This window comes from Pseudomonas sp. CFBP13508, assembly GCF_005233515.1.
Taxonomy (GTDB): domain Bacteria; phylum Pseudomonadota; class Gammaproteobacteria; order Pseudomonadales; family Pseudomonadaceae; genus Aquipseudomonas; species Aquipseudomonas mercuritolerans.
The window spans coordinates 568,826-684,168 of the sequence record NZ_QFZZ01000002.1; the positions used below are offsets into that span (position 1 = coordinate 568,826).

Below are 115,343 nucleotides of genomic sequence, written 5' to 3' on the forward strand. Positions count from 1 at the left end.
CGCGGCGTACTGTTCGAGCCTCTGAAAAACCGCGTGCTGGGGATGATCTTCGAAAAATCCTCGACCCGTACCCGGATCTCCTTCGAGGCCGGCATGATCCAGCTCGGCGGCCAGGCGATTTTCTTGTCCCCGCGCGACACCCAACTGGGCCGTGGCGAGCCGATCAGCGACTGCGCCATCGTCATGTCGAGCATGCTCGATGCGGTGATGATCCGCACCTTCGCCCACAGCACCCTCACCGAATTCGCCGCCAACTCGCGGGTGCCGGTGATCAACGGCCTGTCCGATGATCTGCACCCTTGCCAGTTGCTCGCCGACATGCAGACCTTTCTTGAGCACCGTGGCTCGATCCAGGGCAAGACCGTGGCCTGGATCGGTGACGGCAACAACATGTGCAACAGCTATATAGAAGCGGCGATCCAGTTCGACTTCCAATTGCGCGTTGCCTGCCCGGAAGGCTACGAGCCGAACCCGGAATTCGTCGCCCAGGCTGGTGATCGCGTGACCATCGTCCGCGATCCGCAAGACGCCGTGCGTGGCGCGCATCTGGTCAGCACCGACGTCTGGACTTCGATGGGTCAGGAAGAGGAAACTGCCAAGCGCCTCAAGCTGTTCGCGCCGTTCCAGGTCAACCGTGCCCTGCTCGACCTCGCTGCCGAGGACGTGCTGTTCATGCACTGCCTGCCGGCGCACCGTGGCGAAGAAATCAGTCTCGACCTGCTCGATGACCCGCGCTCCGTCGCCTGGGATCAGGCAGAAAACCGTCTCCACGCACAGAAGGCCCTGCTCGAGTTCCTCGTCGAACCGGCATATCACCACGCATGAGCCATGAATTACTGCTGAACCTGCGCAACCTCGCTTGCGGCTATCAAGATCAACGCGTGGTGCAGAACCTCAATCTGCACCTCAACGCCGGCGACATCGGCTGCCTGCTCGGCTCGTCCGGCTGCGGCAAGACCACCACCCTGCGCGCGATCGCCGGTTTCGAACCGGTGCACGAAGGCGAAATCACCCTCGGTGGCGAAACCCTCTCCAGTGCCGGTTTCACCCTGGCGCCGGAGAAACGCCGGATCGGCATGGTGTTTCAGGACTACGCGCTGTTCCCGCACCTGAGTGTGGCCGACAACATCGCTTTCGGCATTCGCAAGCACCCTAACAAGGCGCGCGTGGTCGAAGAGCTGCTGGAACTGGTCAACCTGAAAAACCTCGGCAAACGCTTCCCCCACGAGTTGTCCGGCGGTCAGCAACAGCGTGTCGCCCTCGCCCGCGCCCTGGCGCCGGAACCGCAGCTGTTGCTGCTCGACGAGCCGTTTTCCAACCTCGATGGCGAGTTGCGCCGCAAGCTCAGCCATGAGGTGCGCGACATCCTCAAGGCCCGTGGCACCAGTGCGATCCTGGTGACCCACGATCAGGAAGAAGCCTTTGCCGTCAGCGACCACGTTGGTGTGTTCAAGGAAGGTCGGCTCGAGCAGTGGGACACGCCTTACAACCTCTACCACGAACCGGCGACGCCTTATGTCGCCAGTTTCATCGGTCAGGGTTATTTCATTCGCGGTCAGCTCGTCACCCCGGAATCGGTGCAGACCGAGCTGGGTGAACTGCGCGGCAACCGTGCTTACACCTGGCCGATTGGCGGCGCGGTGGACGTGCTGTTGCGTCCGGATGACATTGTTTATGCGCCGGATAGCTCACTGAAGGCGCAGATTGTCGGCAAGACATTCCTCGGCGCGGCGACCTTGTATCGCCTGCAACTGCCGACCGGTGCGCAACTGGAATCGATCTTCCCCAGCCATGCCGATCATCTGGTTGGCGCGCAGGTCGGGATTCGCGTAGCGGCGGATCATTTGGTGCTGTTCCAGGCTTCGGGGAGCACTGCGGCACAGATTCCGGCGGTGGAAAACGGCGTCCGTCGATTCAGCACCAGCCTTTAATCCGCACTGGATAAAAATTGTGGGAGCGAGCCTGCTCGCGAATGCGGTGTTTCAGTCACCGAAGATGTTGACTGAAAGAGCGCTTTCGCGAGCAGGCTCGCTCCCACAGTTGGTATTGCCTCAGCCTAAAAACAGGGTGCCGCTGGCCACCAGCGTCGCATTGCCGCCAATCTTCACCCGCTCACCTTCCAACCGACAGAACAACTCCCCGCCCCGCGCCGAGCGCTGGCACGCGGTCAGGTTCGATTTGCCCAGACGTTTGGCCCAGTACGGAATCAGGCTGCAATGGGTCGAGCCGGTCACCGGGTCTTCATTGATACCGATGGCCGGGGCGAAATAGCGCGAGACGAAGTCATGCTGGTTGCCACGCGCAGTAACGATCGCGCCCAGCCATGGCAGTTTCGCCAGCGCTGCCATGTCCGGTTGGCAGTCGAGCACGGCCTGTTCCGAGTCCAGCACCACGAACAGCTCGTTGGAGCCGAGCACATCAACCGCCTCGACACCGAGCGCCCGCTCGACGTCCAGCGTCACGCCGATTTCCGATGGCACGATGGTCGGGAAGTCCAGCCATAGCCGGTCGCCTTCGCGGCTGACACTCAGCGGGCCGGACTTGCAAGTGAAGTCGATGCGCTCGGCCCCTTCCTTATAGATTTCGAACAATACAAATGCGCTGGCCAAAGTCGCATGCCCGCACAGTGGCACTTCAGTTGTCGGGGTGAACCAGCGGATATGCCAGGCCTGGCCTTCGCGCACCAGAAACGCAGTCTCCGCCAGGTTGTGTTCGGCGGCGATCTTCTGCATCAAGTCATCGGCCAGCCAGCTGTCGAGCCGATAGACCATCGCCGGGTTGCCACTGAACGGCCGATCACTGAACGCGTCGACCTGATGAAACGCAAGCTGCATGATTTTCTCCCTGAATTGGTCGACCGAGCATGCAACGGCGGGCCGGATCAGTGCCAGTGACAGAAGCGCAATTTTTTCTTCATACAGCCGGCGCGACTATTACACCCGGCCGATATCGGCGAACTGCGCCTGGGTGTGCTCGGCCAGCACCGCCGGTGCCAGTTCCACTTCCAGTCCTCGCCGCCCGGCGCTCACATAGATAGTCGCAAACTCCTGAGCGGAATTGTCGATGAAGGTGCGCAGGCGTTTCTTCTGCCCGAGCGGGCTGATGCCGCCCAACAGGTAGCCGGTGGAGCGTTGCGCGGCGGCGGGATCAGCCATTTCGGCTTTCTTCACTCCGGCGGCGTGTGCCAGTCCCTTGAGGTCGAGCGTTCCGACGACCGGCACCACAGCCACCAGCAGTTCGCCTTTTTCACTGGCGGCCAGCAGGGTTTTGAACACTTGCGCCGGTGCGAGCCCGAGCTTCTCCGCCGCCTCCAGCCCGTAGGACGCGGCCTTCGGATCATGTTCGTAACTGTGTACGCGATGTTCGGCACGAACTTTTTTCAACAAGTCCAACGCTGGGGTCATGGCAGCTCCGGGTTCGGCAGTCTTTGAAAAACCTGCGGCGGATTCTAGGTCATCGTTGGGCAAAAGGCTCTATTCCAGGCCGCGAATCCCGTGGCTTCGCGCTGCATTCAAGCTGATCGCCGCGCTGATCATTCACACGACGAATAGTTTTATTGTGACCGACGGTTCACTTTCGACCTTTGACAGGTTTGTTTCTTGTCTATATTTTTTCGAATCTGAATAATGTAAGAATCATGCTCCGCGCAGTACCCAGCAGTAACCCGGGAACCGAATGGGGATTCCGACCCGGTGAAGATCGCGCCCTGCTCCGTTGGCAAGGCGCTACACAAGAAAAAGAACCGAGGTTTTCAATGACAGCTGCTTTACCGCAACCATCGCTTTCCGGCCAATGCATGGCCGAATTCCTGGGCACCGCCCTTCTGATCTTCTTCGGCACCGGTTGTGTCGCCGCGCTCAAAGTCGCGGGCGCCAGCTTCGGCCTGTGGGAAATCAGCATCATCTGGGGCGTCGGCGTGAGCATGGCGATCTACCTCACCGCCGGGGTTTCCGGCGCGCACCTGAACCCGGCCGTGAGCATCGCTCTGGCAATCTTCGCTGATTTCGAAAAGCGCAAACTGCCGTTCTATATCCTTTCGCAAATCGCTGGCGCCTTCTGCGGCGCGTTGCTGGTGTACACGCTGTACAGCAATCTGTTCTTCGATTACGAACAAACCCACCAGATGGTTCGTGGCTCGGCTGCCAGCCTGGAATTAGCCTCGGTGTTCTCCACCTACCCGAACCCTGTGCTGTCGACGGCCCAGGCGTTTCTGGTCGAGATGATCATCACCGCGATCCTGATGGGCGTGATCATGGCCCTGACCGATGACAACAACGGCCTGCCACGCGGCCCGATGGCGCCGCTGCTGATCGGTTTGCTGATTGCCGTGATCGGCAGTGCGATGGGCCCGCTGACCGGTTTCGCCATGAACCCTGCGCGTGACTTCGGTCCGAAACTGATGACTTTCCTTACCGGTTGGGGTGAAATTTCCTTCACCGGTGGTCGTGATATTCCGTATTTCCTGATTCCGATTTTTGCACCGATTGTCGGTGCCTGCCTCGGCGCTGCCGGGTATCGCGGGCTGATTGCCCGTCACCTGACCGGCGCCACACCTGCTACAAAGGATGCAGAACCGGCCATTGACGGCAAACCAAGAACTTCTTGAAACAGTCGGCGCCGGCTCCTGCCAAACCGAGCCTGCGCCACGGCCCACTCTCCCTTATTTCGTCCAAGGCAATCGACATGACCGACATTCAGAACAAGAACTACATCATTGCCCTTGATCAGGGTACGACCAGCTCCCGCGCGATCATCTTCGACCGCGACGCGAACGTGGTCTGCACCGCGCAGCGAGAATTCGTTCAGCATTACCCGCAAGCCGGTTGGGTCGAGCATGACCCGATGGAAATTTTCGCCACCCAGAGCGCGGTGATGGTTGAAGCGCTAGCCCAGGCCGGCCTGCATCATGACCAGGTCGCCGCGATCGGTATCACCAACCAGCGGGAAACCACCGTGGTCTGGGACAAGACCACTGGCCGCCCGGTGTATAACGCGATCGTCTGGCAGTGCCGCCGCAGCACCGAGATCTGCCAGCAGCTCAAGCGCGATGGTCACGAAGACTACATCCGTGACACCACCGGTCTGGTCACCGACCCGTACTTCTCCGGCACCAAACTGAAGTGGATCCTCGACAACGTCGAAGGCAGCCGCGAGCGTGCGCGCAACGGCGAACTGCTGTTCGGCACCGTCGATAGCTGGCTGATCTGGAAATTCACCGGCGGCAAGGTGCACGTCACCGACTACACCAACGCCTCGCGCACCATGCTCTTCAATATCCATTCGCTGGAGTGGGACTCGAAGATGCTGGAGATCCTCGACATCCCGCGCGAGATGCTCCCGGAAGTCAAAGCCTCCTCGGAAATCTACGGTCGCACCAAGAGCGGCATCGCCATCGGCGGTATCGCCGGCGACCAGCAAGCGGCGCTGTTCGGCCAGATGTGCGTAGAGCCGGGCCAAGCGAAAAACACCTACGGCACCGGTTGCTTCCTGCTGATGAACACCGGCGACAAAGCGGTGAAATCCCAGCACGGCATGCTCACCACCATCGCTTGCGGCCCGCGCGGCGAAGTGGCTTATGCTCTGGAAGGCGCCGTGTTCAACGGCGGTTCGACCGTGCAATGGCTGCGCGATGAACTGAAAATCGTCAACGACGCCCACGACACCGAATACTTTGCCAACAAGGTCAAGGACAGCAACGGTGTGTATCTGGTGCCGGCGTTTACCGGTCTCGGCGCACCGTACTGGGACCCGTATGCCCGTGGCGCGCTGTTCGGCCTGACGCGCGGCGTACGCGTCGATCACATCATCCGCGCCGCGCTGGAATCGATCGCCTACCAGACCCGCGACGTACTCGACGCGATGCAACAGGACTCCGGCGAACGCCTCAAGGCCCTGCGTGTGGACGGCGGTGCGGTGGCGAACAACTTCCTCATGCAATTCCAGGCCGACATCCTCGGCACTCAGGTGGAGCGTCCGCAAATGCGCGAAACCACCGCACTCGGCGCTGCCTATCTGGCCGGCCTGGCCTGCGGCTTCTGGGGCAGCCTGGAAGAACTGCGCGGCAAAGCAGTGATCGAGCGCGAGTTCGAACCGAGCCTTGACGAAACCGAGAAAGAGAAACTCTACAAAGGCTGGAAAAAAGCCGTCAGCCGCACCCGTGACTGGGCGCGTGAGGACGCCGAATAAGCCAACGTGCAGTTCCAGAAGGGTATCTAACTGGTAGGGAGCAGATTCCTGCGGCATCATGGGCAAATTTTGCACGGCAGCCCAAAGGAAGCCCCATGAATCTGCCTCCCCGTCAGCAGCAAATCCTCGAGCTGGTCCGCGAACGCGGCTATGTGAGCATCGAGGAAATGGCCACGCTGTTCGTTGTCACCCCGCAAACCATCCGCCGCGACATCAATCAGCTCGCGGAAGCCAATCTGCTGCGTCGCTACCACGGTGGCGCCGCGTACGATTCCAGTGTCGAAAACACCGCGTATGCGATGCGCGCCGATCAGATGCGCGACGAAAAGCAACGCATCGGCGAAGCCATCGCCGCACAAATCCCCGATCACGCCTCGCTGTTCATTAATATCGGTACCACCACCGAATCGATCGCGCGCGCCCTGCTCAATCACAGTCACCTGAAGATCATCACCAACAACCTGCACGTCGCCTCGATGCTCAGCGCCAAGGATGATTTCGATGTGCTGCTGACTGGCGGTAACGTGCGGCGTGACGGCGGTGTGGTCGGTCAGGCGAGTGTGGATTTCATCAATCAGTTCAAGGTCGATTTCGCCTTGGTCGGGATCAGCGGCATCGATGAGGACGGCAGCCTGCTCGACTTCGATTATCAGGAAGTGCGGGTCAGCCAGGCGATCATTGCCAATGCGCGGCAGGTGATTCTGGCGGCGGACTCAAGCAAGTTCGGGCGTAACGCGATGATTCGACTGGGGCCGATCAGCCTGATCGATTGCCTGGTCACCGATCAGCAGCCGGTACCAGCGCTGGCGCAATTGTTGAGTCAGCACAAAATTCGTCTGGAAGTCGTTTAACCCGCAAAATCAAAAGATCGCAGCCTTCGGCAGCTCCTACATCTGGAATGCATTCCTCCTGTAGGAGCTGCCGAAGGCTGCGATCTTTTGCTTTTAATGTTCGGATATTTTCCTTTCTCGGCCCTTCGATGAGTTTTTTCAATCGAACGCGACTGGCTGCGCGCGTGTTTATGGGCTACCATTTTCGCAAATGAACATTAATGTTCGATTTCCAAGACATAAAACCAAAAGAACCGAGGCCAGCCGATGTCCACCTCTACCTTGCGTACGCCCCCTCTCTCCGAGATCTATGACGTTGCCGTAATTGGCGGCGGGATCAATGGCGTGGGGATCGCAGCGGATGCCGCCGGTCGCGGTCTTTCGGTGTTCCTTTGCGAAAAAGATGACTTGGCCAGCCACACCTCGTCGGCCAGCAGCAAGCTGATCCACGGTGGCCTGCGCTACCTCGAGCATTACGAATTCCGTCTAGTGCGCGAAGCGCTGGCTGAGCGCGAAGTGCTGCTGGCGAAAGCGCCGCACATCGTCAAACCGATGCGTTTCGTCCTGCCACACCGTCCGCACCTGCGTCCGGCGTGGATGATTCGTGCCGGCCTGTTCCTTTATGACAACCTCGGCAAGCGCGAGAAGCTGCCGGGTTCGAAAAGCCTGAAGTTCGGCGCCGACAGCGCGCTGAAAAGCGAAATCAAGAAAGGCTTCGAATACTCTGACTGCTGGGTAGATGACGCGCGCCTTGTGGTCTTGAACGCCATGGCCGCCCGGGAAAAAGGTGCGCATGTGCACACCCAGACCCGCTGTGTCAGTGCCCGCCGCACCAAAGGTTTGTGGCATCTGCATCTGGAGCGCGCCGACGGCAGCGTGTTTTCGATCACCGCCAAAGCCCTGGTCAACGCCGCCGGTCCGTGGGTGGCGAAGTTCATTCGTGACGACCTGAAAATGGAATCGCCGTATGGCATCCGTCTGATCCAGGGCAGCCACATCATCGTGCCGAAACTGTATGAAGGCGAGCACGCGCACATTCTGCAAAACGAAGACCAGCGCATCGTTTTCACTATTCCGTACCTGAACCACTTCACCCTGATCGGCACCACCGACCGCGAGTACACCGGCGACCCGGCGAAAGTGGCGATCACCGAAGGCGAAACCGATTACGTGCTGAAAGTGGTCAACGCCCACTTCAAGAAGCAGCTGAGCCGCGAAGACATTGTGCACAGCTACTCGGGCGTTCGCCCGCTGTGCAACGACGAATCCGACAATCCGTCGGCAGTGACCCGCGATTACACCCTGGCGCTGTCGGGCAACGCCGAAGAAGCGCCGCTGCTGTCGGTGTTCGGTGGCAAGCTCACCACTTACCGCAAACTCGCCGAGTCGGCGATGGCGCAGTTGATGCCGTTTTTCACCCAGATGCGCCCGAGCTGGACTGCCACCGCCACCCTGCCCGGCGGCGAAGACATGACCACGCCAGAAGCACTGAGCGCGCGAATTCGCGACAAATTCGACTTCGTGCCGACTGAAATCGCCCGACGCTGGGCCGTCACCTACGGCAGCCGCACCTGGCGCATGCTCGAAGGCGTAGAAAGCCTGGCCGACATGGGCGAGCACATCGGCGGCGGGCTCTACACCCGCGAAGTCGATTACCTGTGCAGCGAAGAGTGGGCGACCACGGCGCACGATATCCTGTGGCGCCGCACCAAGCTTGGCTTGTTCACCACAGCGGAGGAACAGCAGGAGCTCGCGACGTATCTGGGCAAGGTTGAGCAGAATCGGAAGATCGAGGCGGCTTGATCTCACCATTCAAACGAAAGCCCCTGCATCGAGAGATTCAGGGGCTTTTTGTTATGTGGACTTTGTTGAACCTGATTGGGGCAGTTAGATCTTTTCCCCCTCACCCCAGCCCTCTCCCCCAAGGGGTAGAGGGGGAAAGGGAGCCGATCTCCGTGGGTTCCAAAGTCCGAGGTCGACTCGGTATCTCACGTCGCCGTAACTCGACCATCCACCGCAGTCAGTCCCCTCTCCCTCCGGGAGAGGGTTAGGGTGAGGGGCTTTTGATCGTTCGGTTTTCCGAACGCGACTCCACAGTCGATTCGGTTAACCGGATCTCACCCTCAAAAAATTACCGCCACAAAACTTTAATAACGTTATAAAACAACTGGTTAACCGACTGTGACTGGTCTGGCACGAGTCATGCTCTACACTCTCTCGACGAATGCCTGCTGTGCCGACACTTCAGGAGCCGTCAGGCATTCGAAGCACAAAAAGGGCCGACAAACTGGCTCCATAAAAAAAACAATGTCGAGGAAAATTTGATGCGCATCGTTCCCCATATCCTGGGCGCAGCCATTGCTGCCGCTCTGATCAGCACGCCAGTTTTCGCCGCCGAGCTCACCGGCACCCTGAAGAAAATCAAAGAGTCCGGTGTCATCACCCTGGGCCACCGTGACGCCTCCATTCCGTTCTCCTACATCGCTGATGCGTCCGGCAAGCCGGTTGGCTACTCGCACGACATCCAGCTGGCCATCGTCGAAGCGATCAAGAAAGACCTCGACCTGCCGAACCTGCAAGTCAAATACAACCTCGTCACCTCGCAGACCCGTATCCCGCTGGTGCAGAACGGCACCGTGGACGTCGAGTGCGGTTCGACCACCAACAACGTCGAGCGTCAGCAGCAGGTCGACTTTTCCGTCGGCATCTTCGAAATCGGTACCCGTCTGCTGTCCAAGAAAGACTCCAAGTACAAGGATTTCGACGATCTGAAAGGCAAGAACGTCGTAACCACCGCCGGCACCACCTCCGAGCGCATCCTCAAGGCGATGAACGCCGACAAGCAGATGGGCATGAACGTCATCTCCGCCAAAGACCACGGCGAGTCCTTCCAGATGCTGGAATCGGGCCGTGCCGTTGCGTTCATGATGGATGACGCGCTGCTGGCCGGCGAAGCCGCCAAGGCCAAGAAAGCCGCCGATTGGGAAGTGACCGGCACGCCACAGTCGTATGAAATCTACGGCTGCATGATGCGCAAAGGCGACGAGCCGTTCAAAAAGGCTGTGGATGACGCGATCAAGGCCACTTACGCTTCGGGCGAAATCAACAAGATCTACGAGAAGTGGTTCATGCAGCCGATTCCGCCAAAAGGCCTGAACCTGAACTTCCCGATGAGCGACGAGCTCAAGACCCTGATCGCCAATCCGACCGACAAAGCGGCTGACGACAAGAAGTCCTGATTTTCTGACTAACCTTATCCCCTGAGGAGGCGCCTGCCTTTTCAGGGGATGGTCACTCCCTGCTGGCATTTTTCTGGAAACACTCGAACCGGTGGCTGTCGAGCCGATCGCGTGTGCCCGGTCTTTGAAAAAAGACTGGGGAGGGAACGGAGTTCCCCAGGCGGGCACTTGTACATCGATCGAATCGAGGGGAGACCCTAATGAATTACAACTGGGACTGGGGCGTGTTCTTCAAGTCCACCGGCGTGGGCAGCGAGACCTATCTCGACTGGTTCATCTCCGGTCTGGGCTGGACCATCGCCATCGCCGTCGTGGCGTGGATCATCGCCCTGCTGCTCGGCTCGCTGCTGGGCATCATGCGCACCGTGCCGAACCGCATCGTATCGGGCATTGCGACCTGCTACGTCGAGCTGTTCCGTAACGTGCCGCTGCTGGTGCAGCTGTTCATCTGGTACTTCCTGGTGCCCGATCTGCTGCCGCCGGATCTGCAGGAGTGGTACAAGCAGGACCTCAACCCGACCACCTCGGCCTACCTGAGCGTTGTCGTCTGCCTCGGTCTGTTCACCGCCGCCCGTGTCTGCGAGCAAGTGCGCACCGGTATCCAGGCGCTGCCTCGTGGCCAGGAATCCGCCGCCCGCGCGATGGGTTTCAAACTGCCGCAGATCTACTGGAACGTGCTGCTGCCCCAGGCCTACCGGATCATCATTCCGCCGCTCACCTCGGAATTTTTGAACGTGTTCAAGAACTCCTCCGTGGCGTCCCTGATCGGTTTGATGGAGTTGCTGGCGCAGACCAAACAGACCGCCGAGTTCTCGGCCAACCTGTTCGAAGCCTTCACCCTGGCAACCCTGATCTATTTCACCCTCAACATGAGCCTGATGCTGCTGATGCGCCTGGTCGAGAAGAAAGTCGCAGTGCCCGGCCTGATCTCCGTGGGGGGTAAATAATGGAATTCGATTTCAGTGGCATCGTCCCGGCCATTCCCGGTTTGTGGAACGGCATGGTGATGACCCTCAAGCTGATGGCCATGGGCGTGATCGGCGGGATGATTCTCGGCACGATCCTCGCGCTGTGCCGTCTGTCGCACAACAAGCTGCTGTCGAGCATTGCTGGCGCCTACGTCAACTATTTCCGCTCGATTCCGCTGCTGCTGGTGATCACCTGGTTCTACCTGGCGGTGCCGTTCGTGCTGCGCTGGATCACCGGCGAAGACACGCCGATCGGTGCGTTCACCTCGTGCGTCGTGGCATTCATGATGTTCGAAGCGGCGTACTTCTGCGAAATCGTCCGTGCCGGTGTGCAGTCGATTTCCAAGGGCCAGATGGGTGCCGCGCAAGCGCTGGGCATGAATTACGGGCAGATGATGCGCCTGATCATCCTGCCGCAGGCGTTCCGCAAGATGACCCCGCTGCTGCTGCAGCAGAGCATCATCCTGTTCCAGGACACCTCGCTGGTCTACACCGTGGGCCTGGTGGACTTCCTCAACGCCTCGCGCGCCAGCGGCGACATCATCGGCCGCTCCAATGAGTTCCTGATTTTCGCCGGTCTCGTGTACTTCATCATCAGCTTCGCCGCCTCGCGGTTGGTCAAGCGTCTGCAAAAAAGGTTCGCCGTATGATCTCTATCAAAAACATCAACAAGTGGTATGGGGACTTCCAGGTGCTGACTGATTGCAGCACCGAGGTCAAGAAAGGCGAAGTGATCGTGGTCTGCGGCCCGTCGGGTTCCGGCAAGTCGACGCTGATCAAGTGCGTCAACGCCCTGGAACCGTTCCAGAAAGGCGACGTTGTGGTTGACGGCACGTCGATCGCCGATCCGAAAACCAACCTGCCGAAACTGCGTTCGCGCGTGGGCATGGTGTTCCAGCATTTCGAGCTGTTCCCGCACCTGACCATCACCGAAAACCTGACCATCGCGCAGATCAAGGTGCTCGGCCGCAGCAAGGAAGAGGCGACCAAAAAGGGTCTGCAACTGCTCGAGCGCGTAGGGTTGTCGGCGCACGCCCACAAGCATCCGGGGCAACTGTCCGGCGGTCAGCAACAGCGTGTGGCGATTGCCCGTGCGCTGGCGATGGACCCGATCGTCATGCTGTTCGACGAACCGACCTCGGCGCTCGACCCGGAAATGGTCAACGAAGTGCTCGACGTCATGGTGCAGCTGGCCCACGAAGGCATGACCATGATGTGCGTGACCCACGAAATGGGCTTCGCCCGTAAAGTGGCCGACCGGGTGATCTTCATGGACCAGGGCAAGATCATCGAAGACTGCCCGAAAGAGGAATTCTTCGGCGACATCAGCGCCCGCTCCGAACGCGCGCAGCACTTCCTCGAGAAAATCCTGCAGCACTAAAAAACCACGCAGAACCCTGTGGTGTGGCGAGCTTCTGTGGCGAGGGGATTTATCCCCGTTCGGCTGCGAAGCAGTCGTCGAACCGTTAAATCCGGTTTGACCATGAAATGCCGGGGCCGCTTCGCAGCCCAACGGGGATAAATCCCCTCGCCACAGGGTTCACCTCAAACCAATGGTGATGCACAACAAGTGTTGTGGTTGACCCAAGGCATCTGTGATGAAATGCGACCCCACTCTTTATCGCGCTGCAGAGCCATCACTTGCCGTGAAGCCCCGTCTGATCCGTCATCTGTTCCTGCCGCCACTGATCATCGCCCTGATGGTCGGACTGGGTTTCATCGGCTTCTGGACCAGTGAGCACTTCGGCATCCGCAGCCTCGGCGAGAACGGCCAGCGTCAGCTGGAACTGCACGCCCGCGCGGTCGAAAGCGAGATCAGCAAATACACCTACCTGCCCAGCCTGCTGGAACTCGAAACGAGTGTGCCGCAGTTGCTGGCCGACCCGACCCCGGAGCACCGGCAGACGGTCAACGATTACCTCGAAGGCCTGAACCGCCGTAGCCGCAGCCGGGCCATCTACGTGATGGACACCACCGGCCGGGTCATGGCCACCAGCAACTGGCGCGATGTCGACAGTTATCTGGGTGAAGACCTGTCCTTCCGCGCCTATTTCAAGGACGCCGTGCGCGGCCAGCCCGGGCGTTTCTATGGCATCGGCAGCACCAATGGCGAACCCGGTTATTACCTCGCCCATGGCCTCGAAGAGCACGGCAAGATCATCGGTGTGGCGGTGGTCAAGGTGCGTCTGGAAGCCATGGAAGAACGCTGGCAACGGGCGCGTCTGGAAGCCTTCGTCAGCGACGAGAACGGCATAATCATTCTCTCCAGCGATCCGGCGCGACGGCTGAAATCGGTGATCCCGCTCAGCGACGAGGTCAAGGAAAAACTCGCTCGCAGCCTGCAGTACTACTGGTTTCCACTCAACGAACTGCAACCGCTGGCCCGCGAGACACTGGCCGAAGGCGTGGAGAAACTGACCTTCCCGGCCAACAGCGAATTGCAGCCCGACGAAGACGACATCAGCTATCTGGCGCAAACCCGACTGCTGAGCGACACGCCGTGGAATTTCACCCTGCTCACGCCGTTGCAGGACCTGCGCCGCGAAGCGATCAACCAAGGCATTCTGGTGGCCGTTGCGTTTGCCCTGTTCGCCTTCCTGCTGATTGCCTGGAACGAGCGCCGCAAAGTCCTCGCCACCCGCCTCGCCGCCCGCGAAGCGTTGCAGGAAGCCAATAGCCAACTCGAACGTCGGATTACCGAACGCACCGCCGATCTGCGCGCCAGCAACGAACGCCTGAAGAGTCAGATCCGCGAGCGCCGCCAGGCCGAGGAGACTTTGCGCCGCGCTCAGGATGAACTGGTGCAGGCCGGCAAACTTGCGGCCATCGGCCAGATGTCGACCAGCATTGCCCATGAATTGAACCAGCCGCTGGCGGCGATGCGCACGCTGTCGGGCAACACCGTGCGCTTTCTCGAGCGCGGCCAGCTCGACGTCGCCAGCACCAACCTCAAGACCATCAACGATCTGATCGACCGCATGGGCCGAATCACCGCCAGCCTGCGTTCGTTTGCCCGGCGCGGCGACAACAAGGGTCAGGCCAGTCTCGGCAAAGCCGTCGACGCCGCGTTGCAAGTGCTCGGCGCGCGTGTGGAAAACACCGCGCTGCAGATTCACCGGCAGTTTGCCGATGTGCAGTTGCTGATCGATCAGACCCGTCTCGAACAGATTCTCGTCAACCTGATCGGCAACGCCCTCGACGCCATGCACGCGCAACCGCAGCCGCAACTGTGGCTGGAGGGTGAAGAATTCAACGGCAAGTATCGCTTGCGGGTGCGTGATAACGGCCACGGCATCGACGCCGAAGCGCGCAAGCATTTGTTCGAACCGTTCTTCACCACCAAACCCGGCGAGCAAGGCCTGGGCCTGGGCCTGACCCTGTCCGCCAGCCTCGCCGCCGCCACCGGCGGGCACCTGGGTGTTGAACACCCGGCCGGCGGTGGCACCACTTTCGTCCTCAGTTTACCGTTGGTAAGCCCTCTTTCTGCCGAGCCAATATGAACCCCGAACTCAGTGTGCTGATTGTCGAAGACGACCCCCATGTGCTGCTCGGCTGCCAACAGGCGTTGACCCTCGAGGACATCCCCTGCATCGGCGTCGGCAGTGCCGAAGAGGCGCTGGCGCAGGTCGGCGACAACTTTGCCGGCATCGTCATCAGCGACATCCGCCTGCCGGGCATCGATGGCCTGGAATTGCTCACCCGCCTCAAGCAGCGTGATCGCAGCCTGCCGGTGGTGCTGATCACCGGCCACGGCGACATTTCCATGGCCGTCGGCGCGATGCAGAAAGGCGCCTACGATTTCATGGAAAAACCTTTCTCGCCGGAACGCTTGGTCGATGTCGCGCGACGGGCGCTGGAGCAACGCAGCCTCGCCCGCGAAGTTTCCTCGTTGCGTCGACAACTGGCTGAACGCGACTCCCTTGAAGGGCGGATCATCGGCCGTTCACCAGCGATGCAGAACCTGCGCGAACTGATTGCCAACGTCGCCGACACTTCGGCCAACGTCTTGATCGAAGGCGAGACCGGCACGGGCAAGGAACTGGTCGCCCGTTGCCTGCACGATTTCAGTCGGCGCCACAGCAAACAGTTCGTCGCGCTGAACTGCGGCGGTCTGCCGGAAAACCTTTTTGAAAGCGAGATCTTCGGCCACGAAGCCAATGCCTTCACCGGCGCCGGCAAACGCCGCATCGGCAAGATCGAGCACGCCGACGGCGGCACGCTGTTTCTCGACGAAGTGGAAAGCATGCCGCTGCCGTTGCAGATCAAGTTGCTGCGCGTATTGCAGGAACGCACCCTCGAACGCCTCGGCTCGAACCAGAGCGTGGCGGTGGATTGCCGGGTGATCGCGGCAACCAAATCCGACCTCGATGAGTCGAGCAAGGCCGGCGAGTTTCGCAGCGACTTGTACTACCGCCTCAACGTCGTGACCCTGGAATTGCCACCGCTGCGCGAACGCCGCGAAGACATCCTGCAACTGTTCGAACACTTCACCCAGCAATCGGCGCTGCGCTTCGACCGCGCGCTGCCGGAGCTGGATAACCAGACCCTGTCGAACCTGATGAGCCACGACTGGCCGGGCAACGTGCGTGAACTGCGCAACGTCGCCGAACGCTTCGCCCTCGGCCTGCCGGCCTTCAAGAAGTCCGGCGCCAGCGCCGGCCAGGGTCTGGCGTTTGCCGAAGCGGTGGAAGCTTTCGAGCGCAATCTGCTGGTCGACGCCTTGCAACGCAGCGGCGGCAACCTGACCCAGGCCAGCCAGGAACTGGGCATGGCCAAGACCACGCTGTTCGATAAAGTCAAAAAGTACGGGCTGAGCCACTGATGGATCTGATTCTCAAAGCCGCCATCGGCGCCGCAGTGGTGCTGATCCTCGCGGCACTGTCCAAAACCAGAAACTATTACATCGCCGGCCTGGTGCCGCTGTTTCCGACCTTTGCCCTGATCGCGCATTACATCGTCGGCAAGGGCCGCTCGGTCGACGATCTGAAAACCACGATCGTGTTTGGGATGTGGTCGATCATTCCCTACTTCGTGTATCTGGCGACGCTGTACGTGATGGTCGACCGCATGCGCCTGGAAGCGTCGTTGGCCGTGGCGGCGGTGGCCTGGTTGATGGCGGCGACCGTGTTGGTAACGGTCTGGGTGCGTTTGCACAGCTAAGATCAAAAGCCCCTCACCCCAGCCCTCTCCCCGAGGGAGAGGGAGCCGACCGAGGTGTCCTGCGAGGTACATCGACGTGAGACACCGAGTCGACTATGGATCGGTGAAAACCGAGTCGGTTATGGTGGTGTCAACGTGAACGCATTCACCGAATTCATAATCGACTCGGTCATTCAGATCGGCGTAGAGCACAAGACACCTCGGTCAGTCCCCTCTCCCTCTGGGAGAGGGTTAGGGTGAGGGGACTCTTTCTGGCTCACAGCAGATTCCTGCCCACCACCGGCTCGATCTGTGCCCAGTGCGAAGTATCCTCACGATGCGCTTGCAGATAAGGCAGCACCGCCGCCAGCAACGGTTCCTTGAACGCCTCCTGAAAGCGATGCGCCAGCCCCGGAATCAGCTTCAACTGACTGCCCTGAATGTGCGCCGCCAGATGTACGCCGTGCATCACCGGCAGCAGCGGATCAGCCGTGCCATGCACCACCAGCGTGGGCACACGCAATTGATTGAGCAAAGCCACGCGACTGGGTTCAGCAAGGATCGCCATGATCTGCCGTTTGACGCCTTCGGGGTTGAACGCGCGGTCGTAGGACGCTGCCGCCTGTTGCAGCAACGCTTGGCGATCATCAGTCACCGCCGGGCTGCCGAGTGCCGCGAGCAGATCGGCCTGCTGCTCCAGCGCCACTTGACGGTTCGGCGCGCCCCGCCGTGAAAGCAATTGCACCAGCGCCGCACTCGGTGCCGGCAGGCCTTCAGCGCCGGAAGTGGTCATGATCAGCGTCAGGCTTTCCACCCGCTGCGGCGCCATCGCCGCCATGTGCTGGGCGATCATTCCACCCATGCTCGCGCCGAGCACGTGGAATTGCTCGACCTTCAACGCCGTCATCAAACCCAGCGCATCGTCGGCCATGTCGGTCAGGCTGTACGGGGCCGAGACCGGCAAACCGAGCTTGTAGCGCAGCACTTCGAAGGTCAGATTGGCCTCGATGGGCGCCTGCCGCCAGGTCGAGAGGCCGACGTCGCGGTTGTCATAGCGGATCACCCGGAAACCCTGCTGACACAGCGCGACTACCACCTCATCCGGCCAATGAATCAACTGGCCCCCCAGGCCCATGACCAGCAACAGCGCCGGGTCTGATGCACGACCGATGCTCTGATAGGCAAGGCTGACCGCAGGCAGATCGGCGTGCTCGGTCGGCACGTTCACATCGCAGCGCCCGGCTGCCAACGAGCCGGCCCCGAACACAAGCGCGGCCAACGCGGCCGCGACTGAAATAAATCTCTTGAACATGAAAAACACCAAAACGCAGCACCCCAGTAGAGCGCGAGTCTGATGAAGTTCGTGCGAGCGCGCTGCCACACTTGCATGACAGTTTGATGAAGAGTGCCGAGCGGTCATGCAGGCGCTGCAAACAATATCCCTGTACCGCCATGCTCCGGCGCAAATTCTTTTGAATGACTTGAACAGGAGCGGATGCCCCGCTCCCCCCTTGCGAGTCATCCACCATGCTCGAACCCCTTACCCTGGATTTGCCGCCAGCGCCCCCGGAGTCGTTCGCTACCTCCCTGGCGCTGCCTCAGACCATCGACGAAAGTCTTTTGTTACGGGCCAATCAGCACTGGCGCGACAGCAGGAGTGGCCTGCGTGAACTGTTTGCGAGCAGCCCCGCGCTGCGCGATACGATCAACGCTTCGCTGCGACAACACCTGCAACTGGACGGCGAAAAAACCGGATTCGGCTTCATTGCCACCCAAACCCAGCCGGAGCATTTTGTCAGTCTTACCGACGCCTGCGCTTTTGTCGTACAACATCCGGCGCTGGAAACCACGTTGGACCAGCACTGCCACGTTATCGGCCTGAAGCCTGATCACCCGCTGTACACCCTGAAGCCGCTGCAACTGCTGGCCAAACTCAAGCCGCTCGACCCGCAGAGCGTCCACGCCACCCGCTGGGCCGAGTTCTGGGAAGCACGTGCGCCCGGCACCCCGGTTTCGCGACGCACACGCGCCACCGAGCTATACCGATCACATTTCGAAGCGAGCGCTGACGCCGCTTACGCCAGTAAAGTCATCAACGCCGAACAGCGCGACCTGCTGCAGCAAATCGTTGATTCAGGTTCCACCCCAGCGATGTTCAAGGGGCAGTCCGTTCACCTGGAAAAACCGGCACTGGTGCTGAGCAATCACAGCAAAGTCAAACTGCCGGGGGCTTGGGTGATCAGCACGGGGGACCGGGCAACGGCGCGAGCGCTGCTCTATCTGCCCTGCCGCCCAGCGTGCATTCAGGCGTTCGACAATCGAGTGGATCTGCAGACGTGGCTCGCCGGTCAGGTACAGATCCCTGGCGGCCTGCCACGCCAGATCCAGCGCTTCGATTACAGCGCAGCGACAGATCCGATGATCACCGGCGCCAGCGATCTGTTCGCCGACCGGCAGCAGGCGCAGATCAATGCCTTGCGCAACACCAACCGGGGCAAACCCGGGTTGCGCGAACACGCTGCGCAAGCGCTGTTGCATGTCGATCTGATTGACCATCAGCGCAGCACAGCGATCATCGTTGCAACACCGGCCAAAGCGCTCATTGCGCAAGAACCCATCGCAAGTGACGCCCCTCCGTTGTTCGGCAGCCTGTCCGCTGGCATTCCGCTGGCCCTGAGACATGCCTCGCTCAACCGCGAGCGCGATGCACTTGAACACTTGCTGTCCAACGACCCGGACGGCACACGCTTGCAACAATGCCAGGACGCCCTGAAAGCGCTGGAAAGTGCCGAGCAAGCCTGCGAAAAGGCCAGCACCTCGTTGTTCGACAACGCCCCCGTCTCCGACACGGCGTTCGCTGCGATTTGTCAGGCTCACAAGGATGGCTTGTACGCCGAGGCGAAGCTGCAAGCGCTACTCGGGCAAATCGACAGCGCCGAACACGACCTGCTCAAAGCCGTTCTGGACAAGCCTGTGGCCAGTGCACGCGATGCAGACTGGATCGCCGCCAGCCTGACACTTTCGCTGAGCGAAACCCGCGACACGATCACTACGGTGCAGCGCGAAACGCTCAAGGGTGTACTGGTATTCACTCGGCAAGCTGCGCTGGCGGACCGCGCCTCCAACACGAGTCTGCTGTTGTATTGCCCAGGCAGCGGCGGTGGTCTGCGACGCTTTCCCGATCGCCGTACCTTGGCACTCGATTTTTTCAAGATCAGCGAGCAGGACAGCGAATCGGCCTTGCAACTCGACGCCATCGCCTCGGACCCGCTGCGTCATTGCCTCAACGCACTGATCGTCGATTGCGAGACGCGGACCGCCACCCTGCGCGATCAGTCCGGGCATGCCGATGCACTGGAAATTCTCCGCCAGGATTGCACAGCCGCTCTGCAAGTGCCGGTCAGCGCCGCCAGGAGTCTGATGTTCGCGCACGAGCAAGAGCAGCAGCGCAGCGGTGTTCTGGCCACTCATCTGCCGAGCTGGCTGGTGCGTTTGCAGAAAAGCGAGCGGGCTGCGCTCAAAGAGCGCATCAAGGCGTATATCGAGGCGATGCGCAAAAGCCACGCGCTGATGACACTGGCACTGGAACCGCGCGACGACTTCACCCGTAAACATCTGTACGCGCGCCTGCGCAAGGACTTTGCCACCGAGGGCTATTTTTCCGTGCAGGTCGAATTGCCCGATTCCACCAAAACCGAAACCGTAGTGGAAGCCACCCCCACCGGCCCGCGGCGTAAAACGGTGATCGTGCCCGGCGCCACGCGCAGCACGATGTCACTGGAAGACCTCGCCCAGTTGAACATCGACAACGTTCAGTCAGTGCTCAATGACTCACTGTCGCAACGCCTGATTTTCATGCGGGTGAAGGTCAGTGCCGCGCGCCAACAGGATCGCAACCGTCTGCTCAACGGCATCAACCTGAGCTATCTGCGTAAAGTCCTGCCGGAGCTGGACCTGCCCAAGGCCTATGAGCGCAGGATCCTCGAAGCCTTTAATGGCGCGCCCGGCGAAGCGCTGTTCGTCAGACAGCATCGGCGCGAAGGCCTGATCGAACCCTGGCGCCTGCTGCTGAAGATCCAGAGTGAAAATGCGCGTGCACAGAAACACCTCGACCGCAATGAGGCTGAGGTGGTGAACATCGCAATCGATGCCGATACCGCTGAAGCCTGGCGCGCTCAAGGCAAGCGCATCGTTCTGCTGCCGGTCGCGCTTAAAACTGGCGGCAAAGACACCCCGCGCGAAGGTCCAGTGACCTTGTCCGGCGTGACCTTCATTGAAGAGCAGATCAGCGGCACTACACTGCTCTACCTGCCGGACAGTCCGGATCAACAATTTTTCCGCCGTTACGACAGTCTCGAATCAGCGCGCAAAGGGCTGTTCACACTGTGCGCAAGTGACCGCTGGATCGAATACCTGGCGGGCAAGGCCTTGCAGGGCAATATTCGCGCGCATGTCAGCCGCATCGGTCAGGCGCATGAAAAAAACTTCGACGCCATTATCGAAGTCGGCGCACGCTGGCCGGCAAGCACTTCGCTGGCCGCGCACCTGCTCGATGCGCACATGGGTCGCTTGCTCGAAGCCCATCGCGGCAGCTCGCGCTCCAACGATGCGCTGTTCTTCGAACGCTATGCACTCAAAGGCCCACGGGCGTTCAACTACATAAAAATGGCGATTGGCATGGTCCCCTTTGTCGGCACCGTCCTCGCGCTTTACGATGCGTGGAACGCAGCCAATCAGGCCGTGGCAGCGTTTTTGCGCGGCGACGTGGCAGACGGGCTGGCGGAGCTCGAGTCAATGTTTCTCTCATTGATCGACGCGCTCATGGATCTGCTTCCGGGCGAAGCGGTGGCCTCGACTCTTGCGCGGTCCACCCGCGCCCTGACACGTGCGCGCCAGTTGCATGCGCTGCTGGGCAACGTTTCGGCCTTGCACGGTAAAACCCAGCGGCGGGCCCGGCATGTACTCGCCCGCTTTCAGGATTACGACTACGAACTACCGCTGTCCCTGGCCGGGATCGAGCCAGCCAGCCACGGGTTGTACCGTGGCGTTTACCGGCATGCCGACGGCGATTTCATCCAGCGTCAGGGGCGCATCTACCAGGTGGAGCTGGGCACGGGCTCACGCAACTGGCGCCTGGTCGGCAATTCGCGCAAGTCTTACAAGCAACCGGTCGCCCTGGATGAAACCGGCCAGTGGGACACTTGGTTCGGTGTCTATGGAACCGCCGCTGAGGCTGGCTTGCGTGGCGGCGGTAACGTCGCCGGGCATCTGGCCGATGCGCTGGACCCTTATTGGCCTCCGGTGATTCGCCAGCGCTTGCCGCGCTGGTGGGCAGAGCGTACGTTTCGCCGGCATCAGCAGTTGGAACTGGAGACGGAACGCCTGGGATACGTTATCGATAGCGGGGTCGAGGCGCGCAAGAGGGCGATACTGGCTTTCCAGGACGCCAGCCCCGCCGACCAGCGGGCCTTGTTGCCGGCAGCCGAAACCGCATGTCTGGAAGAAATCCGCCTGTGCGCTCAACGCTATCAGGGGGTGGCGGAGTTGAGGCCGCTCACCAGCGGCAATAAACAAGCGGCCGTCAACCGCGTACAAAGCTCCCTCGCTTTACGCCTGACCTCGCGATATGCCATGCGCGCCGGCCAAGTGTCAGCAGGCACAATCATGGTGCTGGAAGACATCCGGCGGCTGACACGCATGCACAGTGGTCTGCCGCCGAGCGCACGGTCACAGCGATTGGCCTTGCGTGCCCGGATTCGCGATCTGGAACTCGGTTACGTAAAAAAATTCGAGGAACTGGAAAGCACGAGATTCCAGCTCAATCAGTGGTACGAGCGCATCACCTTGAGATCCGACAAGGTCGGCCAGATCGAAACTGTCAATCTGGTCAATCGTCAGTTCAGCGATACCCGTCTGCTCTTTCACAAAACCTACATGCGCCTGGAGCTGGTCAAGAACTACGGCTATGACAATGACGTTTCCTGGATGTACTTCAACGAGCAAACGGACGGACTCTGGACACAGGCCAGACAGGCGGTGACCACCCAGTACGACCTGCCGAATCTGCAAACCACTGCGCAGAATCGCAGCCGCATGCTGACGCAATGTCTGGATGCCTATATCCGCTTCCGCCGACACATCACAGTCTGGATGACGGCCTACCCTGAGCACTTTCACCGGGATGCCATCGAACCGCTGCTCGACGGCCTGGAGCAGATGGCCGAACGTGCCCGCCGAGGCGTGATTGATCCACCGGCTCCGAGAACTCCCGGCCAGCCTGCCCAGCGGGTCTTTACCACTGAGGACGGCAACCTGCTGTACGGCACGGAAAAATTTGACTCAAGGTCGCAACGTCGGGTTTATGAACGCCGCCTCAGGGATGGCGAAGTGCAACTCTGGGAACAGGGTCCAGACGGCCGTTCGCGGCAGATCAGCCCTCAGGCTCCAGCCCCCCAGGCGCCGTCCGTAAGTCTCGCCGCGCTGGTCAATGACGCCGGACAGCGCCTGGACAGCATCCCGGCCTACCGGGCGACCGTGCAGAGCAATGCCGAGCGCGGCATGCTGCCGGTCGATCTGCAACACATGATGGACACCCAGGCCGCTGAGCTGAACACCCGAGCCGAGCGTATCGCCGCCAGTTCTGCGCAGCATCCGCTCATCCAGCGCTTGCGCGATGCAGCCGCCGAGCTGACCGTTGCCGGACGCACCCTGCGCACCGAACGCTCACTCACCAGCCAGAAGCCCACCGATGGCATGCTCGATGACCTGATCGGGCAAGGCGCCGTTGCAATACGCAGAACGCAACCGATCAGATTGCTCGGCCGGCGTGGCGGCCACCCGGACTATATGCAGGAGTACGAGATCTGGAACATTACGACCGAACCCCAGCAGTTGCTGTGGTACGCGCACTTTCACTACCGCAACGCGACGCCGGTGTTCAACCGCTTCGAAACCGCGCATTTGAAATTGCCGCAGCACCGCTTCCTGACCCATGCCGATGATGCGACGTTGCCTTACGCGAAAATCGGCAGTAAATCTCTGGTCCTTGGGCATTTCGAGCGGGTCTGACTACTGGCGCCCGACCTTGCTCTCAGCCAGCGAATGGCAGGGAGCAAGGACGAATTGTTCTGCCCTCAAAGTGCGATGGTCGACAACCGGATGACCATGAGACAAACTCAACAGATCCTCGCTGATCACAAGTTTTGTTCATGGAGCCCCGCCGGTGCTTGAAATCCGTCACCTGAAAACCCTGCATGCCCTGCGCGAAGCCGACAGTCTGGTCGATGCCGCTGACCGCCTGCATCTGACGCAGTCAGCCTTGTCGCACCAGTTCAAGGAACTGGAAGAACGCATGGGCATGCAGTTGTTCGTGCGCAAGACCAAACCGGTGCGCTTCACCAGTGCCGGTTTGCGCCTGTTGCAACTGGCCGATGCCACCCTGCCGCTGCTGCGCGCGGCTGAAAGGGACATCGCTCGTCTGGCCGGTGGCACCGCCGGTCGTTTGCACATGGCCATCGAATGCCACAGCTGCTTTCAGTGGCTGATGCCGACCATCGACCAGTTCCGCGATGCCTGGCCGGAGGTCGAGCTGGACCTGGCCTCGGGCTTCGCGTTCGCGCCGCTGCCGGCACTGGCCAGGGGCGATCTCGATCTGGTGGTGACCTCCGATCCGCTGGAGATTGCCGGTATCACTTACGTGCCGCTGTTCACCTACGAAGCCATGCTCGCGGTGGCCAACCAGCATGCGCTGGCGAGCAAGCCGTACATCGTTCCCGAAGACCTGCTGACGGAAACGTTGATCACCTACCCGGTCGAGCGCGATCGTCTGGACATCTTCACGCGCTTCCTCGAACCGGCCGACATCGAACCGGCGCAGGTGCGCACTTCCGAGCTGACAGTGATGATGATGCAACTGGTCGCCAGCGGCCGTGGTGTCTGCGGCATGCCGCATTGGGCGCTGCACGAATACAGCTCGCGCGGCTATGTGAAGGGCAAACGGTTGGGTGAAAAGGGCTTGTTTGCGACGCTGTACGCGGCGATTCGCACCGACATGCTCGATGCGCCGTACATGCGTGATTTCCTGCTGACCGCCAAGGACACCTCGTTTTCGACCCTCGATGGCGTCAGCGCCGTACGCTGATTCTCCAGATCAAGAGATCTCCCTGTGGGAGCGAGCCTGCTCGCGAATCGCCGTGTCAGTCGCCGAACATGTTTGCTGATAAAGCGCTTTCGCGAGCAGGCTCGCTCCCACAAGGATTTCGTGGTGGATCAGAGCTGGCGCCACATGTGGATCTTGTCGAAGTAGTCTTCGCCCACCCGCACCGCCAGCGGTTCGAGGCCGTACTGGATAAAGCCACAACGCTGGTAAAGCTGAAAAGCCGCGTCGTTGCCAGCAGTCACGGTGAGCTGCAGCAGTTTCAGCGCCGGATGTTTTTGCGCTTCGGCCAGAGCCGCCTGGACCAGATCAAAGCCCAGCCCTTTGCGACGAAAATCCGCCGAGACATACATGCCGAACAGCGTGGCTTTGTGGCGCGCCTTCTCGCGCGGCTCGAAGGCCAGGCCGACAATCCCTGCCAAAGTGCCGTCGTCGAACGCGCCCAGAACCACATCGAGCTTGTTGGTCAGGCGCGCTTCCCACCAGCTCAACGGCATCACCGCGCGTTCGCGCACGCTGGAAGTGAAGGCCTGCGGATGCCGGTCATAGGCTTCCAGCATCAGTTCGCGGTAAGCCAGGGCATGGCTGGCATCCAGCCGTTCGATCCACACCTCAGGCGGTCCGCCGTTGTTCGAACATCAGCAATGCGGCGGCGGCAAAGATCAGAAGGTCTTGCAACGGGATCATGGCAACGTCCTTTGCGGGAATGATCAGGCGAGTGCCGTCAGTGAACGGCGATAAAACGGCAGGATGTGTTCGCGTGTCAATGGCGCCAGCTCGAGCGCCGGATCAATGGCCGGATCGACCCAGATGACTTCCTCGATTTCCGCCGCCGGACAGACGTCAGTGTCGATGGTCAGTTGAAAGATTTCCGCATGCACGATGTAGCCCGGCTCGTTGGCGGCAGTGGCGGAGAAGCTGTTGAGGAAAATCGCCTGCGCCGGGTCGATCTGCAGGCCCAATTCTTCTTCCAGTTCTCGGGCCAGGGCGTGGATCGGCAGCTCATGGGCCTCGATCTTGCCGCCCGGTTGCATGAACGCCGTGGTGCCGCGCTTGCGCACCAGCAGGGTCTGGCCTTGCGGGTTGAGCAGCAGCGCAGCGGCGATATGGAGAGTGCGGGGCGCAGCGTGAGAAGTCAGCGGCATGATCGAGGAAAATCCCTGAGGCAAAAACCCAAGGATCCCATGCCCGCCCCCCTGCCGTCATGCCCGTTCGCCCTGCACCTGGAGCGCGGCCTCTGGCTCCTCGGGCTCTTTGACGAAGACCCGGTACTTGCCGCCTTCCATGGCTTCGAAGGCAATCAGTTTTTCGATCAGCGGGCCGCTCAGCACCTTGCCGGTGTTGAGCAGGAGCATGCCGTTATCAGCATTGAGATTGCGCGCCAGCAGCATGCCGGCGGCCAGTTCGCGGGTGCTCAACACTTTGACCTGCGGATCAATCAGGGCGATATCGTTGAGGAACGTCACACACACCTCGATAAACGCCTCGACCAGCTCCGGATCGTACAGCCGGCCACTGTACTGGCGCAGGTACAGCAGCGCTTCGTCGTTATTCATCTGGCGCTCGAGAATCAACCCGCGTTGCAGTTCGACGAAATCCACCGCCAGCTTCAGCAGCCGCGAGCCAAACGGGATCGCATCGCCCTCGAGCCGGTCGGGAAAGCCACTGCCATCCCAGTGTTCCTGATGATGCAGGATCAACCGGGCGGCATCTTTCATCGGGTCAAGGGTCATCAACAGCGATTCGCTCTGCTTCGGATAGCCGCGATAACGCTCGCGCTCTGCGGAATGCAGCAGATCCGACGGTGTGACCATCATCGAGTCCGGCCAGCTCAGTTTGCCGATGTTGTAGAGCGCGGCGGCCATGGTCAGGTCACGACTGGACGCTTCATCCAGGCCATGGACCTTGCTGTAGCCGCGCACCAGTTCGATGATTTGCCGGTTGGTCTGCTTGGAGGGCGGCAAGCGCAGGTTCGCCAGCAGCGAGAACACCTCTGTGCCGGTGACATAGCTGTGTTTGAGTTCTTCGTACGCCAGATCGAGCATGTCAGCGGTCTGCTGCAACTCGGCGGTCCGCGCCGCGACGTGTTTTTCCAGCGCGCTGTTGAGCTGTTTCAGTTGCGCATTCTGCGCGCGGGCAAGCCGCTCCAGGCGCTGGCGTTCGCGTTCCGAATGCTGATGCTCGAGCGCCTGACGCAGGATCAGCAGCAGCTCTTCGTCGTTCCACGGTTTGCTGATGTAACGATGGATCTGCCCGTCGTTGATCGCCTTGATGATGGCGCTCGGGTCAGCGTACCCGGTGAGCATGATCCGCAAAGTGCCCGGATGCCGTTCGCGCACCTGCGCCAGCAAGGTCGCGCCGTCCATGCCGGGCATACGCGCATCGCTTATCACCAGATCCACCGGTTGCTGCGCCAGCAGGTCCAGCGCCTGGGCACCGCTGGTGGCCAGCAGAACGTCATAGGGTTGGCTGCGCAGCAGGCGGCGCAGACTGTTGAGAATCGATTCCTCGTCGTCGACCAGCAGCACTCTGGAGCGCTGACTGGACGGTGTGGATTGTTCTTCCATGGGATGGCCTCAAGTGCAACAGTGAACATGAACGATGCGGCGCTGTGCCCCCCGCACCGATCCGCATCTGCCATGAAGGCTAGATGATTTTGCCGATTGCCCACACTAAACTTCTGCCGTGCTGCGCAGGCAAGCTGACGAACGGCCGACTACTCTCAATACGATGAGCGGTCATGGCCGCCGACGAACCCGAGGATGAGGGAAAGGGATGCTCTCGACGAAAACTGCGTACGAAAACCCGGGCAGCGCGGCATGAACACAGCCTTGTGCGGTAGCGCCCCGTGAATCTGCCAACAGCTTTTCTGCGCCTGGTCCTGACGCTGCTGCTGTGCGGCGGCGCTATCGCCGAACCGCTGAACGAGCCGCTCAAACCACTGCCAGAGTTGCCCCGCCAGGATGCCGGGCGCGTGGCTCTGGGGCGGCAACTGTTCCATGACCCCAGGTTATCGGTAAATAACACCCTGTCCTGCGCCAGTTGCCATCAACTGGACAGGAATGGTGCCGACAACCGCGCGCTGTCTCTGGGGTTCGACGGCAAGCCGGTGGCGATCAATACGCCCACGGTGCTCAACGCCAGCCTGAACTTTCGCCAGTTTTGGGACGGCCGCGTCGAGACGCTCGAAGAGCAGAGCGATGTGGTCGTCACCAGCCCTCATGAAATGGGCAGCGACTGGGACACGGTCCTCAAACGCATCGGCGAGGACCCCGACTACCGTCGCAGCTTCTCCGCGATCTACCCGGACGGTCTCACCAAGGTCAATGTTCAGCGGGCGCTCGCAGCCTTCGAGCGCACCTTGTTGACCCCCGGTTCCCGGTTCGATCAGTACCTGCTGGGCGATACCGCCATCCTCAGCTACGAAGAAAAACAGGGCTACCAACGGTTCAAGGAGTACGGCTGCATTGCCTGTCATCAAGGGGTGAACATTGGCGGCAACATGTTCCAGAAATTCGGTGTGTTCGGCGACTACATTGCCGATCGCGGCCAGGCGACAAAGGCCGACCTGGGGCGCTTCAATGTTACCGGCGACGAAGCCGATCGTGCGGTGTTCAAGGTTCCCAGCCTGCGCAACGTCGCACTGACCGCGCCGTATTTCCACGACGGCTCGGCGGCGACCCTCGAACAGGCGGTGGACATCATGTTCCAGTATCAACTGGGGCGCATGCCGGGCAACGAAGACAAAACCCTGATCATTCAGTTTCTCAAGACCCTGACCGGCCAGTGGGAAGGCAAGCCATGATGAACATTTCGCGGCGCCGCAGCCTGCTGCTCTTGTCGTTGATCGCATTCGCGCTGGCTTCGGTGCTGCTGTTTCTGTACTTCAAGTCCAGCTCTGACCAGACGATGACATACACCGAATCGCGGGACCTCATCCGGCAGATCAAACAGCAGGATTCGCTATGGGAAAACGAGATCCTCAAGGCCAGGGTGGCGATCTCGCACAACTACGACCCGCTGGTATCGCCAATGAACGCGATGAATCAGCTCTGGGAGCGTTTTACCGACATCGAATCGGGGCATGGGCGCAACGAAGCGGCGCAATGGCACCAGGCGCATGTCGATTTTCTGCAGGCGATGAAAGAGAAATCCCGACTGGTCGAGCAGTTCAAATCCCACAATGCCTTGCTGCGCAATTCGCTGGCGTTCCTGCCAACCGCCGAGGATGACATTCAGCAGCAACTGGCCAACCTGCCCGACTTCGACAAATCGCAGTTGCAGAACATCACCACCGACACCTACGACCTGCTGCTCAGTGCACTGGAATTTGCCCAGGTCACCAGCGCCGAGCGCGCCGCCGAAATCGAGGTGGGGCTGAACAAACTCGCGGTCAATGCACAACGGCTGCCGGAAGAATTCCAGGCACCGATCAGGATTCTGAGCAATCACATAGCCCTGATTGCCCGTGAACAACCGCAGGTCAATCAATTGCTCGAAAGCATCGAAGCGATCCCCGTCGCCGAACGCCTGGACACCATGACCACCCTGCTTGATCGCGATCAGCAGCGGGCCGACAGGATCGACCGCCAATACCATTTCTACATGCTGCTGTTTTCCGTATTGCTGGTGCTGTCGCTGGTGGGCCTGACGATCCGCCTGATCGGCAGTTTCGCCGAAATCAACCGGGTCAATGCGGCGCTGCAGACCGCCAATGATGTGCTGGAACAGCGGGTCGATGAGCGCACCCGCGAACTGAAAAACGCACAGAGCGAACTGCTCGATGCCGCACGTCAGGCCGGCATGGCGGAAATCGCCACCAACGTTCTGCACAACGTCGGCAACGTGCTCAACAGCGTGAATATTTCTTCCGATCTGATTGCGCGAAAATTGCGCAACAGCAAGACCCAGGGTCTGGCCAAGGCGATGCAGTTGATCAACGAGCACCCGGACGACCTCGGCGTATTTTTGCGCGAAGACGCCAAAGGCAAATTGCTCCCCGCCTACCTCAACCAACTGGTCACTGCCATAGCTCAGGAACAACAGGAAATGGCCGATGAGCTGATGCAAATGAGCAAAAGCGTCGACCACATCAAGGACATCGTCGCCACCCAGCAATCCTATGCCGGCGCCAGCAGCATGACCGAGCCGCTGTTCATCGATGAATTGCTCGAAGACGCCTTGCGCATGAACGCCGGTGCCCTGACCCGCCATCACGTCACGGTGGTCAGGGACTATGGCGACGTGCCGCAAGTGATGGGCGACAAACACCGCCTGCTGCTGATCCTGATCAACCTCATCAGCAACGCCAAGTACGCAATGTCCGACCTCAACAACCGCCCGCGGACCATGACTCTGGCAGTGAAAACTGTCGATGACAGCATTTTGCAGATCAGCGTCAAGGACGATGGCGAGGGCATCGCAGCGGAAAATATGGCACGGATCTTTGCCCACGGATTCACCACCCGCAAGGAAGGCCACGGCTTCGGCCTGCACAGTTGCGCCCTGGCCGCGATCGAGATGAACGGCCATCTCAGCGCCCACAGCGACGGACCGGGCAAGGGCGCGCTGTTCACCCTGCAGTTACCGCTGATTACCGTAACGGAGCACGCATGAGCGAATTGTCGAACCGCCGCATTCTGCTGATCGACGATATGCCGTCGATTCATGAAGACTTTCGCAAGATTCTCACGCCGGTCACGGCGCAATCGGTTGAGCTGGACGAAATGGAGGCCGCACTGTTCGGGGCGCAGGTTCGTCCCCAGCGCCCATTGCTGGAACTGGATTCGGCCTACGGTGGCGAGGAAGGGCTGGGCAAGCTGATCCAGGCTTTGCAGGAGCAACGTCCGTACGCACTGGCCTTTGTCGACATGCGCATGCCCGACGGCTGGGACGGTGCAAAAACCATCGAACACCTCTGGCAGCACGACCCGCAATTGCAGGTCGTGGTCTGCACCGCGTATTCGGACTATTCCTGGGATGAATTGCTGGACCGATTGCAGGCGCACGACCGCTTGCTGATCCTGAAAAAGCCGTTCGACAATATTGAAGTGCAGCAGATGGCCAATACCCTGCTGACCAAATGGCAGATGACCGAAAGGGCCTCGTTGCAAATGCACCATCTGGAACATCTGGTGGATCAGCGCACCCTGGAATTCAAGCAGGCCAGCGAAGCCCTGCAACGGGAAATCGACGAGCGCAAGCAACTGGAAAGCCAATTGGTGCAGTCTGAAAAGCTCGCGTCACTGGGACAGATGGCTGCGGGCGTCGCGCACGAAATCAACAACCCGATCGGTTTCATTTCCTCCAATCTTGGTTCTCTCGACGGCTATTTCAAACAGTTGCTGGCCCTGCTCGAGGCGTATCAGAGCTATCTGCCTGGGCTCGACAGCGAAGCGGCAGCCAGATTGCAGCGCCTGCGTGAAGAGACCGAGCTGGATTTTCTCCTCGACGACATTCCGCTGTTGATTCGCGAGTCCAAGGAAGGCATCGGCCGGGTCGGTCAGATCGTCAAAGACCTGAAGGATTTTTCCCGCGTCGATAACAGTCAGCAATGGCAGTGGGCCAATTTGCAGCAAGGCATCGAGTCGACTTTGAACATCGTTGCCAGCGAGCTCAAGTACAAAGCCGACGTGATCAGGGAGTACCAGCCGTTACCGGACATCGAGTGCCTGCCGTCGCAAATCAATCAAGTGATCATGAACCTGGTGGTCAATGCCGCACAGGCCATGGGGCCCGAGCGTGGCACCATCACCTTGCGCACCGGTGTGCAGCAAGACATCGCCTGGGTTGAGGTCGCCGACACTGGCTCGGGCATTGCCCCGGACACCTTGCAGAAAATCTTCGACCCGTTTTTCACCACCAAACCGGTCGGCCAGGGCACCGGCCTCGGCCTGTCGCTGTCCTACGGCATCGTGAAAAAACATGGCGGAGACATTCGGGTGCGCAGCGAACCGGGCGTGGGCACGACGTTCCGTGTCGAACTGCCCATGCGCCAGAACAGCCCGGCCGCTTGAGACACCTTCAGCCGGCTTCCTGAAAATCCAGTTCCGGCGGCTGACGGCGGAAACCGCTGGTGAGCACGGCGAGGTAAACCACGCCAATCGCCAACCAGCTCAGCCCCAGCCACACCGCCAGATGATCGAGACTGACCATCAGCCACAGGTCGGCCACCAGACCGATCAGCGGGCAGAGCAAAAACAGCAGCAGCTCGCGCGGGCCTTTTTTCTCGCCGCCGATCCAGTAATGGAAGATCACCGACAGGTTGACCAGGCTGAACGCGAGAAACGCGCCGAAGTTGATGAATGAGGTCGAGGTGGTGACGTCGAGTTTCAGCGCCAGCAACGCCACCGCCGCGCACAACAGAATGCTGTTGACCGGGGTGCCGAAGCGCGCGTGCAAGGTGCCGAAAAATGACTTCGGCAAGACGCCGTCGCGGCCCATGGCGAACAGCAGTCGCGAACCGCTGGCCTGGGCCGACAGCCCCGAGGCGAACTGGCCGACGATCAGGCCGATCAGGAAGATCGACACGAACAGGTCGCCACCGATATTGCGCGCGATTTCATAGGCAGCCGAGTCGACGCTGTCGAACTGGAACGATGGATGAGCGATCTGCACGAAGTACGAAACGCCAACGAAGATCAGGCCACCGATCAAGGTGATCAGCATGATCGCCCGGGGAATGGTGCGGCGTGGATCGCGGGTCTCTTCGGTCAGGGTGCTGACTGCGTCGAAGCCAAGGAATGAATAGCAGGCAATCGCCGCGCCGCTCATGATCAGCGGCATCTGCATGTCGCCGTTGAAGAACGGTTTGACTGACCACAGCGGCGTGCTCGCATCGCCGCCGATGTAGTGCACGCACAGCGCAACGAAGGCGATCAACACGAGAAACTGCACCAGCATCAGCAAGGCATTGATGCCGTTGGCCAGTTTCAGCCCGACGACGTTGATCGCACTGGTGATGCCGATGAACGCCAGCACCCAGATCCATTGCGGGATCGACGGGAACGCCGAGGCCAGATAAGCCGCGCCGATCAGCCAGATCGCCATCGGCAGGAACAGGTAATCGAGCAACACCGCCCAGCCGGCAATGAAACCGAGTTTCGGGCTGATTGCCTTGCGCACGTAGCTGTACGCCGAGCCGGCCACCGGGAAAGCGGCGGCCATGCGTCCGTAACTCATGGCGGTGAAGAACATCGCCACCAGCGCCGCCAGGTAGGCGGCCGGCACCATGCCAGCGGTGGACTGGGCGAGGATGCCGAAAGTGCCGAGGACAATGATCGGCGTCATGTAGGCGATGCCGAACAGCACCACCGACCCTAGCGAAAGGGTGCGTTGCAAACGAGCCATGGGCGACTTACTCCGAATGTTATTGGATTTATGGCAGAGCCGGGTTCGGCGAAAATTTCGGGTGTGGCTGATTGTTTTTGTTCGACTGAAGATCGTTACCCCTCACCCCAGCCCTCTCCCCCAAAGGGGGCGAGGGGGAAAAGGAGCCGATCTATGTGGACTTCAATATCTGAGTTCGACTCGGTATCTCAGGTCGATGTATCTCGAAAGTACACCTCGGTCAGTCCCCTCTCCCTCCAGGAGAGGGCTAGGGTGAGGGCAGCGGTTATCGGTGTGGAATAAATAGCTCGCGAACACCGCAAGCCTGCTCCACCACCTCTCCCGGCAACTTCAAACGCTGATCATCCAGATAGCGATAATCCTTGCGCGCAATCTCCAGTTGCGTGAAATCCAGCTCGACCCTGAACTGCCCTTCTTCGCGCCCGGCCTCGAACAGCAGCGCCCCCAGCGGATCGACCAGCGCGCTGCCGCCGGCAAACACCAGACCGTCATCGCCCGCCTCGACACGATTGACCATCAGCGCAAACGCCTGGTTTTCCTGGGCGCGGGCCATGATCGCGGTGCGGTGGGTCGGGCCGTACGGGTCCATGTTGCCGTTGGTGACGATGAGCAATTCCACGCCCAGTTGCGCCAGGGCGCGGGCGGTTTCCGGGAACTCGATGTCGTAGCAGATCAACAGGCCCACGCGCACGCCGTTCCACGCACAGGTGGTGTAGCGGTCGCCGGCCCCGAACACGCCGCGATCCGACGCCCACAGATGGGTCTTGCGGTATTTCAGGGCGATGCCTTCGGGTGTGATCAACAACGTCGTGTTGTAGAAGCGGCCGTTGTCGTTCTCGGCCATGCCCACCACCACGGCGATGTCATGCTCACGCGCCGCCGCGAGCACGGCGCTGACGGTCGGGCCGTCGAGCGGTTCGGCGATCTGCGCCACGGTTTCGGCGTTGGGGAAGCCCATCAGGTGGGTTTCCGGGAACACGATCATTTGCGTGTCGGCCGCGCAGGCAGCAATCGCCGCCAGTGCGCGTTCGAGGTTGTAAGCCGTGTCGTTGTCACGGCCCGCCAGTTGGGCGAGTTCGACTTTCATGGTTATCCCTTGTTATGTGGCCCGGCCCGGAAAGATTGCCCGGTGCCTGTCTGTGGGCCAGTATGCGCAGCAAGCAACCGGCCAGGGAATCACGCGGCCGGGGTAACCCGATAGGGGTAGATCGATGACACTTTCGTTGAATGACATCACTTGGCACCGCGCCGTCGGGCAATTGATCGACGCGCTCGACAAGCCGAATTTCTGGGCGCAACTGGTGCGTCTGCTTGAGCAGTACGTGGCGTTCGATAGCTGGGTGGTGCTGCTGTTCAGCACCGATCAGCATCCGCAAGTCTTCGCCGAATGCCCCGGCGAGGACGGCAGTCCGGACCCGTTGTTCCAGGATTATCTGCGCGGGCTGTATCTGCTCGATCCGTTCTACATCGCCTGCCGCGAGCAATCGCGCACCGGTCTGTATCGCCTCTCGGAAGTCGCGCCGGAGCATTTCGAGCTGACCGAGTATTACCAGCGATACTTTCGTCTGAATGTGGTGGCCGACGAAATCCAGTTCAATTGCCAGCTCGAAGGCGAGCGCACGCTGTGCCTGTCGCTGGGCAGTGAAAAACGTTTCACTGGCGAACAGATCGCTTTGCTGTCTTTGATTCAACCATGGGTGCTGGGCCTGTTGCGCCAACGTCTGCCGTACGAAATCAACGAAACCGTGGCCCTCGCCGTCGCACCTGCGCAGGCAGACTGGCGGGTGCAACTGGAAGCGTCGGTGCAACAGCTCAAGGGCGCCCAATTGACCGCGCGGGAACTGGACGTCGGGCGTTTGATGCTCAGCGGTTGTTCCAGTAAGGAAATCGCCCGTAAGCTGGAAATCTCCGTGGAAACCGTAAAAGTCCATAAGAAACACATGTACAGCAAGCTGGGGATCAAATCCCAGTCCGAGCTGTTTTCGATTTTTCTGCAGGCGCAGAACGCCTGAAACAATGTGACTAACGCTTTTTGTGGGAGTGAGCCTGCTCGCGAAGAGGCCCTCATGGCCGACATCAAGGTTGGCTGGTCCGCCGTCTTCGCGAGCAGGCTCGCTCTCACAGAAATGCGTGTCGTTGCACAAAATTGAGTCCGAACCAGGGAAACCGTATGAGCCTGTCTTTGCTGAGCCGCTACGCCTTCTTTGCCGTCTGTGTGATTTTCACCCTCGCCAGCCTGCCCTTTCTCGAACATGACTGGCTGTGGCCGATCACCGCCGTCACCGCAGTGCTGAGCCTGCTCGGCGTGTTCGACTTGTTGCAGACGCGCCACGCAGTGCGCCGCAATTACCCGATTCTGGGCAATATCCGTTATCTGGTCGAAGGCATCCGCCCGGAGATTCGCCAGTATCTGCTCGAATCCGACAGCGACGCCCTGCCCTTCTCCCGCGCGCAGCGTTCGCTGGTGTACTCGCGAGCGAAAAACGAAACCGCCGACAAACCGTTCGGCACGCTGATCGACGTCTACCAGTCCGGCTTCGAATTCATCGGCCACTCGATGCGCCCGGCGCCGTTGAGCGACCCGAATGGTTTCCGCGTCACTGTCGGCGGGCCGCAGTGCACGCAGCCGTATTCAGCGTCGATCTTCAATATCTCGGCGATGAGCTTCGGCTCGCTCAGCGCCAATGCCATTCGCGCCTTGAACCAGGGCGCGAAACTCGGCAACTTTGCCCACGACACTGGCGAAGGCAGTATCAGCCCGTATCACCGCGAACACGGCGGCGACCTGACCTGGGAGCTGGGCAGCGGCTACTTTGGCTGCCGCACCAGCGACGGCCGCTTCGACCCGGAACGCTTCGCCGTGCAGGCGCAGAATCCGCAAGTGCGCATGATCGAAATCAAGATGAGCCAGGGCGCCAAACCCGGCCATGGCGGGATCTTGCCCAAGCACAAGGTCACCAGGGAAATCGCTGAAACCCGTGGCATCCTGATGGGCGAGGACTGCGTTTCGCCGTCGCGCCACAGTGCGTTTTCCACGCCAATCGAGATGATGCAATTCATCCAGCAACTGCGCGAACTGTCCGGTGGCAAACCGGTGGGCTTCAAATTCTGCCTCGGCCATCCGTGGGAATTCATGGGCATTGCCAAGGCCATGCTGGAAACCGGCATTCTTCCCGACTTCATCGTCGTCGATGGCAAGGAAGGCGGCACTGGCGCAGCGCCTGTCGAGTTCACCGACCACATCGGCGTGCCGATGCGCGAAGGCCTGTTGTTCGTGCATAACACGCTGGTCGGCTTGAACCTGCGCGACAAGATCAAACTCGGCGCCAGCGGCAAGATCGTCAGCGCCTTCGACATCGCCAGCGTGCTGGCCATCGGCGCCGACTGGGCCAACTCCGCGCGCGGCTTCATGTTCGCCATCGGCTGCATCCAGTCGCAGTCGTGCCACACCAACAAATGCCCGACCGGCGTCGCCACCCAGGACGCCCTGCGCCAGCGCGCTCTGGTGGTCCCAGACAAAGCCCAGCGCGTCTACAACTTCCATCGCAGCACGCTCAAAGCGTTGGCGGAGATGCTCGCTGCCGCCGGGCTCGATCATCCATCGCAACTGTCGGCCAAGCATCTGGTGCGACGCATGTCGGCGACCGAGATCAAACTGTTCTCGCAGCTGCATGTATTTCTGAAACCCGGGGAATTGCTCACTGGGGAAGTGAACGGCGAGTTTTATTCGCGGATGTGGCAGATGGCGCGGGCGGACAGTTTTGAACCTTTGGAAGTGGCTGCCGCGTAACTGCAAAGCGCCAATCCGCACGACGGATTGGCGCTCGACATCCGTTACATCACGCGGCAGTAGCACCTTCAACAACCGGCACCGGCCTGGTGACTGTTTTAATCACGCCGGGGTTGGGATAAACGCTGACCAGTGTGTCCGGTTGCGTTATCCAGCCAGGTTTCTCCGATGAATATTTTATGATCGTGCCCGCACCTTCACTGGCCTGGAAATGCAACTTCCAGGATTGCGCCGCGCGGTCGTATTTCATAAACGCAAAACCCAACAGCCGCGAGTCCGCCTGACCGTTTGCATTCACACGCAGCCCATAGTCGGGATATTCCATGGACGCGCTGAGACCCAGACCGTGCTCATGCGTGGCGAGGCCATTGTACTGAGCGAGTTCCTTGCCACCCTCGACATGCCTGACCCGCAGGCGACTGGCGTCGAGTTGATCGACCACCAGCGAGCAGCCACTGAAGCCAGGCGTAAACAAATGATCGGGCTCGCCCCACTTGGGGTGGACCGGAATATCGACATAACCTCCCTGCGCGGCCCAGTAACCGACCACGGCATCTGACGACTGCGGAAGCTTGTCGATTTTCGGGTCATGGATTTTCAATGCATTGAATTGCGTCCGGACCGAGTTGGCAGGCTGAACGCGCTCCATGACAAAGACGAAACTTGCCCCGCCCTCCTGATTGGCCAGTTGTGACGCGATCTCGGCGCTGTAATTGACGCGCCCCGGTTGCAACAATTCGGTGGCCACCGGTAACCGGCTTAATTGCGCCGGCGACAAGGCTTCATGAATGCCGGTGCGCTGCAGCGAATAACGCGTCAGGGAAGGCAGACCACAATCGTACGCAAGGTGTGCAACCTCACTGTTAGCAACGACTTCGATGACCGGTTCCCATAAACCGTTGGGCAGCCGATGGCGCATAAATGCCGAGCCCGGACGTAGCGGATTGCTTGAGGTGTACACAAGCTGATGGCTGAGACGGGTACTTTCATCGACAGTCGCCCCCACCGGCACGTCTGTTGCACCTTGCGGCAGCTCACCGCCACGCAGCGAAACCGGCTGCCATTGATCCGGCGCAACTTGCCAGAGTCTGGCGCCGTGCGTGCGGTTCGTCGCCGGGTCAACAATCACCACGTCGGTGAAATCGTCTGCCAGATTGAAATCATTCCTGATTCCATACACCGCTTCCTTGCCAGCGGCGTCGATATTGCGGATATAAAAGCGTTGGCCGTCCGCGCTGCGGAAAATACCCCGGGCATTGCTCTCAAGACCGACGAGTACCGAGGGCTTGATGGCGAAGCGGTTGAAATCGCTGTTAGTGAATCCGTTCACTCCAAGGATTTCAGGCTTGGGCCGGAAATCGCCCGGTGCGCCGTAAAGCCGATTGTTCAGCGGGTTGTAGTGATGCCACTGCTGGTCTTTCAGCACGCCGATGCCATCGACACTTTGCTGGTTTATCTTCCAGGTACCTATCAGTGCGGGCCCGTGTTCTTTGCGCAGTAACCGCAATAACTCGCTGGGGTCTGACACTCTGCGCAATGCCATGATCTGCCGCAGGCCTTGCTCGCCGAGAAATCTGAGGCCTTGACCAAGCAGCCGGGTCGCCCCCACGCCCACGTCACGCAGGGCGATCAACGGATTGAGTTCGGTGATGACCACCGCACCGATTATCTTCGCCGCCTTGAGTGTCTTGCTGATGGCTGACGCCGTGGAAACACCAATCCTGGCCAGTTTTCCGGCAACACTTGCACCGGCAGTAACAAAGCCCAATACATCAAAAAACAGGTCCACTGCGCCGTCGGCATAGTTGCCGTCGACGAAGTTGGCGATCGCCGTCTTGAACGGGATCAGGTCGACCACGAAATCGATGACCCTCTGCACGAACGCGTTTTCCCCGTCTTGCGTGGTCTGGCCCTTTGCTGCCTGCAAAATGTCCTCGTTGTCCAGATCCAGATGTTGCACAAAGGCTTGAGCAATCAGCTCGGTGCGCTCGCTCGAATAACTGACGGGCACTGAAGAGCTTTTTGCGCTTTTTGGCAGGAGCTTAGCGGCTTGCGACTGGTCAGCCAGCAGCAATGGCTCGATGGTGTGCTTGATGCTCGGAACAGATGCATTTGTGCGCTCGGACGCTTCTGCTGGATCGTAGGACCGGGTCCGGATAACCCCTTGTTTCAGATCGATATCATAAAGCTTCGATTCCTGGCCCAGATCAACCTTCACCCTGAGGATGGCGCTTGTAGATATCAGGTTTCTGCCGACAATATTCAGACTCAAGCGGTAGGTCTTGTATTGGTAAAACGAGACGTGGCCGTGTTCCAGGTTTTTCCTGTCCTGCAGCGGCAACTCGGCGATCAGATGTTTTACAAACAGCAGTGCGCCTTGCTTGAGGTTGCCGATAGCATTTTCAAATTGTGCCTGGAAGGCATCTGCCGCGCCAAGTTCCAGCGGTGCATTGATCTGGTCAAGCAGCGGAAGCAAGCGCGGATCGCGGGTCGTCCATTGATAGTAGGGCGGCCCGCCCATCATGACGATGTCGAGCAGCGAGTATCGGCCGTTGAGGGTCGGGTACAACAAGAGCCCGTCGCCTCCGGCAACCTTGGGCTGCTCCAGCAGGCGCTCTTCAAACGGTATGTCGCCTTTGAACTTTTTCTGCAGTCTGTCCAGCGCGATGGCTTTGCGGCTTGGCAATTGGCTGTTCAACAAAATCGAGGTGTTGAGACGACCGGCCAGTTGCAGGTTGAAGTGTGTCTTGGCGCGCTCCAGTTCGTCACGGGTGTAATGTTCACCGTGGTTCTTTTGCACCACGCCGTTGACTACGCCCCAATCTGCCAGCGCGGCGGCCTGAACGTGCTGAAAAACCTGCGAGTCGATCAACGAAGCGCTTTCTGCGCTGGCCATAACTTGAGCAAAGGTCATATAGGCGACTTTCCCGGGTGTGTAGGCCTCGATCGTTCGCGCCGCGACGTTCAGGTTGAACCATGCCGTGGTGCCGTATTTCAAGTCGGGGGGAAATTTCTTGATGAGAAACTCGGGCGCCTTGCGAACCAGCAACAGAGCGGCGGTCAATCCGGCCAGTCGGCGGCTGCTCAAGCGTTCCTTGATCAAGTAAGCCACCAGGTTATCGAATACCTGCAAAGGGGGTTTGCCCCAGAGTTTCTCTCCGGCTAGATCGAAGCCAGCAACTTTGCTGCGTGACGGCTGATCAATATCGCCCTGATGCAGACTCAAATGAATGCCGGCCATTGCGTACTCGGCGGCGCTGACATCGGTGGCGATGCCGTTCAAGCGGGTCTGGATTGCAAGACCCAGAGCCTGCCCGCGAGGACTGTTGATGAGTCTTGCCAATGCCGACAGCGGATCACTCAGCGCCTCATTCGCAAGCCGCTCGTCTACGTCCAGATAGTCCAGCACTCCGGCACCCGGTAGCGCAATGAAATCAAGGCTATCCAGAAAAACACTGGTGGCGTGCAAGGCTTCTTTTTGTTGCGCAACAGTCAATGGAATTGACCAGGACAATGCACCGGCAAAGTCACCAAACGGATGGGAATTTACTTTTGCGATTTCCAGGCTGGCCGCGAGGTGCTCAAACTGATTATTCTCAGGTGCCGATACTTCACCAACGAGGTCCATGTTGGATTCAGACATTTTATTTTCCTTCAACGGATTAAATAGAATCCGAAGTAGGCGATAGAACACGCTTTAATTTGAAGGCCAGAAGTATTACCAATAAATCATATCAGAGCCGCCAGACACCATTTAAATACCAAACTTATCAAGAATATGACCGATTGAATGTTGCCAAACAATAGACCAACCAAAGTCAGCCATACCCATTCACTCTAAAACCGGCATCAGGCGTGGAAACTTACAACATGAAAATACTTGCAAAGCTGCCTCTTGAAATTACAAACGGGAGCCTCACGATTACTGTTACAACAAAAAAAGATCGCTTTCTGCAACAATATCCACATTACTTACCATGTAGAAACTCCTGCAGGCAGCGACCTTTTCCGGAGGTCTTGCGCGTTTAATAACTTACGACGCGGAACGCACGGCATCTCGCGATAAGTTATTCGGCTGCAACTTGAACACGTAAAACAACACCGTCAGCAACACCAGAAACGCAGGCCCGACATACAGCGCCACGCGGGTATCCGGGAAGTACGCCATCAGGCCGACCACCAGCACCAGAAATGCCAATGCAAAGTACGAACTGACCGGGTACAGCCACATCTTGTACTTGAGGCCGGCACGTTCGCTGGCGCTCAGGCCTTTGCGGAATTTCAGCTGGGCGAGAAGGATCATCACCCAGGTCCAGATCGCACCGAAGGTGGCAATCGAGGTGACCCAGACGAAGACTTTTTCCGGCACCAGATAGTTGAGCACTACACCCAGCAGCAACACCGCAATCGACAGCAACAGCGCCCGGCGTGGCACGCCGTTGTTCGAGGTCTTGGCGAAACCGGCCGGGGCCTGGCCGTTCTGCGCCAGGCTGTAGAGCATGCGCCCGGTGCTGAAGATGCCGCCGTTGCACGACGACAGCGCCGCAGTAATCACCACGAAGTTGATGATACCGGCGGCGGTCTTGATGCCCAGCCGCTCGAAGGTCATCACAAACGGGCTGCCTTGGGTGCCGATTTCGTTCCACGGGTAGATCGACAGGATCACGAACAGCGCGCCGACGTAGAACAGCAGAATCCGCCAGAACACCGAGCCGATCGCGTCGGGAATGGTCTTCTGTGGGTTTTTCGCTTCACCGGCGGTGAGGCCGATCATCTCGACGCCGAGGTAGGCGAACATGACCATCTGCAGCGACATCAGCACACCGGTCACGCCGTTGGGCATGAAACCGCCATGGGCCCAGAGATTGGAAATGCCCAGCGCCACGCCATCGTTACCGAAACCGAAAGCGATGATGCCGACGCCGCCAATGACCATGGCGATGATGGTGACGATCTTGATCAGGGCGAACCAGAATTCGAATTCGCCGAAGGCTTTGACTGCGATCAGGTTGATCGAGCCCATGCTGATCAGCGCTGCCAAGGCCCAGATCCAGCGCGGCACATCGGGGAACCAGATGCCCATGTACACGGCCACGGCGGTGATTTCCGCGACGCAGGTCACCAGCCACAGAAACCAGTAATTCCAGCCGGTGAGAAAGCCGGCCAGCGGACCGAGATAATCCTGCGCGTAGCGGCTGAACGAGCCGGCCACCGGGTTGTGCACGGCCATTTCGCCGAGCGCGCGCATGATCACCAGGATCGCCAGACCACCAAGGATGTAAGAGAGCATGATCGCCGGGCCAGCCATTTCGATAGCCTTGGCCGAACCGAGAAACAGACCGACGCCGATACAGGCACCGAGCGCCATCAGGCGGATATGCCGTTCGCCGAGTTCACGTTTGAGCGGACCGCCCGAAGCGGTGTCGCCGTGCGGCAGAGGATTGCCAACTGGCATAGGGGTACAACCTCGTCTTGTTATTGGATATGACCACCGGGTTTCGAAGCGTCGGCCGATAGGCCTTGGCTGGGCAGGAAACCGCGTCAGCTTCGTGGGCAGACGCGTCTTGCAGGGCGGGCCTGAAAGATCAGCGGGGCGTGCAGTATAAAAAGCTCAGGGCAGGATTTTTCACTCTAAAAGTCACAACATTCAGCGACAACTCTCGGCAATAGTGGGTTCTTCGGAGAGGCATTACCTGCACTACGTAGGAAAAGCGTCACTGAAAAAGCCGCGAAGTATTGCATAGACATGGTGCAGCGTCATGTTCCAGCCCGGGTGCATTTGATTCACTGCGCGATGTCTCTCCTCGCGATTGATCACGGATAAATGGCCGGCGGATTCAGAAATTTCTCTCAACGATTGCGGCGTCGACAGGGACAGGCAGCCACTAACCTTTGAAGAAGCCATGAACAAGCAAGGAAGCTCACATGCCAGTCCGTCCCAATTCCCACCGTCTGCGCCAAAATCGCTTCTCGGAAAACGGTCGTGCCTACTTCATCACCTCTGTCATCCACGAACGCCAGCCCGTATTTGCAGATTGGCAGACAGGCCGATTATTGGTTGCCGAACTGCGCCGGGCTCATGAGCAAGGAGTCGCGCAATCCATCGCCTGGGTTGTCATGCCTGACCACTTTCATTGGCTGATGCAATTGCAACGCGGCTCACTTGGCGAAGTCATTGGTGGTGTAAAGGCCCGCTGTACGCATGCGGTGAACAGAAAAACCGGACGTCACGGACCGCTGTGGCAAACCGGCTACCACGACCGTGCGATCCGTGACGGCGAGGACCTGGAGCCCATCGCCCGCTATATCATCAATAATCCCCTGCGAGCCGGGCTGGTCGATAACCTCGGTGACTATCCGCTCTGGGATGCCTACTGGCTCTGAGCGCGCCAGTTCTATGGAATAGGTGTATCAATTGTGGCGAGGGGATTTATCCCCGCTCGGCTGCGCAGCAGTCGCAACTCGCTGACACGCGGTGGGCCTGCATAAACCGTGTTGGCCGGTTTTGGGGCCGCTTCGCAGCCCAACGGGGATGAATCCCCTCGCCACAGGGAATCCCTGCATGACTGATAAATCTGCTAGCCACCTGAATCCTTTCCTCACACAGACAACATGCCCCGATGTGAACAGCCTCTTTGTGGCGAGGGGATTTATCCCCGCTCGGCTGCGCAGCAGTCGCAACTCGCTGACACGCGGTGTACCTGTAGAAACCTTGCCGGCAGGTGTTGGGGCCGCTTCGCAGCCCAACGGGGATGAATCCGATCACCACAGGGAATCCCTGCATGACTGATAAATCTCTAGCCACAGGGAGTCCATTGCTCGCACAGACACATCATGGGGATATGAACAGCATCCTTTGTGGCGAGGGGATTTATCCCCGCTCGGCTGCGCAGCAGTCGCAACCTCCATACACGCGGTGTACCTGTAGAAACCGTGCCAGCAGCTTTTGGGGCCGCTTCGCAGCCCAACGGGGATGAATCCCCTCGCCACAGGGAATCCCTGCATGACTGATAAATCTGCTAGCCACAGGGAGTCCATTGCTCGCACAGACACATCATGGGGATATGAACAGCATCCTTTGTGGCGAGGGGATTTATCCCCGCTCGGCTGCGCAGCAGTCGCAATTTCCATACACGCGCAGTACCTGTAGAAACCGTGCCAGCAGCTTTTGGGGCCGCTTCGCAGCCCAACGGGGATGAATCCCCTCGCCACAGGGTGTGTTCCAGTTTTATTCAGGCAATCCGCATCCTCCGCTCTTCACATTTTTTTCACCGGCTCCAACCACCGTCTAAGCTTCAGACAAGTCCGATCAATCTGCGTGAATGGATCAGTCGACTATGGGCGCTTTGTGGCAAACCGATTCGAGTAAAACCGTGGTTCAGACTGAAAGTGTGAATGAAGCGCCTGTCCCTGAAAAACCCCGTCGCCAGCGGCACGGGTGGAAGGCTTTCTGGTTGCTGTTTTTGATCATTGCGGTGGTGGTGGGACTCGCCGCGTCCAAGGAAATGCGCACCTCGCGCTTCCAGGCCCGGGAGCTGAGCCAGTACGCCGCTTCGCTGACCTACAAGCTTGAACCCGGCCCCAGTGAAGCGATTCGTTATCCGGGCAACGGCCCGTTCGATCTGCGCCTGGGTTACAGCTCGCTCGATGAATTCCTGCCGCGCCTGCTCAAGCGCAATTATGTGATTACCGAGCAGACGCGCTTCTCCCCCGCCCTGCTCGGTTACACCGATAAAGGCCTGTTCGTGCCCTATTCGGAGAAGATCCAGGCCGGGCTGTCGATCACCGATTGCCGAGGCGCGCCGCTGTATCGATACAACTATCCGCAGCAACTGTATGCCGACTTCGCGGCGATTCCGCCGGTGGTGGTCAGCAGCCTGCTGTTCATCGAAAACCGCTTTCTCCTCGACCCGAAACAACCGCTGGCCAACCCGGCGGTGGACTGGCCGCGCTTCGGTATGGCGGCATGGTCGCAAGTGGCCAAGCTGCTGCGCCTGCCCGGGCAATCGGCCGGCGGCAGCACCCTGGCGACGCAACTGGAAAAGTATCGCCACTCGCCCGATGGCCTGACCGTGTCCGGCGCGGAGAAGATCCGCCAGATGATTTCCGCCAGCGTGCGCGCCTACCAGGATGGCCCAGAGACTCTAGGTTCGCGGCAGAACATCGTGCGTGACTATCTCAACAGCGTGCCGCTCTCGGCGGTACCTGGCCACGGTGAAGTGCACGGCATGGCCGAAGGTTTGCGGGTCTGGTACGGCAGCGATTTCAACAAGGCCAACGAGCAACTGAACAGCGCGAAGACCGACCCGCAGACCATGGCCGCCAAAGGCCTGGCCTTGCGCGAAATGCTCTCGCTGATGATCGCCCAGCGCCGCCCTTCGCATTACCTGACCAAGGGCCGCGAGGAACTGGCCAACCTTACCGACAGCCATCTGCGCCTGCTCAAGCAGAATGGCGTGATCGATAGCGCCCTCGCCGACGCTGCGCTGGCGAGCACCGTGACGTATCGCGACTGGCAGACCCAACCGACCATGCAGCCGATCGAAACCAACAAAGGCATCAGTGTCGCCCGCAGTCGTCTGGCGAGCATGCTCAATCGCCCGCTGTACGACCTCGATCGCCTCGACCTGTCGGCCACAAGCACCCTGCAGGGCGATCTGCAAACGCAGGCCACGGCTTATCTGAAAAAACTCGCCGACCCGGCCTATGCCGCAGAAATCGGGCTGCTCGGAGAACGCCTGCTGACGCCGACCAGCACCACGCAAGTACGCTACAGCTTCACCCTGTTCGAACTGACCCCGGACGGCTCGCGCGTACGCGTGCAGACCGACAGCACCGACCAGCCGTTCGACATCAACGAAGGCAGCAAGCTCGAACTCGGCTCGACGGCGAAAATGCGTGTGCTGACCACGTACCTGCAAATCGTCGCCGAGCTGCACGACAAATACGGCGCGATGAGCGGACCGGAACTGAAAAAAGTCGAAGTGCCGGATCAGGATCGCCTCAGCCGCTGGGTCATCGACTACCTGATCCAGAACAAGGACCACGACCTGTCGAAGCTGCTCGGCGCGGCGCTGGACCGCAAATATTCGGCGAGCCCCGGCGAGGCGTTTTTTACCGGCGGTGGGCTGCACACCTTTCACAACTTTCGCAAAGAGGACAACGGTCGCCTGCCGACCCTGCGCGATTCGTTGCGCGAGTCGATCAACCTGCCGTTCATTCGGCTGATGCGCGACATCGTCCGCTACACCACCTACTCAGGACCCAACGCCGAATTGCTCAAGGATGATCGCGATCCGCGCCGTCAGGAGTATCTGGCCAGTTTCGCTGACCGCGAAGGCACCTCGTTCCTGCTCAAGTTCTGGAAGAAGTACCGCAACAAGGATACCCAGGCGCGTCTCGATACCTTCCTCGACAGCATGCGCCCGACGCCTATTCGCATGGCCGCCGTGCATCGCTATCTGTTGCCCGAGGCAAGCCAGGAAGACTTCAACCGCTTCGTGCGCTCGCACCTCAAGGGCACCAAGCTCAACGAAAAACTCACAGACGACCGTTTGATCCGCCTCTACGATTCCTATGGCCCCGGCAGTTACGATTTGCCCGACCAGGGCTTCATCGCCAAGGTGCATCCGCTGGACTTGTGGATGATGGGTTATCTGCTGCATCACCCGGAAGCGACCTTCAGCGAGATCGTCAAGGCCAGCCATTTCGAGCGCCAGGAAGTCTACAGCTGGCTGTTCAAGAGCCGGCACAAAGGCGCGCGCGACAGCCGCATTCGTACCATGCTCGAGATCGAAGCATTCCTCGACATTCATCAGCGCTGGCAGAAAGTCGGCTATCCGTTCGATCACTTGGTGCCGTCACTGGCCACCGCTATTGGCAGTTCCGGTGACCGTCCCGCAGCGCTCGCCGAGCTGATCGGCACCATCCTCAACGACGGCGTACGCATGCCGACGCTGCGCATCGACAGCCTGCACTTCGCTGCCGGTACACCCTATGAAACCAGGCTGATCAACGACCCGCACGTGGGCAAACGGGTGATGCCGGTGGAAGTGGCCCGGGCCATGCGCGAGGCGCTGTCGCAAGTGGTCGATGCCGGCACCGCCAAACGCCTGTCGGGCAGTTTCAAATTGCCCGACGGCACACCCCTGGCCATGGGCGGCAAAACCGGCACCGGCGACAACCGCATCGCGGCGATCGGTTCCGGCGGGCGGATCATCAGTTCGAAGTCGATCAACCGCACGGCGACCTTTGTGTTCTACATCGGCGATCACCATTTCGGCACCCTCACCGCGTTCGTGCCCGGGCGCTCGGCGGAGAACTTCAAGTTCACCTCGGCCCTGCCCACACAAGTGCTCAAGGGCATGGCGCCGATTCTCACGCCGTATCTGCAACCGGGCAGCGATTCGCAGTGCCGACCGGTGCAAACCGCCAGCGTGGCCATGGCCGAGAACGCGATGCCCGAGCTCAAGTAACCAATCATTTCAGGCGGCGTACGGCTCAGGATGCCGTTTTCCATCAGCGCCGGGTGGTACTGATGTATTTTTTCCATTCGATTTTTGGTCGGATCCGACGTCAACTGCGGCGATAGCTCCCGATCTTTGAACTTTTGTTTTGCTCATGCGGCAGTAGGCTGAATACTCCCCAACAATCAAGGATGATTGGCCATGCCTACTGCTTCCCTGCCCGCCGAACCAACGGACAAAGGGCAACACTACGAGTTCATCAAATCTGCCGTCAGCGAACCGTTCAAAAACGCCACCGTCAGTCGGGGCCAAGCCCTGGCGGCAACACCTCTTAACGTCGAGCCCTGGTACACGAACGTGGGCGCAGGCTCGATGGAGAAGCTTGCTGCCGCCAACCTCAAGGCCTGGACATCACAGAACAGCGTCGATCATGCACTGGCGAAAACCGACCTCTACGCATTTGCCGAGCCGTTGTTGAAAGCGCTGATCAAACAACGCCACGGCATCGAGCCGGATGTGCGCAATACGTACCTTCTTCTGTATCAATCAAAAAAGCTGCCCTGGTACACGATCAATATTTCCGAAGGCACCACTGGTCGGACCGTGTCGTTGCTGGATGCTGCCCTGCACAATTTTGCCAGCCATGAACAAGTCGAACAGGGTTCGGCGTATATCAGCAAACCCGATGCCCGAGGACTTTTCGATGTGCTGCCCATCGCCAACAAGATGTCCATCGCCCGGTTCCAGACGTTATGCCGCGATCTGGACCTCGGTGGACAGTACAAAACCCATCTCGAGCAATTGCTGTTGCCCACCGAGCCGCTCGCGCAAGGTGTTCTGCAAGCACGGGTGCTGGCCGCCCAAAAAGATGCCCTCGCCGCTGCCGCGCTGATGGCCATGCTCAGGCAGGACATTCAGTACGATGCTTACGAGATGATTCTGAAGCTGATCGATGGCGATTCGCGGGCGTTGCTCGATGGTATCCCGATTCGCTGCTGCGACCTGTCCATGCTTGAAACGCCATTGACCGGCGTACTGTTGATGGTGCACGGCGCTCGTGCCTCCCAGGGTCAGCGAAGGCTTATCGTCTACGTTCCGCATGACCCTGATCATCCGCTCAAGGACTACGACTCGCTGGGTGCCTTCAGGGACGAGTTGACCCGCCAATTGCGTGAAGACCGCTACAGTCACGCAACCCGGCAGACCTACCGGCAATTCTTCAGCCAGTTCGTCGACCAACAGCAGCGCGGGCATTTCTTTGCGTTGCTCGAGCAACGCCTGTTCACTATCAGCTATCACCCGCGAACGGCCCCGAACGATCAGCGCCCACCCTGGCGCAAAACGCCTGTTGCCAAGCCCAGGCTGCAATTCAATCATCTGCCGGTGCGAGGCAATTACTGGCGCCATGCGTACGAGCAAAAGCTCAACAAAATCCTCAATGACGCCAGGGAAGTTGCCGTGTCCACGGCGGTGGCCGACAGCAAGGCGCGCTGGGAATGGTGGGAAAATTTCAAGAAAATCGTCTCGGACATCTTCAATGTTGCGCTGTTGATCGCCACCCCGTTCGTGCCCGGGCTTGGCGAGTTGATGATGGCCTACACCGCTTATCAATTGACCACCGAAGTCATCGAGGGCGTTGTCGATCTCGCCGAAGGCCTGTGGCAGGAAGCGGCGGACCATGTCATTGGCGTGGTCACCAGCGTCATCGAACTGGCTGCGTTCGGCGCCGCAGGGCAAATCGGCAGCGCCTTCAAAATCAAGCTGTCGCCGCTGGTCGAAGGCATGCGGCCGGTCGAGTTGCCGGATGGCAGACCGAGCCTGTGGCATCGCGATCTGAGCCCGTATGCGCGCAACGACCTGGCCCTGGAGCCGCAATCCAGACCCGATCGACACGGCCTGCATCAGCACCCGAGCGGAAAGGTCCTGCCGCTGGAAGGCAAGCTGTATGTCGTTGACAAGGCGTCGACCGACCCGGCTGTCAACACGCATCGCATCCAGCACCCGCGCCGTGCCAATGCTTATCAGCCGCAGGTCGAACACAATGGTCATGGCGCGTGGGTGCACGAAGCGGAGAACCCACTGGACTGGCCGGACGCCAGACTGATGCCCCGCCTGGGTCACAGCGTCGACAATTTCACGCCGACGCAACTGGAACAGATTCAGCGCACCAGCGGCACCTCCCACGGCGAACTGCGGCGCATGCATCTGGACAACAATCCGCCACCGCCATTGCTGGCCGATACGGTCAAACGCTTCAGCGCTCGAGAGCAGGTGCGAAACGCCACAGCGAGCATACGCAACGGTCAGGCAATTGACGCCGACTCGGTGTGGCTGGAGCCGATACTGACCAGCCTGCCGGGCTGGCCACCGGCGCGCGCACTGGAAGTATTCGCCAACCAGGAGCTGACCGGTTACTCGCGCAAATACGGCAACCCGCTTGCCCAGCAGAGCGACACCCTGCGCATCAGCCTCGCCGACCTCAACGCCGGTGAGTTGCCGGAACGGGTCACGGCTTTTCTACGCGAGGAGGAACTGAACAGTCTGCTGGGGCCAATGCTCACCCCGGAACAACGCGTGCCAGCGTTGCGCAATCAACTCGCGGACGCGGTCAAAAAACGCCGCAACGACGTAGCCCGGCATGTTTATCAGGCGGGCGAGCGCGGCACGAGCGATGAGCTGCGCACGGTCAAACAGGTGTTTCCCGAACTGCCGCTGCCGCTGGCAGAAAAAGTCGTGGCCCGTGCCCGTCCTGCCGAGCTGCAGACAATCCGTGAGGAGCACCGCTTGCCGCTGCGCTTGAAAACCGAGGCCCGTGAACTGGATTTCGAGGCCTCGACCAGCCGCGCTTATGAGGGCTTTTATGGCGACGGGCCGACGACGGCGCAAAGCGAACGCTTGGCACTCAACACCTTGAAAATCAATAGCGACAGTTTTGCCGATCTGCATATCGAGGTGCGTGACGGCAGCCCTGAAGGACCACTGCGCTGCAGTGCCGGACCGCAAGACGCGACAAACGTGCGGCGCCTGATCCGCGATGAGAAGGGCCGCTACGAAGTACTCGACGGTGACGGCCGCAGCGTCCACGCCAACGCTGATTTTTACGAATCGCTGCTGCAGGCGCTGCCGGACGAAGCCCTGGCGAGCATCGAACTTCGGCGCGGCCAGGGCGAGGGCTTCAAGCTATGGATCATGGACCGTTGCGCACTGCCGAGCCAACGGCGTATCGCGCTGGCCGAGCCGCCCATCCGCCCGGTAATACCCCATGAAACCGAACGATTGGTGCGTGGCTGGCCACGTTTCCTTGGTAGCCCGACACCGGAGCAACGAATCAGTGAACTCTACCCGTTGATGAACGAGAGGGAGGTCACTGCGTTTGTCGAAACACTCACGCGCCGAGGCAAACACCTGGAAGCTATCGACCAACTCGAAAGCGAACGCAACCAATTACAGAGCGAGCTGCGTAACTGGCGTGACGGCTACAGCGAACGCGACGGCGAAACAGGGCACCCTCATCTGTCAATAGAATTCCAGCGCGAAGGTGGGCAGTTTATTCTGGATCGGTTGACCGAATGTTTTGATCGAAACAGCGAGATTTTCGGTGAGCGCAGCGTCCACCCCGACCAGGGCTACACCCTGGATCTGTCGTCCGACCTTCAAAATCACAAGCTGGAAAACTGGTGGAATGACCTGCGCAGACGTCCAAAAATGAAGCCCTATTTCGATCGCATTACCGCACTGAAAATCGATCGGGCAAGGCTGCCGCCAGACCCCAGCATCCTGCTTAGCACCTTCCCCAATTTGCGCCAGTTGAGTGCGCGCCAATGCGAGCTCAAGGAGCTGCCTTCGATTCTTGGGCTGATGCGACAAATGGAACAACTCGATCTGGCCGACAACGCTATCCGGCTGACCACCGAGTCGCGCCAGGACCTGGGCGCGCTGGACCGACTGCGCACCCTCAATCTGAACGGCAACCGCCTGCAAATACCGCCTGACGTCAGCCGGATGGATCATTTGACGAACTTGCATCTGCGAGATACCCGTCTCAAGGCCTGGCCCGAAGGGTTGTTCGAAGTTGGCAGCACGCCGAAACAACGACCGCGCAGCTTCACGCTGGACATGCGCGGAACCAACGTCGACACGTTGCCGGAAGTCGCCGCCAAGTCCGATCAGGAGTTAATTCTGAGCCGGTCACGCCTGGACCCGTCATCGCTCACGCCCGACGACCGCATTCGCTACGGCAAATACCGTGAGTCCGCAGGTTTCAGTGCCGTACAGGATTACCTGCCGGCCGCCAGCGACGAGCTCCTCCATTGGAAGACATTTCCGCGAAATTCCATCGACTTCAGCCCGTCAGGTTCACTGAGCAGGTACCGCGAGGAGTCGTGGCACGATCTGATGGCCGAGCCCGATTCCGCTGGTTTTTTCAGCGTGATCCGCAAACAGCGCGAAAGCGCCGATTACCACACGGATGAAGGACGCCGGCGCCTGACCCAGCGCGTCTGGGAAATGGTCGACGCGGCCGCTGTCGACGCCAAATTGCGCGAGGCCCTGTTCAAGCAGATCGTCTCCCCCGAGGACCGCGGTGATCTGGGCGCGCAATTGTTCAACTCGCTGGGAATGAAAGTGCTGGTTTCAAAGGCCTACACGGAGTCGACCTCACCGGCCATGCTGGAGGACAGGCTCGTACGCCTGGCCCGTGGTGCGGCTCGTCTGAACAAAGTGGCCGATGAAGCCGCTTTCGAATACAAGACCCAGGAGGCGTTGAACGCCAGCGACCCGAAGAATCTGGCGCCCGACGAAGTCGAGGTTCACATGGTGTACGAGACTGCTCTGGCGGGACGGCTGCAGTTGCCATGGCAGTCGGACCAGATGCTGTACCGCCCGCGTTCCGGCGTTACCGTGGAAAAGGTCGACGCGAGTTACGCAAGAATCATCCAGGGTGAACAAGGCGATGGCCTGGTCAACGCCATGCTCGATCTGAACTCGGACAACTTTTGGGCTGACCACCTGCGCAAGACGTACCCGGAACTCTACGAACTCAATGATCGGACTTTCGAGCCCATGGAAGGCCTGCTCGATGAGCTGCGCGAGGCCAAAGCCGAATGGGCTGACCCGAACGGGCAAGCCAATCCGCATACACTTGCCGCAAAGATGCAGAAACTCGCCGATCAGCTGGACATTGCCGATGAACCCGGGCTGTTCGACGAAGTCCCGATGAGCCAGCAACGTTACCAGGAACTTTTGAACGGAATCGGCTACAAGCGCAACGAGCTGTCACGCCGCCTGACCCGCGAAGCGATGGCCAGAGCCGGCCTGTAAAACCGCACATATCCGACCGACCAGCCTTCGAAGGCTGGCCGGTCTGATCCATCTAGTCCACCTCTGAATCCCAGATCACCGTGATATTGCCTCTGAAGGGTCGGCCTTTGGCATTGATGATCAACCAGTTGGTGGACGTGGGCCCTACTTCGAAATGCAGCGTTCCCGGCTTGCGATCCAGATAAATGCCCGGTTGAAACGCGGCACTGGCCTGGCGTTTGAGCGGGTACCGATTGACCGGTTGACCGGTACTATCGGTCAGGCCGCTGGGCAGACTGACACTGACGTCTACCGCGCCGGCGTAACCCGACTCGCGGTCGACGATGCCGCAGCCGGAGCCAAACCCAAGGTCGTGCTCACACTCGATACTCATGCTGAATCTGGACGACGCGGAAATCAGGAAGGTCTGATCGCGAAACAGCCGCACAGGCTTGCGACCGCTGTCCAGCCATGACTGCCATCCACCCTGGGGTTGCAGCACAACCTGATTGCCGCCAGGCGGAATGTCGACTTTGAGGGTGTGCTGTACGTCGAGTACGAAATCCAGCGTGACGCGATCATCGTCCGGCTGAAATTGCGATCCGAAGCTGAAATCGCCACTGGGCCCCATGCTGTAGGTCAATGAACCGGTATACAGGCCCGAAGACATACCCAGGGGATTGGGCGTGCGCAATTCGTAAGCGAAGTCGAGGGTGTCGAAATACATCGACGGAATGGTGGCCGTGGTCGCCTTGGTACACAGCGCTTCGACAGGCGTTTTCCAGAAAAACCGGTAACTGTTCGGCGAGAAGAAACCGACACCGCTGTAGCGGCAGGGCGAGGGTGCGTACACCCAACTGCTGCCGCTCCACAGCAATTGATGGCCACGCAGCACGTCGCTCACACCAACCAGCTCGTGTGCCGGCTGACTCAGGACATACGTGGAGCCGATGCCGGTAATACGCACCTCAACGGTTTCGGTCTCCATCGTTTCGGCGTTGGTCACGGTCAATCGGCGCCAGTTGGCCGGCACCTTTATGCCCACACCCCAGCCAGGCGGGAGACTGGACTTTGAGTCGAATCGAACCGGCAACTGAATACTGAACACCGAGTTTTCCGCACATTGACCAGGATAACTCGCGCAATAACCGCTATTCGGAGTCTTGTTCACGAACACGTTCTTGCTCGGTTGCGCAGGGTCGGGTTGAAACAGCGCGCGGATCTCCTGGTTCACCGCCTGCGCCTGCCCCATGCTCAACGCAAGCGTCAGGCCCAAACCGTAAATCGCAGGCCTTGACAGCGGTTTGATTGGTTTTGCAGTCATGTTCATTACTCAGCGCCTGGCGTACTGGCACTGAACATCAGCAGTACGTTGCCGTAATAGTTCCCTGAACGGTATCCGCCTACGGGCTCGACCGGCTCGATCTTCAGCGCGACGCGCTTGCCGGCGGCGGCCTCCTCCCGGGAGAGCACTTGTCGCGGAAGGACGTGAGAGCTCAACTCCACATTGTTGAACGTGACCCGCAATTGGATAATCTCTCCCGGCCTGCCGTTTTCCAGAAAAGGATCAAGCAGCAGGCGGGCATCAATGGCGCTGCTGTCATGGCGTGCATCGAAATTCTTCTCCAGGCTGCCCAGCGTGGCTTTCGGATAATCCCAGAACAGTTGCTGGGGCCGGTGAATCCAGTCCGGCTCTGCTGGAATCACATAGAACGGGCGGCTGGGAATGGTCAGCGACACTTCGAAGGTGTGCTCTTCTCGCGCTCCCCAGGCCTCGCTGCCGCTCAGGCTGGCGGCGGCCAGCAGCACGAGCGCGGTAGATTGCTTGATCATTTTGGTTACCCGGTGCGTCATTGGAAAACCGTGTTAGCGGCTGGCGATCTTCATGGTCTTTTTGGCGTTGCCTTCAATCAGGAAGAAGCGGTACTCGCGACCCTTCTCCTTGTCGAAGGCGAACGTCTTGCCAGCCAGAACGTGATGTTTGGTGGTCGCCCCGCAGTCGCTTTCCTTGCTCAGCGAGCAGCTTTTGAACTCGTCGACGATGACCACGGTGTTGCCGTTGTTGCGCAGTTCGTAGCGGTTCTCGGTGTCATTGACTGCCGTGTCGAAACGCGCATCCCTGGGCCGCACGAAGAAGATCGTGCCGAACCCGGTCATGACGTTGACGCCCGCCGAGAGTGATTTCCTGTATTCGTCGCGCTCTTCGCCGCTGACCACGAAGTCGTCTTCCTTTTCCGGTACCACCGGTACGAAGCGCACGCGAAAATAACGCTCTTTATCGCGAGCGCCCATGTACAGCAGACGCGTGCCCTGCATGCCCTGCGCCGGCACGATCAGCCGTGCCGGGCTGGCCATCAGGCCGTTTCGCGAGGCGCCATCGGCAGCGTTCACCACCGGAATTTCCTGCGGCGTACCGTCGGCGCCGTAAACGATTTCCAGGACATTGATCTTGACGAACGCCGTGGCGTCGCCGCTGTTGAAGACCCGTTTGAGATAGGTGCTTTTATCGGCATCGAGATAGTCGTACACCGTGCCGACATTGATCTGCGGCCCGGCCTGCGCCGTCAGGCAAAACACGCTGAGCACGCTCAGCAGCAAACTGCGATTCATTGTTTCAACTCCACTGGATTGGAAAAGGCCCTGTCTGACGTGCTCATACATCCGAATCCCATATAACGGTCACGTTGCCGCGCAGCCTGTCGGCGACGCCGGGTCTGAGCAGAAAATCGATGGCGAATGGGGTCATGTCGAAATGCAGAGTGCCGGGCTTGCGGTCGACATACAGACCTGGCTGGAACGGACCGGCCCACGTGTTGAAGTTCAAACGATGACGGGTGACCGTCTGGCCGGGACTGCCAGGACCACTGATGCCGGGAGGCAACGACATCCAGACCTGGATATCTGTGGTGTTGCCCTCAGCACTGCCCAATCTGCACGTGTTCCCTCCGGGAGAGTTGCACAGCATCATGACCTTGAAGCGCGACGACGCTGAGATGTAGAACAGCTGATCGCGAAAAACCTGCGTCGGTTTGCGCCCACTGTCCAGCCAGGACGCCCAGCCGCCCGCCGGCTCCAGGGTTACGTTGTTGGCGCCAGGCGGAAGATCGATCTTCAGGGTGTGCTGTACGTCGAGTACGAAGTCGAGATTGAGGCTGGCATCGTCCGGGCGCAGCACCGAGCCGAAATCGAAGTCGCCAGCGGGTCCGATGCTGTAGGCCATCGAACCGGTATACAAACCTGAAGACATGTTCAGCGGATTCGGCGTACGCAACTCGTAGGCAAAATCCAGAGTTTCGAACGATATGGTCGGAATCATGAACGCCGTATATTTGGTGCAGCGCGCTTCTACCGGTGTTTTCCAGAAAAAACCGTAGTGGCTGGGACCGTAGGGCAGATTTCCGCTGAAGAGGCAAGGCGCGGCGGCGTTCACCCAACTGCTGGTTGTCCACAGCGCACGGTGTCCTTCGAGGTCATCGTCAGCCCCCGTCAGTTCTTTGGCCGGTTGACTCAGGCGATAGGTGGATCCGATACCGGTAATGCGGATTTCGACAGTCTCCACCTCCTGGGTATCGGCATTGGTCACCGTCAGCCGCCGCCAATTGGCAGGTGCCTTCACCGGTATGCCCTCGCCAGGCAGGAGAAAACGACTGGCGTTGAAATTCACCGGCACGCGAATGCTGAACATGACATTTTCCGCGCACTGGTTCGGGTAATTCGCGCAGTAACCACTGTTCGGCGTTTTGTTGACGAATACGTTTTTCGTCGGCTGGGCGGGATCCGGGCGAAACATTGCGCGAATTTCCTGGCTCGCGCCGTGAGCGGTGGATATCCCCAACGCCAGTGCCAGTGCGCAACCCTGTGCTAAAAGCTTCATCATCAGCCCGCCTTCTGTGCAGTGGAGGTAACGTCCGCCAGGGTGTCCGGCGTGCAGCGCAGATCGCCGATCATCAACACGTTGTTTTCGCTGCGATGGTCGGCCTCGTTGAGGCGGAACTGGCACAGCAGTTGGTTGCCCTGACGCACTTCCAGGGTCGGCGAGCCGGCATTCATTTCCATCGAGAAGAAGCCGTCGACTTCGGTCACGCCCCGGCTGGCATGGTTGATCACGTGGTGACCCTTGAGGGGCTGCCCGCGTCCATCGACCAGGCGACCGAGCACGGTCAGGGTTTTCATCACGCGAATCTTGCGGTACTCGACCCCGCCCTTGTTCAGGTGATAGCGAGTGCGCGCCGGTTCGATGGTGGCAGCCGGGACGGCGTTGCCTTCGAAATCGAAACTCACCGAGCTGTTCTGGTAGGCGGTGATCGGAATGAAATTGCGCCCCGGTTTCAACGCCGTGCCGCTGCCGCTGTAATCGTCGGCACGCAGGACGATGTCCTCGATATCCGACTCCACATCAACGATCATCCCGGCGCCGCGCACTTCGCTCTGGCTGGTCATGAGCATTTGCTCACCGCCAACCACCAGGGTGCTGTCAACGTTGAGGCCGCCGGTGAAATTGCCGTTGTACGACGAACGCTGGATGAAGCCGTCGCCGTTGATCGAGTCGGTGCGGAAGTTGGCCAGGCTGGAAACACCCAGGCCATAGGTGTCGGTCAGCGCGGTCACCGACACGCTCTGCAGCACGTGATCCTTCAGTTCCTTGCGCCAGCCGAGTGAGGCATTGTTGTCACGTTTGCCATCGCGAGCGGTGCGTGAACCGATGCTGCCGGTGAGTTGCTGGCCAGGCGCGCCGAGTGCCAGGTTGATGCTCAGATCGACGCCGCGGTTGCGCGCATCGCCGCTGCTGTAACTGCCGGGCCGATCGAAAATCGACAGGCGCCAGCTGGCATCGCTGCCCAACAGCACGGTGCGCTGGGTCCAGCCCAGATCGACGCCCATACCTTCGACATTGCCTTCGCTGTGCGAGACCCGAGCGTTGAGCGAACTCTTGCTGCTCACGCGGTGGTTGAGCGCCAGCGATGAATTGCTGGTCTGGCCAACGAAGACGTTACGCGGACGAATACGAGTGCCGTCAGGCAATGTGTCATAGGTGTTGGTGGTGTCGAGCCAGCTGCGGTTGTGGCTGATCACCAGACTGCCCGAGCCATAGTTGTAAAGGCTTTGCAGGTCCAGACCGGTGCCGTAGTCCTCGGTCTTGTAGACGTTGGCGTACAGGCTGAGGTGGTTGGCCAGGGTCCAGTCAATCGACGTGCCGTACTGCAGTTTTTCGCGGATCTGGCGCGCCGAAGCGCCGATAATCACCCGCGGGTGCAGCAGATAGTTCACCGCCGCGCCGGCGGTGGGACTGCCGCTCGACTGCGTGTCCCAGTTGCTCAGCAGTTTGCTTTCTTCGCCGGCGAACAGGTTATAGCGCCAGCGCTCGTCGAGGTTGCGCCAGTTGTTGGGCTTGTACACCAACTCCTGAGTCGTCGAGGTGATCTGGCCGTCTTCGATCAGGCGCACCTCCACTTCATAGATGCCGCCGGGCAAAGGTCGAGTGTCGAGCGTCTGCAACCCGGCCGGCACCGATTGCGTATTGATCAGCAGACCGTCGCGCCAGATCTCCACCGACCCCTGACGATTGGCCGTTACATAGATCGGGTAAACGCTGGGCATCGGGCTGTTGATGGCGAGGCTGTCGGAGCTGCCGTACATGACACCGACTGCCGTATCGGGGCTGGTACCAAACGTACGCGGCTGACGCGTCAGTCCTTCGGAATTGGGGGTGAAATAGCCCAGGCGGAAGAAACTGCCTTGCAGTTCGCGCTGGGTGTGCAGCTCGTGCACGGCGTGGTACAGCTTATCGTCGGGGCCGCCGAGCCGGGCAACTTGCAGGTTGAGCGTCTGGCTCCAGTTGCCCAGGCTGGAACTGGCTTCCAGGCCAAAACGTCCACCCAGGTCCTGATCCTGACCACCGTTGAGATTGAGCTGGTTGCGCACCATCAGGCCGCTGCTGCCCCCGCTCGGCTGTTCGTAATAACGCTTGGCCGCTACGTCGCGTTCGGCGTTTTCGGTGGCGATCGAGACCAGCGAGTTCTCCAGGTTGTAATGCACCGCCAGAAACTGGTCCGGGCACGAGCCGCTGCACGCCCCCAGAGGCACGCCGGGCTTGAAAAAACTCGCCCATTTTTCCCGCTCGGCAGGGCCGAAGCGGTTTTCGCTGGTGTCGGTGAATTCGAGAAGCGTAATGCGATCATCGCGAGACAAGACCACCATGGCCTCACCCAGCGGCTGCTGATCGACTTCGACCCGCACCGCCAGCGGTACATCGAAGAAATGCTCCTCGAAATCCGCGGGCAAACCTTTTGCCTGCGCCAGCAGACTGCGTGGTGTGGTACCGGCGGTGTTGGATGCGACGGCTGCGCTGGCACAAAACAACAGCGCAAGCGCAGCCGCGATGGGGGTCATCGGGAACATGAACTTGTACTCAGATTTTTTCTAACGAAGGAAAATCCGGCGGGGCGGACACGGGTGTACGCCCCACTGGTCAGTGTTCTGCATGAACGAGAACACTTAGCGCCTGATCATGGGATCAAGGTGCTGGCGGAACGGCGTCGAAGATCATCGCCACGGAACCGGTGTAATCACCTGGCTGGAAGCTGTTGCCCTTGGCGGAGATTTTCAGCGGTGCGCGGTAGTTGACGTCAGACTCGGCTTCACCCACGACCAATTGCGGAGTCAGTGTCAGTTCCTTGTTGTTGAGCATTACTTGCAGGTCGATCGAACTGCTGCCGGAAACCAGTTTCGGCTGGCTTTCGAGGCTGGCATGAACCGAGCCATTGTTATTGCGCACATCGAAGAAACCATTGACTTCGGCCATTTTGCCGGTGCTTGGCTGATAGCTCATGTCCTGGTCCTTGTTGACCAGATCCGGGTCGGTCGGTACGACATAGAAACCATTGGTTGGCACGTGAGCGATCAGACTGATGGAGTGCGACGCTTCGCCCGCAGCGAAGGCGGTCGAGGACATTGCCAGAAGAGCCAGTGGAGCAGCGATTGCGATTTTCTTGAACATCGTTCAGTACCTGTTTGCTTTATATAGGGGGGTGTCATTGAAAGTTCACAAACGCTTTTGCTCATCGACCGCCGGAGCAACTTGAACTTTCAATGGCGGGCATCATCGACTGTTGCCTCTGGAATGTAAGCAGGCAACTTCCGACAAACTCGTAGTTAAACAACCCCACACCCCGCCAGAAAAAAGAACAAAAAACAGATACTTGCAACATTCACTGTAAGTTGCGCCCTACACACAGTTACAGGCAAAAAACCATACAGCAACTTAGCCGCTTTAAAGCGGCAACTTGCGAGGAATTAGAATATATACTCAACTACAACTAGAGCGATAACTTTAACTTTAAGGTCACCGCTTTGATTTCTGCATGAAAAAGCGTTTTCCGGCTATTTTTTGCCTTCACCGCTCGTCCGCCCAAGCCAAAGCGAGGTCAAAAACGTCTTGCGCAGGCCTTAAGATATATCTTAAGTTGTATCTAAATACGACGAGAGAGAAAGCATAAATGAGAGACCATCATTCCCCACACCGCGAGCACGGCGATGGCCGCGACGGCTTCGAGAAGCGCCCCGGTCGCGAACGCGGCGGCCGTGGCCCGCGCGTCTTCGCCCCCGGTGACCTGAAATTGCTGTTGCTGGCGCTGATCGCCGAGCAGCCCTGCCACGGCTACGACCTGATCCGGCAGATCGAAGGCATGTTCGACGGCGCTTACAGCCCCAGCCCCGGGGTGATCTACCCGACCCTGACCTTTCTGGAAGAGAGCGATCTGATCGCCGGTGATGCCGAGGCTGGCAAAAAGCGTTACAGCGTCACCGACGCCGGTCGTCTGTCTTTAAGTGAACAAGCGGTGGCGCTCGACGGCGTCCGCATGCGCATCGACGTCAGCAAGCGCTCGCTGCGCGGCCATGATCGTCCGGCGGAAATCCACGAAGCCGTGCATAACCTGCGCCATGCCTTGCAGCTGCACCACGGCCGCTGGAGCGCCGAAGAAATCCTGCGGGTGCGCGACCTGCTCAACGACACCGCCAAAGCCATCGTCGACGGCCCTGCCGTTCAACCTGCCTCGGAGAAAGCCGAATGACTGCAGTCGATACTCAAACCATTCACCGCGTGATGCACGAAATCAAACGGCGCAAACTTGAAGTGCTGCGCGTCACCGACCTGACCCCGCGCATGCGCCGCATCACCCTTGGCGGGCCGGAACTGGCCGGGTTCATCAGCCTCGGGACGGACGATCACGTCAAACTGCTGTTCCCGCAGAATGCCGAACAGGCCGCCGCGCTGGAAACCCTGCAACTCGGCGCCGGCAAGGACAACGGCCCGCTGCCGCAGATGCGCGACTACACCCCGCGTCGTTACGACCTGGAAAAAATGGAGCTGGACATCGATTTCGTCCTGCACGGCGACGGCCCTGCCTCGACCTGGGCGGAGCAGGCGCAACCGGGGCAGTTCCTGCATATCGGCGGGCCGCGCGGTTCGATGATCGTGCCGGACATCTTCGACAGCTACCTGCTGATCGGCGACGAAACCGCCCTCCCCGCCATCGCCCGCCGCCTCGAAAACCTCGCGGCGAATCGCAAGGCGCTGGTGGTGATCGAAGTGGAAAACGGTGCCGAGCAGCAAGTGCTGGAGAGCGCGGCGCAGTTCAATGTGATCTGGGTGCTGCGCGAAGATGGCAGGGACAATCTGCTGACTACCGTCAAGCAACTGCAAGTGCCCAAGGGCAATCTGTACGCCTGGGTGGCCACCGAGACAAAGGTCTCGCGGCAGATCCGCCGGGTGCTGATCGATGAGCATGGGCTCGATGAACAGTTCATCAAGGCGGTTGGCTACTGGCGGGCGGAAGGCTCTGACGAGGAGTGATTTTCCTCTGACCACAATTCCCCTGTGGGAGCGAGCTTGCTCGCGAAAGCGGTGTGTCAGTCAACATCCATGCAAACTGATACACCGCATTCGCGAGCAAGCTCGCTCCCACACTGGATCTCAACTTCGTGCGGACAATCTGCGGTCGAGACCGATAATCAGCAACCCCACCAGCACAAACCCCACCAAGATCCCGCCGGCATTCGCCAGCACCTGTGGATAACCCAGCACCGCCACATCAATGAACGGATACGCATAGGCGCCGAGCAGATGTCCGCGCAGCAAGGCGTAAATGAAATACACCAAGGGGTAGATCAGCCACAGCGGCAGGTGCCACAGGCGCAACGTGCCTTTGGGGACGCAGCGCCACCAATAGCCGAGAAACAGCAATGGCATGACGTCGTGGAGCAATTCATCGGCAACAAACTGCCAGCCTTCGGGATGCCACAAGTGCCGCAGCAGGATGCTGTAGGCCAGAGCGACGACGGCGATGCTCACAGCGATCCCGCTGCTGACCCACGGTTGCAGAAACCAGCGCCGCGCTGCGGATTCGCGCTCGGTGGCAGCGCAGGTCAATACCGTCGCCACCAGGGTGTTGGTCAATATGGTGAAGTAGCTGAAGAAACTCACCAGCCCGCCCAGCAGGCTGGCGCCGATGCTCAATCGTGCGAAGAGAATCAGGTACAGCTGAATTGCCAGCCCCGCCCAGCCCAACACGGCCAGGCCGGTGATCAGGCGTCGGCGCCTCGCGCTGTCCATCTCAAAGCGGTCGCTTGGTGCGCATCAGCTTCACGTACAGGCGTTCGACCTTCTCCCGCGCCCATGGGGTTTTACGCAGGAAGGTCAGGCTCGACTTGATGCTCGGATCGCTCTTGAAGCAACGGATGTCGATACGCTCGGCCAGCCCCGACCACTCGTAGTGAGCAACCAGTGCATTGAGGATCTGTTCGAGGGTCACGCCGTGCAGCGGATCGGGGGATTGTTCGTTCATGCCGGGCCTTTGGGCGAAGTGTTATGCAGAAGCCGCGCACCTTAGCCGAGGGGCCGGGCGGGTGGAAGGCCTTCCTTTCAAATGTAGGTCAAGGTCAAAAGATCGCAGCGTTCCGCAGCTCCTACAGGTACGCATTTCAACACGAGAGCTGCCGAAGGCTGCGACCCTTTTCGTACTGTTACCAAATCCGAAAGGATGCATGTTCATAAAAGGCCTTTGTCTTTTTGTAACAGATCATTATCCTGCCGCCCTTCCGCTGAAACGCTTCACTGCCTGCGACAATCTGAAGCGCTCGGCCTGCACTTGAAAAACATCAAAAAAAGACTTCTACATGCCTGACTTTTCCTTCTCCCGGGACAGCGCTATCTCTGCCCTGCGCACCCTTGGCGGCTGCACTGCCCTCGGCCTTGCCACCTGCGTCCACGCAGCTCCCGCGTTCGACAGTGAATCACCGTACATGCTCGGTGACTGGAACGGCACGCGCACGGAACTTGCGGAAAAAGGCTACGACTTCAAACTCGATTACACCGGCGAAATGGGCAGCAATCTGCACGGCGGTTACGATCACGACCGCACTGCGCGCTACAGCGACCAGTTCGGCCTCGGCACGCATCTGGACCTGCAGAAGATTCTCGGCTGGGACGACGCCGAGTTTCAGTTGACCATCACCAAACGAAGCGGCAACAACATCAGCAACGACCGCATCAACGACCCGCGCGTTGGCGGCTTCACTTCCGCCCAGGAAGTCTGGGGCCGTGGCCAGACCACGCGCCTGACGCAGATGTGGTATCAGCAGAAATTCTTCGATCAGAAACTCGATATCAAGGTCGGCCGCTTCGGCGAAGGCGAAGACTTCAACAGCTTTCCCTGCGACTTCCAGAACCTGGCCTTCTGCGGCTCGCAGGTCGGCAACTGGGTCGGCGGCATCTGGTACAACTGGCCGGTCAGCCAGTGGGCGCTGCGGGTCAAATATCACCTGACGCCAGAGCTGTATGCGCAGGTCGGCGCCTATGAGCAGAACCCGTCGAACCTCGATCGCGGCAACGGTTTCAAACTCAGCGGCAGCGGCACCCAGGGCGCGATCCTGCCGATCGAACTGGTGTGGACGCCGAAGCTCAACGGCCTGCCGGGCGAATACCGCGCCGGTTACTACTACAGCAATGCCAAGGCCTCTGACGTTTATAAAGACCAGAACGGCCAACCGGCAGCGCTGAGCGGCGAAGCCTACCGCAGCGCGTCGAGCAAGCACGGCGTGTGGCTGGGCGTGCAGCAGCAGGTGACCAGTATCGCCAGCGACCACTCGCGCGGCTTGAGCCTGTTCGCCAACGCGACGATGCATGACAAGAAAACCAATTCCATCGACAACTACGTGCAGGCCGGCCTGACCTACAAAGGTCCGTTCGATGCCCGCGCCAAGGATGACATCGGTTTCGCCCTCGCTCGTGTGCACGTCAACCCGGCCTATCGCAAGAACGCCGAAATGACTAACCGCGCCAACGCCGTCTACGACTACGACAATCCGGCGTTCCTGCCACCACAGGACACCGAATACAGCGCCGAGCTGTATTACGGCGTGCACGTGACCAACTGGCTGACCGTGCGCCCGAACCTGCAATACATCCGCCACCCCGGTGGCGTGAATGACGTCGACGACGCCCTGATCGGCGGGATCAAGATCCAGTCGTCGTTCTAAAGATCACAGTTAGCCCCTGTGGGAGCGAGCCTGCTCGCGAAGGCGGCCTGTCAGTCGCTGCAGTGGTGCCTGATACACCGCTTTCGCGAGCAGGCTCGCTCCCACAGGAATGCATTTCGTTAGCCGAACAAGTTTTTATCTGAACCATGCCTGCGCCGAATCGTCATCTAAAGTGACTACAGCGCGGGACTACATAAACGTCACGGAGAATCACACTATGAGCACCGAAAGTGCTTCGAGCCGGGGTCGGTTGCTACCCGCCCTGCTCGGCATCCTGCTTCTACTGATGGGCCTGGCCATGCTGGCCGGGGGAATCAAGCTGAGCACGCTTGGCGGCTCGCTGTACTACCTGCTGGCCGGTATCGGCATCGCATTGACCGGCGTTCTGCTGCTGATGCGCCGCCGCGCGGCACTGGGCCTGTACGCCATCGTGCTGTTTGCCAGCACGGTGTGGGCATTGTGGGAAGTCGGTCTGGACTGGTGGCAACTGGTGCCACGTCTGGCGCTGTGGTTTGTCCTCGGCTTCGTGATGCTGCTGCCGTGGTTCCGTCGTCCGCTGCTGCTCAACGGCCCGGCGAAAATCGGCACTGGCGGTCTGACCGTCGCGGTAATTCTGGCCGGCGTAACCGCTCTGGCCAGCCTGTTCACGCATCCGGGCGAAACCTTCGGCGAACTGGGCCGCGACACCGCAGACATGACCAGCACCGCACCGGCCATGCCGGACGGCGACTGGCAGGCCTACGGTCGTACCGAGTTCGGTGACCGTTACTCGCCGCTCAAGCAGATCACCCCGGAAAACGTCGGCAAGCTGCAGGAAGCCTGGCGCATCCAGACCGGCGACCTGCCAACTGCGGATGACCCGGTCGAGCTGACCAACGAAAACACCCCGCTCAAAGCCAACGGTATGGTCTACGCCTGCACCGCGCACAGCAAAGTGCTGGCACTGGACCCGGACACCGGCAAGGAAATCTGGCGCTTCGATCCACAGATCAAGAGCCCGGTTGGCTTCAAGGGCTTCGCCCACATGACCTGCCGTGGCGTGTCGTACTACGACGAAGCCGCCTATGCCAAGTCTGAAAACGCCGGTTCCGCTGTCATCTCCGAAGCCGGCCAGGCCGTTGCCCAGGCCTGCCCGCGTCGTCTGTACCTGCCAACCGCTGATGCCCGCCTGATCGCGTTGAACGCCGACACCGGCAAGATCTGCGAAGGCTTTGGTAACAAGGGCGTAGTCGACCTGACCCAAGGCATCGGCCCGTTCACTGCTGGTGGCTACTACTCCACCTCGCCAGCGGCGATCACCCGTGATCTGGTGATCATGGGCGGTCACGTCACCGACAACGAATCGACCAACGAGCCATCGGGCGTGATCCGCGCCTTCGACGTGCGCGACGGTCACCTGGTGTGGAACTGGGACAGCGACAAGCCGGACGCCACCGAGCCTCTGGCCCCGGGCGAAACCTACAGCCGCAACTCGGCGAACATGTGGTCGCTGGCCAGCGTCGATGAAAAACTCGGCATGGTTTACCTGCCACTGGGCAACCAGACTCCAGACCAATGGGGTGGCAACCGCACCCCGGGCGCCGAGAAATTCAGCGCCGGCCTCGTCGCCCTGGACCTGGCCACCGGTAAAGTGCGCTGGAACTACCAGTTCACCCACCATGACCTGTGGGACATGGACGTCGGCAGCCAGCCAACCCTGCTCGACATGAAAACCGCCGACGGCGTGAAACCTGCGCTGATCGCTCCGACCAAGCAGGGCAGCCTGTACGTTCTCGATCGTCGTGACGGCACGCCCATCATTCCGATCAAGGAAATCCCGGTACCGCAAGGCGCCGTGAAAGGCGACCACACCGCACCGACCCAGGCCCGTTCGGACCTCAACCTACTGGCCCCGGAACTGACCGAAAAAGCCATGTGGGGCGCCAGCCCGTTCGACCAGATGCTGTGCCGCATCCAATTCAAGGAACTGCGTTACGAAGGCCAGTACACCCCGCCGTCGGAACAAGGCAGCCTGATCTATCCGGGTAACGTCGGCGTGTTCAACTGGGGCGGCGTCTCGGTCGATCCGGTTCGCCAGCTGCTGTTCACCAGCCCGAACTACATGGCCTTCGTCTCGAAAATGGTGCCACGCGAGCAAGTCGAAGCCGGCAGCAAACGCGAGAGCGAAACTTCGGGCGTGCAGCCAAACACCGGCGCGCCATACGCGGTGATCATGCACCCGTTCATGTCGCCACTGGGCGTACCGTGCCAGGCCCCGGCCTGGGGCTACGTCGCCGGTATCGACCTGACCACCGGCAAAGTCGTGTGGAAACGCAAGAACGGCACCAGCCGCGACAGCTCGCCAATCCCGATCGGCTTCACCCTCGGCGTACCGAGCATGGGCGGTTCGATCGTGACTGCCGGCGGCGTCGGCTTCCTCAGCGGCACCCTCGACCAGTACCTGCGCGCCTATGACGTGAATACCGGTAAAGAACTGTGGAAATCGCGTCTGCCAGCCGGCGGCCAAGCGACCCCGATGACCTACACCGGCAAGGACGGCAAGCAATACGTGCTGCTCGTTGTTGGTGGCCACGGCTCGCTGGGCACCAAGATGGGTGACTACATCATTGCGTACAAACTGCCGGATTAAGCGTTAGCGGGTGGTAATGAAAAGGCGATGTCCCATGGGGGCATCGCCTTTTTTTGTGTGCGCATTTTGGCAAGCACCGCGAATACCTGTGGGAGCGAGCCTGCTCGCGAAGGCGTCGGCACATTCGGCAGTAATGGTGCCTGACACACCGCATTCGCGAGCAGGCTCGCTCCCACAAGGAAACCGAATGCATCCGTTAGATGGTCGACTGCCAGGTCGCCATCGCGAGCAGGCTCACTCCTACAATTGGAATGGGTGTAGGCAAAGAGAAATCGGTCGGCTGTCAGGCCGCATTCGCGAGCAGGCTCGCTCCCACAGAAAAGCAAAGCAGCGCAGCTGCCCGCGGCGAAGCCGCCCCACTCAACAATGAGCGCAAGCTCGAGTAACGCTCTTGATCTTGCTTTTGATCCACCGGCGACGTCGGAAGGCTGAGCGGAGGGATTGATCCGGGCGTGGGAGCGCAGCGACCGTCTGGCGCAGCCAGACACAGCGGAAGGAGGTGCAGCGAAGCAAACCGGAGCCGCTGCGCCCGGATCGATCCCGCAGCGAAGGAACCCGAGCCTGCGAGGGCCGAACGCAGGAGCAAGCCTTTTCGGTTACCTTTTTGGCGTTTGAAAAAGGTGACCCGCCGTAAGGGCGGAACCGTAACCAGCAACACCCGCAGAAACGGATATTCACCCAGACCACCCAGAGCATGGCCGGCCCGAAGGCCGCCAAGGTCAAAAAACCTGTCCCCCCCTGAACACACAAGCAGAAACACACCCGCCCCATTGAAACCACCCCACCCCTGCCCCATCTAACACCCCATACCCCATTGCGCAGGTGCCCCATGACCGACCAGCAAGATCGCCCGGACAACCACGACGATTACGAAACCGACCACATCGAACACACCTCCTCCGGCACCGGCCTGGCGCTGCCCGGGCAAAACCTGCCGGACAAGGTCTACATCATCCCGATCCACAACCGTCCGTTCTTCCCGGCCCAGGTCCTGCCGGTCATCGTCAACGAAGAACCGTGGGCCGAAACCCTCGAACTGGTCAGCAAATCCGAACACCACTCCCTGGCCCTGTTCTTCATGGACACGCCCCAGGAAGACCCTCGCCACTTCGACACCGGCGCCCTCCCCGAATACGGCACGCTGGTCAAGGTCCACCACGCCAGCCGCGAAAACGGCAAACTGCAATTTGTCGCCCAGGGCCTGAGCCGTGTGCGCATCAAGACCTGGCTCAAGCACCATCGCCCGCCGTACCTGGTCGAAGTCGAATACCCGCACCAGCCCACCGAGCCGACCGACGAGGTCAAGGCCTACGGCATGGCGCTGATCAACGCGATCAAGGAACTGCTGCCGCTCAACCCGCTGTACAGCGAAGAGCTGAAGAACTACCTCAACCGCTTCAGCCCCAACGACCCATCGCCGCTGACCGACTTCGCCGCCGCCCTGACCTCCGCCACCGGCCCCGAGCTGCAAGAAGTGCTCGACTGCGTGCCGATGCTCAAGCGCATGGAGAAAGTCCTGCCGATGTTGCGCAAGGAAGTCGAAGTCGCGCGCCTGCAAAAGGAGATTTCGGCAGAAGTTAACCGCAAGATCGGCGAGCATCAGCGCGAATTCTTTCTCAAGGAGCAACTCAAGGTCATCCAGCAGGAACTTGGCCTGACCAAGGACGACCGCAGCGCCGACCTCGAACAGTTCCAACAGCGCCTCGAAGGCAAAACCCTGCCGGCGCAGGTGCAAAAACGCCTCGAAGAAGAAACCCACAAACTGTCGATTCTTGAAACCGGCTCGCCGGAATACGCGGTCACGCGCAATTATCTGGACTGGGCAACATCGGTACCGTGGGGCGTGTACGGCGAGGACAAACTCGACCTCAAGCACGCGCGCAAAATTCTCGACAAACACCATGCGGGCCTCGACGACATCAAGGATCGCATTCTCGAATTCCTCGCCGTCGGTGCGTACAAAGGCGAGATCAGCGGCTCGATCGTGCTGCTGGTCGGCCCGCCGGGTGTGGGTAAAACCAGCGTTGGAAAATCCATCGCCGAATCCCTCGGCCGGCCGTTCTACCGCTTCAGCGTCGGCGGCATGCGCGACGAAGCCGAAATCAAGGGCCACCGCCGCACCTACATTGGCGCGCAGCCGGGCAAACTGGTGCAAGCGTTGAAAGACGTCGAGGTGATGAACCCAGTGATCATGCTCGACGAGATCGACAAGATGGGCCAGAGCTACCAGGGCGACCCGGCCTCGGCGCTGCTGGAAACCCTCGACCCGGAACAGAACGTCGAATTCCTCGACCACTACCTCGACCTGCGCATGGATCTGTCGAAGGTGCTGTTCGTCTGCACCGCCAACACCCTCGACTCGATCCCCGGCCCGTTGCTGGACCGGATGGAAGTGATTCGCCTGTCCGGCTACATCACCGAAGAAAAAGTCGCCATCGCCAAGCGTCACCTGTGGCCGAAACTGCTGGAAAAGGCCGGCGTATCAAAAGGCAGCCTGAGCATCAGCGACACCGCGCTCAAAGCCCTGATCGACGGTTACGCCCGTGAAGCCGGCGTGCGTCAGCTGGAAAAGCAAATGGGCAAACTGGTGCGCAAAGCGGTGATGAAGCTGATCGACGATCCGAAAGCGGTGATCAAACTCGGGCCGAAAGACCTCGAAGCCTCGCTCGGCCATCCGGTGTTCCGTAATGAACAAGTGCTGTCCGGCACCGGCGTGATTACCGGTCTGGCGTGGACCAGCATGGGCGGCGCCACCCTGCCGATCGAAGCCACGCGGATTCATACCTTGAATCGTGGGTTCAAGCTCACCGGGCAACTCGGCGATGTGATGAAGGAATCGGCGGAGATTGCCTACAGCTACGTCAGCTCGCACCTCAAGCAGTTTGGTGGTGACGCGAAGTTCTTCGACGAAGCCTTCGTCCACCTGCACGTACCCGAAGGCGCGACGCCAAAGGACGGCCCGAGCGCCGGCGTGACCATGGCCAGCGCCCTGCTCTCGCTCGCGCGCAATCAGCCGCCGAAAAAAGGCGTGGCAATGACCGGCGAACTGACCCTGACCGGGCATGTACTGCCGATCGGCGGCGTGCGCGAGAAGGTGATCGCGGCGCGGCGGCAGAAGATTTTCGAGCTGATTCTGCCGGAGCCGAACCGGGGTAATTTTGAAGAACTGCCGGATTATCTGAAGGAAGGGATAACCGTGCACTTTGCCAAGCGGTTTGCGGATGTGGCGAAGGTGTTGTTTTGACCGGTAGCCCGTAGCCCCTCACCCCAGCCCTCTCCCTAGGGAGAGGGAGCCGACCGAGTTGGCTTGCGCTATTCATCGACCTGAAATACCTAGGCGATTATGGATGCGCTGACGCGCGCTCAGGTCGGCATACCTCGCCAATATCCCGCGGTCAGTCCCCTCTTCCTCTGGGAGAGGGCTAGGGTGAGGGCTTGGCGTTAGTCCAGTAAACGCGGCACCCGGCTGTCACACTTTGTCTCATCTTCAGTTATGCTCGCCGTTCGTCGTAACCGCCGGAGCTGCTGACCCCATGTCCCCCATTCGCCTGTTTCTCCCCCTCGCCCTTTCCTTGCTGGCCGCCTGCGCCACGCAACCGAAACACAACGTGACCGTGGAAAAACAAAGCGAATGCCCCGTACGGCTCAATGTCGGGCAAAACCTGATCATCAGCCTGCCAAGCAACCCGACCACCGGCTACCGCTGGGCGATTCAGGATTCGGCTGGCGGCGTGTTGCGCGCGCTCAGCCCGGAGGTTTACAGCAATCCGGAAGATGCCGGCGTGGTGGGCGCAGCGGGGGTTTCGACCTGGCGCTTCCAGGCCTTCGCGGCCGGCACCGGGCGTTTGCGCCTGACTTCGCAACAACCGTGGGCACCGGAAGTGCTGCCAGTGGAAACCTTTGACTGCGCCATTTCGGTAAATTGATCGTGTGCTGGCTGATTCTGGCGCTGATGGGCGCGGTGACGTTTCTCTACGGTGTCAGCACCCATGCGGCGTTGCTGTGCCTGTTGGTCATACCATTGCCGTTGCTGGCGCTGCTCGGCTGGCTGCACGATGCGCCGCCCAGCGACTATCGGCGCTGGATCAGCCTGGTCCAGCTACCGGCTGGACCAGTAGGGCATCGCCGCTTCGGCGTTTAATAACGATGAAAAACTTAACCAAAGTTCATAACCATAAACTGCTCAACGTATCTCGAAACGTTATAAAAACCTGTCAGTTCTGACAGTAGCCGGTATATTCCTGCCTGCTTAGTATTCCTTGGGTTAACTCATCACCAATCTAACCAAGGAAGAACACCATGAGCTTTTTCAAGAAGAAAACTTCTGCACATCAGTTGGATCCTTTTATCTCCGTCAACTGCGATCTCAAGGCCAAAATTTCCAACCGAGTAGAGCTTTATACTCAAAACTTTGAATTCGCTCAGGACAGCAACAGCGATTCGATTGCACTGCTTGGGCGTGCCTATGAAAACGGCTTTGGCAGTTCAAAAAAAGGGATGAGCTTCGTTTTTTCCCGCAATATTCAATCAGACACTTATACCCCTGGCGCAGCGTTCCCGTTTCAAGAACTCTATTATTTCGAGTCTGGCGCCAATGACGATTTCTTGACTTTCTACACTTACAAACCTGAAAGCGGGAGTGTTTCCGTTGAGGTCGTGGCAAACAGCTCTGAACAGTTGAGCTACATTTTGAACTTTGACTTTAAAGGCAAGGACGATAGGACCGAAACTCTGCGAGTCGTTGGTGAAGCAAAATTCAATGTGTTTATGCGTAGTCGGTAATTCACCCTGATGATGAATGACCAAGTCTCGCTCCTCGACTTGGTCATTCATTGCTCCTTCCCGCCATCCGCTGCACGCGCTGCCTGGCAGAGCAATATCCCCGCGCTTTATCAGACAACCCAAGCATCCGCGTCCCACTTTGGCTAAAATGCCGGCCTTTTCCATCGACACCGCCGGACGCCGCCGTGAGCAAAGAACCCGATCGCCTATTCGCCCAGCCCTTGGCCCAGGTGCCTGACTTCGCCTTCAATGAAGACGTGGTGCGGGTGTTCCCGGACATGATCAAGCGCTCGGTGCCGGGTTACCCGACCATCGTCGAAAACCTCGGCGTGCTCGCCGCGCAATTCGCCCAGCCCAACAGCGTGCTCTACGACCTCGGTTCGTCGCTCGGCGCAGTCACTCAAGCCCTGCGCCGTCATGTACGCACCGACGGTTGCCGGGTCATCGCGGTGGATAACTCGGCGGCGATGGTCGAGCGCTGTCGCGAATACCTCAACGGTCAGGATTCGATGTTTCAGGAACTGCTGCCGGTGGAGGTAATTGAGGGCGATATCCTCGCGCTGCAATTTGAGCCCGCCTCCGTAGTCGCGCTGAACTTCACCCTGCAATTCATCGCCCCGGACCAGCGCACCGCGTTGCTCTCGCGGATTCGCCAATCGTTGTTGCCCGGCGGCGCGCTGATTCTCTCGGAAAAGCTGCGCTTCAACGATGCCGAAGAGCACGCGCTGCTCACCGACCTGCACGTAGCGTTCAAACGCGCCAACGGCTACAGCGAACTGGAAATCGCCCAGAAGCGCAGCGCCATCGAAAACGTCATGAAGCCCGACAGCCTCGAAGAACACCGCGAACGCCTGCTGGCCGCCGGGTTCTCGAAAGTCGTGCCGTGGTTCCAGTGTCTTAACTTTGCCTCGTTGATTGCCTTGCCATGATTGATCTGTCCCCCCTCGCCCGCCGTCTGGCCGGTACACCGCTGGCCGAATGGGCCAACACCCTGCAAGCGCAACTCGACAAGAAAATGGACAAAGGCCACGGCGATCTGGAGCGCTGGCAAAGTGCGCTGGACGCCTTGCCGAAGATCCAGCCAAGCGAAGTCGACCTGCTCAACGGCCTGAAACTCGACACCGATTGCGACGACGACACTCGCGCACAGATGCGCACCGCGCTGATGGGCCTCTCGCCGTGGCGCAAAGGGCCGTTCGATCTGTTCGGTGTGCATGTCGACACCGAATGGCGTTCGGACTGGAAGTGGTCGCGGGTCTCCCCGCACCTCGACCTGAAGGGCAAACGCATCCTCGATGTCGGCTGCGGCAACGGCTACTACATGTGGCGCATGCTCGGCGCCGGTGCCGACAGCGTGATCGGTGTCGACCCCAACTGGCTGTTCTTCTGCCAGTTCCAGGCCGTGCAACGCTACCTGTCCGAGCCGAATGCCTGGCACCTGCCATTCCCGTTCGAAGACCTGCCGCCGAATCTGGAAGGCTTCGACACGGTGTTTTCCATGGGCGTGTTCTATCACCGTCGCTCGCCGATCGAGCATTTGCTGGCGCTGAAGGATTGCCTGGTCAAGGGCGGCGAACTGGTGCTGGAAACCCTGGTGGTCAAAGGCGACAAGCATCAGGTGCTGGTGCCGGAAGATCGCTACGCGCAGATGCGCAACGTGTGGTTTTTACCGTCGGTGCCGGCGCTTGAGCTGTGGCTGCGGCGGGCGGGTTTCAGCGATATTCGTTGCGTGGATGTCAGCACAACCACGGTGGAGGAACAGCGCGGGACGGAGTGGATGAAGTATCAATCGCTGAGCGATTTTCTGGATCCCGAGGATCACAGCAAAACCATTGAAGGGCTGCCGGCGCCGATGCGGGCGGTTATCGTCGCCAGGAAGTAAGCGTATTTTCCCATGACCGCGGTGGGCCTACCCCTCACCCCAGCCCTCTCCCCAGGGAGAGGGAGCTGATTGTTGAGCTATTCAAAACTTGCGTCCGACTCGGTATTTCAGGTCGGCGGATTTGGTCCATCCAACTCGGTCGGTCCCCTCTCCCTCTGGGAGAGGGTTAGGGTGAGGGGCTTTTGGTGCGTCTGGCGCGGAAAAATTCGGTCAGCACCGCGCCACATTCTTCAGCCAGCACCCCGCCCTCATACAACACCCGGTGATTCAAAAAGCCCTGGGTAAAAAACTGCCCCTGGCTCTGCACAATTCCCGCCTTGGGTTCCAGCGCGCCATACACCACCCGCGCCACCCGCGAATGCACGATCAACCCGGCGCACATGCTGCACGGTTCCAGCGTCACGTACAGCGTACTGCCCGGCAGGCGATAGTTATCCACTGCCTGCGCAGCGGCGCGGATCGCGACCATTTCCGCATGGGCACTCGGATCGCTGGTGCTGATCGGGCAATTGAAGCCGCGACCGATGACCACGCCATCCTGCACCAGCACCGCGCCCACCGGCACCTCACCGAGGGCGGCGCCCTGTGCGGCGAGGGTCAGGGCTTCGCGCATGAAATCGCGGTCGCGGCTGCGGTCGATGATCGCCGCCGGGCGGATCTGGCGCATCACTTCACCTCGATCGCGGCCATCAGGCCGGTTTCCATGTGGTCGATGACATGGCAGTGGAACATCCACACCCCCGGGTTATCCGCCACCAGCGCCACTTGCGCACGCTCGTTCTTGCCCAGCAGATAAGTGTCGGTGAAATACGGTACGACTTTGTGCCGGTTCGACGCGATCACCTTGAAGCTCATACCGTGCAGGTGGATCGGGTGCTGGTACTGGGTCATGTTCTTCAATTCGAAAATATAGCTCTGGCCCAGTTTCAGGCTGGCAATCGGTCGATCAGCACAGGTCTTGTCGGTGATGTCCCAGGCCTTGCCGTTGATCTGCCAGAGGCTCGGCGGCTTGCCGTTTTCGGTGTTCACCGAGACCGAACCGACCCATTCGAAATTGAAGTTGAGTTTCTCCGCATTGGCCAGATCCGGCTCGGCCACCGGGTTGGCCGGCAGGGCTTTCGGCCAGTCCGTCGGCGCATCGGTGTTGGCCACTGACCGCAGCGTGCCCAGGCGCACCGGGCCGTTGCGCAGCGACAACTCTTCACCGGCCGCCGGCGCCTTGATCGCCAGGCAAATGCGCATGCCGGGGCCGAGCCAGTATTCCTTGCCCAGTGGCCGAGGCTCGACCGGGTTGCCATCGAGTGCGTAGATTTTCGCTTCGACCCCAGGAATATTGATGCGATAGGTCAGGGTGTTGTCGAGGTTGAGCAAACGCACCCGGGTGATCTGCCCGGCCGGCAGATCAATCACCGGCAACGGCACGCCATTGATCGTCGACAGCCGCCCGGCGGTACCGCCACGGGCTGCTTCGCGGGGGATGCTGAATTCGACGAACTGACCTTGCTCATCGATGTGCCAGTTCTTCAGGCTCAGGGTTTTCTCGTACTTGAAGCCGGTGGGTTCGCGCTCTTCGATGATCAGCGGCCCGACCAGCCCGCGACCCAGTTCCTCGCTGCTGCTGACATGCGGGTGATACCAGTAGCTGCCGGCGTCCGGCACGCGGAACTTGTAGTCGAAGTATTCGCCCGGCAATACCGGCAGTTGCGACACATAAGGCACGCCGTCCATCTCCAGCGGCAGGCGAATGCCGTGCCAGTGAATGGTGGTCGCCACCGGCAGGTGATTGATGAAGCGCACCCGCAGCCATTCACCCTGGCGCACGCGCAACTCGGTGCCCGGCGCCGAAGGGCCGAACGCCCAGGCCTCGGTCTTGTGCCCCGGCACCAGCTCGACGTCGAGCGGCGCGGCGATCAGTTCATAATCGTGGCCGGCCTCGGCGTCGGCCATCTTGCCCAGCCAGTAACGCGACGCGCCTCCCGCGCCCACGCCAACGACAACAAGACCGGCCAGGCCACCGAGGATTTGGCGACGGGTAAAGGACATGAACTCAACTACCTCACGTATCAGCGACAGACCCCGAGGGATCCGCAAAAAGGCGAATACGATACACCCGCAGTTGAGAAACAGTAAGGGCGACCTACGGCCGCACGTCTTGTCGGCCCTTATGCGCGCAGCCCGGTAATCAGGTGCAGCACGCCGCCCTCAAGCGGCATGACGCCCGCCACACCGGCCACACTCAGGGCCTGACGGTCGACACGGGCCTCGTCATGCAGCGCCACGCGCACCCGGGTCAGCGCCAGCGGTTGCTGCGACTTGAGGTTATCCACACCCCCCAGCGCCGCAACAATCTCAGCGCTCAAGCCGGCAACCGGTTCGGCGACGGCTTTCACCTCATCCGGGACCAGATCCGGCGTCAGTGCTTTCCAGAATGCCTGCTGCAATTTGTCGAACATGTTCAATTCTCCATAACCGGCGAGGCAGCGATGTTGGCCTCATGAAAGCGCTGCAAGGCTTCGCGCACATCGCCAGCGCTTTCCAGGTTCGAGACCTGTTCGGCGATGATGCGACAGTCGGCCAGATTCACCTCGCGCACGGCCGACTTGATCGCCGGAATCAACGGCACGCTTACCGAAAGCTCATCCACACCCAGCCCCAGCAGCAACGGCACTGCAAGGCGTTCAGACGCCATGGCGCCGCAGACGCCGACCCATTTGCCGTGGGCATGGGCCGCCTTCACCGTCATGGCAATCAGGCGCAGCACCGCAGGGTGAAAGCTGTCCGCCTGGCTGGCCAGACGCGGATGATCACGGTCCATGGCCAGGGTGTATTGGGTGAGATCGTTGGTGCCGATGGAGAAAAAGTCCACGTGCGGTGCCAGCACATCGGCCATCAGCGCAGCGGCAGGCACTTCGATCATGATCCCCAGTTTCGGCAAGTGCATCAGTCCCAGCACCCGCGCCTCCTGCTCGAGGATCTGCCTGGCCGAACGCAGCTCGGCAAGATTGCTGACCATCGGCAACATGATGTGCAGACGCGTCAGCTCCGAGCAGGCCAGCACGGCGCGAAATTGCTCACGCAACAGTTGCGGTCGCTCAAGGCACAGACGAATGCCGCGCAGGCCGAGGAAAGGATTGGTTTCGCTGTCCATCGGCACATATGCCAGCGGTTTGTCGCCACCGACATCGAGGGTGCGCACCACCAGATTGTGCGCCGGCCCGATGGTGCGGGCGATGGCGCTGTAAGTGGCCACCTGTTCGTCATGGCTTGGCGCTTGCTGGCGACCCAGGTAGAGAAATTCCGAACGTAGCAGCCCCACGCCATTCGCGCCCAGCTCCATGGCCTGAGCGGTTTCGCCCTGCGAGGCAACGTTGGCGGTGACTTCGATGTGCTGACCGTCACGGGTACAGGCCGCCTCGCTGGCCTGGGCCAGTTCCTGCTGATGACGCTGGCGCTGTTGCGCATGCCGCGTGCGCAATTGATCAATGGACTCGGCGTCCGGGTGCAACTGCAATTCGCCTTTGTCGGCATCGAGCAGCACCCGCGTGCCGTTGCCGAGCCCGAGCATTTGCAATGGCATGCCACAGATCGCCGGCAAACCGCAGGCTCGCGCGAGGATCGCGACATGGCTGGTGGCGCCGCCGCCGACGGTGGCAAACCCGAGCACCTTGCGCGTATCGAGCCCGGCAGTTTGTGAAGGAGTCAGTTGATCGGCGATCAGAATGGTGTCGTTCGGCAACTCCAGCGTCTGCTCGTGAACACCGAGGATCAGCTTCAGCACGCGCTGGCCGACATCATCCAGATCCGCCGCGCGTTCGGCCAACAAGGCATTGCCCAGCGAGCGAAACATCGCCGCCGTTGCATCGGTGCTGGTTTTCCAGGCAAACGCTGCGCTTTTGCCTTCATCGATCAAGGCATGGGCCTGATCCAGCAGGCTCGGGTCGGCCAGCAGTTCCTGATGCGCCTTGAAGATCTCCGCCTGCGCCTGGCCGCTGGCGGTGTCGCGCAGATGTTGCAGGGCCATGTCGGCTTCGATCAGGGCCTGGCTCAATGCCTCAAGTTCGATCGGAGGTTCGGCGCCGTACTCGTTGACCATCAACGACGTTTCAACGATCTGCATGATCTGGCCCAATGCCGAACCGGGCGAGGCGCAGACACCGCGCAGGATGTTCGGCATTTCTGCTGCATCGGCTTCGACCGGTGCGGGCGCTGTCACCGCTTCGCCGCAGCCTTCGCTCAGCAAGCGTGTCAGCGCATCGACGGCGGCTACGGCATCTTCACCTTCGGCGCTGACCTGCACACTGTCGCCATGGGCCGTTTGCAAAGCCATGATTGCCACCAATGATTTGCCGTTGGCTTGCGCTTGCAGCTTGTGCAGATGGATGGCCGCTGAAAATGCTTTGGCCGCTTGGGCAAATACTGCCGCCGGCCGAGCGTGCAGACCGTTGGGATTGGGCAAGTTGATCGGCTGCGAGAACACCGCATCGCCCGGCACCGGCGCTGTGTTTTCGCTGGCGGCTGCGCCGACCACGACGTCCAGCACTGGCTGGCCCACCTCGACCAACCCGGTTGAGCCAACGAGCGAATCGAACGGCTCGCCGCTGACCACCAGCATCAAGGTCAACAAACTGCGCGCGTGCAGGGCAATGTAGTCAGCATCGAAGTCGATCAGCGCCTGCCCCGCTTCGACCCGCTGCCCCGCTTCAACGCGACGGGTGAAACCTTTGCCGGCGAGATTCACCGTGTCCAGGCCGATATGCATCAACACCTGCACACCCGCGTCACTGGTGATGGTGAGCGCGTGCCCGCTGGCCTGCACATCGCTGACCACACCGGCCAACGGTGCGCAGAGCGTTGACGAAGTCGGGTCGATGCACAAACCGTCGCCGATGATCCGCCCGGCAAACACCGGGTCGGGCACCTGGTCCAGCGCCATCAGCACGCCGGATAAAGGAGCCAGCAGCTGCAATTGTTGGGGTGTGGCCATGACATCACCTGAGCTTGTATTGATTGAATGAGCGGTCGCAGCCGCTTTGCTTATTTCCACCAGTATTCAACCTGCAAGCCGACATTGGCGCCGTGCCGCGCGTTGCCGAAGGTGCCCGTGTCGGAGAGTGCCGAGCCTTTGGCCAACAGGTTGGCGGCACGCTTGGCTGCCTGGTTCCAGCTGGCATAGGTGTAATACAGACGCACCTCGGGCCGCGCCCAGAATTCCGGGCCTTTGGGTGACCAGGTCGGCGCGAAGGTGAACTTGCTCAGCTTGCGCGTGCCGTCCGCCGCCTCGACCTGATCGTGCCCCAGTTCGGTCACCAGTTTGAACTGCTCGCTCAGCGCATAGGCCGGGCGCACGCCGAGTGACAGCCAGTTCTGGCCGGCGCCGCCCTGACGAATATCCTTCTGATACACCGCCTGCAATTGTCCGCCAAAACGTGGCGTCAGTTGCCAGTCGAAAAACTCGACGATGCGATAGCTCTTGTTGCGGTCATCAAGCCTGACGTTACCGGTATAGCCCAATCCGGTGCCCGGCCCTTCGCCGTATTGCAGCGCCAGTTTGTTCTTGCCACCGAAAAAGTCCTGCTGCACGTGCTGGGTGGTGATCGCCCAGCCACGGTGAGCATCGCGGCTGTCGGGCTTGTCGATGTAGCTCAGGCCGAACTCCAGTTCACCGCCCGGGTTACTGTTGAAACCGCCGACATTGAAGTCATGGCGGTTGATGTAATCCTTTTGGTAAAGGTTGTCCTTGCGCGAAAACGCGTAGCTGTATTTCAAGCCACCGAGCAACACATCTTCAATGCCTGCCCCGGTGGCGCTCTGGTTCCAGTAATAGAAATCGGAAATATGGATGTCGTTACGTTTGTAGTAGCGCCGCCCTGCCCACAGCGAACCGCCGTTGAGCGCGGGCATCGCCGACCATTGCGCATACGCCTGCGGCAAACGAATCGAGCCGTTGTCTTCCTTGAACGTCAGGCTGCGGTCGTAGCGGTTATACAGCGAGGCCATGCCGTCGACGCTCAGCACCGAGCCGTCGTCGAGGGTGTACAGATCCTGGCGCAGCTCGAGCTCACCGTACTGCTCGCACTCGTTACCGAGGCGATATTTGGTCTGCGCGCCGGGCAACTGGAAACACGACTGGCTGCTGCTATTGACCGATGTACCGACACCGCTGCGCAGATAGCCGCCGAACTCCAGCGCATGTGATGACGTGGGCATTGCCAGACAAATCCCCGCGACTGCCAGACTGTAATTTATGGTTGCTCTCATATATGCCACCCGTTGTTTTTATTGTGTGGTTGCAGGAATTCAGCGCGCACAAATCCCCCGCGCAGCGTTCTGCGTGTTTTTTCAAAGGTTGTTATTCAGTTAAAAATCAGGGGTCGGTCAGGTGCAGCACGAAGGATTCGTAAGGTCGCAACTGCAGTAACCGCGTGCGTTGCGGACAGTCCGGGTAGTTGCTGATCAACAAGCGCTGCTCCTGGGCTTCGTCGATCAGCGCCGGTAGCTCGACCTCACAGGCAGTGCCATAGAAGTTGTTCACCACTAACAAGCGTTCTCCCGTCCCCTCGCGCAGGTACGCCCAGACCTGTGGATGCTCCGGCAACAACTGGCGATAGATGCCATCGGAGATCAACGCTTCAGTGCGGCGCAAAGCGATCAGGCGCCGATAGTGATGCAGTACCGATTCCGGGTCGTGCAACTGATGCGCGACGTTGATCTGCGCGGCATTGGCCGGCACGCCGATCCACGGTTCGCCGCGAGTGAAACCGGCGTTGTGCCCGGCGTGCCAGTGCATCGGCGTGCGCCCGTTGTCGCGGGACTTCTGCATGATCGCCGCCATGTTGTTGAGGTCGCTTGCCCCGGCTTCACGCTTGAGGCGAAAGATATTCAGGGTCTCGACATCACGGTATTGCTCGATGCTCTTGAACCCCGGATTGGTCATTCCCAATTCTTCGCCCTGATAAACGAAGGGCGTGCCCTGTAGAAAATGCAACGCGGTGCCGAGCATCTTCGCCGACAGCTCGCGGTATTCGCCGTCATTGCCGAACCGCGAGACCACGCGAGGCTGATCGTGGTTACACCAGAACAGCGCATTCCAGCCGCCGCCCGCCTGCATGCCGGTCTGCCAGTCGGAGAGAATCTGCTTGAGCTGGAGGAAGTCGAAATCAGCGCGGACCCACTTCTGCAGGTTCGGGTAATCGACCTTCAAGTGATGAAAGTTGAAGGTCATCGACAATTCTTTCGACTGCGGATTGGAGTAGCGGATGCAGTGTTCGAGGCGGGTCGAGGACATCTCGCCGACGTTGATCAGCTCATGCCCTTCGAAGACTTCACGGTGCATCTCCTGCAAGTACGCATGCACGTTAGGCCCATCGGTGTAGAAGCGCCGACCATCGCTGTCGTCCTCGGGGAAATCCGCCGGTTTCGAGATCAGGTTGATCACGTCCAGACGAAAGCCACCCACACCCTTGTCGCGCCAGAAACGCATCATCTTGAACACTTCGTCGCGGACTGTGGGGTTGTCCCAATTGAGGTCGGCCTGGGTGTGGTCGAACAGGTGCAGGTAATACTGGCCGGTCTGCGCTTCGTACTCCCAGGCGGAACCGCCGAATTTGGATTCCCAGTTGTTCGGCTGGTCGCGCCAGATATAGAAGTCGCGGTAAGGATTGTCGAGGCTGCTGCGCGCCTGCTGGAACCAGACGTGCTCGATCGAGGTGTGGTTGACCACGATGTCGAGCATCAACTTGATCCCGCGTTTGCCCGCTTCGGCAATCAGCAGCTCACAGTCGGCCATGCTGCCGTAGCTAGGATCGACCGCGTAGTAGTCGCTGATGTCGTAGCCGTTATCGCGCTGCGGCGAGCGCAGAAATGGCGTGACCCACACGTAATCGACCCCCAGCCATTGCAGGTAATCGAGCTTGGCGACGATGCCGAGCAGATCGCCAGTGGCGTTGCCCGCATGGCTGTGAAAGCTCTTCGGGTAGATCTGATAGATCACCGAACGTTGCCAGTCTTGCATGGCGGATTTTCCTCTTGAATTTTACGATGTCGGTAGGAGCTGCCGGAGGCTGCGATCTTTCGATTTTGAAAGGCAGGATCAAAAGATCGTCCGATCGCGGCCCGAGCCTCCGGCAGCTCCTGCAGTTCGACTTCACGCGACCCGGTAACCCGGACGGACAATCTTCATGCTCAGCACGCAGGTCAGGGCAAACGGCACGAGCATGGCGATCAGCATCCCGATGACGAACATCGGGATGAACTGCGGAATGATCGAGATGAAACCGGGCAGGCCACCGACGCCAATGGCCGAAGCCTGGATCTTGTTCAGCGAGAGGAACATGCAACCTAGCGCCGAACCGGCCAGCGCGGCGTAAAACGGAAATTTGTAGCGCAAATTGACGCCGAACATCGCCGGCTCAGTGATGCCGAAATACGCAGAAATTGCCGAGGTCGAAGCCATGCTCTTGTCCCGCGCATTGCGCGTCATCCAGAAAACCGCCAGTGCCGCACTGCCCTGCGCCAGATTGGACATGACAATCATCGGCCAGATGAAAGTGCCGCCCTGGCTCGAGATCAATTGCAGGTCCACGGCGAGGAACATGTGGTGCATGCCGGTGATCACCAGGGGCGCATAAAGCAGGCCGAAAATCAGACCGCCCACCAACGGCGCCAGATCGAACAGCATCACCAGCCCTTCGGTGATATAGATGCCGATATGCCGGGTCACCGGGCCGATGATCGCCAGCGCCAGCACGCCAGTGACAACGATGGTGGTGATCGGCACCACCAGCAACTGCACCGCGTTGGGCACGCGTGCGCGCAGCCATTTTTCGATCACGCTCATTACGTACGCCGCCAGCAGGATCGGCAGGATCTGCCCCTGGTAACCGACCTTTTCCACCTGGAACAGGCCGAGGATGTCGAAGTACGGCAGCTGCTGCCCATCCAGCCCGGCCACCGCCTTGCCGTAATTCCAGGCGTTGAGCAGGTCCGGGTGCACCAGCATCAGACCGAGGACGATGCCGAGGATTTCGCTGCCGCCGAAACGCTTGGCCGCCGACCAGCCCACCAGCGCCGGCAGGAACACGAACGAGGTGTTGGCCATCAGATTGATCAGGCTCCACAACCCGTCGAGGTTGGGATAGGCATCCAGCAGGGTCTGGCCATCGATGAACATGCCCTTGGCGCCGAGCAGGTTGTTGATGCCCATCAACAGGCCGGCAATGATCAGCGCCGGCAGGATCGGCATGAACACATCGGAAAACACCCGCACCAGCCGCTGCATGGCGTTTATCTTCTCGGCGCTTTTCTGTTTAACGTCGGCGATGGTCGACGCCGCCAGGCCAGTCTGCTGGCGCAGTTCGGCATAAACCTTTTCAACATCACCCGGGCCGATGACCACCTGATACAACCCGCCGGTGAAGAACGAACCCTTGACCAGATCGACGCCGTTGAGGGCGGCCACATTCACCAGCGCGGGGTTCTTCAGCGCCAGACGCAAGCGCGTCACGCAATGCGCCGCCTGCTCGATGTTGTCACGGCCACCAAGGCTTTCCAGCAGCTCCTTGGCGATGTTCGGATAGTCATGGCTCATGCTTGTTCTTCCATCGTGGATTGTTGTTATTGGCAGCACGCCGAGAGGAAAAATACTCGTCTGTACGAGTTAATGCAACAACTCGTCTGTACGAGTTTGCATCCGTGGATGAACGTCAGAAAAATGCGGATTCTTCCTACTCTGACCTAAGATGTTTTCCTTCGTCCGCATGGACAAACCCCTACCCTGCCCTTAAGGTTCGGGGTTTTGAGCACCGTCGGCACAGAGTCCAGCCATGAGCAAATACAACCAGATCTACAGCGATTTGCTTGCCAGCATCACTACCCAGCGCCTGGAGCGCGGCGCCCGGCTGCCTTCCGAAACCGAACTGATGGACACCTATCAGGCCAGCCGCGGCACGGTGCGCAAGGCCATCGACCAGTTGCAAGAGCGCGGTTTCGCTCAGAAGATTCATGGCAAAGGCGCGTTCGTGCTGTCGACCAACCCGATCGAATTCCAGCTCGGCGGCATCGTCAGCTTCCAGGAGACCCACCCGCGACTGGGCAACGACGTCAGCACCGAAGTGGTCGAGATGTGTCAGGTGCCGCTGGAAGGTGCATTGCTTGAACATATCAATGCCGAACCCGGCAGCCCGATCACCCGGATCAAGCGGGTACGGCGCATCGACGGCAAACGCGTCATCCTCGACATCAACCACTTCGTCAGCGATGTCATCCCCGATCTGTCAGCAGACATCGCCGAACATTCGATCTACGCCCACATCGAACAGACCCTGCAACTGCAGATCGCCTACGCTCAGCGCACCATCGAAGCCGTGCCGTCCAGCAAGGACGACCAACAACACCTGGACCTCGACGGCCAGAGCCATGTCATCGTGGTCAGCAACCAGACCTTCCTGCAGGACGGCCGCCAGTTCGAATACACCGAATCGCGGCATACGCTGGACAAGTTCTATTTTTCGGATGTGGCGCGGCGGTAATAGCCGCTGGCAAGCGAGCCCGTTTCAAAATATGTGGTTGGCTGACAAGCCGCTATGACCTCCGGTAGTATGCCGCCGTGGCTATGGAACACCTTCCTTCTATCCTCCATGAACTAGGGGTTCCGCTCTCCACATTGCGCCTGCTTATTGCAGGCGTTTTCGTATCGATTGCACAGGTGGGCTTCAGCTCACTGGAAACGGCGACCAAGGAAGAAATCATGATGAATCAGGAGCTGTTCCTGCGGCGCCGTATAAAACTTCACGTCCCTGCCGGCTCTGGCGGAGCCACACGCGCGCAGATCGCATCAGCGGTCAAAGAAGTCGCGGCGTTCCGATGTGTACTTTCCGAGTCGCTGATCGAGCAGATCGGCTTGCTCTCTGCGGTAGAACTCAAGAATTGGCTGCGTGAAGTCATTCGCGTCCTGCGGCGTCGCAGCGGTGCTCATGTACATCACCGACCGTTTTATCCTGACTTCCCCAATCAAGTCCTCGAAGCAACAGAGGCGGAGTTGTATCTCAACGCCGTCATTCACTACCACACACTTCGGCGCCTGCCACCCAGCGAACAGGTTCGGCCAGCCATGCTTGAAGGCAACTTCATCCATTGGGTTATCGAACCGGGAAGTGTCAGCGAGTTCGAGGCATTGCTCGAGCCGCTGGTCTCATCGCGTACCTCGCTGTCCGAAGAGGAAGCCGCGGATGTCACTTGGTTTATCCGAACTTACAGAAACGACGTGTTCCGTCTGCTGCCCGATACCATCCCGTTCCGCGAGATTCGCGCGCTGGTCGGCGGCGCGCTGATCCTGCATATCGGTGACGATGCCCGGGTCGAGGAATTCCTTGAGCAAAATGTCGAAACGGCAACCGACGTGCTGCGCGTGGCGATCGCACTGCATGGCGGAGACGTATCGCTGGCAACGGCTCTGACGCGCTTTAGCAAAATGAAACGTTCGATGCGTCGCAAGCTGTTGCGCCTGCTCGACCGCATGCCCAACGCTACCGAGGATGTGATGCGCCAGGCCGAGCGCTGGAAACGTCTGGCCGAAGTCCTGCATCCAGGCGATTACGCTGAGAAGTATCCGCGAGCATTTGCGGCCATCACTGCGGCGCGACGCAACGATCCGCCGGCATCGTTCGGGTCGCGTGTGGAAACCATGCTTGCCCAACGCCAGATCGCCGCGCTTACGCCGGTGCTGCAGGATCGTCCCGGAGAATTCGCGCGCCGTCTGGACGTGATGTTACGGCGTGCCACAGAACCGGACGCTGTGCTCGACGCTTTTGCGGCTGTCGCGGCGCAAGTGTCCTCACCTGTGTTGCTGCAATTGCTGTCCCATGTAAATGCCCCGCGCCCCCTGCCCTTGCGGGCGTTCACACCTAAAGGAGCGCTGGCAAAAGTCTTCGGCACTGCTGATCGTCGAGAGTCGATCGCACCGCAGGTATTGGCACGTGCCGCACAGATTTGCGAGAACGCCCTGATCGCGCGTTTCACGTTGCTGCCACCACTGGGGCGTTGTTTCATCGATCCGGCTTTGCGCGAATACCGTGTGCCACTGGCACAGCGCGCCGCAGCGAAGTCGCTGCGCACGCTGGTGCGCGGCAGTCGACTGCCGATGCCCGACACGCGATTCATCCGCCTGTTCCTCTGGTGGAAGAATGGTCGTGACCGCACGGACATCGACTTGTCCGCCGCCTTCTTCGACACTGACTTCGTCTTCCAGGGAACGGTCGCCTATTACAACCTCAAAGGTTATGGCGGTTACCACAGCGGGGACATCGTCGACGCGCCCAACGGCGCCTCCGAATTCATCGACCTCGACCTTGATGTTCTCGTCAAAAAGGGCGTCCGCTATGTCGTCACGTCCCTCAATTCGTTTACCTGGCAGCCATATTGCGACCTTCCTGAATGCTTCGCGGGCTGGATGGCCCGCGCCGATACGGCATCTGGCGAAGTGTTCGAGCCTCGCTCCGTGGTCGACCGCATCGATATCGCCTCCGACACGAGTATCTGCCTGCCATTCGTGATGGACCTGGAGGAGCGACGCATGATCTGGGCCGATCTGGGGCTGACTTCATCGCCCCGCTGGAACAACGTCGACAACAACCTCAGCGGAGTTTCGTTGATGCTACGCGCCCTGGTGCATACACCAAGGCCGGATCTGCACACGCTTTTCGATTTACATGTGCGGGCACGAGGCGAACGAGTGGGCTCTGCAGAGCAGGCGCAGAGGGTGTTCGCACCTGAACAAGGTCTGACGCCGTTCGATACGGATCTGATTCGGTCCGAATATCTTTGAAAACCTGCGTCTGCATTCGCTGCCCCTCAACGGGACAACCAACATGCAGTAACCGGGTAACACCCTCGCCTTGAGCGCGTCGGTCATCCTCGACCTTTGCCTCAAGGATGAACACCCGCATGACCATTCCCGAACGCCGTCTGCTGCCGAACGCAGCGGACAAAACCGCCCTCAAGGCCATCGCCACCAGCATCGTGCAGACCTGCCCGAGCCTGCTCGACGCGGCCCGGCAAGTCGCGATCGAACTGCTGACGGACAAAGGGCTATCCGGCCTTGATCCCGACGAGGTTTATTTCCATCGTTTCAAAACGGCGCAAAGCAGCACGCTGACCTTCACCGGTTGGGAACACTTGCTGGAAAAGCCTTATGAAACGCTCACCCTCACGCAGTTGGTGATCCATCGCTTTCGTGCAACCGATCAAGACAACGCAGATTTGCTGGGCCTTTACTGTGGCTTCTACTCGGATGGCCCGGACGCGGAGAATTTCAATCAGGACAACGAAGTGCGACTGCTTGGCAGCGACGTGCTGAAGGCGTTCTGGGCCGTCGATTTCAGCACGCGCTACACCGGTCAGTTGACCAAATTCTGGCAAACCTCGTCGGAAGATTTCCGCGCCCTGGCCAAGTGCAACTTCCTCAGTCAGGCCGTGCAGGCGCTGCAAGAGGGTGATGTTGACGGCAATGACTTCCAACGCATCGTCACCTCGCTGATCGGCCCGATTACCTGGCCCATTACCCTGCAAATGTTGCGAGCCACATACCCGGTCGGCGCGCAAGTGCGCACGCTTGATCTGGACGGCCATGTCGCCACCAACGTCCTGCGTCTGGTCGAAGACAGTGGCCGGCAGACCCTTTACCTGCCGGGAGAACCTCAGGCCTTTCGACTGATGGACACTGCAGCGGATCTGCACTGGTGGTTGCTCGATCAGATGAATTCAGAGCAGAAACGCCCCTTGTTTCTGAAGCACTTCTCGCTGGCTGACAGCAATCACATCACCGAGAACCTCACCGATCTGATGAACCGTTTGGTGAGCACCTGGGGCCACAGCGATCATCGGATGATCAACCGCAGCAACGTTGCGATCAGCGGTGACGCCTTCACTTGGTTAAGCGAGTCGACCCGTGCGGGCATGGCTGCCGAGGCGCATCTGGTGCTCACATCCAACAGTGACCTGCGCAAGAAACTCTGGACCGGGTATCTGAGCGCCGGCCTGAAGGTGTTCGGCCCGATGGCGGCCGTGGGCTGGCCGGTGGCTTTGCCGTTGATTGGCGCCGGTATCGCGAACATGGGGCTGAACATCGATCAGGCGATCAACGGCATTACGGCAGCCGAGCGTAGAGCCGGGGTCATCGGTGCAGTGCTCAGCGCGATCGAAACCGTATTCAATGTGCCGTTCCTGATCGGTACTGGCGCGCAGCTGGAAGTTGGCCCACAGGTCGAGTATGCCGAGGCTGAAGAGATGCTCGGGCTGATCGAGCTTTCCTCGGCTGACACGCCATCATTGCCGCCCGTGGATCCGCCACCGGTCACCGGGACGGAAGCAGCTACCAGCGAGTTGACCAACGAGATCCCCGAAGAAGCGACATCCGTTACCGCCACTGAGCTCTTGACCATGACTGCCACACGGCACGGTCCGATTTTTCCAGAGGTTCCTGCCAGCTATCGATGCAACGAGTTGCTTGCGCAACATTCAGTAGAGGCGACGCCGGGAAAATATGAAGGCATTTACCGTCTCGACAAGGAGCCCGGTTACGCCATCGAAATGGATGGCCAGGCCTACTACGTACGTTACTTCGCCGACTCTCAGGACAGTGGCAACTGGGCAATCGTCAATCCCGAGCGCCCCAATCAATTCGCCTATTCGTTGCCGGTTCGCTTTGGGAGCGCCGGCAAATGGGAGCGTATGCCTGCGCTGCGGCTGCGGGGTGGTGGCCAGTGTGCGGGCAAGGCGTGTGCGCCGGAGACTGAAGTGAGCTCGTCCGGGGGCACGCCATCGGTGGAAATGCGATGCCTCGAACCGCTTCCAGGCGTTCCCTGTCCGCTGCGCCTGGTTACGAAGCTCAAAGGCGTTTCAGAAAAGGAAAAGCCAGGAATGAGAAGATGGGCAATGAACCTGCCCAGCGCATCGGCCGAGTCAGCAGGCGCTCGACGCCGCTTTTTATCAACGACCGAGCGGTACGTGGAACATTTCAGCGAAGAACGCAGGGCTCTGCTGAACAAGGCAGAAAAATTCCACCGGGAGTTGAAATGGATCAACCTGCCCGAGCGTCCGGACATTCCGCAAATCAGTCCCCAGATGCAGGTCGATGACCTGATTGATCGCATCTTTGCCAATACCGATGGGCTGGCGGTCGGTGAAACCCTTGATCGCATCGCCAGCATGCGCTTCATGATCGAAAACATGCCAGCGTTCGCGCGGCATATTCAAACCCTTTATGTGCGTGGGCTGCTGAGCGATTTTGCCCAGAATGATCTCAACCAGTTCTTCCTGTCGGGGGACATGTCAGAGGACCTGCGAACTTATCTGTCCGGGCTGGGTACCGATCCCGAGAACAGGTTCAACGTTCTCGAATTGGTCAAGACTGCCCAAGCCAATGGCATCCGGGTACACGGACTCGATGCAGCGCACACCTACACGCTGAAACGACCGCTCCTTTCGATCGAAGAACAGATGATCAAGACTCGCCTCTCAACAACAATCATAGAGAGTGACAAGCTTCTCAACAGAACGAAGAAGTGGGTAGCCTTGGTCGATGCAACGAATATCAATATGTTCAGAGATCTGCCAGGCATAAGCGAACTCAGGGGCGGCATCGGTTTGCGCATTGAAGAAGTCTGGCCCGAGGAGACCGCAGACATCAGCATTGACCCGGGGGTGGAAGTCGCCCGCGGTCCGTTTTACAACTGGGCAATGACCAGCAACGATTTCGACGTTCTGTTCGCTGACCTGCGATTGCAGATCAAGTGCCCCATGCCGCAATGGAATGCGGCAGCGCTGGAAAAGCTTCTGCATCGTAACGGCATGTTCGTGATTCAGAAGACCGAACCCGACATATACACACTGGTTCGCCGCAACAGCGACAGCGACATTGTGCGAACAAGGGTGCATTGCACAACCGCGGGCCGGTTTTATATCTGGGACCTGTCAATGCCTCGCATCACCGGCAGGAATTTCCACGACATCGCCGCAGTAGCGGAGCGCCTGATCGAGCTCGGCTTCACCCTGCAAAGTCGTTTACCCACCTGACCTGTTTTCAGGGGCCTGAAACGAAAAAACCCTTGGCTTCACGCCAAGGGTTTTACGTTACTCGAACCGCAGCGGGATTATTCCCACTCAATCGTCGCCGGCGGCTTGCTCGATACGTCATAAGTGACGCGCGAGATGCCTTCGATTTCGTTGATGATGCGGCCGGAGACGGTTTCCAGCAGTTCGTAAGGCAGGTGTGCCCAACGTGCGGTCATGAAGTCGATGGTTTCCACGGCACGCAGGGCCACGACCCAGGCGTAACGACGGCCGTCGCCTACCACGCCGACCGATTTGACTGGCTGGAACACCACGAACGCCTGGCTGACCTTGTGGTACCAGTCGGCTTTGCGCAGTTCTTCGATGAAGATGTGGTCGGCGCGACGCAGCAGGTCGGCGTATTCCTTTTTCACTTCACCGAGGATGCGCACGCCCAGGCCCGGGCCCGGGAACGGGTGACGGTAGACCATGTCGTACGGCAGGCCGAGTTCCAGGCCCAGACGACGGACTTCGTCCTTGAACAGTTCGCGCAGGGGCTCGACCAGTTTCAGGTTCATTTCTTCCGGCAGGCCGCCCACGTTGTGGTGCGACTTGATCACGTGGGCCTTGCCGCTTTTCGCGCCAGCCGACTCGATCACGTCCGGGTAGATGGTGCCCTGAGCGAGATATTTGATGTTGTCCAGCTTGCAGGATTCGGCATCGAACACGTCGATGAAAGTGCGGCCGATGATCTTGCGCTTCTTCTCCGGGTCGGCTTCGCCGGCCAGGTTGTTGAGGAACTGCTCCTCAGCGTTGGCGCGGATCACCTTGACGCCCATGTTCTCGGCGAACATGGCCATCACTTGCTCGCCTTCGTGCAGACGCAGCAGACCGTTGTCGACGAAGACGCAGGTCAGTTGATCGCCGATGGCTTTGTGCAGCAGTGCGGCAACCACCGAGGAGTCAACGCCACCGGACAGGCCCAGCAGCACGTTGTCGGTGCCGACCTGGGCGCGGATGTTGGCGATGGCGTCTTCAGCGATCTTCGACGGCGTCCACAAGGCTTCACAACCGCAGATGTCGAGCACGAAACGCGAGAGGATGCGCCCGCCCTGCTTGGTGTGGGTCACTTCCGGGTGGAACTGCACGCCGTAGTAAGCGCGGTCGTCGTTGAACATACCGGCGATCGGGCAGCTCGGGGTACTGGCGAGGATGTGGAAGTCTTCCGGCATCTTGGTGACTTTGTCACCGTGGCTCATCCACACGTCGAGGCCGAACAGGCCGTCGGCGTCGATGTGGTCTTCGATGCCGTCGAGCAGGCGGCTCTTGCCGACCACGTCCACGCGGGCGTAACCGAACTCACGCAGTTCGGAACCTTCAACCTTGCCGCCCAGTTGCTCGGCCATGGTCTGCATGCCGTAGCAGATGCCGAATACCGGAACGCCCAGATCGAACACCGCCTGCGGGCAGCGCGGGCTGTTGGCTTCGTGCACGGACTCGGGGCCGCCGGCGAGGATGACGCCTTTAGGGGCGAATTCGCGGATCGCATCTTCGTCCATGTCGAACGGGTGCAGTTCGCAGTACACGCCGATCTCGCGCACGCGGCGGGCAATCAGCTGGGTGTATTGCGAACCGAAGTCGAGGATCAGGATGCGGTGAGCGTGAATGTCGAGGGCCATGACTCATTCTCATGTAGTGAATCAGAAACAACTCGGGGCTGAATGAACAGCCCCGGTGATTTAACGTTTTGCTGGAAGCCTCAACCTACGCGGTAGTTCGGCGCTTCCTTGGTGATCTGCACGTCGTGAACGTGGGACTCGGCCATGCCGGCACCGGTGATCCGCACGAACTCGGGCTTGGTGCGCATTTCTTCGATGTTGGCGCTGCCGGTGTAACCCATCGAGGAACGCAGACCGCCCATCAACTGGTGAATGATCGCGCTCAGGGTGCCTTTGTACGGCACACGGCCTTCGATGCCTTCCGGAACCAGTTTCTCGGCGCCTGCCGAGGAGTCCTGGAAGTAACGGTCGGACGAGCCCTGGGCCTGGGACATGGCGCCCAGCGAACCCATGCCGCGATAAGCCTTGTACGAACGACCTTGGAACAGTTCGATCTCGCCCGGGGCCTCTTCGGTACCGGCGAACATCGAGCCCATCATCACGCAGGACGCACCGGCCACGATGGCCTTGGACAGGTCACCGGAGAAACGGATACCACCGTCGGCGATCAACGGCACGCCGGTGCCTTCAAGGGCGGCGGCGACGTTGGCGATGGCACTGATTTGCGGTACACCGACACCAGCGACGATACGGGTGGTGCAGATCGAGCCAGGGCCGATACCGACCTTGACTGCGTCGGCGCCCGCTTCGGCCAGGGCCTTGGCGGCAGCGCCGGTGGCGATGTTGCCGCCGATCACCTGCACTTCAGGGAAGTTCTCCTTGACCCAGCGTACGCGGTCGATCACGCCTTTGGAGTGACCGTGCGCGGTATCGACCACCACCACGTCCACGCCGGCGTTGACCAGTGCAGTCACGCGATCACCAGTATCTTTACCGGTGCCGACCGCAGCGCCGACGCGCAGACGACCTTGGTCGTCCTTGCTGGCCAGCGGGTAGGCTTTGGCTTTTTCGATGTCGTTGACGGTCATCATGCCTTTGAGGGCGAATTTGTCGTCGACGATCAGCACGCGCTCGATGCGGTGCTTGTGCAGCAGTTCACGGACGTCGTTCTTGTCGGCGCCTTCCTTGACCGTGACCAGACGCTCTTTAGGCGTCATCACTTCGCGGACAGTGGCTTCCAGACGGTTTTCGAAACGTACGTCGCGGGAGGTGACGATGCCGACCAGGTCGCCATCGTGCAGGACCGGAACGCCGGAAATGTTGTGCAGACGGGTCAGTTCGAACAGATCACGCACCGTGGCATCGGCCTCGATGGTGATGGGATCCTTGACCACACCGGCTTCGAACTTCTTGACCTTGCGCACTTCGGCAGCTTGCTGCTCGATGGTCATGTTCTTGTGGATAATGCCGATGCCACCTTCCTGAGCCATGGCGATTGCCAGACGGGCTTCAGTAACGGTGTCCATGGCGGCAGAAACCAGAGGAATATTCAGTTCGATGCCACGGGTAAGACGGGTCTTGAGACTGACTTCGTTGGGAAGCACCTCGGAATAACCGGGCACTAGGAGAATGTCGTCGAATGTCAGAGCTTCTTGGCTGATACGCAGCATCGCGGGGGCTCCCGAGCGGGAAAATGGAAGCGCGCCATTATAGTCAGACACCCCCTGCTGTTCAATGTAAAACTCAGCCTAATTGATAGATGGAAAAGCCCGCTTTTTGTAGGAGCTGCCGAAGGCTGCGATCTTTTGATCCTGTCTTTGAAAAGCAAAGTCAAAGGATCGCAGCCTTCGGCAGCTCCTACAGGGGTCAGAGCTCGACCTTTACCCAACTTACAGGTTGATCGAGCCAATCGGCGAACTCGTCGATAAAGCTCTGCTTGAACCCCGCCTCCAGCCAATTGTTGAAAATGAAGCCGAGGTTGGAAAACGCGCATTCCTGCAAAAACAGGAAGCCGTTGATGTCGTCCTCGTGCCCGCATTCCGGGCAGGTGAAATTGTCGGTGCGCCCTGGAAACCAGTCTTCAAGACTTTCGAACAGCGCCTCACCCACTTCGCGGCGGCACTCGGCGCAACCGGCCTCTTCGAGAAAGCCCTTGGCCGGGGTGTAGATACAGCGCTTGGTGACGATCTCCAGGCCATTGATCGGCTCGCCGAACGGCAGCGCTTCGGGGTACAGCACCACGGCGCGCGCACCATCAGCGATGGCGTGCGCCATACGGTTGCCGGTGCGGCCGCAGGTGGTCAGCTGCTCTTCGATGATGTTCTTGCGCACCAGCCAGCGCACGATCGCCCGCGCCCGGGGCTCGTGCACCGGCAGGGTGGAGATTTTCGGGACGATGATGCTTTGCGAGTTCATGGTGGAGCCTGCTGCCAATATTGAAGATTTCCAATGTGGGAGCGAGCCTGCTCGCGAAAGCGCAGTGTCAGGCTGCATTTTTGTTGCTGACCCACCGCATTCGCGAGCAGGCTCGCTCCCACAAGGAACTGCGGCCGGCAGCTTAATCCCTGACGAAATCCGGTCAAGTGCTGAAATAGCGCACGATCAACGCGATGCCGCTGGCCAGCACCAGCCAAGTCACCAGCCGCACAAACGCCTCGCGCGACAATCTCATGGTAAGCCGCCGGCCGATCCACAAGCCCAGCGCCATGGCCGGCAACAGACACAGCGCCAGCATCAACAAGGGTAGCTCGGCATACACACCGGCGATGACAAACAGACTCAAGCGCACCACGGTGCTGCAACTGATCAACGCACTTTGCGTAGCCCGCGCCGCGTCCTTGGGCAGGCGGCTGTTCAGATAGATCGCGTAAAGAAAGCCGCCGCTGCCAAACAACGCGCCGAACAAGCCGCCCACCGTGCCCATCGGCACCGCCCACGCCGCCGACAACTGTGCCGGCCGCGCTTTCACCCACAGGCTGTAAACCGCATAGGCGCTGATAAACAGCCCCATCAACAGCAGCAACAGATCGGATTTCAGATTCAGCAGGAAGATCACCCCCACCGTGCAGCCGATCGCCATGCACGGCAGCAGCCTGAGCAACTCCGGCCTGGCCACGTCCCGCCGCGAGGGCAGCAGATTGCCGAACGCGGCGACGAAATCCAGCAACACCAGTAGCGGCACGATTTTCGACAGTGGCATGAACAGGATCAGAATCGGCCCCGCGACCAGCGCCGTGCCGAAACCGGCGATGCCGAATACGATGTAGGCCAAGGCGATGGCCAGCCCGATGACCGCCCAACCGCCCGCGCTCCACGACCACGCCCCCAACAGTTCCATCACGCTCATCAATTCATTTCCTTATTAAGTCGCCAATACTCCGCTGTAGGAGCTGCCGAAGGCTGCGATCTTTTGATCTTGATCCTGAAAAAACAAGATCAAAAGCTCGCAGCCTCGTTGCACTCGACAGCTCGTACAGGGTTCGTGCAATGAGCAGAAGAATGCCTTTAAACTGCGCCCCATGATTAAAGATCCCTTTGCAAGACTCGGCCTGGACCGTGAAGTCCTGACCGTCAGCCAGCTCAACGGCCGCGCGCGGGTGTTGCTCGAAGATGTGTTCAGCAACATCTGGGTCGAAGGCGAGATCTCCAACCTCGCGCGTCCGGCGTCCGGCCACGTCTACTTCACCCTCAAGGACAGCGGCGCCCAAGTGCGTTGCGCGTTGTTCCGGCAGAACGCCGCGCGCGTGCGCCAAGCGTTGAAGGACGGTCTGGCGGTCAAGGTGCGTGGCAAGGTTTCGCTGTTCGAAGGCCGTGGCGACTATCAGCTGATCCTCGACACCGTGGAACCGGCCGGTGACGGCGCGCTGCGTCTGGCCTTCGATGCACTGAAGGAAAAGCTCAGCGCCGAAGGCCTGTTCAGTGCCGAACGCAAAGTGCCGCTGCCCGCGCATCCGCAGCGCATCGGCATAATCAGCTCGCCGACCGGCGCGGTGATTCGCGACATCATCAGCGTGTTCCGCCGCCGAGCGCCGCAGGTGCAACTGACCCTGATTCCGACCGCCGTGCAGGGCCGCGAGGCTACCGCGCAAATCGTCCGCGCGCTGAAAATGGCCGATGCCCGAGGCTTCGATGCGCTGATCCTCGCCCGTGGCGGAGGCTCGCTGGAAGACCTCTGGTGCTTCAACGAAGAAGCCGTGGCGCGCGCGGTCGATGCCTGTGTCACGCCGATCGTCAGCGCCGTCGGCCATGAAACCGATGTTTCGATCAGCGATTTTGTCGCCGACGTCCGCGCCCCCACGCCCTCGGCCGCCGCTGAACTGCTCGCCCCGGATTCCAGCCATCTGCTCCGTCAGGTCGAGAGCCTGCACCGGCGTCTGGTGATGCGCATGCGTGACCGCTTGATGCGCGATCGCCTGCGTCTCGAAGGCATGGCCCGACGGTTGCGCCATCCCGGCGAACGTCTGCGCCAGCAGGCGCAACGTCTGGATGATCTGGACATGCGCATGCGCCGCGCTTTCGAGCGCAGCCTCAATACCCGCCGCGAACGCCTGATCCGTCTGGAAACCCGCCTCGCCGGGCAACACCCGGGACGCCAACTGGCCATGCTTCGCCAGCGCCTCGACAGTCTTGCCGAACGCCTGCCCCGGGCCATGCGCGATGCTTTGAAACAACGCCGGCAGCAATTGCACAGTCAGATGCAGACGCTGCACGTGGTCAGTCCATTGGCGACCCTCGGTCGCGGTTACAGCATCCTGCTCGACGAGCGTGGCCATGCGATCCGCAACGCCGCGCAGACCCACACCGGCCAGCGCCTGAAAGCCAAACTCGGCGAAGGCGAACTGCAAGTGCGCGTCGAGGACAATCACCTGACGCCCGTCACCCTCTCTTTACTGGACTGATCCATGCCGCGTTTTCTCGCTCCGCTGCTGTTGCTCTGCCTGACCTTCAATGCCCACGCCGACAGTTACATCACCCGACTGCTGAACAAACCGGTGCCGGGCGGCGTCGCCGTGGTGGATCTGGGCACCGCCGCGCAGGCGCCGAAAGCCACTTATCAAGGCAAACCGGTATTGGTGGTCAAAGAGCAGAACAACTGGTTGGCGATCGTTGGCGTGCCGCTGACGGTCAAGCCCGGCACGCAGCAGATCAGCAGTGGCGGGCGCAATCTGCCCTTCACCGTGGGCAGCAAGAAATACCCGGAACAGCACATCACCCTGAAGAACAAACAGCAGGTCAATCCGAACGCCGACAACCTCAAGCGCATCGAGGGTGAACTGGCGGAACAGATCGCGGCTTACCGCAGTTTCAGCCCGAACACGCCGAGCAATCTGCTGCTGGACAAACCGGTCAACGGGCCGCTGTCGAGCAAGTTTGGTGTGCGCCGTTTCTTCAATGGCGAAGAACGTAATCCTCATGCCGGTCTCGATTTCGCAGTGCCCGCGGGCACGCCGATCAAGACCCCGGCGGCGGGCAAGGTGATTCTGATCGGCAATTACTTCTTCAACGGCAACACGGTGTTTGTTGACCATGGCCAGGGCTTTATCAGCATGTTCTGCCACATGTCGAAGATCGATGTGAAAAACGGCCAGCAACTGGCGCGCGGCGCGGTGGTCGGCAAAGTCGGCGCAACCGGCCGGGCAACCGGGCCGCATATGCACTGGAACGTCAGCCTGAATGACGCGCGGGTGGATCCGGCGATTTTCATTGGTGCCTTCCAACCTTGAGTATGTGTTGAGGCGACCGGCCTCTTCGCGAGCAGGCTCGCTCCCACACTGGATCTTATTCACAACAAAGATCCCCTGTGGGAGCGGGCCTGCTCGCGAAGGCGGCCTGTAAAACACCGCCATACTCGATGAATCTCCAAAAACTCAATTGCGCCCCAATCAAGCCTTACGCAAACATCAACAACTTCCACCGCCTTAAGCGCAATAAATTCCCGCAAAATCCCGCTTTCCGGGTATTCCTCTCAATTTTTTCCGACTGCTTGCCATCCTTTCCCCTCGCGGTTAGGGTTGAAGCCATGAAAACCTCTCACACCCTCATTCAGCTTCGCCAGCACCGCAGCCTGTGCCTCGTCAGCGCACGACTGCCAGGCTGAATCGCTGCGCCTCGTCCCACGCTTTTCCAAGAACATTCGTTCAACCGGCAGGCCGCCTCTTTTCGGCCCAGACAACAAGGAATTTCCCGATGAGCATGCTCAAAGACCCGTCTTCGAAATACCGCGCGTTTCCCGTCATCAACCTGCCGGATCGCACCTGGCCGTCGAAGACCATCGATGCAGCGCCGATCTGGTGCAGCTCCGACCTGCGTGACGGCAACCAGTCGCTGATCGAGCCAATGGACGCGGCGAAGAAGCTGCGCTTCTGGAAAACCCTGGTGCAAGTCGGTGTGAAGGAAATCGAAGCGTCGTTCCCCGCCGCGTCGCAAACCGACTTCGACTTCGTGCGTACCCTGATCGAAGAAGGCCACATCCCCGACGACACTACCATTCAGGTGCTGACCCAGGGCCGTGAAGACCTGATCGAGCGCACTTTCGAATCCCTGCGCGGGGCGAAGAAAGCCATCGTTCACCTGTACAACGCCACCTCGCCTTCTTTCCGTCGCATCGTCTTCAACCAGGACAAGGACGGCATCAAGGCCATCGCCGTCAACGCTGCCAAGCTGTTCGTCAAATACGCAGCCATGCAGCCAGAGACAGAGTGGACCTTCGAATACTCGCCGGAAACCTTCAGCGCCACCGAGCTGGAATTCGCCAAGGAAGTCTGCGACGCAGTGATCGAGGTGTGGAACCCGACGCCTGAGCACAAGATGATCCTCAACCTGCCGGCCACGGTTGAATGCGCGACGCCGAACGTTTACGCCGACCAGATCGAGTGGTTCGGCCGCAACATCAATCGTCGTGACAGCGTGATCATCAGCCTGCACACCCACAACGACCGTGGCACTGGCGTGGCCGCTACCGAGCTGGGCCTGATGGCCGGCGCCGACCGCGTCGAAGGCTGCCTGTTCGGCAACGGCGAACGCACCGGTAACGTCGACCTCGTCACCGTCGCGCTGAACATGTACACCCAGGGCGTCGACCCTGAGCTGGACTTCTCCGACATCGACGGCGTGCGCAAAGTCGTCGAAGAATGCAACCAGATCCAGGTGCATCCGCGTCACCCATACGTTGGCGATCTGGTGCATACCGCGTTCTCCGGCTCGCACCAGGATGCGATCCGCAAAGGCTTCGCCCAGCAGAAACCGGACACCCTGTGGGAAGTGCCATACCTGCCGATCGACCCGGCCGACATCGGTCGCAGCTACGAGGCAGTGATCCGCGTCAACAGCCAGTCGGGCAAGGGCGGCATCGCTTATTTGCTGGAGCAGGAATACGGCATCAGCCTGCCACGTCGCATGCAGATCGAGTTCAGCCAGGTCGTACAGCGTGAGACCGATCGCCTGGGCCTGGAGATGACCGCCAAGCAGATTCACTCGCTGTTGATCAGCGAATACCTGCAGGCCAACACCCCGTACGCGCTGGTCAGCCATCGTCTGCAGGAAGAGAACGGCAACAGCGCCGTCGAAGTCGAAGTGGCGAGCAAAGGTCAGGGCGAAACCAACCTGCACTGGCGCGGCAAGGGCAACGGCGCACTGGAAGCACTGGTCGCCGGCCTGCCGATTCCGGTGGAAATCATGGACTACAACGAACACGCGATCGGCGCGGGCACCAATGCCAAGGCTGCGGCCTACATCGAACTGCGGGTGAACGGTGAACGTGCGGTGCACGGCGTGGGTATCGATGAAAACATCACCACCGCCAGCTTCAAGGCATTGTTCAGCGCACTGAACCGCTCGCTGAGCCAGCCAGAGGCAAAAGCAGCGTAATCGACCGCTGAAATGCGAAAGGCCCCGGAGTGCGAACTCCGGGGCCTTTTTTTGCCTACAGGTTTCTGGCTGACTTTTATGGCCCCTTCGCGAGCAGGCTCGCTCCCACATTTGGAATACATTTCCCTGTGGGAGCGAGCCTGCTCGCGAAGGCGTCCTGACAGGCGCTGGGAGTATCAGGTGAACTCAAAGGTGTCGGCATCCAGGTTCGCCGGAAAGCGCTCGCGATACGCCGCCAACGGCGCAGCTTCCAGCACCACCTTGAACACACCATCCGCCTCCCCCGCCGCCAGCAACGTCTCGCCCTGGAAATCCAGGACCTGACTGTCGCCGGTATACGCGAAGCCCTTGCCATCGCTGCCCACGCGATTCACCGCCGCCACATAGCAGAGGTTTTCAATCGCTCGCGCCGGCAGCAGGCGGTTCCAGTGCAGACGCCGTGCGCCCGGCCAGTTGGCGGTGTACAGCAGCAGATCGGTGTCCTGCGCGTCGCGGCTCCACACCGGGAAACGCAGGTCGTAGCAGATCAGCGGACGAATCCGCCACCCCTTGAGCTCGAACTGCACCTGCCGCTCGCCCGGCGTGTAATGGTTGTGCTCGCCGGCCATGCGGAACAGGTGACGCTTGTCGTAATGCAGCGCTTCGCCGTCCGGCCGCGCCCACAGCAAGCGGTTGCGATGGCTGCCGTCAGCCGCCTGAATGATCACGCTGCCAGTGATGACCGCATTGAACTTCGCCGCCTGCGCCCGCAGCCATTTGCTGGTCGGGCCGTTTTCGGCTTCGGCGAGGGTTTCCGATTCCATCGAGAATCCGGTGGTGAACATCTCCGGCAGGATGATCAGATCGGCGCCACGGGCCTGTTCCAGCAACAGCTCGAAATGCTCAAGGTTGGCCTGCCGGTCGTGCCAGGCCAGGCTGGTCTGGATCAGCGCCAGAGTCAGGTCTGGCAATGCACTCAGATCACGCATAGTTTCGCCGCCGCTTCACGCAGCGTCTCCTCGCGTTTGGCAAAGCACAGGCGTATCAGGCGCTGGCCTTGCGGTGGATTCTGGTAGAACACCGACACCGGAATGCTCGCGACACCGTGCTCGCGAGTCATCCACATGGCCATCTCAACGTCGTTCAGATCCGGACGGATCTGCGAATAATCGACCAATTGGAAATAGGTGCCGGTGACTCGGGTAAAACTGAAGCGCGACGGCGCGAGCAGATCGCAGAACAGATCGCGCTTGGCCTGATAGAAACCCGGCAGCTCTTCAACGTGCTCCGGGTGCTCGGCCATGTAATCGGCCAGCGCGTATTGCAGCGGCGTGACGCCACAGAAACTGACGTACTGATGCACCTTGCGCAATTCGGCTGTCAGCGCTGGCGGGGCGACGACGTAGCCGGTTTTCCAGCCGGTGACGTGGTACGTCTTGCCGAACGAACTGACCACGAACGCGCGCTGATACAGCTCTTCATGGGCCAGCACGCTGACATGCGGCACGCCGTCGAAGACCAGGTGTTCGTAGACTTCGTCGCTGATCAGATAGATGTCGCGATCACGGATCAACGCCGCCAGTTGATCGAGCTCGGCGCGGCTGATCAATGCGCCGCTCGGGTTGTGCGGGGTGTTGATGACGATCATTTTCGTCCGCGGGCTCAGGGCCGCGGCGAGCTGATCGAAGTCGATGGAGAAATCGACCGGATTCAGCTGCACATGCACGCAACGACCACCCGCCAGCTCCGTCGCCGGTGCGTAGCTGTCGTAGCACGGATCGAACACGATGACTTCATCGCCGCTGTGGATAACGGCCTGAATCGCGCAGAAGATCGCCTGGGTCGCGCCGGGCGTTACGGTCACTTCATGATCGGCATCGACAGTCACGCCGTAGCTGCGGGCGATCTTGGCCGCGATCTGCTGACGCAACGCCGGCAAACCGGTCATCGGCGAATACTGGTTATGGCCACTGGCGATATGCCGCCCGACCGCATCACGCAACGACTGCGGGCCGTCGAAATCCGGGAAACCCTGGGACAGGTTAATCGCGCCGGTCTGCGCCGCGAGCTGAGACATCTGCGTGAAAATAGTGATGCCGACATTCGGCAGCTTGCTGGTGATCATCGGAGGCCCCTTGCAGGTGAAACGCAAGTTTCAAGCCTCAAGCTGCTAGCTGCAAGCAAAAACCCGCGCCCACAAAAAAGGGCTTCATACGAAGCCCTCTCTGCTTTTACTTGAAGCTCGCAGCTTGCAACTTGAAGCTGCTGTTTTATTTCTTGTCGCGGCGCTTCTTGCTGGCTTTCTTGTTGTGCGACATCAAGCGACGCTTCTTGTTGACCTGGCGGTCGGTCAGCGTGTTCTTGTTGCCTTCGTACGGGTTCTCGCCGCCCTTGAACTCGATGCGGATCGGCGTACCGACCAGCTTCAGTACACGACGGTAAGTGTTTTCCAGATAGCGCACATAAGACTTCGGCACTTTCTCGATCTGGTTACCGTGGATCACGATGATCGGCGGGTTCGCACCACCCAAGTGGGCGTAGCGCAGCTTGATCCGGCGGTTGTTGACCATCGGTGGCGCGTGCTCGCCTACCGCATCTTCGAGAATCTGGGTCAGACGGTTGGTCGGCCAGCGGGTCACAGCGGACTTGAACGAGTTCTGCACCGAAGCGTAGAGGTTGCCCACGCCCGTGCCGTGCAGTGCCGAGATGAAGTGAATGTCGGCGTAGTCGACGAAGAACAGTCGGCGTTGCAGCTCGACTTTGACGAAGTCGCGCTCGCTCGGCGTCATGCCGTCCCACTTGTTGATCGCGATGACCAGCGCACGACCGGATTCGATCGCGAAGCCCAGCAGGTTCAGGTCGTGATCGACCACACCCTCGCGGGCGTCCATGACGAAGATCACCACGTTGGCGTCTTTGATCGCCTGCAGGGTTTTGACCACGGAAAACTTTTCGACTTCTTCGTGGATCTTGCCGCGCTTGCGCACACCGGCGGTGTCGATCAGCGTGTACTTCTCTTCATTGCGCTCGAACGGAATGTAGATGCTGTCGCGGGTGGTGCCAGGCTGGTCATACACGATGACGCGGTCTTCACCGAGCATGCGGTTGACCAGGGTCGATTTGCCGACGTTCGGACGACCGATGATGGCGATCTTGATCCCGTCTTTTTCGCTCGGGCCAGGAATGCGCTTGGCTTCCTCGCCTTCGGCAACGACTTCTTCCTCTTCGCCTTCAGCCGGCTCGTCATCATCGCGCGGGAACTCGCTCAGGGCGGCTTCCAGCAATTGCGTGATGCCACGGCCGTGGGCGCCCGCGATCGGGATCGCGTGGCCCATGCCCAGCGGGGCGAATTCGGCGCGGGCCATTTCCGGGTCGATATTGTCGACCTTGTTGGCAACCACGTGGGAACGCTTGTTACGTTTGCGCAAATGCTCGGCGATCATCTGGTCGGCAGCGGTAAAACCGGCCTTGGCATCTACCAGAAACAGCACCACATCGGCTTCTTCGATGGCCAGCAGCGACTGCTCGGCCATTTTTTCGTCCATACCATGTTCGTCACCGGAGATACCGCCGGTGTCGATCAGAATGTAGGAACGCCCTTGCCACTTGGCCTCACCGTACTGGCGATCACGGGTCAGACCGGACAGGTCGCCGACGATGGCGTCACGAGTCCTGGTCAGGCGGTTGAACAAGGTGGACTTGCCGACGTTCGGTCGGCCCACCAGGGCGATTACGGGAACCATGCGGCTCTCCACTTCGTTATTTCAGAAAATACAAAAGCCGCTGCGAGGCAGCGGCTGGTGCTCGGGGCAACACCCGGGGGCGCTGCAAACCCTGCTGATGCAGGGCCGCTTGGGGATGAACCCCAAGCATAGTTGTTACTTGATGGTCAGGGCTTCCAGTTTGCCGCTGTTGCCATACACATAAATCGTGTCGCCCACCACCAGCGGACGGGCACGCAGGCCGTCGCTGTCGATGCGCTCACGGCCGACGAAACGACCGTCGACCTGACTCAGCAGATGCAGATAACCTTCCAGGTCACCCACAGCTACGTAGCTGGAGAACACTTCCGGTGCCGACAGTTGACGGCGAGCCAGCGAGTCGTTGCTCCAGAGTGCGGTGGTGGAACGCTCGTCGACGCCTTCAACGGTGCCCGAGGACAGGCTCACGTAGACGCTGCCGAAACCCTGAGCGATACCGGCGTAGCTCGACGCATCGCGCTGCCACAGTTGACGGCCGCTTTCCAGGTCCAGTGCCGCAACGCGCCCCTGATAACTGGCCACATACAGCGTGCCGCCGGACAGCAGCAGACCGCCGTCGATGTCGACCACGCGCTCCAGTTCCGAACGACCCTGTGGAATGGCAATGCGTTGTTCCCACACCGGCACGCCGTTGGAGATGTCCAGCGCGACTACTTTACCGGTCGACAGGCCAGCTACCGCCAGACGGTTGGTCACCAGCGGAGCACTGGTGCCACGCAGGGTCAGGACCGCCGGGGTGCTGTCATACACCCAGCGCTGGTTGCCGGTGGCAGCGTCCAGACCGATCAGACGATCGTCCTGGGTCTGCACAACGACCACGTCGCCATTGTTAGCGGGCGGCGCGAGGACTTCACTGTTGACGCGGGCACGCCACTTCTCTTCACCGTTGCTGGTGTCCAGAGCGACGACTTCGCCACGCAGGGTACCGATCAGTACCAGACCGTAACCCACGCCAACGGCGCCGGAGACAGGCAGTTCCAGATCCTGGTCCCACTTCACGTCGCCGTTGCTGCGATCCAGCGCCATCACCACACCGGTCACATCAGCGGCGTAGATGGTGTCACCGTCGATCGCCGGCACCAGCATGTTGTAGGTTTCGCCCTGACCGTCACCGATCGAGCGGCTCCACTGCTTCTGCAGAACCACTTCTTCTTTGAAGTCGGTCAGTTCGGCCGGTGGCAATTCTTTCTTGCTGTTGCTGCTGCAACCCGCGGCCAGAAGGGCCAGAGCCAGCAATGCTGCATGCTTCCAACGGATCACGTCACGCATCCCCTTTGGCCAGGTCGTCGAGCTTGATTTGAAGGCCACCGACCGCCGCTTCATCCGACAGTGCCGCCTTGGCTTTTTGATACGCCTTGTTCGCGTCATCGGTACGGCCCAAGCGCACCAGCAGGTCGCCCTTGAGTTCTTCGCGAGTGGCCAGGAACGCTTTGTCGGCATCGCCGTCGAGCAGTTTCAGGGCGTCTTCGGCCTTGTCCTGCGCGCCCAGTACCTGCGCCAGACGCTGACGGGCGATCTCGCCCAGCGCCGGGTTGGCCGGTTTGTCGACGATGGCTTTGAGTTCGGTTGCCGCGTCGTCCAGCTTGCCGCTGTCGACCGCTACTTTGGCGACGAACAGGCTGCCGTACTGCGCGTAGGCGGACCCGCCGTATTCGCTGTTGAGCTTGCCGGCCAGATCCGCAACGCGGGCGGCATCAGGCTTGCCGTCAGGCGTCAGCGTGGTTTCCAGCAATTGCTGATAGAGCACCGAGGCGCCTTGCGACTGGTTGCTCTGGTATTTGTGATATGCCTGCCAGCCGAACACGATGACCAGCGCCAACAGGCCGCCGGTGACCAGAGGTTTGCCGTTGCGTGTCCACCAGTCCTTCAAATCCGCCAACTGTTCGTCTTCGGTACTCGACACCCCAATACTCCTTAATCGCTAAATCGGCTGTTAAGACAGCTTCAACCCTGCACGACGCAGGTGGCCAGGTGAGCGGCGAGCGCATCCCAGGCAATGCTTTGTTGTTCGCCCTGGCCACGCAGGGGTTTGAAACCTACCACTTGCTGGGCCATTTCGTCGTCACCGAGGATCAATGCGTACAGCGCACCGCTCTTGTCGGCCTTCTTGAACTGGCTTTTGAAACTGCCGGCGCCGGCATTGACTTGCAGGCGCAGGTTTGGAAGTTCATCGCGAATCCGTTCGGCCAGAGCCAGACCGGCCAGCTCGGCTTCTTCACCGAAGGCGCAGAGGTAGACGTCGACCTGACGGGAAATTTCCTGCGGGATCTGCTCAAGGGTTTCGAGCATCAATACCAGACGCTCGATGCCCATGGCGAAACCGACGCCCGGGGTTGGCTTGCCGCCCATCTGCTCGACCAGCCCGTCGTAACGGCCGCCCGCGCACACGGTGCCCTGGGCGCCGAGCTTGTCGGTGACCCATTCGAAAACGGTTTTGCTGTAGTAATCGAGGCCACGCACCAGTTTCGGGTTGAGCACGTAAGGAATGCCAACGGCATCCAGACGCGCCTTCAGGCCTTCGAAGTGAGCGCGGGACTCGTCGTCGAGGTAGTCGGCCATTTTCGGTGCATCGAACAGCACGGCCTGGGTGTCGGCATTTTTTGTGTCGAGCACGCGCAGCGGGTTGGTTTTCAGGCGACGCTGGCTGTCTTCATCGAGTTTGTCGTGGCGCGCCGAGAGGTACTCGACCAGCGCTTCACGATAGCGACCACGGGATTCGCTGGTGCCGAGGCTGTTGAGCTCGAGCTTGACCGCATCACGAATGCCCAGCTCGCCCCACAGGCGCCAGGTCATGATAATCAGCTCGGCGTCGATGTCCGGACCGTCGAGGTTGAACACTTCCAGACCGATCTGGTGGAACTGGCGATAACGGCCTTTCTGCGGACGCTCGTGGCGGAACATCGGGCCGATGTACCAGAGTTTCTGCACCTGACCACCGCCGGTGATGCCGTGTTCGAGCACTGCACGTACGCAGGCCGCAGTGCCTTCCGGACGCAGGGTCAGGGAGTCACCGTTGCGGTCTTCGAAGGTGTACATCTCTTTTTCGACGATATCGGTCACTTCGCCGATCGAGCGCTTGAACAGCTCGGTGAACTCGACGATCGGCATGCGGATCTGCTTGTAACCGTAGTTATCCAGCAGACGCGCCACAGTGCCTTCGAAATAACGCCACAGCGGGGTCTGTTCGGGCAGGATGTCGTTCATGCCACGAATGGCTTGCAGAGACTTGCTCACAAAATTTCCTTAATTCGTTCGATCAGCCGCGCGCAATAACGGCAGCGTCAGCTTCGACCTTCTCGGCCGCTTTCTGGCGGATCAGCTTTTCCAGCTCGTCCACCAGATTGTCATTCGTCAGCTTCTGCGACGGTTTGCCGTCGATGTAAATCAGGTTGGGCGTGCCGCCGGTCAAGCCGATATGGGCTTCCTTGGCTTCGCCGGGGCCGTTGACCACGCAACCGATGACCGCGACATCCAGCGGCACCAGCAGGTCTTCAAGGCGCCCTTCCAGCTCGTTCATGGTTTTCACCACATCGAAGTTCTGCCGCGAGCAGCTCGGGCAGGCGATGAAGTTGATGCCACGGGAACGCAGATGCAAAGACTTGAGAATGTCGTAACCGACCTTCACTTCCTCGACCGGGTCGGCCGCCAGCGAGATGCGGATAGTATCGCCAATCCCTTCGGCGAGCAGCATACCTAGGCCCACGGCGGATTTCACCGTGCCCGAACGCAAACCACCAGCTTCGGTGATGCCCAAGTGCAGCGGCTGAACGATTTCTTTCGCCAGCAAACGGTAGGCTTCGACGGCCATGAACACGTCGGAGGCTTTCACGCTGACCTTGAAGTCCTGGAAATTCAGGCGTTCGAGGTGCTCGACGTGGCGCAGCGCGGATTCGACGAGCGCCGCCGGGGTCGGCTCGCCGTATTTCTTCTGCAGGTCTTTTTCCAGGGAACCGGCGTTGACGCCAATGCGGATCGGAATGCCGCGATCACGCGCAGCATCGACCACGGCACGCACGCGGTCTTCGCGACCGATGTTGCCCGGATTGATACGCAGGCAATCCACACCCAGTTCGGCCACGCGCAAGGCGATTTTGTAGTCGAAGTGGATGTCAGCCACCAACGGCACTTTGACCAGTTGCTTGATCTTGCCGAACGCCTCGGCGGCGTCCATGTCCGGCACCGAGACGCGAACGATGTCGACGCCGGCGGCTTCCAGACGATTGATCTGCGCCACGGTCGCAGCGACATCATTGGTATCGCTGTTGGTCATGCTCTGCACAGCGATCGGCGCATCGCCGCCCACCGGTACGTTGCCGACCCAGATCTTGCGCGATTCGCGACGTTTGATTGGAGATTCGCCGTGCATGACTTATTGACCCAACTTCAGGCGAGCAGTCTCGCCACTGGTGAACGGAGCGATGTCGACCGGTTGGCCGTTGTAGCTGACCTGTGCCGCGCGAGCGACGCCCAGACGTACGGCGAGCGGCGGCTTGCCGGAAACACTCACGCTGTCGCCTTTATGCTTCAGACCACTGAAAATCACTTTGCCACGGCCATCGGTCACCTGTGCCCAGCAATCGCCGGTGAACTGCAATTGCACCTGGCCTTCGCCGGCAACCGGCGCAGCTGCTTCAGCGCTTGGCGCTTGAGCAACCGGCGCGGTCGGGGCCGGTGACGCAGGGACATTCGGCGCTGGAGTGGCCGGAGCCGCCACCACTGGCGCAGGCGTCTGTGCCGGAGCGCTTGGCGCAACTGCCGGGGCAGCCGGCTCGGTTGCTGGCGCTGCGGACTCGGCGCCGGTGGATTCAGCACTGGTTTCCGACTGCGGCAAGGCCAGCGATGTCGAATTGTCAGCCTGATTTTCGGCGACAGCCTGGTCTTCCGGCTCGTCGATCGGGTGGATCTGCGTGGTGCCGTCAGCGCCTTCGACTTCGACGTGCTCCGGTGCCAGGCTGGTCAGATCGCGGGTGCGCTGCGAAGTCTGATCCTGCCACCAGACGAAACCGCCGCCGATGACCGCAATCAGCAACAACAGGCTGACGATACGCAAAATGGTGTGGGAAATCCGCACCGGCTCTTCGATACGACCGAGGGCGTGAACATTGCTGCCCTGGGAGTCGGTGCCAGTGGACTGGTCGAACTGCTGAACCAAAACGGTCTGGTCCATGCCGAGCAATTTGGCATAGGCGCGAATGTAACCGCGAGCGAAGGTATGCCCCGGCAGCTTGTCGAAAGCGCCGGCTTCAAGATTGCTCAGGGATGTCACGGTGAGGTTGAGCTTGAGGGCCACTTCGGCCAGCGACCAGCCATTGCTTTCGCGGGCCTGGCGCAGGGTCTCACCGGGATTAACGCGATTCGCTGCTACAACTTCGGGATGCGCCGCTTTCATCATTGCTCCGACAGGTATTGCTGATATTCCGGCGTACCGGGATAGAGTCGTTTTAATTGCAGACCGTAACTGGCTGCCTTGTCGCGATCTTCAAACACTTTTGCCAGCCGAACGCCGAGCAATAGACTACGTGCATTCTGTTCGGTGAGCTGGCTGAAACGGTCGTAATAGTCACGCGCGGGCACATAATGCCTGTCTTCGAAGGACAACTCAGCCATTTCCAGCAATGCGCGTGGTTGTTGGCGATTCAGGCGCAGGGCTTTTTCCAGCTGTTGCTGGGCCAGATCACGCTGGCCAAGCTTGGCGGCGGTCATGCCGAGGTTTTCGAAGACCCGCGAGCGCTCAGGATACAGGGTATCGGCGGCCGCTTGTTCAAAACGCTCGTAGGCTTCCTTGTAGCGCTGTTCTTCGTAGAGAAAACTGCCGTAGTTGTTGAGGATGCGTGCATCGGTGGGACGTGAGGACAGGGCCTTGCGAAAGTGCTCGTCGGCCAGTGCCGGCTCCATTTCAGCCTGGAACACCAGACCGAGGGCCGCATTGGCATCGGGGTCGGAACCGTCCAGCTCCAGCGCTTTCTTCAATGGCACCTTGGCGCGCTCGGTCATGCCTTGCTGCAGATAGCCCAGCCCCAACTGCACGTAGGCAGCCCGCGCTTCATCGCGGCCCTTGCTGGTCTTCATCGGGTTATAGTCACCCGACAGGACACAGCCAGCGCACAGGCTGGCCAACAGCAACAGCAGCGCAAAGCGCAGGGACATAGAGATCCTCTCTTAGTTAGTGTTCGCGGCGTTCTGTGCCAGATCGCTGTCGGCGCTCAACTCGCGCACGGCGATGTAACGTTCGCTGCGACGGGTGCGATCCAGCACCTGCCCTACCAATTGACCACATGCGGCGTCGATGTCTTCACCACGAGTGGTGCGCACAGTGACGTTGAAACCGGCCTGATGCAACTGATCCTGGAAGCGGCGGATGGCGTTGTTGCTCGGCCGCTCGTACCCGGAGTGCGGGAACGGGTTGAACGGGATCAGGTTGATCTTGCACGGGATATCTTTAAGCAACTCGATCATTTCCACCGCGTGCTCAAGCTTGTCGTTGACGTCCTTGAGCAAGGTGTACTCGATGGTCAGCACACGTTTCTCGCCAAGGGCGGACATGTAGCGCTGGCACGACTCGAGCAGCATCTTAAGTGGATATTTCTTGTTGATCGGCACCAATTGGTTACGCAATGCGTCATTCGGTGCGTGCAGGGACAACGCCAGGGACACGTCGATGTGCTTGGCCAGCTCATCGATCATCGGCACCACACCCGAGGTGGACAGGGTCACGCGGCGCTTGGAGATCCCGTAGCCGAGGTCATCCATCATCAGATGCATGGCGGCGACGACGTTGTCGAAGTTCAGCAACGGCTCGCCCATGCCCATCATCACCACGTTGGTGATGGCGCGGTCGACGGTGGCCGGGACGCTGCCGAAAGATTTGTTGGCAATCCACACCTGACCGATGACTTCGGCGGCGGTGAGGTTGCTGTTGAAGCCTTGCTTGCCGGTGGAGCAGAAACTGCAATCCAGGGCACAGCCTGCCTGGGACGAAACGCACAGAGTGCCGCGCTTGCCCTGGGGAATGTACACGGTCTCGACGCAGCTGCCGGACGCCACGCGCACCACCCATTTACGGGTGCCGTCGCTGGAGATGTCCTCGCTGACCACTTCCGGACCACGCACTTCAGCAATGGCCTTGAGCTTGTCGCGCAAGGCTTTGCTGACGTTCGTCATGGCGTCGAAATCATCGACGCCAAAGTGGTGAATCCATTTCATTACCTGACCGGCACGGAAACGCTTCTCCCCGATTGAGTCGAAGAATTTTTCCATTTCCGGCTGGGTCAGACCCAGCAGGTTTGTTTTAACAGTCGATGTAGTCATGGATTCACCTTCACTCTGCAAGCAATGCTTAGCGAGTGGTTACTTCAGTAGCTGCGAAGAAGTAAGCGATTTCGCGAGCGGCAGCAGCTTCGGAGTCCGAACCGTGAACGGCGTTGGCGTCGATCGATTCAGCGAAGTCAGCACGGATGGTGCCTGGAGCAGCTTCTTTAGGATTGGTAGCGCCCATCAGCTCACGGTTGCGAGCGATAGCGTTTTCACCTTCCAGAACCTGAACGACAACCGGACCGGAAGTCATGAAAGCAACCAGGTCACCGAAGAAACCGCGCTCGCTGTGCTCAGCGTAGAAGCCTTCGGCTTCGGCTTTGGACAGTTGCTTCAGTTTCGAAGCTACAACGCGCAGGCCAGCGTCTTCGAAGCGAGTGGTGATCTTGCCGATCACGTTTTTAGCAACGGCGTCAGGCTTGATGATGGAGAAAGTACGTTGAACAGCCATGGTGTAACTCCAGAAACGGTAATTTGCGAAAAATTAAACCCGCGAATTATACGCGGGTTCTTGGGTATTGCCTAACCTGCGAGACGATCAGTCCAATTCTGCGGCCCAGAGCTCCTGAACCGCTTCGAGCACCTTCTCGCCGACCCGGCCAGAAGTAGCATCGAAGTCAGGCAGTTCAAGAATCATCTGCTGCAAACGGACAAAACCTACAGAGTACGGGTCGAGTCCCTCATGGGCCTCGGCCAGCTCTTCTGCAATGCGTTGAACATCATTCCAACCGTAGCTCATGACAGTCTTACCAGTCAGTGCGGCGCTTCAGCCGCATGGTTAAGCGAATATTTCGGGATCTCGACGGTGATGTCTTCTTCACCGACGATGGCCTGACAGGCCAGACGCGATTGCGCCTCAAGGCCCCAGGCACGATCGAGGAAGTCTTCTTCCAGCTCGTCGGCCTCTTCCAGCGAGTCGAAACCCTCGCGGATGATGCAATGGCACGTGGTGCAGGCGCAGACGCCGCCGCATGCGCTTTCCATCTCGATATGGTGTTCGTGGGCCAGCTCGAGAATAGAGGTGCCGGGCGCAGCCTCGACCACCATGCCTTCAGGGCAAAACTTCTCGTGGGGCAGAAAAATGACCTGCGGCATCAGATATCCTCGATTTCATTCAGGTTGCGCCCCGACAGAGCGGCTTTCACCGTCAGATCCATGCGGCGGGCAGCAAAAGCATCGGTCACTTGCGACAGACGCTTGGTCTGCTGCTCGATGGCGTAACCATCGGTACCTTTCATCAGTTCGGCCAGTTCCTGCATTTGCAGTTCGATGACCATGCGCTCTTCGGCGTCGAGCAAACGCTCGCCATCGGCCTCCAGAGCGCCCTGCACCGCTTCGAGCAGGCGCTGGGCATCGACTTGCTGCTCACGCAGAACGCGGGCGACCTTGTCGTCATTGGCATGCTGGAACGAATCCTTGAGCATCTTGGCGATTTCGCCATCGGTCAGACCATAGGAAGGCTTGACCTGAATGCTCGCCTCAACGCCCGAGCCCAATTCACGGGCAGACACGCTGAGCAGACCGTCGGCATCGACCTGGAAGGTCACGCGAATTTTCGCCGCACCGGCCACCATCGCCGGAATGCCGCGCAATTCGAAGCGAGCCAGAGAGCGGCAATCGCTGATCAGCTCGCGCTCACCCTGCAACACGTGGATCGCCATGGCCGACTGGCCGTCTTTATAGGTGGTGAAATCCTGAGCGCGGGCGACGGGAATGGTAGTGTTGCGCGGAATCACCTTTTCCATCAGACCACCCATGGTTTCCAAACCAAGGGAAAGCGGAATCACGTCGAGCAGCAGCAGTTCGCCGCCATCGCGCTTGTTGCCAGCCAGGGTGTCGGCCTGGATCGCGGCCCCGATGGCCACCACTTGATCCGGGTCGATTTCCGTCAATGGCTGACGACCGAACGCTTCGGCAACGGCTTCACGCACACGTGGAACGCGGGTCGAACCGCCGACCATGACCACGGCGTGGACGTCTTCCAGTTCAATACCGGAATCGCGGACGGCGCGGCGGCAGGCTTTCAGGCTGCGCGCGACCATCGGCTCTATCAGCGCATCGAAGGCTTCGCGGGTCAGTTGTGCTTTCCAGTCGCCGTAAGCCACTTCAACGCTGGCAGCGTCGGTCAAAGCTTCTTTGGCCGCACAGGCGATTTGCAGCAGATTGCGTTGTGCACCCGGGTCGAGATCGGCGGACAGGCCAGCGCTCTCGATGATCCAGCCGGCAATCGCGTGATCGAAGTCATCGCCGCCCAGCGCGCTGTCGCCGCCAGTGGCCAGAACTTCAAAGACGCCGCCGGTCAGACGCAGAATGGAGATATCGAAAGTACCGCCGCCCAAGTCGTAGATCGCCACCAGACCTTCGGCGTGCTGATCCAGACCGTACGCCACCGCAGCGGCAGTCGGCTCGTTGAGCAGACGCAACACGTTGAGACCGGCGAGCTTGGCCGCGTCTTTGGTGGCCTGACGCTGCGCATCGTCGAAGTAGGCAGGAACGGTGATTACCGCGCCAACCAGTTCGCCACCCAAGGTCGCTTCAGCGCGCTGACGCAGGACCTTGAGGATATCGGCGGAGACTTCAACCGGGCTTTTCGGGCCTTGCACGGTATCGATAAACGGCATGTGCGATTCGCCGCCGACAAAGCGGTACGGCAGTTGCTCGCCCAATTGCTTGACGTCGGACAGACCACGACCCATCAAGCGCTTGACCGAGAGCACGGTGTTCAGAGGATCAGAGGCTGCCGCCAGCTTGGCGGACTCACCGACTTCAACGCGGTCGGCGTGATAACGCACGGCGGACGGCAGGATGACCTGCCCGCTGGCGTCGGCCAGCGGTTCGGAAAGACCACTGCGCAGCGCAGCGACCAGCGAATTGGTAGTACCCAAGTCGATGCCCACAGCCAGGCGACGCTGGTGCGGTTGAGGACTTTGGCCGGGTTCGGCGATCTGCAGTAGAGCCATGGTGATCAGGTCTTGTCTGTCTGTCAGCGTGCAATCAGGGCAGCACTGGGTTAATCGTCGAGGCGCTCTTCCAGCTGGCGCACTTCGTAGGTGAGCTTGTCGAGGAACTGCATGCGCCGCATCAGGCGTTCGGCCTGCTCGCGTTGCGCTGCATCATCCCAACAGGCTGCGAAGCTTTCGTTGAGCTGCTCCTGAGCCGCCTTCAAGCGACGCTTGAACACGGCAACACCGTCGAGGTCGGCGCTGTCCTGCAGATCTTCGAGCTCTTCGCGCCATTGCATCTGCTGCAGAAGGAATTCGGGATCGTGGACAGTGACTTCCATCGGCACTTCATGCCCGCTGATTTTCAGCAGGTAGCGTGCGCGCTGGGCCGGACTCTTGAGCGTCTGGTAGGCGTCGTTGAGCCGCGCCGATTGCTCGAGCGCCGAGCGCTGCTCGCGTTCGGATGCATCGGCAAAACGGTCAGGATGGACGCCGCGCGCCAACTCACGGTAGCGCGTGGCCAACTGCTCGAGATCCAGGCGGAAGCTCGGTTGCAGCTCGAATAAAGCGAAATGACAAGGAATACCCACGACCAGCCTCAGATGTTGAAGCTTTCGCCGCAGCCACATTCACCGCGGACGTTGGGGTTGTTGAACTTGAAGCCTTCGTTCAACCCTTCCTTGACGAAGTCGAGCTCGGTGCCGTCCAGGTAGGCCAGGCTCTTCGGGTCGATGATCACTTTTTCGCCGTGACTCTCGAACACCTGATCTTCCGCCACTACCTCGTCGACAAACTCCAGCACGTAGGCAAGGCCGGAACAGCCTGTGGTGCGAACACCCAGACGAATCCCTTCACCTTTGCCGCGCCCGTCGAGGGAGCGCCGCACGTGTCGAGCAGCCGCTTCTGTCATGCTGATAGCCATCGTTGACTCCTTACTCGTCGCCGAATCTTGAAATTCAGATCAAGCCTTTCTTCTGCTTGTAGTCGCGAACTGCCGCTTTGATAGCGTCTTCTGCGAGCACGGAGCAGTGGATTTTCACTGGCGGCAGGGCCAGTTCTTCGGCCAGCTGAGTGTTCTTGATGGTTTCGGCTTCGTCCAGGGTCTTGCCCTTCATCCACTCGGTGGCGAGGGAGCTGGAGGCGATTGCCGAACCGCAACCGTAGGTCTTGAACTTGGCGTCTTCGATAACGCCCTGATCGTTGACCTTGATCTGCAGACGCATCACGTCGCCGCACGCCGGAGCGCCGACCATGCCGGTGCCGACATCAGGATCTTCCGCGTTCATCTTGCCGACGTTGCGCGGGTTTTCGTAGTGGTCGATGACCTTTTCGCTGTAAGCCATGATTCTCAATCCTCACTCATCAGGGCCGCTCTTGAGACCCTGCAACTGCGCTGCGTTAACGCCGCGTCGCTACAGGATCTGTATCCGGCGGCTTCTATAGTTAGTGTGCCGCCCACTCGATTTTCGAGATATCGACGCCGTCTTTGTACATGTCCCACAGCGGCGACAGAGCGCGCAGCTTGGTAACGGCCTCGCAGACCTTCTGCGCGGCGTAGTCGATTTCTTCTTCGGTGGTGAAACGGCCGAAGGTAAAGCGGATCGAGCTGTGTGCCAGTTCGTCGTTGCGGCCCAGGGCGCGCAATACGTACGAAGGCTCCAGCGACGCCGAGGTGCAGGCCGAACCGGACGATACCGCCAGATCCTTGAGCGCCATGATCAGCGACTCGCCTTCAACGTAGTTGAAGCTCAGATTCAGGTTGTGCGGAACGCGGGCGGTCAGGCTGCCGTTGACGTACAGCTCTTCCAGATGCTCGACCTGCTTGTAGAAGCGATCGCTCAAGGCTTTGATGCGCACGTTTTCAGCGGCCATGTCTTCCTTGGCTACGCGGAACGCTTCGCCCATGCCGACGATCTGGTGGGTCGCCAGGGTGCCGGAACGCATGCCGCGCTCGTGACCGCCGCCGTGCATGGTCGCTTCGATGCGCACACGCGGCTTGCGGCTGACGTACAGCGCGCCGATGCCTTTAGGGCCATAAGTCTTGTGGGCGGAGAACGACATCATGTCGACTTTCAGCTTCTGCAGATCGATTTCGACCTTGCCGGTGGACTGAGCAGCGTCGACATGGAACAGCACGCCTTTGGCGCGCAGCATCTCGCCGATGGCGGCGATGTCGTTGATGGTGCCGATTTCGTTGTTGACGTGCATCACCGACACCAGAATGGTGTCTTCGCGCAGTGCGGCGTCAATCATTGCCGGGGTGATCAGACCGTCTTCGGTAGGCTCGAGGTAGGTCACTTCGAAACCTTCACGCTCCAGCTGGCGCATGGTGTCGAGGACAGCCTTGTGCTCGATCTTGCTGGTGATCAGGTGCTTGCCCTTGGAGGCGTAGAAATGTGCCGCGCCCTTGATCGCCAGGTTGTCGGATTCGGTGGCACCGGAGGTCCAGACGATTTCGCGCGGGTCGGCATTGACCAGATCGGCCACCTGACGACGAGCGTTTTCGACGGACTCTTCAGCCTTCCAGCCGAACACGTGGGAGCGGGACGCCGGGTTACCGAAGTTTCCGTCGACCAGCAGGCATTCACTCATTTTCTGCGCAACGCGCGGATCAACCGGGGTGGTTGCAG

Annotated in this window: 85 protein-coding genes and 3 pseudogenes (2 of these 88 running past the window's edge); 40 read left to right on the forward strand and 48 right to left on the reverse strand. The window is 60.0% G+C overall.

Annotated elements, in window-relative coordinates; translation table 11 throughout:
• Positions 1-825, forward strand: partial view of an ornithine carbamoyltransferase gene (gene argF / locus PspCFBP13508_RS07050; protein ID WP_024014160.1) — the 3' portion only. The gene continues 96 nt to the left of window position 1, outside the view; only the last 825 of its 921 coding nucleotides appear in the window; its start codon lies off the left edge, out of view; the stop codon is at positions 823-825.
• Entirely contained in the window at positions 822-1,931 is a 1,110-nt protein-coding gene (locus tag PspCFBP13508_RS07055) for an ABC transporter ATP-binding protein (protein WP_130912626.1), read from the forward strand. The genes argF and PspCFBP13508_RS07055 overlap by 4 nt, the downstream gene beginning before the upstream one ends.
• 17 nt (positions 1,932-1,948) lie before the next feature.
• On the opposite strand, the pseudogene PspCFBP13508_RS27595 reads toward PspCFBP13508_RS07055, so the two are convergent.
• The 3 genes and pseudogenes from PspCFBP13508_RS27595 to ybaK form a co-directional block, all read right to left on the reverse strand.
• Positions 1,949-2,047 (reverse strand): annotated as a pseudogene (locus PspCFBP13508_RS27595) (metal ABC transporter ATP-binding protein); the annotation flags it as partial.
• 4 nt (positions 2,048-2,051) lie between these two features.
• On the reverse strand, positions 2,052-2,834 hold the full coding sequence (locus tag PspCFBP13508_RS07065) for a PhzF family phenazine biosynthesis protein (RefSeq protein WP_137214064.1): 783 nt from the start codon (positions 2,832-2,834) through the stop codon (positions 2,052-2,054).
• Between the two features lie 99 nt (positions 2,835-2,933).
• Positions 2,934-3,404, reverse strand: a complete 471-nt coding sequence (gene ybaK / locus PspCFBP13508_RS07070; RefSeq protein WP_137214065.1) for a Cys-tRNA(Pro) deacylase — start codon at positions 3,402-3,404, stop codon at positions 2,934-2,936.
• Between the two features lie 350 nt (positions 3,405-3,754).
• Here ybaK and PspCFBP13508_RS07075 point away from each other — a divergent pair, with 350 nt between their 5' ends.
• From PspCFBP13508_RS07075 to PspCFBP13508_RS07125, 11 genes are all read left to right on the forward strand, one after another.
• A complete protein-coding gene (locus PspCFBP13508_RS07075; RefSeq protein ID WP_137214066.1) occupies positions 3,755-4,606 on the forward strand; it encodes an MIP/aquaporin family protein in 852 nt (283 codons plus the stop codon).
• Positions 4,607-4,683: 77 nt separating this feature from the next.
• Entirely contained in the window at positions 4,684-6,186 is a 1,503-nt protein-coding gene (gene glpK, locus PspCFBP13508_RS07080; RefSeq protein ID WP_024014162.1) for a glycerol kinase GlpK, read from the forward strand.
• 95 nt (positions 6,187-6,281) lie between these two features.
• Positions 6,282-7,037 (forward strand): DeoR/GlpR family transcriptional regulator, encoded by a 756-nt coding sequence (locus PspCFBP13508_RS07085; protein WP_007953179.1) that lies wholly within the window; start codon positions 6,282-6,284, stop codon positions 7,035-7,037.
• A 246-nt stretch (positions 7,038-7,283) separates the two neighbouring features.
• Positions 7,284-8,819 (forward strand): glycerol-3-phosphate dehydrogenase, encoded by a 1,536-nt coding sequence (gene glpD, locus PspCFBP13508_RS07090; protein WP_137214067.1) that lies wholly within the window; start codon positions 7,284-7,286, stop codon positions 8,817-8,819.
• A gap of 521 nt (positions 8,820-9,340) precedes the next feature.
• Positions 9,341-10,255 (forward strand): glutamate/aspartate ABC transporter substrate-binding protein, encoded by a 915-nt coding sequence (locus PspCFBP13508_RS07095; RefSeq protein WP_090285892.1) that lies wholly within the window; start codon positions 9,341-9,343, stop codon positions 10,253-10,255.
• Positions 10,256-10,455: 200 nt separating this feature from the next.
• Complete coding sequence (locus tag PspCFBP13508_RS07100; protein WP_056790046.1) at positions 10,456-11,202, forward strand: amino acid ABC transporter permease; 747 nt, start codon at positions 10,456-10,458, stop codon at positions 11,200-11,202.
• Complete coding sequence (locus tag PspCFBP13508_RS07105) at positions 11,202-11,873, forward strand: ABC transporter permease subunit (protein ID WP_016773391.1); 672 nt, start codon at positions 11,202-11,204, stop codon at positions 11,871-11,873. The genes PspCFBP13508_RS07100 and PspCFBP13508_RS07105 overlap by 1 nt, the downstream gene beginning before the upstream one ends.
• Positions 11,870-12,604, forward strand: a complete 735-nt coding sequence (locus tag PspCFBP13508_RS07110; RefSeq protein ID WP_016773390.1) for an amino acid ABC transporter ATP-binding protein — start codon at positions 11,870-11,872, stop codon at positions 12,602-12,604. Before PspCFBP13508_RS07105 ends, PspCFBP13508_RS07110 begins: the two co-directional genes overlap by 4 nt.
• 217 nt (positions 12,605-12,821) lie before the next feature.
• Complete coding sequence (locus PspCFBP13508_RS07115; RefSeq protein ID WP_056790048.1) at positions 12,822-14,723, forward strand: ATP-binding protein; 1,902 nt, start codon at positions 12,822-12,824, stop codon at positions 14,721-14,723.
• Positions 14,720-16,045: a sigma-54 dependent transcriptional regulator gene (locus PspCFBP13508_RS07120; RefSeq protein ID WP_024014166.1), complete on the forward strand. Its 1,326-nt coding sequence runs from the start codon at positions 14,720-14,722 to the stop codon at positions 16,043-16,045. Before PspCFBP13508_RS07115 ends, PspCFBP13508_RS07120 begins: the two co-directional genes overlap by 4 nt.
• An 8-nt stretch (positions 16,046-16,053) precedes the next feature.
• Positions 16,054-16,383, forward strand: a complete 330-nt coding sequence (locus PspCFBP13508_RS07125) for a GlpM family protein (RefSeq protein WP_172828174.1) — start codon at positions 16,054-16,056, stop codon at positions 16,381-16,383.
• Positions 16,384-16,639: 256 nt separating this feature from the next.
• Here PspCFBP13508_RS07125 and PspCFBP13508_RS07130 read toward each other — a convergent pair whose 3' ends face one another.
• Positions 16,640-17,674 (reverse strand): alpha/beta hydrolase, encoded by a 1,035-nt coding sequence (locus tag PspCFBP13508_RS07130; protein ID WP_137214068.1) that lies wholly within the window; start codon positions 17,672-17,674, stop codon positions 16,640-16,642.
• Positions 17,675-17,889: 215 nt separating this feature from the next.
• On the opposite strand from PspCFBP13508_RS07130, the gene PspCFBP13508_RS07135 reads away from it, so the two are divergent.
• The gene (locus PspCFBP13508_RS07135; RefSeq protein WP_137214069.1) at positions 17,890-23,430 is read left to right on the forward strand and encodes a DUF6543 domain-containing protein; all 5,541 of its coding nucleotides are present in this window, start codon (positions 17,890-17,892) and stop codon (positions 23,428-23,430) included.
• 154 nt (positions 23,431-23,584) lie between these two features.
• Entirely contained in the window at positions 23,585-24,502 is a 918-nt protein-coding gene (gene metR / locus PspCFBP13508_RS07140) for a transcriptional regulator MetR (protein ID WP_130909512.1), read from the forward strand.
• Positions 24,503-24,630: 128 nt separating this feature from the next.
• On the opposite strand, the gene PspCFBP13508_RS07145 is transcribed toward metR, so the two are convergent.
• The 3 genes from PspCFBP13508_RS07145 to PspCFBP13508_RS07155 all read right to left on the reverse strand — a co-directional run bounded on the left by PspCFBP13508_RS07145 (position 24,631) and on the right by PspCFBP13508_RS07155 (position 27,084).
• Positions 24,631-25,128, reverse strand: coding sequence for a GNAT family N-acetyltransferase (locus tag PspCFBP13508_RS07145; RefSeq protein WP_137214070.1), 498 nt, complete (start codon positions 25,126-25,128; stop codon positions 24,631-24,633).
• 99 nt (positions 25,129-25,227) lie between these two features.
• The gene (locus tag PspCFBP13508_RS07150; protein WP_137214071.1) at positions 25,228-25,662 is read right to left on the reverse strand and encodes an NUDIX domain-containing protein; all 435 of its coding nucleotides are present in this window, start codon (positions 25,660-25,662) and stop codon (positions 25,228-25,230) included.
• A gap of 57 nt (positions 25,663-25,719) precedes the next feature.
• A complete protein-coding gene (locus PspCFBP13508_RS07155) occupies positions 25,720-27,084 on the reverse strand; it encodes an HD domain-containing phosphohydrolase (protein ID WP_137214072.1) in 1,365 nt (454 codons plus the stop codon).
• A 287-nt stretch (positions 27,085-27,371) separates the two neighbouring features.
• Between PspCFBP13508_RS07155 and PspCFBP13508_RS07160 the strand changes: the two genes are divergently transcribed.
• Genes PspCFBP13508_RS07160 through PspCFBP13508_RS07170 form a run of 3 tightly spaced genes read left to right on the forward strand, consistent with a single transcriptional unit; the run spans position 27,372 to position 31,533 of the window.
• Positions 27,372-28,322, forward strand: a complete 951-nt coding sequence (locus PspCFBP13508_RS07160) for a cytochrome c peroxidase (protein WP_241669503.1) — start codon at positions 27,372-27,374, stop codon at positions 28,320-28,322.
• Positions 28,319-30,133: a DAHL domain-containing protein gene (locus PspCFBP13508_RS07165; RefSeq protein WP_130909508.1), complete on the forward strand. Its 1,815-nt coding sequence runs from the start codon at positions 28,319-28,321 to the stop codon at positions 30,131-30,133. Before PspCFBP13508_RS07160 ends, PspCFBP13508_RS07165 begins: the two co-directional genes overlap by 4 nt.
• Complete coding sequence (locus PspCFBP13508_RS07170) at positions 30,130-31,533, forward strand: ATP-binding protein (protein ID WP_130909507.1); 1,404 nt, start codon at positions 30,130-30,132, stop codon at positions 31,531-31,533. The genes PspCFBP13508_RS07165 and PspCFBP13508_RS07170 overlap by 4 nt, the downstream gene beginning before the upstream one ends.
• 7 nt (positions 31,534-31,540) lie before the next feature.
• Here the strand turns inward: PspCFBP13508_RS07170 and PspCFBP13508_RS07175 are convergent, their stop codons facing one another.
• Together PspCFBP13508_RS07175 and PspCFBP13508_RS07180 are read right to left on the reverse strand one after the other, a co-directional pair.
• Complete coding sequence (locus PspCFBP13508_RS07175) at positions 31,541-32,866, reverse strand: APC family permease (RefSeq protein WP_137214073.1); 1,326 nt, start codon at positions 32,864-32,866, stop codon at positions 31,541-31,543.
• Between the two features lie 265 nt (positions 32,867-33,131).
• Entirely contained in the window at positions 33,132-33,953 is an 822-nt protein-coding gene (locus tag PspCFBP13508_RS07180; protein ID WP_137214074.1) for a carbon-nitrogen hydrolase family protein, read from the reverse strand.
• A gap of 124 nt (positions 33,954-34,077) precedes the next feature.
• On the opposite strand from PspCFBP13508_RS07180, the gene PspCFBP13508_RS07185 reads away from it, so the two are divergent.
• A complete protein-coding gene (locus PspCFBP13508_RS07185; RefSeq protein WP_137214075.1) occupies positions 34,078-34,878 on the forward strand; it encodes a LuxR C-terminal-related transcriptional regulator in 801 nt (266 codons plus the stop codon).
• A gap of 158 nt (positions 34,879-35,036) precedes the next feature.
• Complete coding sequence (locus tag PspCFBP13508_RS07190) at positions 35,037-36,656, forward strand: FMN-binding glutamate synthase family protein (RefSeq protein WP_137214076.1); 1,620 nt, start codon at positions 35,037-35,039, stop codon at positions 36,654-36,656.
• A 49-nt stretch (positions 36,657-36,705) separates the two neighbouring features.
• Here PspCFBP13508_RS07190 and PspCFBP13508_RS07195 read toward each other — a convergent pair whose 3' ends face one another.
• Together PspCFBP13508_RS07195 and PspCFBP13508_RS07200 are read right to left on the reverse strand one after the other, a co-directional pair.
• On the reverse strand, positions 36,706-40,299 hold the full coding sequence (locus tag PspCFBP13508_RS07195; protein WP_137214077.1) for a hypothetical protein: 3,594 nt from the start codon (positions 40,297-40,299) through the stop codon (positions 36,706-36,708).
• A gap of 390 nt (positions 40,300-40,689) precedes the next feature.
• Positions 40,690-42,111: an amino acid permease gene (locus PspCFBP13508_RS07200; RefSeq protein WP_137214078.1), complete on the reverse strand. Its 1,422-nt coding sequence runs from the start codon at positions 42,109-42,111 to the stop codon at positions 40,690-40,692.
• 470 nt (positions 42,112-42,581) lie between these two features.
• On the opposite strand from PspCFBP13508_RS07200, the gene PspCFBP13508_RS07205 reads away from it, so the two are divergent.
• From PspCFBP13508_RS07205 to PspCFBP13508_RS07215, 3 genes are all read left to right on the forward strand, one after another.
• Positions 42,582-43,040, forward strand: coding sequence for a transposase (locus PspCFBP13508_RS07205; protein WP_130911184.1), 459 nt, complete (start codon positions 42,582-42,584; stop codon positions 43,038-43,040).
• A 953-nt stretch (positions 43,041-43,993) separates the two neighbouring features.
• Entirely contained in the window at positions 43,994-47,131 is a 3,138-nt protein-coding gene (locus PspCFBP13508_RS07210) for a transglycosylase domain-containing protein (protein WP_137214079.1), read from the forward strand.
• 192 nt (positions 47,132-47,323) lie between these two features.
• Complete coding sequence (locus PspCFBP13508_RS07215; protein WP_137214080.1) at positions 47,324-52,441, forward strand: DUF6543 domain-containing protein; 5,118 nt, start codon at positions 47,324-47,326, stop codon at positions 52,439-52,441.
• 52 nt (positions 52,442-52,493) lie between these two features.
• On the opposite strand, the gene PspCFBP13508_RS07220 is transcribed toward PspCFBP13508_RS07215, so the two are convergent.
• The 6 genes from PspCFBP13508_RS07220 to PspCFBP13508_RS07245 form a co-directional block, all read right to left on the reverse strand.
• Complete coding sequence (locus PspCFBP13508_RS07220; protein ID WP_130909652.1) at positions 52,494-53,672, reverse strand: hypothetical protein; 1,179 nt, start codon at positions 53,670-53,672, stop codon at positions 52,494-52,496.
• A 77-nt stretch (positions 53,673-53,749) separates the two neighbouring features.
• The gene (locus tag PspCFBP13508_RS07225) at positions 53,750-54,253 is read right to left on the reverse strand and encodes a CS1 type fimbrial major subunit (protein ID WP_178083615.1); all 504 of its coding nucleotides are present in this window, start codon (positions 54,251-54,253) and stop codon (positions 53,750-53,752) included.
• Between the two features lie 33 nt (positions 54,254-54,286).
• Entirely contained in the window at positions 54,287-55,030 is a 744-nt protein-coding gene (locus PspCFBP13508_RS07230) for a molecular chaperone (protein ID WP_137214081.1), read from the reverse strand.
• A gap of 43 nt (positions 55,031-55,073) precedes the next feature.
• A complete protein-coding gene (locus PspCFBP13508_RS07235) occupies positions 55,074-56,294 on the reverse strand; it encodes a hypothetical protein (RefSeq protein ID WP_137214082.1) in 1,221 nt (406 codons plus the stop codon).
• 2 nt (positions 56,295-56,296) lie between these two features.
• The gene (locus tag PspCFBP13508_RS07240; RefSeq protein ID WP_130909646.1) at positions 56,297-58,819 is read right to left on the reverse strand and encodes a CS1-pili formation C-terminal domain-containing protein; all 2,523 of its coding nucleotides are present in this window, start codon (positions 58,817-58,819) and stop codon (positions 56,297-56,299) included.
• A 115-nt stretch (positions 58,820-58,934) separates the two neighbouring features.
• A complete protein-coding gene (locus tag PspCFBP13508_RS07245) occupies positions 58,935-59,417 on the reverse strand; it encodes a CS1 type fimbrial major subunit (protein WP_130909645.1) in 483 nt (160 codons plus the stop codon).
• Positions 59,418-59,916: 499 nt separating this feature from the next.
• On the opposite strand from PspCFBP13508_RS07245, the gene PspCFBP13508_RS07250 reads away from it, so the two are divergent.
• The 3 genes and pseudogenes from PspCFBP13508_RS07250 to PspCFBP13508_RS27600 form a co-directional block, all read left to right on the forward strand.
• Positions 59,917-60,492 carry a PadR family transcriptional regulator gene (locus PspCFBP13508_RS07250; RefSeq protein WP_130909644.1) on the forward strand — a complete coding sequence of 192 codons (576 nt, stop codon included), beginning with the start codon at positions 59,917-59,919 and terminating at the stop codon, positions 60,490-60,492.
• On the forward strand, positions 60,489-61,274 hold the full coding sequence (locus PspCFBP13508_RS07255; RefSeq protein WP_137214083.1) for a siderophore-interacting protein: 786 nt from the start codon (positions 60,489-60,491) through the stop codon (positions 61,272-61,274). The genes PspCFBP13508_RS07250 and PspCFBP13508_RS07255 overlap by 4 nt, the downstream gene beginning before the upstream one ends.
• Positions 61,275-61,298: 24 nt before the next feature.
• Positions 61,299-61,385: pseudogene (locus PspCFBP13508_RS27600) on the forward strand (metal ABC transporter ATP-binding protein); the annotation flags it as partial.
• Positions 61,386-61,394: 9 nt separating this feature from the next.
• Here PspCFBP13508_RS27600 and PspCFBP13508_RS07265 read toward each other — a convergent pair.
• Positions 61,395-62,033, reverse strand: coding sequence for a Pr6Pr family membrane protein (locus PspCFBP13508_RS07265; protein ID WP_137214084.1), 639 nt, complete (start codon positions 62,031-62,033; stop codon positions 61,395-61,397).
• Position 62,034: 1 nt separating this feature from the next.
• Positions 62,035-62,265: a VF530 family protein gene (locus tag PspCFBP13508_RS07270; RefSeq protein ID WP_073473244.1), complete on the reverse strand. Its 231-nt coding sequence runs from the start codon at positions 62,263-62,265 to the stop codon at positions 62,035-62,037.
• Between the two features lie 331 nt (positions 62,266-62,596).
• Between PspCFBP13508_RS07270 and PspCFBP13508_RS07275 the strand changes: the two genes are divergently transcribed.
• From PspCFBP13508_RS07275 to cmoB, 8 genes and pseudogenes are all read left to right on the forward strand, one after another.
• The gene (locus PspCFBP13508_RS07275; protein WP_137214085.1) at positions 62,597-63,958 is read left to right on the forward strand and encodes a carbohydrate porin; all 1,362 of its coding nucleotides are present in this window, start codon (positions 62,597-62,599) and stop codon (positions 63,956-63,958) included.
• A gap of 217 nt (positions 63,959-64,175) precedes the next feature.
• Positions 64,176-66,587: a glucose/quinate/shikimate family membrane-bound PQQ-dependent dehydrogenase gene (locus tag PspCFBP13508_RS07280; RefSeq protein ID WP_137214086.1), complete on the forward strand. Its 2,412-nt coding sequence runs from the start codon at positions 64,176-64,178 to the stop codon at positions 66,585-66,587.
• An 829-nt stretch (positions 66,588-67,416) separates the two neighbouring features.
• Complete coding sequence (lon, locus tag PspCFBP13508_RS07290; protein ID WP_024014191.1) at positions 67,417-69,831, forward strand: endopeptidase La; 2,415 nt, start codon at positions 67,417-67,419, stop codon at positions 69,829-69,831.
• A 289-nt stretch (positions 69,832-70,120) separates the two neighbouring features.
• Positions 70,121-70,513, forward strand: coding sequence for a protease inhibitor I42 family protein (locus PspCFBP13508_RS07295; protein WP_056790115.1), 393 nt, complete (start codon positions 70,121-70,123; stop codon positions 70,511-70,513).
• A gap of 2 nt (positions 70,514-70,515) precedes the next feature.
• Positions 70,516-70,680: pseudogene (locus PspCFBP13508_RS07300) on the forward strand (lysoplasmalogenase); the annotation flags it as partial.
• Positions 70,681-70,886: 206 nt separating this feature from the next.
• A complete protein-coding gene (locus tag PspCFBP13508_RS07305; protein ID WP_130910397.1) occupies positions 70,887-71,369 on the forward strand; it encodes a hypothetical protein in 483 nt (160 codons plus the stop codon).
• A gap of 185 nt (positions 71,370-71,554) precedes the next feature.
• Complete coding sequence (gene cmoA, locus PspCFBP13508_RS07310; RefSeq protein ID WP_041479911.1) at positions 71,555-72,298, forward strand: carboxy-S-adenosyl-L-methionine synthase CmoA; 744 nt, start codon at positions 71,555-71,557, stop codon at positions 72,296-72,298.
• A complete protein-coding gene (cmoB, locus tag PspCFBP13508_RS07315; protein WP_137214088.1) occupies positions 72,295-73,251 on the forward strand; it encodes a tRNA 5-methoxyuridine(34)/uridine 5-oxyacetic acid(34) synthase CmoB in 957 nt (318 codons plus the stop codon). Before cmoA ends, cmoB begins: the two co-directional genes overlap by 4 nt.
• A 166-nt stretch (positions 73,252-73,417) precedes the next feature.
• On the opposite strand, the gene tadA is transcribed toward cmoB, so the two are convergent.
• The 7 genes from tadA to treP all read right to left on the reverse strand — a co-directional run bounded on the left by tadA (position 73,418) and on the right by treP (position 82,837).
• Entirely contained in the window at positions 73,418-73,918 is a 501-nt protein-coding gene (tadA, locus tag PspCFBP13508_RS07320; RefSeq protein WP_137214089.1) for a tRNA adenosine(34) deaminase TadA, read from the reverse strand.
• Positions 73,918-75,294 carry a multicopper oxidase family protein gene (locus tag PspCFBP13508_RS07325; RefSeq protein WP_071173477.1) on the reverse strand — a complete coding sequence of 459 codons (1,377 nt, stop codon included), beginning with the start codon at positions 75,292-75,294 and terminating at the stop codon, positions 73,918-73,920. Before PspCFBP13508_RS07325 ends, tadA begins: the two co-directional genes overlap by 1 nt.
• A gap of 119 nt (positions 75,295-75,413) precedes the next feature.
• Positions 75,414-75,704, reverse strand: coding sequence for a PTS transporter subunit EIIB (locus tag PspCFBP13508_RS07330; RefSeq protein ID WP_137214090.1), 291 nt, complete (start codon positions 75,702-75,704; stop codon positions 75,414-75,416).
• Between the two features lie 2 nt (positions 75,705-75,706).
• Positions 75,707-78,235 carry a phosphoenolpyruvate--protein phosphotransferase gene (ptsP, locus tag PspCFBP13508_RS07335; protein WP_137214091.1) on the reverse strand — a complete coding sequence of 843 codons (2,529 nt, stop codon included), beginning with the start codon at positions 78,233-78,235 and terminating at the stop codon, positions 75,707-75,709.
• A gap of 50 nt (positions 78,236-78,285) precedes the next feature.
• Positions 78,286-79,509: a carbohydrate porin gene (locus PspCFBP13508_RS07340; RefSeq protein WP_137214092.1), complete on the reverse strand. Its 1,224-nt coding sequence runs from the start codon at positions 79,507-79,509 to the stop codon at positions 78,286-78,288.
• 106 nt (positions 79,510-79,615) lie between these two features.
• Positions 79,616-81,262 (reverse strand): alpha,alpha-phosphotrehalase, encoded by a 1,647-nt coding sequence (gene treC / locus PspCFBP13508_RS07345; protein ID WP_137214093.1) that lies wholly within the window; start codon positions 81,260-81,262, stop codon positions 79,616-79,618.
• A 132-nt stretch (positions 81,263-81,394) separates the two neighbouring features.
• Positions 81,395-82,837, reverse strand: coding sequence for a PTS system trehalose-specific EIIBC component (treP, locus tag PspCFBP13508_RS07350; RefSeq protein ID WP_137214094.1), 1,443 nt, complete (start codon positions 82,835-82,837; stop codon positions 81,395-81,397).
• Positions 82,838-83,072: 235 nt separating this feature from the next.
• On the opposite strand from treP, the gene treR reads away from it, so the two are divergent.
• From treR to PspCFBP13508_RS07365, 3 genes are all read left to right on the forward strand, one after another.
• On the forward strand, positions 83,073-83,777 hold the full coding sequence (treR, locus tag PspCFBP13508_RS07355) for a trehalose operon repressor (protein WP_016773346.1): 705 nt from the start codon (positions 83,073-83,075) through the stop codon (positions 83,775-83,777).
• Between the two features lie 83 nt (positions 83,778-83,860).
• Complete coding sequence (locus PspCFBP13508_RS07360) at positions 83,861-86,071, forward strand: TerD family protein (protein WP_241669504.1); 2,211 nt, start codon at positions 83,861-83,863, stop codon at positions 86,069-86,071.
• A gap of 119 nt (positions 86,072-86,190) precedes the next feature.
• Positions 86,191-89,319: a membrane-targeted effector domain-containing toxin gene (locus PspCFBP13508_RS07365; protein ID WP_137214095.1), complete on the forward strand. Its 3,129-nt coding sequence runs from the start codon at positions 86,191-86,193 to the stop codon at positions 89,317-89,319.
• A 77-nt stretch (positions 89,320-89,396) separates the two neighbouring features.
• On the opposite strand, the gene guaA is transcribed toward PspCFBP13508_RS07365, so the two are convergent.
• The 4 genes from guaA to PspCFBP13508_RS07390 all read right to left on the reverse strand — a co-directional run bounded on the left by guaA (position 89,397) and on the right by PspCFBP13508_RS07390 (position 94,200).
• Positions 89,397-90,974, reverse strand: coding sequence for a glutamine-hydrolyzing GMP synthase (gene guaA, locus PspCFBP13508_RS07370; RefSeq protein WP_016773344.1), 1,578 nt, complete (start codon positions 90,972-90,974; stop codon positions 89,397-89,399).
• Positions 90,975-91,054: 80 nt separating this feature from the next.
• Positions 91,055-92,524: an IMP dehydrogenase gene (gene guaB / locus PspCFBP13508_RS07375; protein WP_016773343.1), complete on the reverse strand. Its 1,470-nt coding sequence runs from the start codon at positions 92,522-92,524 to the stop codon at positions 91,055-91,057.
• Between the two features lie 196 nt (positions 92,525-92,720).
• Positions 92,721-93,269 (reverse strand): hypothetical protein, encoded by a 549-nt coding sequence (locus PspCFBP13508_RS07385; protein WP_016773342.1) that lies wholly within the window; start codon positions 93,267-93,269, stop codon positions 92,721-92,723.
• A gap of 163 nt (positions 93,270-93,432) precedes the next feature.
• Positions 93,433-94,200 (reverse strand): sulfite exporter TauE/SafE family protein, encoded by a 768-nt coding sequence (locus tag PspCFBP13508_RS07390; protein WP_137214096.1) that lies wholly within the window; start codon positions 94,198-94,200, stop codon positions 93,433-93,435.
• 172 nt (positions 94,201-94,372) lie between these two features.
• Here PspCFBP13508_RS07390 and xseA point away from each other — a divergent pair, with 172 nt between their 5' ends.
• From xseA to leuA, 3 genes are all read left to right on the forward strand, one after another.
• Positions 94,373-95,752, forward strand: coding sequence for an exodeoxyribonuclease VII large subunit (gene xseA / locus PspCFBP13508_RS07395; protein ID WP_137214097.1), 1,380 nt, complete (start codon positions 94,373-94,375; stop codon positions 95,750-95,752).
• Between the two features lie 3 nt (positions 95,753-95,755).
• Positions 95,756-96,577, forward strand: coding sequence for a peptidoglycan DD-metalloendopeptidase family protein (locus tag PspCFBP13508_RS07400; protein ID WP_073473296.1), 822 nt, complete (start codon positions 95,756-95,758; stop codon positions 96,575-96,577).
• A gap of 463 nt (positions 96,578-97,040) precedes the next feature.
• Positions 97,041-98,720: a 2-isopropylmalate synthase gene (leuA, locus tag PspCFBP13508_RS07410; RefSeq protein ID WP_016773339.1), complete on the forward strand. Its 1,680-nt coding sequence runs from the start codon at positions 97,041-97,043 to the stop codon at positions 98,718-98,720.
• A gap of 176 nt (positions 98,721-98,896) precedes the next feature.
• On the opposite strand, the gene PspCFBP13508_RS07415 is transcribed toward leuA, so the two are convergent.
• The 18 genes from PspCFBP13508_RS07415 to PspCFBP13508_RS07500 form a co-directional block, all read right to left on the reverse strand.
• A complete protein-coding gene (locus PspCFBP13508_RS07415) occupies positions 98,897-99,688 on the reverse strand; it encodes an amidohydrolase (RefSeq protein WP_137214098.1) in 792 nt (263 codons plus the stop codon).
• A complete protein-coding gene (locus PspCFBP13508_RS07420) occupies positions 99,676-100,824 on the reverse strand; it encodes a pyridoxal phosphate-dependent aminotransferase (RefSeq protein ID WP_137214099.1) in 1,149 nt (382 codons plus the stop codon). The genes PspCFBP13508_RS07415 and PspCFBP13508_RS07420 overlap by 13 nt, the downstream gene beginning before the upstream one ends.
• A gap of 145 nt (positions 100,825-100,969) precedes the next feature.
• Positions 100,970-102,442: a ribosome biogenesis GTPase Der gene (der, locus tag PspCFBP13508_RS07425; protein WP_024014210.1), complete on the reverse strand. Its 1,473-nt coding sequence runs from the start codon at positions 102,440-102,442 to the stop codon at positions 100,970-100,972.
• 135 nt (positions 102,443-102,577) lie between these two features.
• Complete coding sequence (gene bamB, locus PspCFBP13508_RS07430) at positions 102,578-103,729, reverse strand: outer membrane protein assembly factor BamB (RefSeq protein WP_016773335.1); 1,152 nt, start codon at positions 103,727-103,729, stop codon at positions 102,578-102,580.
• Positions 103,722-104,363 carry a tetratricopeptide repeat protein gene (locus tag PspCFBP13508_RS07435; RefSeq protein ID WP_016773334.1) on the reverse strand — a complete coding sequence of 214 codons (642 nt, stop codon included), beginning with the start codon at positions 104,361-104,363 and terminating at the stop codon, positions 103,722-103,724. The genes bamB and PspCFBP13508_RS07435 overlap by 8 nt, the downstream gene beginning before the upstream one ends.
• 41 nt (positions 104,364-104,404) lie before the next feature.
• Positions 104,405-105,694: a histidine--tRNA ligase gene (gene hisS / locus PspCFBP13508_RS07440; protein ID WP_137214100.1), complete on the reverse strand. Its 1,290-nt coding sequence runs from the start codon at positions 105,692-105,694 to the stop codon at positions 104,405-104,407.
• Between the two features lie 22 nt (positions 105,695-105,716).
• Positions 105,717-106,826, reverse strand: coding sequence for a flavodoxin-dependent (E)-4-hydroxy-3-methylbut-2-enyl-diphosphate synthase (gene ispG / locus PspCFBP13508_RS07445; RefSeq protein WP_016773332.1), 1,110 nt, complete (start codon positions 106,824-106,826; stop codon positions 105,717-105,719).
• A gap of 3 nt (positions 106,827-106,829) precedes the next feature.
• A complete protein-coding gene (locus PspCFBP13508_RS07450; protein ID WP_137214101.1) occupies positions 106,830-107,849 on the reverse strand; it encodes a RodZ family helix-turn-helix domain-containing protein in 1,020 nt (339 codons plus the stop codon).
• On the reverse strand, positions 107,849-108,607 hold the full coding sequence (gene pilW / locus PspCFBP13508_RS07455; RefSeq protein WP_073473307.1) for a type IV pilus biogenesis/stability protein PilW: 759 nt from the start codon (positions 108,605-108,607) through the stop codon (positions 107,849-107,851). The genes PspCFBP13508_RS07450 and pilW overlap by 1 nt, the downstream gene beginning before the upstream one ends.
• Before the next feature lie 12 nt (positions 108,608-108,619).
• Positions 108,620-109,768, reverse strand: a complete 1,149-nt coding sequence (gene rlmN, locus PspCFBP13508_RS07460; protein ID WP_024014215.1) for a 23S rRNA (adenine(2503)-C(2))-methyltransferase RlmN — start codon at positions 109,766-109,768, stop codon at positions 108,620-108,622.
• 28 nt (positions 109,769-109,796) lie between these two features.
• Positions 109,797-110,222, reverse strand: coding sequence for a nucleoside-diphosphate kinase (gene ndk / locus PspCFBP13508_RS07465; protein ID WP_016773329.1), 426 nt, complete (start codon positions 110,220-110,222; stop codon positions 109,797-109,799).
• 87 nt (positions 110,223-110,309) lie between these two features.
• Positions 110,310-110,510, reverse strand: coding sequence for a Fe-S cluster assembly protein IscX (iscX, locus tag PspCFBP13508_RS07470; protein ID WP_016773328.1), 201 nt, complete (start codon positions 110,508-110,510; stop codon positions 110,310-110,312).
• Between the two features lie 14 nt (positions 110,511-110,524).
• Positions 110,525-110,866: an ISC system 2Fe-2S type ferredoxin gene (gene fdx, locus PspCFBP13508_RS07475; RefSeq protein ID WP_025109219.1), complete on the reverse strand. Its 342-nt coding sequence runs from the start codon at positions 110,864-110,866 to the stop codon at positions 110,525-110,527.
• Positions 110,866-112,731: a Fe-S protein assembly chaperone HscA gene (gene hscA, locus PspCFBP13508_RS07480; RefSeq protein WP_137214102.1), complete on the reverse strand. Its 1,866-nt coding sequence runs from the start codon at positions 112,729-112,731 to the stop codon at positions 110,866-110,868. Before hscA ends, fdx begins: the two co-directional genes overlap by 1 nt.
• A 50-nt stretch (positions 112,732-112,781) precedes the next feature.
• Positions 112,782-113,303, reverse strand: coding sequence for a co-chaperone HscB (gene hscB, locus PspCFBP13508_RS07485; protein ID WP_016773325.1), 522 nt, complete (start codon positions 113,301-113,303; stop codon positions 112,782-112,784).
• Positions 113,304-113,311: 8 nt separating this feature from the next.
• Positions 113,312-113,635, reverse strand: coding sequence for an iron-sulfur cluster assembly protein IscA (gene iscA, locus PspCFBP13508_RS07490; RefSeq protein ID WP_003227904.1), 324 nt, complete (start codon positions 113,633-113,635; stop codon positions 113,312-113,314).
• Positions 113,636-113,669: 34 nt separating this feature from the next.
• Entirely contained in the window at positions 113,670-114,056 is a 387-nt protein-coding gene (gene iscU / locus PspCFBP13508_RS07495; RefSeq protein ID WP_003227907.1) for a Fe-S cluster assembly scaffold IscU, read from the reverse strand.
• 100 nt (positions 114,057-114,156) lie between these two features.
• A protein-coding gene (locus tag PspCFBP13508_RS07500) for an IscS subfamily cysteine desulfurase (protein ID WP_016773324.1) crosses the window boundary here: on the reverse strand, positions 114,157-115,343 show its 3' portion. 28 nt of this gene lie beyond the right edge of the window; only the last 1,187 of its 1,215 coding nucleotides appear in the window; the start codon falls outside the window, past its right edge — the gene reads right to left on this strand; its stop codon occupies positions 114,157-114,159.

What these genes read in the sequence shown, in the direction of transcription:
- PspCFBP13508_RS07130 (WP_137214068.1), bottom strand. Translation starts at nt 17,674, where the DNA reads ATGTTCAAGAGATTTATTTCAGTCGCGGCCGCGTTGGCCGCGCTTGTG.
- PspCFBP13508_RS07240 (WP_130909646.1), bottom strand. Translation starts at nt 58,819, where the DNA reads ATGTTCCCGATGACCCCCATCGCGGCTGCGCTTGCGCTGTTGTTTTGT.
- PspCFBP13508_RS07180 (WP_137214074.1), bottom strand. Translation starts at nt 33,953, where the DNA reads ATGAAAGTCGAACTCGCCCAACTGGCGGGCCGTGACAACGACACGGCT.
- PspCFBP13508_RS07190 (WP_137214076.1), top strand. Translation starts at nt 35,037, where the DNA reads ATGAGCCTGTCTTTGCTGAGCCGCTACGCCTTCTTTGCCGTCTGTGTG.
- PspCFBP13508_RS07170 (WP_130909507.1), top strand. Translation starts at nt 30,130, where the DNA reads ATGAGCGAATTGTCGAACCGCCGCATTCTGCTGATCGACGATATGCCG.
- PspCFBP13508_RS07245 (WP_130909645.1), bottom strand. Translation starts at nt 59,417, where the DNA reads ATGTTCAAGAAAATCGCAATCGCTGCTCCACTGGCTCTTCTGGCAATG.
- PspCFBP13508_RS07330 (WP_137214090.1), bottom strand. Translation starts at nt 75,704, where the DNA reads ATGTTCGACAAATTGCAGCAGGCATTCTGGAAAGCACTGACGCCGGAT.
- PspCFBP13508_RS07100 (WP_056790046.1), top strand. Translation starts at nt 10,456, where the DNA reads ATGAATTACAACTGGGACTGGGGCGTGTTCTTCAAGTCCACCGGCGTG.
- PspCFBP13508_RS07390 (WP_137214096.1), bottom strand. Translation starts at nt 94,200, where the DNA reads ATGAGCGTGATGGAACTGTTGGGGGCGTGGTCGTGGAGCGCGGGCGGT.
- PspCFBP13508_RS07200 (WP_137214078.1), bottom strand. Translation starts at nt 42,111, where the DNA reads ATGCCAGTTGGCAATCCTCTGCCGCACGGCGACACCGCTTCGGGCGGT.
- ybaK (WP_137214065.1), bottom strand. Translation starts at nt 3,404, where the DNA reads ATGACCCCAGCGTTGGACTTGTTGAAAAAAGTTCGTGCCGAACATCGC.
- xseA (WP_137214097.1), top strand. Translation starts at nt 94,373, where the DNA reads ATGATTAAAGATCCCTTTGCAAGACTCGGCCTGGACCGTGAAGTCCTG.
- PspCFBP13508_RS07270 (WP_073473244.1), bottom strand. Translation starts at nt 62,265, where the DNA reads ATGAACGAACAATCCCCCGATCCGCTGCACGGCGTGACCCTCGAACAG.
- PspCFBP13508_RS07105 (WP_016773391.1), top strand. Translation starts at nt 11,202, where the DNA reads ATGGAATTCGATTTCAGTGGCATCGTCCCGGCCATTCCCGGTTTGTGG.
- ndk (WP_016773329.1), bottom strand. Translation starts at nt 110,222, where the DNA reads ATGGCTGTTCAACGTACTTTCTCCATCATCAAGCCTGACGCCGTTGCT.
- PspCFBP13508_RS07230 (WP_137214081.1), bottom strand. Translation starts at nt 55,030, where the DNA reads ATGAATCGCAGTTTGCTGCTGAGCGTGCTCAGCGTGTTTTGCCTGACG.
- PspCFBP13508_RS07110 (WP_016773390.1), top strand. Translation starts at nt 11,870, where the DNA reads ATGATCTCTATCAAAAACATCAACAAGTGGTATGGGGACTTCCAGGTG.
- PspCFBP13508_RS07135 (WP_137214069.1), top strand. Translation starts at nt 17,890, where the DNA reads ATGCTCGAACCCCTTACCCTGGATTTGCCGCCAGCGCCCCCGGAGTCG.
- PspCFBP13508_RS07415 (WP_137214098.1), bottom strand. Translation starts at nt 99,688, where the DNA reads ATGCGTGATCTGAGTGCATTGCCAGACCTGACTCTGGCGCTGATCCAG.
- PspCFBP13508_RS07205 (WP_130911184.1), top strand. Translation starts at nt 42,582, where the DNA reads ATGCCAGTCCGTCCCAATTCCCACCGTCTGCGCCAAAATCGCTTCTCG.
- cmoB (WP_137214088.1), top strand. Translation starts at nt 72,295, where the DNA reads ATGATTGATCTGTCCCCCCTCGCCCGCCGTCTGGCCGGTACACCGCTG.
- PspCFBP13508_RS07255 (WP_137214083.1), top strand. Translation starts at nt 60,489, where the DNA reads ATGACTGCAGTCGATACTCAAACCATTCACCGCGTGATGCACGAAATC.
- PspCFBP13508_RS07420 (WP_137214099.1), bottom strand. Translation starts at nt 100,824, where the DNA reads ATGATCACCAGCAAGCTGCCGAATGTCGGCATCACTATTTTCACGCAG.
- PspCFBP13508_RS07155 (WP_137214072.1), bottom strand. Translation starts at nt 27,084, where the DNA reads ATGGAAGAACAATCCACACCGTCCAGTCAGCGCTCCAGAGTGCTGCTG.
- glpK (WP_024014162.1), top strand. Translation starts at nt 4,684, where the DNA reads ATGACCGACATTCAGAACAAGAACTACATCATTGCCCTTGATCAGGGT.
- lon (WP_024014191.1), top strand. Translation starts at nt 67,417, where the DNA reads ATGACCGACCAGCAAGATCGCCCGGACAACCACGACGATTACGAAACC.
- PspCFBP13508_RS07275 (WP_137214085.1), top strand. Translation starts at nt 62,597, where the DNA reads ATGCCTGACTTTTCCTTCTCCCGGGACAGCGCTATCTCTGCCCTGCGC.
- PspCFBP13508_RS07235 (WP_137214082.1), bottom strand. Translation starts at nt 56,294, where the DNA reads ATGAAGCTTTTAGCACAGGGTTGCGCACTGGCACTGGCGTTGGGGATA.
- PspCFBP13508_RS07210 (WP_137214079.1), top strand. Translation starts at nt 43,994, where the DNA reads ATGGGCGCTTTGTGGCAAACCGATTCGAGTAAAACCGTGGTTCAGACT.
- PspCFBP13508_RS07340 (WP_137214092.1), bottom strand. Translation starts at nt 79,509, where the DNA reads ATGAGAGCAACCATAAATTACAGTCTGGCAGTCGCGGGGATTTGTCTG.
- PspCFBP13508_RS07215 (WP_137214080.1), top strand. Translation starts at nt 47,324, where the DNA reads ATGCCTACTGCTTCCCTGCCCGCCGAACCAACGGACAAAGGGCAACAC.
- treP (WP_137214094.1), bottom strand. Translation starts at nt 82,837, where the DNA reads ATGAGCCATGACTATCCGAACATCGCCAAGGAGCTGCTGGAAAGCCTT.
- PspCFBP13508_RS07165 (WP_130909508.1), top strand. Translation starts at nt 28,319, where the DNA reads ATGATGAACATTTCGCGGCGCCGCAGCCTGCTGCTCTTGTCGTTGATC.
- guaB (WP_016773343.1), bottom strand. Translation starts at nt 92,524, where the DNA reads ATGCTGCGTATCAGCCAAGAAGCTCTGACATTCGACGACATTCTCCTA.
- PspCFBP13508_RS07150 (WP_137214071.1), bottom strand. Translation starts at nt 25,662, where the DNA reads ATGCCGCTGACTTCTCACGCTGCGCCCCGCACTCTCCATATCGCCGCT.
- PspCFBP13508_RS07220 (WP_130909652.1), bottom strand. Translation starts at nt 53,672, where the DNA reads ATGGGGCAGGCGCAGGCGGTGAACCAGGAGATCCGCGCGCTGTTTCAA.
- PspCFBP13508_RS07225 (WP_178083615.1), bottom strand. Translation starts at nt 54,253, where the DNA reads ATGATCAAGCAATCTACCGCGCTCGTGCTGCTGGCCGCCGCCAGCCTG.
- PspCFBP13508_RS07095 (WP_090285892.1), top strand. Translation starts at nt 9,341, where the DNA reads ATGCGCATCGTTCCCCATATCCTGGGCGCAGCCATTGCTGCCGCTCTG.
- PspCFBP13508_RS07365 (WP_137214095.1), top strand. Translation starts at nt 86,191, where the DNA reads ATGACCATTCCCGAACGCCGTCTGCTGCCGAACGCAGCGGACAAAACC.
- PspCFBP13508_RS07360 (WP_241669504.1), top strand. Translation starts at nt 83,861, where the DNA reads ATGGAACACCTTCCTTCTATCCTCCATGAACTAGGGGTTCCGCTCTCC.
- iscU (WP_003227907.1), bottom strand. Translation starts at nt 114,056, where the DNA reads ATGGCTTACAGCGAAAAGGTCATCGACCACTACGAAAACCCGCGCAAC.
- PspCFBP13508_RS07175 (WP_137214073.1), bottom strand. Translation starts at nt 32,866, where the DNA reads ATGGCTCGTTTGCAACGCACCCTTTCGCTAGGGTCGGTGGTGCTGTTC.
- PspCFBP13508_RS07450 (WP_137214101.1), bottom strand. Translation starts at nt 107,849, where the DNA reads ATGAAAGCGGCGCATCCCGAAGTTGTAGCAGCGAATCGCGTTAATCCC.
- iscA (WP_003227904.1), bottom strand. Translation starts at nt 113,635, where the DNA reads ATGGCTATCAGCATGACAGAAGCGGCTGCTCGACACGTGCGGCGCTCC.
- ptsP (WP_137214091.1), bottom strand. Translation starts at nt 78,235, where the DNA reads ATGGCCACACCCCAACAATTGCAGCTGCTGGCTCCTTTATCCGGCGTG.
- PspCFBP13508_RS07280 (WP_137214086.1), top strand. Translation starts at nt 64,176, where the DNA reads ATGAGCACCGAAAGTGCTTCGAGCCGGGGTCGGTTGCTACCCGCCCTG.
- PspCFBP13508_RS07400 (WP_073473296.1), top strand. Translation starts at nt 95,756, where the DNA reads ATGCCGCGTTTTCTCGCTCCGCTGCTGTTGCTCTGCCTGACCTTCAAT.
- iscX (WP_016773328.1), bottom strand. Translation starts at nt 110,510, where the DNA reads ATGAGCTACGGTTGGAATGATGTTCAACGCATTGCAGAAGAGCTGGCC.
- PspCFBP13508_RS07120 (WP_024014166.1), top strand. Translation starts at nt 14,720, where the DNA reads ATGAACCCCGAACTCAGTGTGCTGATTGTCGAAGACGACCCCCATGTG.
- PspCFBP13508_RS07195 (WP_137214077.1), bottom strand. Translation starts at nt 40,299, where the DNA reads ATGTCTGAATCCAACATGGACCTCGTTGGTGAAGTATCGGCACCTGAG.
- tadA (WP_137214089.1), bottom strand. Translation starts at nt 73,918, where the DNA reads ATGCGCCAGATCCGCCCGGCGGCGATCATCGACCGCAGCCGCGACCGC.
- rlmN (WP_024014215.1), bottom strand. Translation starts at nt 109,768, where the DNA reads ATGACTACATCGACTGTTAAAACAAACCTGCTGGGTCTGACCCAGCCG.
- der (WP_024014210.1), bottom strand. Translation starts at nt 102,442, where the DNA reads ATGGTTCCCGTAATCGCCCTGGTGGGCCGACCGAACGTCGGCAAGTCC.
- leuA (WP_016773339.1), top strand. Translation starts at nt 97,041, where the DNA reads ATGAGCATGCTCAAAGACCCGTCTTCGAAATACCGCGCGTTTCCCGTC.
- pilW (WP_073473307.1), bottom strand. Translation starts at nt 108,607, where the DNA reads ATGTCCCTGCGCTTTGCGCTGCTGTTGCTGTTGGCCAGCCTGTGCGCT.
- PspCFBP13508_RS07295 (WP_056790115.1), top strand. Translation starts at nt 70,121, where the DNA reads ATGTCCCCCATTCGCCTGTTTCTCCCCCTCGCCCTTTCCTTGCTGGCC.
- PspCFBP13508_RS07385 (WP_016773342.1), bottom strand. Translation starts at nt 93,269, where the DNA reads ATGAACTCGCAAAGCATCATCGTCCCGAAAATCTCCACCCTGCCGGTG.
- PspCFBP13508_RS07325 (WP_071173477.1), bottom strand. Translation starts at nt 75,294, where the DNA reads ATGTCCTTTACCCGTCGCCAAATCCTCGGTGGCCTGGCCGGTCTTGTT.
- guaA (WP_016773344.1), bottom strand. Translation starts at nt 90,974, where the DNA reads ATGGCCCTCGACATTCACGCTCACCGCATCCTGATCCTCGACTTCGGT.
- treR (WP_016773346.1), top strand. Translation starts at nt 83,073, where the DNA reads ATGAGCAAATACAACCAGATCTACAGCGATTTGCTTGCCAGCATCACT.
- PspCFBP13508_RS07075 (WP_137214066.1), top strand. Translation starts at nt 3,755, where the DNA reads ATGACAGCTGCTTTACCGCAACCATCGCTTTCCGGCCAATGCATGGCC.
- glpD (WP_137214067.1), top strand. Translation starts at nt 7,284, where the DNA reads ATGTCCACCTCTACCTTGCGTACGCCCCCTCTCTCCGAGATCTATGAC.
- PspCFBP13508_RS07065 (WP_137214064.1), bottom strand. Translation starts at nt 2,834, where the DNA reads ATGCAGCTTGCGTTTCATCAGGTCGACGCGTTCAGTGATCGGCCGTTC.
- PspCFBP13508_RS07085 (WP_007953179.1), top strand. Translation starts at nt 6,282, where the DNA reads ATGAATCTGCCTCCCCGTCAGCAGCAAATCCTCGAGCTGGTCCGCGAA.
- PspCFBP13508_RS07250 (WP_130909644.1), top strand. Translation starts at nt 59,917, where the DNA reads ATGAGAGACCATCATTCCCCACACCGCGAGCACGGCGATGGCCGCGAC.
- fdx (WP_025109219.1), bottom strand. Translation starts at nt 110,866, where the DNA reads ATGCCGCAGGTCATTTTTCTGCCCCACGAGAAGTTTTGCCCTGAAGGC.
- PspCFBP13508_RS07055 (WP_130912626.1), top strand. Translation starts at nt 822, where the DNA reads ATGAGCCATGAATTACTGCTGAACCTGCGCAACCTCGCTTGCGGCTAT.
- PspCFBP13508_RS07115 (WP_056790048.1), top strand. Translation starts at nt 12,822, where the DNA reads ATGAAATGCGACCCCACTCTTTATCGCGCTGCAGAGCCATCACTTGCC.
- PspCFBP13508_RS07265 (WP_137214084.1), bottom strand. Translation starts at nt 62,033, where the DNA reads ATGGACAGCGCGAGGCGCCGACGCCTGATCACCGGCCTGGCCGTGTTG.
- PspCFBP13508_RS07185 (WP_137214075.1), top strand. Translation starts at nt 34,078, where the DNA reads ATGACACTTTCGTTGAATGACATCACTTGGCACCGCGCCGTCGGGCAA.
- treC (WP_137214093.1), bottom strand. Translation starts at nt 81,262, where the DNA reads ATGCAAGACTGGCAACGTTCGGTGATCTATCAGATCTACCCGAAGAGC.
- ispG (WP_016773332.1), bottom strand. Translation starts at nt 106,826, where the DNA reads ATGCACGGCGAATCTCCAATCAAACGTCGCGAATCGCGCAAGATCTGG.
- PspCFBP13508_RS07305 (WP_130910397.1), top strand. Translation starts at nt 70,887, where the DNA reads ATGAGCTTTTTCAAGAAGAAAACTTCTGCACATCAGTTGGATCCTTTT.
- bamB (WP_016773335.1), bottom strand. Translation starts at nt 103,729, where the DNA reads ATGCGTGACGTGATCCGTTGGAAGCATGCAGCATTGCTGGCTCTGGCC.
- hscA (WP_137214102.1), bottom strand. Translation starts at nt 112,731, where the DNA reads ATGGCTCTACTGCAGATCGCCGAACCCGGCCAAAGTCCTCAACCGCAC.